The sequence below is a fragment of the Psychrobacter coccoides genome, from assembly GCF_017498085.1.
Taxonomy (GTDB): Bacteria; Pseudomonadota; Gammaproteobacteria; order Pseudomonadales; family Moraxellaceae; genus Psychrobacter; species Psychrobacter coccoides.
Map to the genome: position 1 here is coordinate 1 of NZ_JAGBKM010000011.1, position 99,530 is coordinate 99,530.

The 99,530-nt window shown below is 44.4% G+C and carries 76 protein-coding genes, 1 tRNA gene and 1 pseudogene; 35 read left to right on the plus strand and 43 right to left on the minus strand.

The window, feature by feature from the left end:
• On the minus strand, nt 1-300 hold a 300-nt coding region (locus J3492_RS07160), incomplete at its 3' end, for an IS1/IS1595 family N-terminal zinc-binding domain-containing protein (RefSeq protein ID WP_207991124.1).
• 376 nt (nt 301-676) lie between these two features.
• Here J3492_RS07160 and J3492_RS07165 point away from each other — a divergent pair.
• The 4 genes from J3492_RS07165 (at nt 677) to J3492_RS07180 (ending at nt 7,927) form a co-directional block, all read left to right on the plus strand.
• Nucleotides 677-2,554 carry a BCCT family transporter gene (locus J3492_RS07165; RefSeq protein ID WP_243453156.1) on the plus strand — a complete coding sequence of 626 codons (1,878 nt, stop codon included), beginning with the start codon at nt 677-679 and terminating at the stop codon, nt 2,552-2,554.
• 231 nt (nt 2,555-2,785) lie between these two features.
• Nucleotides 2,786-4,525: an FAD-binding oxidoreductase gene (locus tag J3492_RS07170; protein WP_207991125.1), complete on the plus strand. Its 1,740-nt coding sequence runs from the start codon at nt 2,786-2,788 to the stop codon at nt 4,523-4,525.
• A 24-nt stretch (nt 4,526-4,549) separates the two neighbouring features.
• Entirely contained in the window at nt 4,550-6,202 is a 1,653-nt protein-coding gene (locus J3492_RS07175) for a glycerol-3-phosphate dehydrogenase/oxidase (protein WP_207991126.1), read from the plus strand.
• Nucleotides 6,203-6,361: 159 nt separating this feature from the next.
• Complete coding sequence (locus tag J3492_RS07180; RefSeq protein WP_207991127.1) at nt 6,362-7,927, plus strand: FGGY-family carbohydrate kinase; 1,566 nt, start codon at nt 6,362-6,364, stop codon at nt 7,925-7,927.
• Between the two features lie 26 nt (nt 7,928-7,953).
• Here the strand turns inward: J3492_RS07180 and J3492_RS07185 are convergent, their stop codons facing one another.
• The 3 genes from J3492_RS07185 to J3492_RS07195 all read right to left on the minus strand — a co-directional run bounded on the left by J3492_RS07185 (nt 7,954) and on the right by J3492_RS07195 (nt 11,378).
• Nucleotides 7,954-9,126 carry a MalY/PatB family protein gene (locus J3492_RS07185; protein ID WP_207991128.1) on the minus strand — a complete coding sequence of 391 codons (1,173 nt, stop codon included), beginning with the start codon at nt 9,124-9,126 and terminating at the stop codon, nt 7,954-7,956.
• Between the two features lie 100 nt (nt 9,127-9,226).
• Entirely contained in the window at nt 9,227-10,174 is a 948-nt protein-coding gene (locus J3492_RS07190) for an AEC family transporter (protein ID WP_207991129.1), read from the minus strand.
• Nucleotides 10,175-10,574: 400 nt separating this feature from the next.
• On the minus strand, nt 10,575-11,378 hold the full coding sequence (locus tag J3492_RS07195; protein ID WP_207991130.1) for a crotonase/enoyl-CoA hydratase family protein: 804 nt from the start codon (nt 11,376-11,378) through the stop codon (nt 10,575-10,577).
• Between the two features lie 185 nt (nt 11,379-11,563).
• Between J3492_RS07195 and J3492_RS07200 the strand changes: the two genes are divergently transcribed.
• Together J3492_RS07200 and rlmF are read left to right on the plus strand one after the other, a co-directional pair.
• Complete coding sequence (locus J3492_RS07200; protein WP_207991131.1) at nt 11,564-12,217, plus strand: LysE family translocator; 654 nt, start codon at nt 11,564-11,566, stop codon at nt 12,215-12,217.
• A gap of 76 nt (nt 12,218-12,293) precedes the next feature.
• On the plus strand, nt 12,294-13,355 hold the full coding sequence (gene rlmF / locus J3492_RS07205; protein ID WP_207991132.1) for a 23S rRNA (adenine(1618)-N(6))-methyltransferase RlmF: 1,062 nt from the start codon (nt 12,294-12,296) through the stop codon (nt 13,353-13,355).
• Nucleotides 13,356-13,578: 223 nt separating this feature from the next.
• On the opposite strand, the gene J3492_RS07210 is transcribed toward rlmF, so the two are convergent.
• The 6 genes from J3492_RS07210 to dnaA all read right to left on the minus strand — a co-directional run bounded on the left by J3492_RS07210 (nt 13,579) and on the right by dnaA (nt 22,302).
• Nucleotides 13,579-14,217, minus strand: a complete 639-nt coding sequence (locus J3492_RS07210; protein ID WP_207991133.1) for a manganese efflux pump MntP — start codon at nt 14,215-14,217, stop codon at nt 13,579-13,581.
• Nucleotides 14,218-14,284: 67 nt separating this feature from the next.
• Nucleotides 14,285-14,893, minus strand: coding sequence for a manganese efflux pump MntP (locus J3492_RS07215; protein WP_207991134.1), 609 nt, complete (start codon nt 14,891-14,893; stop codon nt 14,285-14,287).
• 130 nt (nt 14,894-15,023) lie between these two features.
• On the minus strand, nt 15,024-17,639 hold the full coding sequence (gene gyrB / locus J3492_RS07220; RefSeq protein ID WP_207991135.1) for a DNA topoisomerase (ATP-hydrolyzing) subunit B: 2,616 nt from the start codon (nt 17,637-17,639) through the stop codon (nt 15,024-15,026).
• Between the two features lie 503 nt (nt 17,640-18,142).
• Complete coding sequence (gene recF, locus J3492_RS07225) at nt 18,143-19,342, minus strand: DNA replication/repair protein RecF (protein WP_207991136.1); 1,200 nt, start codon at nt 19,340-19,342, stop codon at nt 18,143-18,145.
• A gap of 165 nt (nt 19,343-19,507) precedes the next feature.
• Nucleotides 19,508-20,683 carry a DNA polymerase III subunit beta gene (gene dnaN, locus J3492_RS07230; protein ID WP_207991137.1) on the minus strand — a complete coding sequence of 392 codons (1,176 nt, stop codon included), beginning with the start codon at nt 20,681-20,683 and terminating at the stop codon, nt 19,508-19,510.
• Between the two features lie 173 nt (nt 20,684-20,856).
• Nucleotides 20,857-22,302, minus strand: a complete 1,446-nt coding sequence (gene dnaA / locus J3492_RS07235) for a chromosomal replication initiator protein DnaA (RefSeq protein WP_207991138.1) — start codon at nt 22,300-22,302, stop codon at nt 20,857-20,859.
• A 646-nt stretch (nt 22,303-22,948) separates the two neighbouring features.
• Here dnaA and rpmH point away from each other — a divergent pair.
• From rpmH to J3492_RS07275, 8 genes are all read left to right on the plus strand, one after another.
• Complete coding sequence (gene rpmH, locus J3492_RS07240; protein WP_007394757.1) at nt 22,949-23,083, plus strand: 50S ribosomal protein L34; 135 nt, start codon at nt 22,949-22,951, stop codon at nt 23,081-23,083.
• Between the two features lie 203 nt (nt 23,084-23,286).
• Nucleotides 23,287-23,658 (plus strand): ribonuclease P protein component, encoded by a 372-nt coding sequence (gene rnpA / locus J3492_RS07245; protein WP_207991139.1) that lies wholly within the window; start codon nt 23,287-23,289, stop codon nt 23,656-23,658.
• Between the two features lies 1 nt (nt 23,659).
• Complete coding sequence (gene yidD, locus J3492_RS07250) at nt 23,660-24,028, plus strand: membrane protein insertion efficiency factor YidD (RefSeq protein WP_207991140.1); 369 nt, start codon at nt 23,660-23,662, stop codon at nt 24,026-24,028.
• A gap of 212 nt (nt 24,029-24,240) precedes the next feature.
• Nucleotides 24,241-25,923: a membrane protein insertase YidC gene (gene yidC / locus J3492_RS07255; RefSeq protein WP_207991141.1), complete on the plus strand. Its 1,683-nt coding sequence runs from the start codon at nt 24,241-24,243 to the stop codon at nt 25,921-25,923.
• A 155-nt stretch (nt 25,924-26,078) separates the two neighbouring features.
• Nucleotides 26,079-27,536, plus strand: a complete 1,458-nt coding sequence (gene mnmE / locus J3492_RS07260; RefSeq protein WP_243453159.1) for a tRNA uridine-5-carboxymethylaminomethyl(34) synthesis GTPase MnmE — start codon at nt 26,079-26,081, stop codon at nt 27,534-27,536.
• A gap of 23 nt (nt 27,537-27,559) precedes the next feature.
• A complete protein-coding gene (nrdR, locus tag J3492_RS07265) occupies nt 27,560-28,018 on the plus strand; it encodes a transcriptional regulator NrdR (RefSeq protein WP_207991143.1) in 459 nt (152 codons plus the stop codon).
• Nucleotides 28,019-28,075: 57 nt separating this feature from the next.
• Nucleotides 28,076-29,131: a bifunctional diaminohydroxyphosphoribosylaminopyrimidine deaminase/5-amino-6-(5-phosphoribosylamino)uracil reductase RibD gene (gene ribD / locus J3492_RS07270; protein WP_207991144.1), complete on the plus strand. Its 1,056-nt coding sequence runs from the start codon at nt 28,076-28,078 to the stop codon at nt 29,129-29,131.
• Nucleotides 29,132-29,501: 370 nt separating this feature from the next.
• Nucleotides 29,502-30,176 (plus strand): riboflavin synthase, encoded by a 675-nt coding sequence (locus J3492_RS07275; RefSeq protein WP_207991145.1) that lies wholly within the window; start codon nt 29,502-29,504, stop codon nt 30,174-30,176.
• Nucleotides 30,177-30,312: 136 nt separating this feature from the next.
• Here J3492_RS07275 and J3492_RS07280 read toward each other — a convergent pair whose 3' ends face one another.
• Nucleotides 30,313-33,108 carry a response regulator gene (locus J3492_RS07280; RefSeq protein ID WP_207991146.1) on the minus strand — a complete coding sequence of 932 codons (2,796 nt, stop codon included), beginning with the start codon at nt 33,106-33,108 and terminating at the stop codon, nt 30,313-30,315.
• A 628-nt stretch (nt 33,109-33,736) separates the two neighbouring features.
• On the opposite strand from J3492_RS07280, the gene fmt reads away from it, so the two are divergent.
• The 8 genes from fmt (at nt 33,737) to J3492_RS07320 (ending at nt 43,910) form a co-directional block, all read left to right on the plus strand.
• On the plus strand, nt 33,737-34,831 hold the full coding sequence (gene fmt / locus J3492_RS07285; protein WP_207991147.1) for a methionyl-tRNA formyltransferase: 1,095 nt from the start codon (nt 33,737-33,739) through the stop codon (nt 34,829-34,831).
• A gap of 66 nt (nt 34,832-34,897) precedes the next feature.
• Nucleotides 34,898-36,439, plus strand: coding sequence for a transcription antitermination factor NusB (locus J3492_RS07290; protein ID WP_207991148.1), 1,542 nt, complete (start codon nt 34,898-34,900; stop codon nt 36,437-36,439).
• A 45-nt stretch (nt 36,440-36,484) separates the two neighbouring features.
• Entirely contained in the window at nt 36,485-37,906 is a 1,422-nt protein-coding gene (thrC, locus tag J3492_RS07295; RefSeq protein WP_207991149.1) for a threonine synthase, read from the plus strand.
• Nucleotides 37,907-38,372: 466 nt separating this feature from the next.
• Nucleotides 38,373-39,470 (plus strand): LysM peptidoglycan-binding domain-containing protein, encoded by a 1,098-nt coding sequence (locus J3492_RS07300; RefSeq protein WP_207991150.1) that lies wholly within the window; start codon nt 38,373-38,375, stop codon nt 39,468-39,470.
• A gap of 62 nt (nt 39,471-39,532) precedes the next feature.
• Nucleotides 39,533-40,753 (plus strand): DNA-processing protein DprA, encoded by a 1,221-nt coding sequence (gene dprA / locus J3492_RS07305; protein WP_207991151.1) that lies wholly within the window; start codon nt 39,533-39,535, stop codon nt 40,751-40,753.
• Nucleotides 40,754-40,882: 129 nt separating this feature from the next.
• Nucleotides 40,883-41,512 carry an L-threonylcarbamoyladenylate synthase gene (locus J3492_RS07310; protein WP_207991152.1) on the plus strand — a complete coding sequence of 210 codons (630 nt, stop codon included), beginning with the start codon at nt 40,883-40,885 and terminating at the stop codon, nt 41,510-41,512.
• Between the two features lie 157 nt (nt 41,513-41,669).
• On the plus strand, nt 41,670-42,644 hold the full coding sequence (locus J3492_RS07315; protein ID WP_207991153.1) for a TIGR01777 family oxidoreductase: 975 nt from the start codon (nt 41,670-41,672) through the stop codon (nt 42,642-42,644).
• A 192-nt stretch (nt 42,645-42,836) separates the two neighbouring features.
• Entirely contained in the window at nt 42,837-43,910 is a 1,074-nt protein-coding gene (locus J3492_RS07320) for a metallophosphoesterase (RefSeq protein WP_207991154.1), read from the plus strand.
• A 135-nt stretch (nt 43,911-44,045) separates the two neighbouring features.
• On the opposite strand, the gene J3492_RS07325 is transcribed toward J3492_RS07320, so the two are convergent.
• Together J3492_RS07325 and J3492_RS07330 are read right to left on the minus strand one after the other, a co-directional pair.
• Nucleotides 44,046-44,228: a hypothetical protein gene (locus J3492_RS07325; RefSeq protein ID WP_207991155.1), complete on the minus strand. Its 183-nt coding sequence runs from the start codon at nt 44,226-44,228 to the stop codon at nt 44,046-44,048.
• A 173-nt stretch (nt 44,229-44,401) separates the two neighbouring features.
• Complete coding sequence (locus J3492_RS07330; protein WP_207991156.1) at nt 44,402-45,844, minus strand: alpha/beta hydrolase; 1,443 nt, start codon at nt 45,842-45,844, stop codon at nt 44,402-44,404.
• A 436-nt stretch (nt 45,845-46,280) separates the two neighbouring features.
• On the opposite strand from J3492_RS07330, the gene grpE reads away from it, so the two are divergent.
• The 5 genes and pseudogenes from grpE (at nt 46,281) to J3492_RS07355 (ending at nt 52,013) form a co-directional block, all read left to right on the plus strand.
• Nucleotides 46,281-46,886 (plus strand): nucleotide exchange factor GrpE, encoded by a 606-nt coding sequence (gene grpE / locus J3492_RS07335; protein WP_207991157.1) that lies wholly within the window; start codon nt 46,281-46,283, stop codon nt 46,884-46,886.
• A 326-nt stretch (nt 46,887-47,212) separates the two neighbouring features.
• Nucleotides 47,213-49,153, plus strand: coding sequence for a molecular chaperone DnaK (gene dnaK / locus J3492_RS07340; RefSeq protein WP_207991158.1), 1,941 nt, complete (start codon nt 47,213-47,215; stop codon nt 49,151-49,153).
• A gap of 509 nt (nt 49,154-49,662) precedes the next feature.
• Nucleotides 49,663-50,199, plus strand: a complete 537-nt coding sequence (locus J3492_RS07345; RefSeq protein WP_207991159.1) for a porin family protein — start codon at nt 49,663-49,665, stop codon at nt 50,197-50,199.
• A 197-nt stretch (nt 50,200-50,396) separates the two neighbouring features.
• Nucleotides 50,397-50,849 (plus strand): annotated as a pseudogene (locus J3492_RS07350) (NfeD family protein); the annotation flags it as partial.
• 303 nt (nt 50,850-51,152) lie between these two features.
• Complete coding sequence (locus J3492_RS07355) at nt 51,153-52,013, plus strand: SPFH domain-containing protein (RefSeq protein ID WP_207991196.1); 861 nt, start codon at nt 51,153-51,155, stop codon at nt 52,011-52,013.
• Between the two features lie 216 nt (nt 52,014-52,229).
• On the opposite strand, the gene hemN is transcribed toward J3492_RS07355, so the two are convergent.
• Both hemN and J3492_RS07365 read right to left on the minus strand, forming a co-directional pair.
• On the minus strand, nt 52,230-53,753 hold the full coding sequence (gene hemN, locus J3492_RS07360) for an oxygen-independent coproporphyrinogen III oxidase (RefSeq protein WP_207991161.1): 1,524 nt from the start codon (nt 53,751-53,753) through the stop codon (nt 52,230-52,232).
• A gap of 195 nt (nt 53,754-53,948) precedes the next feature.
• A complete protein-coding gene (locus tag J3492_RS07365; RefSeq protein WP_207991162.1) occupies nt 53,949-54,899 on the minus strand; it encodes an arylamine N-acetyltransferase family protein in 951 nt (316 codons plus the stop codon).
• Between the two features lie 151 nt (nt 54,900-55,050).
• Between J3492_RS07365 and J3492_RS07370 the strand changes: the two genes are divergently transcribed.
• Entirely contained in the window at nt 55,051-56,619 is a 1,569-nt protein-coding gene (locus tag J3492_RS07370; RefSeq protein WP_207991163.1) for a YifB family Mg chelatase-like AAA ATPase, read from the plus strand.
• A 43-nt stretch (nt 56,620-56,662) separates the two neighbouring features.
• Here J3492_RS07370 and J3492_RS07375 read toward each other — a convergent pair whose 3' ends face one another.
• The 6 genes from J3492_RS07375 to J3492_RS07400 form a co-directional block, all read right to left on the minus strand.
• Nucleotides 56,663-57,307, minus strand: a complete 645-nt coding sequence (locus J3492_RS07375; protein WP_243453157.1) for a c-type cytochrome — start codon at nt 57,305-57,307, stop codon at nt 56,663-56,665.
• A gap of 70 nt (nt 57,308-57,377) precedes the next feature.
• On the minus strand, nt 57,378-58,979 hold the full coding sequence (locus J3492_RS07380) for an NAD(P)/FAD-dependent oxidoreductase (RefSeq protein WP_207991198.1): 1,602 nt from the start codon (nt 58,977-58,979) through the stop codon (nt 57,378-57,380).
• 119 nt (nt 58,980-59,098) lie between these two features.
• Nucleotides 59,099-60,538 carry a cytochrome c gene (locus J3492_RS07385; protein ID WP_207991164.1) on the minus strand — a complete coding sequence of 480 codons (1,440 nt, stop codon included), beginning with the start codon at nt 60,536-60,538 and terminating at the stop codon, nt 59,099-59,101.
• 737 nt (nt 60,539-61,275) lie between these two features.
• Nucleotides 61,276-62,985, minus strand: a complete 1,710-nt coding sequence (locus J3492_RS07390) for a formate--tetrahydrofolate ligase (protein ID WP_207991165.1) — start codon at nt 62,983-62,985, stop codon at nt 61,276-61,278.
• Between the two features lie 56 nt (nt 62,986-63,041).
• Nucleotides 63,042-63,719, minus strand: a complete 678-nt coding sequence (locus J3492_RS07395) for a phosphoglycolate phosphatase (protein ID WP_207991166.1) — start codon at nt 63,717-63,719, stop codon at nt 63,042-63,044.
• Between the two features lie 337 nt (nt 63,720-64,056).
• Nucleotides 64,057-64,557, minus strand: coding sequence for a DUF4385 domain-containing protein (locus tag J3492_RS07400; protein ID WP_207991167.1), 501 nt, complete (start codon nt 64,555-64,557; stop codon nt 64,057-64,059).
• Between the two features lie 168 nt (nt 64,558-64,725).
• Between J3492_RS07400 and J3492_RS07405 the strand changes: the two genes are divergently transcribed.
• A complete protein-coding gene (locus tag J3492_RS07405) occupies nt 64,726-65,064 on the plus strand; it encodes a hypothetical protein (RefSeq protein ID WP_207991168.1) in 339 nt (112 codons plus the stop codon).
• 113 nt (nt 65,065-65,177) lie between these two features.
• Here the strand turns inward: J3492_RS07405 and J3492_RS07410 are convergent.
• Both J3492_RS07410 and J3492_RS07415 read right to left on the minus strand, forming a co-directional pair.
• Nucleotides 65,178-65,253 (minus strand) — tRNA-Phe (locus tag J3492_RS07410).
• A gap of 122 nt (nt 65,254-65,375) precedes the next feature.
• Nucleotides 65,376-65,798 carry a hypothetical protein gene (locus tag J3492_RS07415; RefSeq protein ID WP_207991169.1) on the minus strand — a complete coding sequence of 141 codons (423 nt, stop codon included), beginning with the start codon at nt 65,796-65,798 and terminating at the stop codon, nt 65,376-65,378.
• A 362-nt stretch (nt 65,799-66,160) separates the two neighbouring features.
• On the opposite strand from J3492_RS07415, the gene hisB reads away from it, so the two are divergent.
• Genes hisB through J3492_RS07430 form a run of 3 tightly spaced genes read left to right on the plus strand, consistent with a single transcriptional unit; the run spans nt 66,161 to nt 67,893 of the window.
• Nucleotides 66,161-66,817: an imidazoleglycerol-phosphate dehydratase HisB gene (hisB, locus tag J3492_RS07420; RefSeq protein WP_207991170.1), complete on the plus strand. Its 657-nt coding sequence runs from the start codon at nt 66,161-66,163 to the stop codon at nt 66,815-66,817.
• Nucleotides 66,818-67,462 (plus strand): imidazole glycerol phosphate synthase subunit HisH, encoded by a 645-nt coding sequence (hisH, locus tag J3492_RS07425; protein ID WP_207991171.1) that lies wholly within the window; start codon nt 66,818-66,820, stop codon nt 67,460-67,462.
• A 41-nt stretch (nt 67,463-67,503) separates the two neighbouring features.
• Nucleotides 67,504-67,893: a hypothetical protein gene (locus J3492_RS07430; protein ID WP_207991172.1), complete on the plus strand. Its 390-nt coding sequence runs from the start codon at nt 67,504-67,506 to the stop codon at nt 67,891-67,893.
• Nucleotides 67,894-67,949: 56 nt separating this feature from the next.
• Here the strand turns inward: J3492_RS07430 and J3492_RS07435 are convergent, their stop codons facing one another.
• A complete protein-coding gene (locus J3492_RS07435; protein WP_207991173.1) occupies nt 67,950-69,242 on the minus strand; it encodes a valine--pyruvate transaminase in 1,293 nt (430 codons plus the stop codon).
• A 371-nt stretch (nt 69,243-69,613) separates the two neighbouring features.
• Between J3492_RS07435 and J3492_RS07440 the strand changes: the two genes are divergently transcribed.
• On the plus strand, nt 69,614-70,567 hold the full coding sequence (locus tag J3492_RS07440) for an NAD(P)-dependent oxidoreductase (RefSeq protein WP_207991174.1): 954 nt from the start codon (nt 69,614-69,616) through the stop codon (nt 70,565-70,567).
• Between the two features lie 374 nt (nt 70,568-70,941).
• On the opposite strand, the gene J3492_RS07445 is transcribed toward J3492_RS07440, so the two are convergent.
• From J3492_RS07445 to J3492_RS07515, 15 genes are all read right to left on the minus strand, one after another.
• Nucleotides 70,942-72,339: a GmrSD restriction endonuclease domain-containing protein gene (locus tag J3492_RS07445; protein ID WP_207991175.1), complete on the minus strand. Its 1,398-nt coding sequence runs from the start codon at nt 72,337-72,339 to the stop codon at nt 70,942-70,944.
• A 211-nt stretch (nt 72,340-72,550) separates the two neighbouring features.
• On the minus strand, nt 72,551-75,199 hold the full coding sequence (locus J3492_RS07450) for an ABC transporter permease (RefSeq protein WP_243453158.1): 2,649 nt from the start codon (nt 75,197-75,199) through the stop codon (nt 72,551-72,553).
• Entirely contained in the window at nt 75,196-75,882 is a 687-nt protein-coding gene (locus J3492_RS07455; protein ID WP_207991176.1) for an ABC transporter ATP-binding protein, read from the minus strand. The genes J3492_RS07450 and J3492_RS07455 overlap by 4 nt, the downstream gene beginning before the upstream one ends.
• Nucleotides 75,883-75,941: 59 nt before the next feature.
• A complete protein-coding gene (locus tag J3492_RS07460) occupies nt 75,942-76,736 on the minus strand; it encodes an arylesterase (protein ID WP_207991177.1) in 795 nt (264 codons plus the stop codon).
• Nucleotides 76,737-76,820: 84 nt separating this feature from the next.
• The gene (locus tag J3492_RS07465) at nt 76,821-77,873 is read right to left on the minus strand and encodes an alpha/beta hydrolase (protein WP_207991178.1); all 1,053 of its coding nucleotides are present in this window, start codon (nt 77,871-77,873) and stop codon (nt 76,821-76,823) included.
• Between the two features lie 29 nt (nt 77,874-77,902).
• Nucleotides 77,903-79,150, minus strand: coding sequence for an MFS transporter (locus tag J3492_RS07470; protein ID WP_207991179.1), 1,248 nt, complete (start codon nt 79,148-79,150; stop codon nt 77,903-77,905).
• 334 nt (nt 79,151-79,484) lie between these two features.
• Nucleotides 79,485-79,730 (minus strand): (Na+)-NQR maturation NqrM, encoded by a 246-nt coding sequence (nqrM, locus tag J3492_RS07475; RefSeq protein ID WP_207991180.1) that lies wholly within the window; start codon nt 79,728-79,730, stop codon nt 79,485-79,487.
• Nucleotides 79,731-79,843: 113 nt separating this feature from the next.
• Nucleotides 79,844-81,346 carry a sodium:proton antiporter NhaD gene (gene nhaD / locus J3492_RS07480; protein ID WP_207991181.1) on the minus strand — a complete coding sequence of 501 codons (1,503 nt, stop codon included), beginning with the start codon at nt 81,344-81,346 and terminating at the stop codon, nt 79,844-79,846.
• A gap of 124 nt (nt 81,347-81,470) precedes the next feature.
• Nucleotides 81,471-82,529: an FAD:protein FMN transferase gene (locus J3492_RS07485; protein WP_424108393.1), complete on the minus strand. Its 1,059-nt coding sequence runs from the start codon at nt 82,527-82,529 to the stop codon at nt 81,471-81,473.
• A gap of 210 nt (nt 82,530-82,739) precedes the next feature.
• Entirely contained in the window at nt 82,740-83,975 is a 1,236-nt protein-coding gene (gene nqrF / locus J3492_RS07490; RefSeq protein WP_207991183.1) for an NADH:ubiquinone reductase (Na(+)-transporting) subunit F, read from the minus strand.
• A 169-nt stretch (nt 83,976-84,144) separates the two neighbouring features.
• Complete coding sequence (gene nqrE, locus J3492_RS07495) at nt 84,145-84,753, minus strand: NADH:ubiquinone reductase (Na(+)-transporting) subunit E (RefSeq protein ID WP_207991184.1); 609 nt, start codon at nt 84,751-84,753, stop codon at nt 84,145-84,147.
• A complete protein-coding gene (locus J3492_RS07500) occupies nt 84,753-85,424 on the minus strand; it encodes an NADH:ubiquinone reductase (Na(+)-transporting) subunit D (RefSeq protein ID WP_207991185.1) in 672 nt (223 codons plus the stop codon). Before J3492_RS07500 ends, nqrE begins: the two co-directional genes overlap by 1 nt.
• Nucleotide 85,425: 1 nt before the next feature.
• On the minus strand, nt 85,426-86,325 hold the full coding sequence (locus J3492_RS07505; RefSeq protein WP_207991186.1) for a Na(+)-translocating NADH-quinone reductase subunit C: 900 nt from the start codon (nt 86,323-86,325) through the stop codon (nt 85,426-85,428).
• On the minus strand, nt 86,306-87,541 hold the full coding sequence (locus tag J3492_RS07510) for an NADH:ubiquinone reductase (Na(+)-transporting) subunit B (RefSeq protein WP_207991187.1): 1,236 nt from the start codon (nt 87,539-87,541) through the stop codon (nt 86,306-86,308). The genes J3492_RS07505 and J3492_RS07510 overlap by 20 nt, the downstream gene beginning before the upstream one ends.
• A gap of 5 nt (nt 87,542-87,546) precedes the next feature.
• Nucleotides 87,547-88,899 carry a Na(+)-translocating NADH-quinone reductase subunit A gene (locus J3492_RS07515; protein WP_207991188.1) on the minus strand — a complete coding sequence of 451 codons (1,353 nt, stop codon included), beginning with the start codon at nt 88,897-88,899 and terminating at the stop codon, nt 87,547-87,549.
• Between the two features lie 675 nt (nt 88,900-89,574).
• On the opposite strand from J3492_RS07515, the gene hisA reads away from it, so the two are divergent.
• Both hisA and J3492_RS07525 read left to right on the plus strand, forming a co-directional pair.
• Nucleotides 89,575-90,312: a 1-(5-phosphoribosyl)-5-[(5-phosphoribosylamino)methylideneamino]imidazole-4-carboxamide isomerase gene (gene hisA, locus J3492_RS07520; RefSeq protein WP_207991189.1), complete on the plus strand. Its 738-nt coding sequence runs from the start codon at nt 89,575-89,577 to the stop codon at nt 90,310-90,312.
• A 93-nt stretch (nt 90,313-90,405) separates the two neighbouring features.
• The gene (locus J3492_RS07525) at nt 90,406-92,106 is read left to right on the plus strand and encodes a mechanosensitive ion channel family protein (protein WP_207991190.1); all 1,701 of its coding nucleotides are present in this window, start codon (nt 90,406-90,408) and stop codon (nt 92,104-92,106) included.
• 173 nt (nt 92,107-92,279) lie between these two features.
• Here J3492_RS07525 and rnr read toward each other — a convergent pair whose 3' ends face one another.
• The 4 genes from rnr to thrS form a co-directional block, all read right to left on the minus strand.
• Nucleotides 92,280-94,541, minus strand: a complete 2,262-nt coding sequence (gene rnr / locus J3492_RS07530; protein ID WP_207991191.1) for a ribonuclease R — start codon at nt 94,539-94,541, stop codon at nt 92,280-92,282.
• A gap of 160 nt (nt 94,542-94,701) precedes the next feature.
• Nucleotides 94,702-95,946, minus strand: coding sequence for a toxic anion resistance protein (locus tag J3492_RS07535; protein WP_207991192.1), 1,245 nt, complete (start codon nt 95,944-95,946; stop codon nt 94,702-94,704).
• Between the two features lie 350 nt (nt 95,947-96,296).
• Nucleotides 96,297-96,800 (minus strand): translation initiation factor IF-3, encoded by a 504-nt coding sequence (infC, locus tag J3492_RS07540; protein WP_207991193.1) that lies wholly within the window; start codon nt 96,798-96,800, stop codon nt 96,297-96,299.
• Nucleotides 96,801-96,823: 23 nt separating this feature from the next.
• Nucleotides 96,824-98,758, minus strand: a complete 1,935-nt coding sequence (gene thrS / locus J3492_RS07545; RefSeq protein WP_207991194.1) for a threonine--tRNA ligase — start codon at nt 98,756-98,758, stop codon at nt 96,824-96,826.
• Nucleotides 98,759-99,530: the final 772 nt, after the last annotated feature.

The window sequence follows — 99,530 nt, forward strand, 5'->3', positions numbered from 1 at the left end:
ATAGTAGCGCTTCTTAGGCGCAATCTTATAAACAGATGAGCCTATGGTGCTCAATACTTTACCGATACTGACTGAGGCTATAATAGCTATGTCTCTAACGCCGCAACCTCTAACCGTCATTAGCCGTATGAGGTCTTCTATTTGAGAGTGACAGCCATTATAGGTTAAGGCATGGTCGCCAATGAACTGGCGGTTACAGTCCTTACATTGGTAGTTCTGCTTACCATAGCTTTTTATGCCGTTTTTCTTTAAACTAGAACTGTGACAGTCGGGGCAGCTGATTTCTATTTGTGTCTTCATAACCTCAAATATATCATCTTGCTTCGGCTGTCACTCTCCTTTTATTTCCTCAGCATACTTTCTGATACACCACCTAAAAAAGCTACAGCAAAACTGGGATGCTTAGTTTTTTAATGTTGGTTTTGTAGCATCGAGCGGCGTAGGCACAGCAGGCAAGAAAAGTTTATACCAGTCTGGCGTATTACTACAGTGTGTCTATTTTATTTAGTATCGACGACAATCTAGACGTGCTGCTGGTATACATTTTACTGGTGTGCGATCAAGCGGAGGCGACGCAATCTGTATTTAAAAAGCCTCTCAATGACCTTGTATCGGCTTTAAAGTCAATCAACCAGAGCTTGAGTGAATGAGTGGTAAACGCAAACAGGAGAATTAAATGAGTAATTCTGACCAGCATAAGGACAGCAAAAAACCTGACAAGTCGACGTCAGGTCTCGGGCCCTCAAAAGAGTACTTACCCGATTATGTCAAAGCCCGTTCTAAATATTATAAACCGCCGCATTTGGGTACTTTTGATGTCGGTATGTCGATTCCGCAGTGGCGACCCGACCATGTACCTGACACCCGTATTGATAAATTTACCTTTAGCATGGTGCTCGTGATACTTTTAGGTATCGCCATACCTTTGATGCTGTTCCCTGAGCAAGGAAAAACCTGGGTCGGTATAGCACGAGCGTTTGTTAGTGATAACTTTGGCTTTGCTTATCTCACCTTTGGGGTGCTGGCCATGCTGTTTGTGCTTTATATTGTCTTCTCAGATATCGGTAAAATTAAACTCGGTCGTCCTGAAGAGACTGCTGAGTTTAGCACCGGCTCTTGGGCGGCGATGCTGTTTTGTGGTGGTATTGGCGCCAGTATCTTATATTGGGGGCTGATTGAGTGGGCATACTATTATCAAAGCCCGCCTTTTGGTATCACAGGCGGCACGCCAGACGCCATACGCTGGGCGACCACTTACGGTATGTTTCACTGGGGGCCTGTGGCATGGGCGATTTACTTGGTGCCTGCCATCCCTATCGCTTACTTTTATTATGTACGCCAGACGCCGGTGCTCAAAGTGAGTCAAACCTTGATGCCATTGTTAGGTGAAAAACGAGCGAATAGCAACTGGGCCAAGATGCTCGATGTGCTGTTTGTCTTTGGTATGGTAGGTGGTGGTGCGACCACGCTAGGTCTGGCCTCCCCTCTGATTAACGAAGGCTTATACAACTTATTTGGCTTGCCACGCAACGTGACCATGCAGATTGTGGTACTGCTTATTACCACCATGATTTTTGCTTATAGTGCGTATCAAGGGCTCAAAGGCGGTATTCAAAAACTCTCGAATATTAACTTTTATTTGGCAGTGGCTTTTTTATTATTTGTACTGGTCGTCGGACCTACCGTCTTTATTCTAAACACAGGCTTGGAGGCCATCGGGCGCTCAATTACTGAGATGCCACGCATGATGACCTATGTCGAGCCCTTTAGAGACTTTGAAGCATTCGGTTTTCAAAACATCACCTTCCCGCAGGATTGGACCGTGTTTTACTGGGCATGGTGGTTGGTATTTGCGCCGACTATCGGACTGTTTATCGCTAAAATCTCTCGGGGGCGCACCATCCGTAATATGGTCGTCGGCTCGATGTTTTACGGCTCACTTGGCTGTGCCATGTTTATGATTATCCTAGGTAATTATGGCTTGTATTTGCAAATGTCAGGCGCTGTCGATGTTATCGGCATCTTAAATAATGAGTCGCCTACTGCGGCTATTTTCTCGATTCTAAACAGCTTGCCGATGTCGTATTTGGTGGTCGGCGTGTTTACCTTTTTGGCGACTATCTTTACGGCGACGACCTTTGACTCTATCTCTTATATCTTAGCCTCGGTGGTACAAAGAGAGGTGGATGATGAGCCGCACCGCTGGAACCGTCTATTTTGGGCATTTACCTTGTGTCTGCTGCCGGCTATTTTGATGTTTTTGGGGGACCTGCAGACTCTACAGACCGCCTCTATTATCGCTGGGGCACCGCTGATTATCATTTTATCTATGATGATGATATCTGTGATTAAAGCCGCTCATTATGACTTGGCATATCAGCCCGACTATAGTGTCAAAACCATTCATATTGAGGAGTTGGCAGACAATGCGCCTTGGGAGATGGGCGAAACCTCGCTGGCGCCTGAGGGCTCGGTGTTAGCACAGCAAGATGAGTGGGAGCAGGTGCGTGAAAGCACCGCTGACGATATCAATAAAGTAGATAAAGAAGAGTAGCTGATCTTTTTTGTTATCGTAAATTCAAGGGCTGTGCTGCATAAGTAGCGCAGCCTTTTTATTTTTTATGTTCTAGGGCGTGTCTTAACATTTTTACAAACAGCTATCTCATAAAAAATAGTTTCTAGTATCGCAATATTGTATGATATATATTATGGTATAGTCGATTCACTAGCCCTAGCCAAACGATCGTTCAAAATACAATTATTATAAATCGACAGGTTATGTCATATGAGCAAAACTAAATCACCTACTACTAAAGATACTTCTCCAGAATCAGAGACAATCTCCACTACGGACGATATGGATCTCATTGCCACTTCAAAAAGCCAACCACCGAGCAATACCCCTATCGAGCAAACCCGCTGGAATGGTTGGGGCAATGTCAATATCAATAAAAAAGTCTCGCCGCACGGCGCCAAGCTGATTAAGTCGCATATCGGCAAAACCAAAAAACTTAAATCTGTCAGCCTGCAGCAAGTGTTAAAAACGGTACCCAAATCACGCCTGCCTGTGGCGGTCATTGAGATGGCAATCGTATCGACTGATAGCGAGGTCAGACTCAGACATGCTCGGGGCCAGAGCTTCCCCGATTGGATCGCCATGCACAGCGGCGACTTTGAGGTGTTTCCGGATGGCGTTGCTTTTCCCGAGTCGACCAGTGATGTCGAGCAACTACTAACGCTAGCCCAAGAGCATGATTTCATCGTGATTCCTTTTGGTGGCGGTACGTCTGTAGCAGGTCACATCAACCCACAACAGGGCACACGCCCCGTATTGACTATCGCTATGAGTCAGATGGATCAGCTGCTCGACTTGGATACAGACAGCCAAATCGCCACTTTTGGTGCGGGCACGCAAGGACCAACAGTCGAGGCGCAGCTGGACGAGCACGGCTATCGCTTGGGGCATTATCCACAGTCGTGGGAGCTATCGACGCTTGGCGGCTGGATTGCGGCACGCTCCAGTGGTCAGCAGTCGCTAGGGTATGGACGTATCGAGCAGATGTTTGCAGGTGGTACTTTGGTCACGCCGCAAGGCATATTAAATATTGTTGATATTCCTGCGTCATCAGCAGGGCCTGATTTGCGAGAGATGATGATGGGCTCTGAAGGCCGTGCCGGTATCTTTACCGAAGTGAAGATGCGTGTACAGCCGCAGCCTGAGCAGGAGCTATTTAAGGTGGCATTTTTGCCCAACTGGGAAGCGGGTAAGGAAGTGCTCAGACAAGCGGTACAAAGCAATATTAAGCTCTCTATGCTGCGTCTGAGCAATGCCATCGAAACCGATGCCCACTTACATTTAGGTACTTCTCCCAGTCAGTTTTTGGCGATTAGCACCTATCTTAAAGCACGTGGTCTTGATGCAGATAAAGTCATGCTGACTTATGGCGTTTCAGGCGACAAAGCACAGAATAAACTGGCCCTGACTCAGTTTAATAAACAACTCAAACAATACGGCAGTGTCACAGGCAAAATCACCGATATCATGGGTAGTGTGTGGGCGCATGGCCGCTTTAAGTTCCCGTATCTGCGTGGCACACTTTGGGAGCGTGGCATCATGGTTGACACCTTTGAGACGGCGACCAACTGGCGTAATATCGACGAGCAGATGCAGCAGATGCAGACAGCTGTGCAAAACGCTTTAGCTGATGAAGGCGAAGCCGTCATGGCATTCACTCATATCTCCCACGTCTATAAGCAAGGGGCCAGCCTTTATACCACTTACTTCTTCAGAGCTGCTAAAGATCACGCTGCTACCTTACGGCGCTGGCAAAAAATCAAACGTGCTGCCTGCTTAAGCGTCGCTAATGGCAAAGCCACTATCTCGCATCAGCATGGCGTTGGCCATGATCACGCGCCTTACTTAGCGGCCGAAAAAGGCCAGCTGGGTATTCAAGTGACCCGTGATATGCTAAAGAGCTTAGACCCTGAGCAGCGGATGAATCCGGGTGTATTGCTTGAAGAGTAGAATACAAATTAAGAAGAGTAATTTATGACTCAGCGTCAACAACGCCAGCAAGCATTAGCCCCTTTATCTCAAGCACAGCCTTGGGATATGCTCATCATCGGTGGCGGTATCACAGGCGCAGGCATTGCGCGTGAAGCGGCACGGCGTGGTCTGACAGTGTTACTCATTGAGCAAAAAGACTTTGCTTGGGGCACCTCCAGTCGCTCGAGTAAGATGGTACATGGTGGGCTGCGCTACATTGCTTCGGGGGATTACAAGACCACGCTCCTTAGCGTGCGTGAACGTGAGCGCATGCTCAATGAGGCCAGTGGTTTGGTCAATGAGATGCACTACGTTATGCCGCATTATAAAGGCAAGTTTCCACCGCCATGGATTTTTAATACTTTGCTGCGCGTCTACGATAAGCTGGCAGGTAAGCACTACCTTAAAACCTTTAAAAAAGATGAGTTTTTACGTCTTAATCCCAACATCAAAAGCGACAAGTTTATCGGTGCCAGTCAATTCAGTGATGCGGTGACCGATGACTCCCGTCTCGTCATGCGCGTGCTCGATGAAGCCATACAGGATGGTGCGCATGCCATCAACTATCTAAAAGCTGAGTCTTTAATCACTGATGAGCAAGGTCTGGTTATTGGTGCGACGCTCACAGACAACGTCGACCATCACTCAAGCAGCAGCGACCATACTTTTGAGGTGTACGCCAAAGTGGTGGTCAACGCTACCGGCGCTTGGGCCGATACCCTGCGTATGCAAGCAAACGCCCAGACAGAGCATCATAGTGACAAACAAATCCGTCCGTCTCGTGGCAGCCATTTGGTGGTCAGTCAAGAGCGCTTACCCATCAATCAAGCTTACACCCTACTGCACCCTGTCGATAAACGGGCTTTGTTTGTCTTTCCATGGGAGAATCGATCAGTCATTGGCACCACAGATTTAGACCATCCGCCTTTGAACGATGAAGAGGTCGGTATCACCAGTGCAGAAGTCGATTATCTATTGGAGGCGGCAAACGATCTTTTTGATCGGGCCAACCTTAAGCGAGAGGATGTCATCAGCACATGGGCAGGGGTGCGACCACTGATATCAGAAGGTGGGGACGGCAAACGAGTCAGTCCCAGTAAAGAAAAGAGAGACCATAGCGTCTGGCTTGATAACAACCTTGTGAGCGTTAGTGGCGGCAAACTCACTACCTTTCGCTTAATTGCGCTTGATGTACTTGCGAAGTGCCAAGAGGTGCTTACGTTTGATGAGTCAGCTTTTTTAGATAAGATATCTGACGATCACGTCTTTAGCAGCCCAACCCCTACCCATCCCAAATTCGCTAAGCTTTCCTCATCGTTACAGCAGCGCTTACAAGGGTTTTATGGCAGACAGCTTGACACCTTGCTGGCCCTTGCTCACGACAATGATTTGGCTTATGTCACTGATAATTATACCATTTGGGCAGAGGTTCGTTTTGCTGCCCGCTGTGAGCAGGTCATGCACTTGGACGACCTGCTATTGCGGCGGACACGTTTGGGCTTGATATTACCAAATGGGGCGATGACCCCACTTATCAGCGCCAGACTGCAGCAAATTTGTCAACAGGAGCTGGGCTGGGATGAGCCAAAGTGGCAAGAGGAAGTCGCTCGCTATACCGAGTTGTGGCAACGCTACTATCACCTGCCTGCGGCTTAGCTTCTTATCGAGTTATTATAAGGATTAGAGCTGCTAGGACGCTTCTTTTAAAACAAAAGCTGCGTAGCCTCGAGAATTCTTACGGTCGCAAGCATGGGAAAGTTTGCACCAATAGCACGTTCTGATTTTGATAAATATCCCCCATAGTTAAGGACGACTATGACCACCTCTATCGACCCGATTTATCTCTTAGCCATCGACAACGGCACCCAAAGCGTCCGAGCACTTATCTTTGACCAATTTGGTACCGAGATCGCCAAAGCCCGTGTCCCTATCGAGCCGTATTTCTCCGAGCAGCCCAGTTTCGCTGAGCAACATGCCGACTACTATTGGCAAAAGTTAAGTGAAGCCTGCCAGCAGCTTTGGCAAAGCTGTGACATCACCTCTGAGCAAATCGCAGGCGTCAGCCTTGCTACCCAGCGCTATACCATGATCTGTCTGGATAAAGACAAGCAGCCACTACGAGCAGCCATCGTCTGGATGGATCTGCGTCGTGCTGAGACTCACGATATCGGTTTTTTAAACCCGCTTACCAAAATCATCGGCATGGGCGAATTAGTAAAAGACGCCCAGCAAAAAGCCCGCTGTAATTGGCTGGCGCAAAATGAGCCTGAGATATGGAGCCAAACTGCTCATTACGTCAACCTCTCTGCCTACCTCACCTATCAGCTGACAGGTAGGCTTGCTGACTCCACTGGTCATGCCTTGGGCTATCTGCCGTATGACTACAAAGCACAAAAGTGGTTACAGCCCAAAGATTTTAAATGGCGACTGTTTAGCTGTCGCCTACAGCAAATGCCTACCCTCGTAACACCTGGGCAAACACTTGGTCATATCAGTGCAAAAGCCGCTGCTGCAACTGGTATTATCGAGGGCACGCCGATGATTGCTGCTGCCAGCGACAAGGCTTGTGAGGCATTGGGCGCCGCGGGTCTGACAGCGGATACCGCCTGCTTAAGCTTTGGCACGACAGCGACGATTAACACTACCTCAAGCAACTATATCGAAATCCTCAAACACATGCCTGCCTACACCGCCGCTGCGCCACACTACTACAATCACGAGTATATGATCTATCGCGGCTTTTGGATGGTCAGTTGGTTCAAAGAACAGTTCGCACAATATGAAGCGCAGCTAGCAAAAACGCAGGGTATCGACACTGAAAAGCTGCTTGATAAGGCGGTGCAAGACATACCCGCAGGCTGTATGGGGCTGATGATGCAGCCGTATTGGTCGCCAGGCGTGCGTCATCCGGGGCTAGAGGGTAAAGGCGCATTGATTGGTTTTGGTGATGTGCATACCAGAGCACACGTCTACCGTGCCATATTGGAGGGCCTTGCTTATGAGCTCAAGCTTGGCTTTGATACCATCGAAAAGCGCACTGGCAAACCTATCAAACACCTACGTATCTCTGGTGGTGGCTCCCAAAGCGATGCCGCCATGCAGCTCACCGCCGACATCTTTGGTATGCCCGCCTATCGTCCGCATACTTATGAAGCCTCAGGCCTTGGCGCTGCTATTAACTGTGCAGTGGGCCTCGGTATCTATCCCGACCACGCTGCCGCCAGCGAGGCGATGACTCATTTGGGCGATGAGTTCGTGCCTATCACAGCCAATGTGCAACTTTACAAGCGCCTGTATAACGAGGTCTATCTCAAGATGTACGAGCGCCTAAAACCTTTGTATCAAAGCATTCAAGACATCACGGGGTATCCTGCTAAGTGAAAAAAATATAATAATATTAAGCTTTGTTAGCCTGTTTTTTGATTATCACTAAACGCCGCATAAACCCGATTTAACCCCTCACGCAGCAGCGCTTCAGGACACGCTACGTTAAGACGCATTTTTAGATGCCCCTCGCTACCGTATTTAATCCCCGAGTTTAGCTCAACTTTCGCCGCACGCAGCTTATCATACAGCGCCTGATCGTCCTCACCGTACGCCGAGCAATCGAGCCAAATTAAATACGATGCTTCTGGACGCATCACCTTAATATCAGGCAAATGCCATGCTAAAAAGTCTAGCGTGATGTCGATATTTTTTTCAATATAAGCCAGTACCTGTTCAAGCCACTCGCCGCCCTCCTCATAAGCGCTTTGCATCACTGTATAAGCAAATAAATTCAGCTCATACTCGTCATTCAAATGTTGCTGCTGACTGATTTTTTTGATTAAAGCATCGTCTTTAGCAAAGATCATAGAGCCTTTGATGCCCGCTACATTAAAGGTTTTGGTCATCGAAGTCAGGCTGACGACACGATGTGCGTACCCTGCTGCGTCTGCTAGCTTTAAAAAGGGCACAAACTTATGACCGCTTAAAGTCAGATCTTGATGAATCTCATCGCTGACAATCGCTACATTATGCTTTTTACATAGCGTAAGTAGCCCTTTAAGTTCATCTTTTGTCCACACGCGCCCGCCCGGATTATGCGGATTACAGAGCAGATATAGCTTTACCTTATGCTCGACTATTTTTGCCTCGATGTCTTCCATATCCAGATGCAATTTACTATCGACTTCTTTTAACGCTGAGGTAATCAGTGTGCGGCCATTTTGCTGAGTTTTGGTCATAAACGGCGTATAGATAGGGTCATTGACCAGTACCGCATCACCAATTTCGGTAAAGACATGCATCATCAACGCCAAACTTGGCACCACCCCTGGCGAGAACAAGATGTTTTGTTTCTCCAGCGCTAAATCATAACGACTGCCGTGCCAATTAATAATCGATTCATACAACCCCTCAGTCGGCTTGGTATAGCCTAGTATGCCATGCTCCACCACACGCTGCACACTATCCAAGATAGGCTGAGCGGCCTTAAAATCCATATCTGCAACCCAGAGCGGGATAGTGTCATCGTCGTAGTGCCATTTGATTGACCCTGTATTGCTTCTATCGATGATCTCATCAAAGTTATATGCCATGGAAGATCTCCTTTAAAAATGACTTTGGTTTCTTGTGTTGTAGGTAGTAAGCTGTCTGGTCTCTTATCAATCCGTTAAAAACAATGATAATGAATCCGCTTTAAAACCCAATCGTCATCTGCCAATAAATCAGCACCGCACTCATACTAAAAAATGAACCTATGGTAGAGATAATGACAATAGCGGACATACGGCTCACCAGTCCATAGTGCTGACCAATAATAGCGATGGTAGAGAATGTCGGTGCTGAAGCAAACAGCAGAGCGACATAATTGTCTTGCTGTGTGCCGCCCGAAATCAGCATAATCGCCAATAGTATCAAGAGTGGATGCAGCATCAGCTTACCCAAGCCGATAGTGGTGATTTTTGGCAAATCGCCCTTTAACTCTAGACCATACAGACTCATACCTATGACAAACAGGGCAACAGGGGCCGCTGCGCCAGTAAGCATCTGTGTGGTCTGCTCGACCATTTGCGGTATCGGTAGACTAAATATAGAAAAAATCAGACTGATCACGATAGTAATAATCAGCGGGTTACGAGTAAAGTTTTTACCGATACCTAATAGGACGCTGGCTAGAGACTTACCTGAGTTGGGATTCATCTCCGCCATGACAAACAACATCGGTAGGATCAACAGGTTTTCGATAAGAACGCCCATCGACAAGTAGGCAGCCGCCCTATCAGACCCAATCACCATAGAGGCGACAGCATAACCGATAAAAGCACTGTTAGAGAAAGACAGAGCTGTAGAGTTGAGCGCAGCAGAGACATTATCTTGTTGCCAAACCATCTTGGTCAGCACAACACCTACCATAAACGCCATCACTGAGCCCAAAGCGTAGATAGACAAATAATACGGCAGTATAACGTCTTGAAAAGGCATGTCAGCAATGGCGTTGAACATCAAAGCTGGCAGGGCAATATTTAAGACCAGACTCCCCATACCTTTAGCATGCTGAGGATTAATAACCTTGAGGCGTACACTTAAATAACCCAGTGCGATAAGGATAAAAATAGGGGCAGTGATGTTAATAATGTCGAGCATAATCGTGATTGCCCCTTTATGGCATGGGTATGATCAAGCATTTATATCGTTAATCCTAAATAAAGAAAATGCAGCTATGCCAGCGTGCTACTGGTACAAACTTTCCTTGCCTGCTACTTCCCTTCGCACCTGCGCAACGTTGTTTTAAGAGAAAGCATCCCAGTAGCACTGGGTTTCTTTTATCGTGGATCGACTATAGTTAGGGCGGGTTTACATTTTGAAAATGATAATAAAAATGAGATAAACCGATGTCAAACAAGGAAGATAATGCCGATAATATCAAGATATTAGCCAGCTATTTGACGACGTTTGGCAAGATTTAGCCATTTTTAGCCCATTTAGATGTTTTCGTTCGAATTAAAGACACGCCCTAGCCTTTGGATAACTATAGCGGCAAACCCTAACGCCCTGTAAAATGAGCCTCACGGCGCTCGACCATGGCCATTGCCCCTTCTTTTGCATCGTCTGAATGAAACAAGTCTGGCAGATAGCTATGAATGTTCGCCAGTGCGCTAGCGGCGCCATGGCGACTGGCATCCTGTGCTGAGGACAGCAGCCCTTGTACGCCAAGCGGGGCAGCCGTCGAGATTTGTTGCGCAAGCGTCAGTGCTCGATCGTACTCTGTACCGCTAGGCACCACCTCGCTAACCAAGTTTAACTTATCAGCAGTTTGTGCATCAAACGGCTTACCTGTCAATAAATATGGCATGGCTTTTTGCCAACCCGCTGCTGCGACAAATCTGACCGTCGCCCCACCAAACGGCATGATACCCCGTTGCACTTCCATTTGCGCAAAGTTGCACGTACTACTGGCGATGACCACATCACTATTGAGCATCAGCTCAATACCAGCGGTAAAGCATGTGCCTTGTACTGCGACCACGACAGGCTTAGTACGCCGTTTACCACTGATGCCCCACGGATCAATTTCGTCATCGCTAAACTCAAACGCGCCTTTGTCCCATTTATCTTGTAGCTCCATCAAATCAAGACCGGCGGTAAAGTGTTCACCATGGGCAAATATCAAGGCACAACGCAGACTATCGTCATTTTCGTAGCGAGTAAGTGCTGCAGACAGCTGGCCGATCATATGACTGTCAAAGGCATTGCGCTTATCCACACGATTTAATCCAATCAGGCAGAGATAGCCCTCGCTCTCAAAAGTGATGCGATTGTCTGTGCTGTTATTGCCGTCCGTAGTCATGATTTTATCCTTTTTATGTTTGTAGCTGTGTAAGGTGCAGTTAATTTAACTTTCTTTCAATATAGACATACGCCCCTTGCAACGCAAGCACCGTTTTAGCCTTGCCATTGATAGCTAATATCAGTTGACCTGATTTGCGATAAGTGTAACCATGATCCAAACTAGGATATGACTCAGAGCATTTTATGGAATTTTGGCATGGTTTTTTACTGATCACCAGCGTACATCTGTTAGCAGCCATGTCCCCTGGTCCCGACTTTGTCTTAGTTTCACGTGAAACCCTAACCAAGGGCCGACGTACTGGCCTTATTTGTAGCTTGGGCATTACTTTAGGATTGGCTATCCACATTATTTATTCGGTATTAGGTCTGGCAGCCATCATTGCGCACTCGCAGCCTTTACTCACTGCAATTAAATGGCTTGGCGGTGCTTATTTGATTTATCTGGGTTGGCAAGGTATTGGTGCTAAACCCAAAAAACCAGTCAACTTACCTCACTCTACGGCTGCCAACTGTTCAAAACCATCCTCAAGTGACATCGAATCCACGTTTGCTACCCTGCGTCGTGGCTTTTTTTGCAACGTCTTTAATCCCAAAGCGCCCGTATACTTTGTGGCGATTTTTACGCTCGTACTGTCGCCTGATATTCCGCTTTGGCAGCTGTCGATTTATGGTGTATGGATGATGGTGCTACAGATGGCATGGTTTAGCACCGTAGTGATGCTACTCTCTATTCCTGCGATTTTGAGACGCTTTCAGCGCTTTGAGCATTGGATAGACCGCATATTAGGGTCAGCGATGATCGTCTTGGGATTGAACCTCATTTTTCGTAGTCGTTAAGACACTGATAACACATCAGTTGTCTCAAAAATCTGCTACACTGTTCGGCTATATCTAAACATTAAAGCCCCATACTATGACCAGTAAGCCGATTCAGCGTACCACCCCACCTACCAAGTCCAGCAACAGCCCCAATAGCAAACATAGAAACCGGGCACCTAGTAGAGCCAAAAACCTGGGTAAGTTACATCCACGTAATCCGCATCAAGGTCGCTACGACTTTGCTGTCTTGACCCGAGCCCTGCCTGAGCTTGCCAAGCACACCATCACCAACCCTAAGGGCGAGCCGACGATTAACTTTTCCGATCATCAGGCCGTACGTGTCCTCAACCAAGCGCTGCTGGCTCATTTTTATGGTGTCAAGTTTTGGGACATTCCAGAAGGCTACTTGTGCCCACCGATTCCTGGACGAGCCGACTACATTCATTACATCGCTGATTTATTGGCTCAAACCACGCATATTCATGACGACAATACACCGCCAACGGGTAAGCATATTCACGCCTTAGATATTGGTACGGGTGCCAGCGCTATCTATCCCATTATTGGCAGTCAAAGCTATGGCTGGCGCTTCACAGCCAGCGATATCGACCCTATTTCGGTCAATACCGCAGCGCTGATTGGTGAGGCCAACCCCAAGCTCAAAGGCACAATTAAGGTCAAATTACAGCCAGAACCCAAGTATATATTCAAAAATATAATCGGCCGTCAGGATTATTTCGATGTGGTGGTTTGTAACCCGCCATTCCATGCTTCATTAGAAGAAGCGATGCAAGCCAACAGTCGTAAACAGCATAACTTACAACGGCATCGTGGCAAAAACCAAAATGAGAAAATAAGTCGCCATTCGACCAAATCAGGCAATGCAGCGCAAAACCTAAACTTTGGTGGTCAGCACAGGGAGCTATGGAGTGAGGGCGGTGAGATTACTTTTTTGACCAACATGATAAAAGAGAGTCAAAGCTACGCTGAGCATGTGGGCTGGTTTACTTCTTTAGTGTCAAAGTCTGAAAACGTAAAGCCATTACAGCAATTATTAAAGCAGCTAGATGCTACGCAGATGCGCATTATTGAAATGAGTCAAGGTCAAAAAAGCACTCGGGTCTTGGCATGGCGCTTCAACACTGACGAAGAGTAATTGATAAAAATAGGACTTATTAAAGTTTCACGTGAAACAAAAAAAACACCGCTCTGGCATCCAAAGCGGTGTTTTTATGCTATATGGTTTTTGATATTCATGGCGCATAGTCCAGTATAGTCGAGGAGTTTTAAAATCGCTACAAGGCGACCGACCGCAGATAGTACACTAAGTACATCTAGGGCGGGTAACCCCATAGCGGTTTAAAAGTGCTCCGACTATATCAAAAAATCATGACCTTTATACCCATAGCAATCAATACCAGTCCGCCCAGTATCTCAGCTTTACTCTCAAGCCACGTGCCTGAGCGCCAGCCTAAATAAACACCGACCAGCCCAAACATAGCCGTTACAATCGCAATAGTTAAGCATACCAACCATGCATCGAGCGCCATCAAATTCAAAGTAAACCCTGCTGCCATCGCATCGATACTGGTGCCAATGGCTAAAGTCAACATGGTGTGATGACGGATAATTTTAGGAGCCTTTTTATCCTCAAACGCCTTAGTGTGAACTTCGATATCTTTATGAGTATCAGTAGTGTTCTTACCTTGCTTGCTATCGCTTGGAGCCTCTCGAGCCATGACAATAAACGACTCATAGAGCATGACAGCACCCAGTGACATAAGAATAACCCCACCAATCAAGGGGGCCGCAGCAGCCAACCAACCTAACAAGACAGCATCTAATATATGACCGATGAGCGGCATAACGCCCTGAGCCGTACCAAAATATAATGCTGTATAAATAGCCAAACGTAGGATATAAGTGCGACTCTGCTTCTGAGCTTTTGCGCCCAAACTGATTGATACTGCAAATGCATCCATTGTTAGAGCAATGGCGAGTAAAAAAGCTTCAAACATGTTTTACTCCTGTCCTAATAGCCTGCTTGTTTTTGAATGGCTATCGTCATTACTGATCTGAAGCTATTTAGCTAAAAAACATAACTTTCAAACCAATAATAATTAACACGAGTCCACCCAATGCTTCTGCTTTATCCTCTAGATAAGTGCCAGATTTTTTACCCAAATAAACACCGAAAAAGCTAAAACCAGCTGTTATAATAGCGATAATTAAACAGGCCAACCATGCATTAAGCGCTAGTAAATTAAGTGTAAAGCCTGCTGCCATGGCATCGATACTGGTCGCAATCGCAAGCGTAAACATAGTGCGGTGATTGATGCTATTGTTTATGACGGCAACAGCATCATCAGTGTCAGATTTTAGGTGAAGCGTGCTGTCTACCGCATCCTCCCAATCAACATCAAACACTTCATAAAGCATCTTTCCACCGAGACCGACAAGAATAATACCGCCAATCCAAGGCGCAGCAGCAGCAAGCCAACTTAGGAGCGCCGCGCCTAATAAGTAACCTATCAATGGCATCACACCCTGTGCAATACCAAAATATAACGCCGCATAAATAGCCAGTCGTAGCAAATACTGCTTACCCTGTTTTTGCGACTTGGCACCCAGTCCGATGGCTACTGCAAACGCATCCATCGCAAGGGCGATAGCGAGTAGTCCTACTTCTATCATTTTACCTTCTCATTCTTATTGCAATGCACTAGGTTTCACATGAAACAACCTTGATATTAAAAAACCACCGCCTTGATAGCCAAAGCGGTGGTTTTCATGAATTAACAGCGACTTATCCGTTTTTAGAGCATTAGATATCTAAATTAGAAACTGTCAACGCGTTTTCTTCAATAAAGATACGGCGCGGCTCGACGTGATCACCCATTAGACAGGTAAACATGTGATCGGCGGCGATGGCATCTTCGATAGTCACACGCAGCATTCGGCGGTTTTCAGGATCCATGGTCGTATCCCAAAGTTGATCAGCATTCATCTCCCCTAGCCCTTTATAGCGCTGAATAGACAAGCCTCGACGTGCATCAAGCATCATTTGCTGCCAGAGGTAATCAAAGTCACGTACCGGAATGTCTCTGGTGGTGCCACTACCTGCTTCACGACGAATAAACGCATCCTCTTCAAGTAGCGTATTCCACTCGCTTGATAGACGCAGCAGCTTACTGTATTCACCCGAATTGATAAAACTGGCATCTAGTAAATAGTGATGTGCAAGCTGATGCACATAAACAGTCACACGGGGTAGCCACTGATCTTTAGTAGATAAAGCCTGAGTGTGAGACGCTTCATTACCATTAGCTTCTATAGCTGGGCTCATGCCTAACAGATCAATTGCAGCAGCATCCATGTTTTCTGGTTGCGGTGCATGAATATTAACCAACTCAATCTCAGGGCTCAAGTCACTGCCAAAGTGCTCAAGCTGAGCCTGCATGGTTTGTTTCCACGCTTCCATAACAGACTTATCATAGGTCATATCCATGCTAAGCTTTGGGGTATGTGTCAGAGCATCTAGGATTACCGCTGGGAAACGAATCTGCAAACGTGCCTTAATCAGCTGTGTTTGGTTATAGTCATTCAGTAGGGTCTCGAGCGCCTGACCGGTGATAGCTGGCGCATCGCTACTGATATGCAGCTTGGTATTGTCAATCGTTGACGACAACAAATAAGCTTTGAGCGCTTCGTCGTCTTTTAGATACAGCTCTTGGCGACCTTTTTTCACTTTATAGAGCGGCGGCTGAGCGATATAAATATAGCCACGCTCAATCAGCTCTGGTGTTTGACGGAAGAAGAAGGTCAACAGCAAGGTACGAATGTGCGAACCATCAACGTCCGCATCAGTCATAATGATGATTTTGTGATAACGTACTTTATCAGGATTATACTCATCAGGGCCAATACCGCAGCCAAGCGCAGTGATTAGGTTACCGACCTCTGCTGAGGACAGCATCTTATCAAAACGTGCCCGTTCGACGTTTAGAATCTTACCTTTTAGTGGCAAAATCGCTTGGGTCTTACGACTACGACCTTGCTTTGCTGAGCCTCCTGCAGAGTCACCCTCCACGATATACAGCTCTGATAAGGCTGGGTCTTTTTCTTGGCAATCAGCAAGCTTACCTGGTAGACCGGCGATATCTAAAGTGGTCTTACGGCGTGTCATCTCTCGAGCTTTACGGGCCGCATCACGAGCACGGGCGGCATCAATAATCTTACCTGCAACGGCTTTACCTGCACTTGGGTTTTCAAGCAAATAGTCATTGAACCTATCATGCATAGCCGACTCAACCGCTGATCTCACCTCACTAGACACCAGTTTATCTTTTGTTTGGCTAGAGAACTTAGGATCAGGCACTTTTACCGAAACTATCGCTGTCAGTCCTTCACGGGCATCATCGCCACTAACGGCAACCTTTTCTTTTTTGAATAGGTTTTCGCTGTCCATATAGCTATTTAGGACACGAGTGAGCGCTGAGCGAAATCCTGACAAATGCGTTCCACCATCACGTTGTGGAATATTGTTGGTAAAACAGAGCACTTTTTCGTTATAAGTGTCTGTCCATTGCAGCGCCACTTCGACACCGATACCATCGTCCTGCTCACTGATAAAGTGAAAGACATCATTAATACTGTCTTTACCAGCGTTGATATAACTGACAAACTCCGACAGACCACCTTTATGCTCAAACTCATGACGCTTATTCACCCGTTCATCAGTCAATACGATACGCACGCCTGAGTTTAAAAACGACAACTCACGCAGACGCTTAGCTAAGATGTCATACTCAAATGTAGTGTCACTAAAGACTTCACCACTAGGATAAAAGCGAATTTGTGTCCCTGTTTTTTCTGTGGCTTCTAACTGCTGAATTTCACTATCAGGCACACCATCGGTATAGGTCTGATGATAATGATAGCCTTCACGCCAGATATTCATTTCAAGCTTTTCAGATAGCGCATTGACCACTGAGACACCGACTCCATGCAGACCACCTGAGACTTTATAGCTGTTGTCATCAAACTTGCCGCCAGCATGCAGTACAGTCATGATCACTTGTGCAGCCGATACCCCTTCTTCTGGATGAATATCGACAGGCACCCCGCGGCCATTGTCCATAATACTGACTGACTCGTCTTCATGAATAATGATATCAATCTGATCACAGTGACCTGCCAGAGCCTCATCGATAGAGTTGTCCACTACCTCAAAGACCATGTGATGCAGACCTGTACCATCATCAGTATCCCCGATATACATACCAGGGCGCACCCGCACGGCTTCAAGCCCACGCAGTACACGAATATCTTTGGAGCTATAGTCAGACGGCAATCCTTCTACCGTTTCAACTGGCGCAGCTGTTTGGGCAACGCTGCCTACTGTCGGTTGCTCGTGGTCGTTAGGTAATGAATCACTCATGTGCATTCCTTAATCTAGCCATAATCGGCCGTCGCCATGGCTTCATCACGACGATGAAACCTTATGACGTTATATAAAATCTGACAATTAGTGTCAAAGCTCGTAATGCATTTTGCTCGGGTCTGCGACTTCATAATAGTGAGAGACTGTACAGGACAAATAAAACAGCATTGAATAGCGGCGTAGCCACTTATCACCTGCCGTTTTGCTCTTTAAATATTACTTAGAATGAGCGTATAAGTAATATTTATATATATCAACCACTTATACTCTTAAAACAGACGTGTTTTTTTATAGAGCATTACAAAACAATTGGCCGAAAACAGGACAAAAATAAAGCTCTATTTTAGCATTTTTTTGCCTCTAAGTCACTGTTTACTGGCACTTTTGTTATAGTTGCTGGCGTTCATATAAAGCTAACTTTGATAAAGAAATGGGCGATACCCATAAGCACATAACGCATCTTAGTTTAGTTTAGGATATTATATCTAATAAAAAAGGAGTCATAAAAAAGAGGAAATCTGACCTTGTTTCATGTGAAACACTATCGGATGCGGCCATAAATCTTTGATCAAAGGCACGATATCATCCGTTAAGCTACTCATAAACACTTGGCAAGGCAGCTGGGCTAAGGTAGACAACAAAATCTGTATCGCTCTATTGTCGAGTTCGGCAGTGACATCATCTAGCAAGACGACTGGCGTAGCCTTGGGCGACAAACCATTATGAGTTGACATCGCCTCTGCTTTACTTTCAAGTAACAACGGTAATTGAGACAAGCGCAAAGCCGTAATTAAAAGCTTTTTTTCACCTCTCGATAAAACATTGGCCGCCTGCTCTTTTAGAGCTTTAGGTTTTATCATGTCACTACTGTCTGCATACTCAGATGATGGCGTAGATTTGTCGTCATCTGAGCGCCAATACACATGGATATCAGCGCGATGATTACCGATACGGGTATACCCTAGCTGTAAGTCCTGCTCTAAGCGCTCGTTAAGCTGTATATCAAGTGCGACACTGGTATCGTAGCCGGCACTATAACTTAGGCTTAGTTGTTCGGCATATTCAGGTAACAACTGGACGATACTTTTTGCAAAATAAGGCTGCCATTCAGTAAATACTTGTTCGCGATAATGATGAATGAGAGCTGCATGATTACTCAACCCCTTATCCCAAGACCTAAGCTCAGCGAGCTGAACTTGAGTGAGGTGCTGTGTCTTTTTTAACAAACTATTGCGCTGTTTTAGCAAACGTTGATACGCCACCCACTGCGGATGAAACCCCTGTTTCATGTGAAACACAAGCCAATCTAATAGCTGCCGACGACTGGCACTGCCCTGCTCTAGCATATCCATAGTAGAAGGATCGATAAGCAGGGTCGGTAGCTGTTCAGTAAGGATGCTTTGGTTATAAACTGTGGTTTGATTGAGGCGCAGTAATGTTGTCGCATCAGCTTGCTTTTGAATGGCTAATGTACTGGCATCATTGAGTCTAGCGTGGACAGTAGTCGCATTTTTATGGTGCTGAATATAGCGTTTGGGTTGATGATGACGGAAGCTTTTACCTCTAGATAATAAAAATATCGCTTCAAGTAGCGACGTTTTGCCGCTACCATTTGCGCCTATTATTAGATTACAGACAGTAGATTGGAGATCCACTTGGGTCAGATTTCGTAGGTTGGATATTTGTAGACGTTCAATCATAATATCGACAGCCGCCTATTAATTTCAATATAAGGACAGATTAAAGTTTACTAATTAAGCAATACAGGTAGAGCTACAGCAAGTATCATTTTGGCAATACTGACCCAGCAGCTTTGCCAACAACACTTTCAACACGACCTTTAGGCAGCATATTGAAACCTTAAATTATATACGCATCGGCATGATCACATATTGATGGAACTCATCACCCAACTGATTGACCAGTACCGAAGCATTCGACTGACTCATATGCATTTGTACATCGCCTTGAACAACACTGAGCACATCTTGTAGATACGCTGCGTTAAATGACAGCTCCATCGGCTCACCTTGATATTTAGCCTGTATCATCTCTACCGCTTCGTCTTGCTCCGCATTATTAGCACGTACCTCAACCATACCGTCACTGGCAAAGCTAAAAACCACGCCCCGTGATTTTTCATTACTCAAAATCGCAACACGGCGTAGTACATCAGTCATCTTCTCTTGATTAAATAAGACAAGCTTATCAGTATTGCTGGGCATGACACGGCGATAATCAGGAAACTTACCATCAATTAGACGCGCGGTAAACGTCACCATTAAATCATCACTCACTTGCCCTGCACTATCGACCTCACCAAATGGTAAGCTGACTTGTAAAAACTCACGGCCAAAGCTTAAAGTGACAGGGTTGTCTTTGTCGCCCAGCATCTTGCCAAGCTCAGAAGCCAATCGCTCAAGCTCAATGACAGCCTTGCGTGGCAAGATCGCCTGCATATTTAGGTCGCTGCTTACATCAATAACACTGCGAGCTAGAGCCAGTCTGTGTCCATCAGTAGCCACCGTCGTCAGCTGCTGCTGTGAAACATCGAACAGCATACCAGTGAGGTAATAGCGCACGTCTTGAATGGCCATCGCAAACTGAGTTTTGTGAATCAAATCGGTAAGATGGCTACGGCTGATCACTAAGGGGGTGATATTCTCAGGATTACCCAAGCTTGGATAGTCTTCACTCGGTAGCGTACCTAAAGTAAAGCGGCTTTTGCCACTGGTCAGTAAGCAACGCTCGTTACTTTGAGTGGCCAAATTGATTTGTGCTTGTGCGGGTAAGGACTTGCAGATATCTTTTAATTTGGTCGCTGGCAAAGTAGTCTCACCCGCCTCAACACAAGCGCCTGCAGGCAATCTCAATGTCGATGTCAGCTCAACCTCAAGATCAGAAGCCGTCAACACAAGCTCAGACTCAGACAGCTTTAACTTGATATTACCTAGAATAACCATATTATGACGCTTGTCAGCTGCCTTTGCGATCAGATTAATGGCTTTTAGTAACGACTCTCGATTAATCGATAATTGCATGCTTAGTTGCTCTTATTTAAATGTTTTTTGGATGAATGGATAACCGTAGCTTAATAATACCCTGCCTAACTACTATAATCTATAATCACTATAACCTATAAGGTTTCTGCCAGCGTATAGTGCCAACATTATAAACCATATCAACTGACTAAAACATAGTGCGACATTGCGCTCTAACCAGACTGTAACATCAGCGATAGCGTCTTATAATCCTTGTCAAATGCGGGATCAGTTGCCCGTAACTCATTAACTTTATCACAAGCGTGCATCACCGTTGTATGATCACGCCCCCCAAACGACTGACCAATCTCAGGAAAGCTATCACCAGTCAGCTCACGTGACAGTGCCATTGCGATTTGTCGTGGCCTAGCAATACTACGTGTACGCTTGCGTCCCATAATATCCTTTACAGTGACGTCATAATACTCGGCAACAATTTTACGGATGTTATCCATATTGACCGCTTGTACACGCATCGCAACGATATCCTTTAGTGCATACTGTACCATCTCAAGCGTGATTTCAGCTCCTGTTAAGTTGGCATTGGCAAACACCTGATTGAGTGCGCCTTCTAATCGTCTGACATTAGAAACTACGTTTTGAGCGATAAACAAAGCACACTCTTTTGGCAGTGTCATGCCATAAGAAGCTGCCTTTTTTTGTAGGATTTGTACACGAGTATCGATTTCAGGCGGATCGACAGCGACTGTCAACCCCCAAGAAAAGCGTGATCTGAAACGTTCATCAAACTCAGTCATTTGGGATGGATGACGATCTGAAGCTAAAATTAGCTGCTTGTCACCACTGGTAAAATCAGCAAACAATGTCAAAAACTCATTACTACTTTTAGTCTTTCCTGCCAGTACATGAATATCATCAACAATTAATAAATCCACCTTTTTAATTTTCTTTTTAAAATCTTCTATTTTATTGTTTCTTAATGAATAAACTAATTGATTAATAAATTTTTCAGAAGTGAAATAATAAAAACTTTGATTATTCTTTAAATATCGATGTGCTACAGAATGCATTAAATGCGTTTTCCCCAAACCAGAAGGCCCATATATAAACAATGGATTATGGCGATTTTTTGATTGACGCTTTCCAAGCTCATAACAAGCCTTGTAGGCCAAGCTATTAGACTTGCCCGTGACGAAAGTCTCAAATGTAAATTCAGGATTTAAATAGCTTAATGACTTAACATCAGCAGAAACGTCTAAGGTGGCTTGACGCATATTGGCATCAATATCTGCCTTAGCCATACGCTGATGATTACTTTCAAAATTATGCTCTGTAGGAGTAGGGGAGGGCTTACTCTCATCAAATAGTGAGCCTGATTGGGGCTGAGGATCGTCGCTTGTCTCACGACCTGCATTATCGACACGTACTACAACGTCCTCGATACTGCCCTGACTGTGTTTAGTTACCAGTTGCTGGATATCTTGTAAGTGATTTTTTTTGATATAAGTGACGAAGTAATCATTAGGAGCAAGAATGACGAGAGTCTGAGCCTCTTGATATACCGATAACGGTCTTAACCACATCGTAAACACATTATCTTTAACGTTATATCGTAAATCGTTTAGGCATTTATCCCAAATCATCGTTGTATCTATCATGAAAAGTACTAACCCTTTTATCTAAAAAACATCCCAACGCCTTACTGTACATGCCTAGCAGTATAGTTAACACACTTTAGAATAGGTACAACGCTACTGATATTCATATCCTTTGCTGCTGTGCCTACGCCACATGCTACTGCTTGTAATGAATACCAGTAGCATGTGGCATTGAGGCAAATTGAGACCACATACTCAGCAGGGTAATCTACCACAAATGGCCTGTGGATAACATCATATTTTTTGTGGATAAGGCTGTGGATATTTTTGTGGATAACTTATACACCCAAGTTATCCATATTTCATCCACAAGTTACCCACAGGCTTACCCATAGCCTAGTTATTTGATATTTAAGGCATTAACAGACTTAACCACAGATATTCAACCTCCCAATAACAACAATACTTATATATATTAATAGTTTATTATTATAGAGTTCGATAAAAACTGTGGATAACTTAGAGACTGGAAGTTAACTAGGTGAGTATATTTAATCTAAATTACTGTTTTATTTTCAGTCAGCTCAGTGGCATAGCAGGTACTTTAAGATAAAATTTTATGATTTAGTTTATTGACCATAATGTTTGGCAATGGTATAATCCTGCGCTATTGCGAATTTAGTCCCATTATTTTGATAGGTGAGTTATGAAACGTACATTCCAACCAAGCGTGATTAAGCGTAAACGTACTCACGGTTTCCGTGCTCGTATGGCTACTAAAAAAGGCCGTCAGGTTTTAGCACGTCGTCGCGCTAAAGGCCGTCATCGTCTTACAGTCTAATTGGTTTATGACGATGATTATGGTTCATACTGCTTGTTGAATATCTATTTTATCAATGAACATAGTAGCTATTGAACAATAACAACTTAGAACCATATATCAAAAGCGCCTATTTCGGCGCTTTTTTTGTCTCTATGACTTCTATTTTATGCACTAAGTCTTGTATTTGTTAAGGCTGTTTTTGGGTTTTTCTAGGTTGTACTATGTCTGATACTCTCGCAACAATATCTACCTTCCGTTATACTAAAAATCAGCGTCTACTGACGCCTGACGCTTTTCGTGAGGTGTTTGATGCACCTGAACGTAAACTACACCAAAGTCATTTGATGGCGTTTGTACGTCCTAATACGCATGGTCATCCACGCTTAGGTATGGCTATTACCAAACGTAAAGTACCTACGGCAGTCATGAGAAATTTAATCAAGCGTCAAATACGTGAGCAGTTTCGCACAAAAAGTTATCTTTTGGAAAATAAGGATATTGTATTTATAATTAAAAAATCTTTAAAAGATTTTGATGATAAAGAATTAAAAATACAAATTAACAATATTTTTAAAAAAATAGAAAAAAAGTGAAATGAGTTTTTTATTAAAAAAGATAGAATTGTTTTTTTATAAATTAATATATTTCTTTATTGTTTTTTATCAAAGAATCATAAGTCCAGTAATGCCTGCTCGATGTCGATATTATCCAACATGCTCTAATTATGGCAAACAAGCGTTAGCATGGCATGGGGTTCGAGCTGGTGGGTGGTTATTGATTAAGCGAATTAGTAGCTGTCATCCGCTAGGTGGGCATGGGATCGATTTTGTACCACTGCCTTTGGCGTCTTATCAGTATCAATATCTACCTGCTGAGTTTTATATGATTGCCTCTAATCTTTATGTTTATAGAGATCATAATAGCTACGTTTCACGCTTAAATCATATGATGAGTCTGCCGTAAGTCTCTTAGGTGCTAAACCGTTGTCATATTATATAGTTACCTATAAGTCAGTTACCCACAAGTTATCCACACTCTTAGTATCATTTAAGGCAGATTTTTAGTAAAATAATGCACATTTTATGTAAATGACTCACGATAGTCTTGGCAGTGCATGCGTTGCTGCCATGTTAGGTCATGACACATGCCTCAAATTCTCACTCTAGGAAAGGTTTATGCAAAAGATATTTCGGGTGATGATCATCATTGCGATGTTAATCACCGCTTATCTGCTGATTTTGGCATGGCGAGATGATTACGCTGATGCACCAGCTGTAGACACAACGCCTGAGGTTTCAACATCAGTAGGTGCGGATATTCCATCTACAACAGGCTCAGCAGGTGATATTCCAGTACAGTCATTACCTGTCGATGCGGGCGGCGTTGCGCCTACTGCCCCATCTAAAGATACAGGGCTCATTACGGTGACGACTGATCGCTATGATATAAAGATTAATCCTGAAGGCGGCGATATCGTTTATGCAGCATTGAAGCAATACGACGCAACATTAGATAGCGATGAGCCGTTTGTACTGTTAGAGAATAATAGTAATCGTGTTTATGTGGCTCAATCTGGTTTGATTGGTAAAGATGGCATTGATACCGCAGAAGGCCGTGCTACCTATAGTCATACAGCCAGCAGTTACACCATGCAAGAAGGTCAACAAACGCTATCAGTACCGCTCACCTACAAAAAAGACGGCGTGACCATCACCAAAACCTTTACCTTTACTCAAGATAAGTATCCTATCGATATCAGTTATCTTATTCAAAACGCATCTGAGCAGCCATGGCAAGGACAGATGTTTGCACAATTAAAGCGTGATGATAGTAAAGACCCAGGTATGTCTGACAAAGGCGCTTTAAGTATGGCGACCTACTTAGGCGGTGCTTGGGGTACGCCTGACGATCCTTACAACAAGTTAAAGTTTAAAAACTTCACTGATAAATTGAGTGTCAGCAGTGATGAAGGTTGGGTGGGTATTGTGCAGCATTACTTTGTTTCTGCATGGACCCCGGATAATTTTACGGGCAGTTTCTTTACTCGTGAAAGTGCGAATGACTATTTTATTGGTTTTAACAGTCAGCCTGTAAATGTAGGGGCAAACAAGCAAGCGACATTGCAAGCAACATTGTATGCAGGCCCGAAAGTGCAGTCTGAATTAAAAGAAGTCGCAGTAGGGCTGAACCAGACTGTTGATTATGGCTTATTGTGGCCGATATCAAAAATCTTGTTTGCCATACTTGATGGCATCCACAACCTTATTGGTAACTGGGGTTGGTCTATTATCGTTTTGACGATCTTGGTTAAGATAGCTTTAATGTGGTTTTCTAATAAAAGCTACTACTCAATGGCGAAGATGCGTGCCATTGCGCCAAGATTAGCGGCGCTAAAAGAAGAGCATGGCGATGATCGCATGAAAATGTCGCAAGAAATGATGGCCATCTATAAAGAAGAAAAAGTCAATCCGATGGCAGGTTGTCTGCCTATTTTGATGCAGATGCCAATCTTCTTAGCTTTGTACTGGGTATTGGTTGAGAGTGTTGAGTTACGTCATGCTCCATGGATCTTGTGGATCGAAGACTTATCAGCGATGGACCCGTGGTTCATTTTACCACTGCTGATGGGTGCCTCCATGTTTATACAGCAGCAGCTTAACCCGCAGCCTACCGATCCAATGCAAGCAAAAGTGATGAAGTTTTTGCCCATCATCTTTACCGCCTTTATGTTGTTCTTCCCAGCAGGTTTGGTGCTTTATTGGACCGTAAACAACTTGTTTAGTATGACACAGCAGTACTTAATCAATAAAAAGGTAGAAGAAGAACAAAAACGTCGTACGGTTAAAGTGCTCGACTGATAGCCGTAGTCGTTTTTGAACGATAGAGCCATCGCATAAGCGGTGGCTTTTTGTATTTGTAAACTGCTTAAGTCTTTACATAGGTAGCAGCGGCTTAAAGTTTACTTTGTCAGCCTATCCTCAGACGTCTATAATGGGGCTTTTAATTAATGAGTATGATTGTGAATTCTTTTGAGCAGGCGCAGGCCATACCTGATACTTCAAAAAGTCTTAGCTCCTCTGGACTGGCTACGATAGCAGCTATCGCTACTCCGGTTGGTCGCGGCGGTGTCGGTGTGATACGGCTATCGGGTGCTCGTGCCTATGAGATTGCCTGTCAGCTCACAGGTAAAAGTGAGTTTGTCCCACGTATGGCCAGTTTTTGCCGTTTTTATCAAGCTGATGGTACGGTTATTGATGAAGGGTTGGTACTTTATTTCAAAGGCCCACACTCATTTACAGGAGAAGATGTAATTGAGCTGCAAGGGCACGGTGGCATGATACTACAAAATCAGCTGCTTACTCGTGTGTTTGAGCTAGGTGCTAAACAGGCAGAAGCAGGGGAATTCTCATACCGTGCCTTTGATAATGATAAACTGGATCTTGTACAGGCAGAAGCTATCGCTGATGCTATTGATGCCACCAGTGACGCTGCGGCTAGTAGCGCTATTCGTTCGCTAAGTGGTGAGTTTTCTCAAAAGATTAATCAGCTCTTAGAGCAGTTGATTCACTTGCGGCTGCATGTAGAGGCAGCCATCGACTTCCCTGATGAAGAAGATGTTGACTTCTTATCTGACGGTGTTATACAAGACAAGCTTGAACAGACTCAAAACAAAATACAGCAAGTCTTAGCAACAGCAAAGCAAGGCCAGCTACTACGTGATGGTATTCATGTGGTGTTGGCAGGCAGACCCAATGCAGGTAAATCAAGTTTACTGAACCGACTGGCAGGGCAAGAACGCGCGATCGTGACAAATGTAGCGGGCACCACTCGTGATACGCTGCAAGAGACGGTTGTCCTTAATGGTCTAACCTTGCACCTCACTGACACTGCAGGATTGCGTGATACCGATGATACTGTAGAACGTATCGGGATTGAGCGTGCACGCAGTGCTATTACGCAAGCTGATATACTGTTAATGGTCTATGATGTAACTCGTGATCTGGCAGAGGATATAACCCCGTTACAGCTTGCTGAGCAGCTATTTGGTGAGCTGCCAGCAGCCAAGCGTTTGTTAATTATCGCAAATAAAAGTGATCTATTAAATGATAAGGCCAGTAAGACTATAAGCTCGATGTCACAAGAAAACCTCACCGACCAAGGCTATGAGCAGGTCAATGTTTCATGTGAAACAGGGACTGGTATCGAGGCATTGATCGAAACATTATGTGCTAAGGTGGGCTTTCATCCACCAGAAAACAGCCTTATCGCTCGTACCCGCCATTTAGATGCGCTTAGACGAACCGCTGAGTATCTGACCGAGGCGCATGAGCAGTTGACTGTATTTCAAGCTGGTGAGCTGGTCGCTGAAAGTCTCCGTCAAGCGCAACAAAGTCTAGGCGAGATAACGGGTGAGTTTAGCGCTGATGATTTATTAGGTAAAATATTCGGTAGTTTTTGTATTGGAAAATAGCTTGTTTGAACAAGGAAAATGCTATGCACTGCCCGTATTGTAATGCGTCAGATACAAAGGTAATAGACTCACGTCTAGCGGCAGAAGGTGCGCAAGTCCGTCGCCGCCGCTCCTGTAACAGCTGCCAAGAACGCTTTACGACCTTTGAGATGGTAGAGGTAGTGATGCCACGTATTATCAAATCCAGTAGCAAAATTGAGCCTTACGATAATGAAAAGCTACGCCGCTCTATATTATTGCCGCTGCAAAAACGTCCCATTACCACCGATGAGCAAGAGGCAATGATCAGTCGTATCGAGAAGCGTGTACGGCAAATGGGCGAGCGAGAGATTAGCAGCAAAGTCTTAGGCGAGATTATCATGAGCGAGTTAAAAGCTTTAGACGATGTGGCTTATGTGCGCTTCGCTAGCGTATATCGTGATTTTCAAGATATTGATGCTTTTCAGCAAGAGTTGGCCAATATTCGCCCTACTGAAAAATAAGCCGATCTTCCTTATCTCTTTTTATGCTCATATTTTGTATAGGTTAAGCTTATTTCTATGTCTATTCCAAACCACGCACAAGAAGCGCAAGATCGCTATTTTATGATGCTTGCCATCCAACAAGCCAAGCAAGGGTTATATACCACTAGGCCCAATCCTGCCGTAGGTTGTGTGATTGTGCGAGCAGAGTCAGTAGTTGGACAAGGCTTTCATCCGAAAGCAGGTCAGCCTCATGCAGAAGTGTTTGCGCTGCAAGATGCAGGAGCAAGCGCAGTCGGTGGCACCGCATATGTGACATTAGAGCCTTGTAGTCATACGGGGCGTACGCCGCCTTGTGCGCTAGGATTGATAGACGCAGGTATCAAACGGGTGGTGATTGCAGGCTTGGACCCCAATCCACAAGTTGCTGGACGTGGGGTGAAGCTACTTGAGGATGCTGGTATTGAGGTCACTGTGGGCATACTCACAGATCAAGCAGAGGCATTGAACCGTGGATTTTTAAAGGCAATGCGCACTCAAATGCCTTATGTACGGCTGAAAATCGCAACGAGTCTTGACGGCCGTACAGCCATGGCATCTGGAGAGTCCAAATGGATTACTTCAGCGCAGGCTCGTGAGGATGTACAAAAGCTGCGAGCTTTAAGTGGTGCCATCATAACAGGTAGCGAAACCATCATCGCTGACGACCCCCAGCTGAACGTACGCTCTACGCAACTCTGTGTGTCAGCTGATCAAGTACCAACCCCTAAGGTTGTGGTGCTCGATAGACGTCAGCGTTTGCAGTATGACCCAAAGTCTAACTATCAGCTGTGTCGTCAATCAGAGGTGCTTTATTGGCGAGAAGATGATTTAGTTAAGTTGTTAAAGCGTTTGGTCAGTGACCATCAATGCTATGATGTGTTGGTAGAAGCAGGTGCTGGCGTCGCTGGCAGCTTTTTAAAGCAGCAGCTAGTAGATGAGCTGATTGTATATCAAGCACCATGCTTACTGGGGATAAAAGCACGACCAATGGTCGAATTCAGTCCTTTGTCATTAGCTCAGCAGTTGCGCCTCGATATTTGTGCTCATGAAAAGATAGGACCAGATCTAAAACTGACTTTGCAGCCCTTATAATCTTATTTTATAAACAGCTTATCCACAGGATTTAAAATATAAGTACTTAAGATAGGGAGACTGAGGGTAATAAACAACGTTCCACATGAAACTGTGCATAACTTTGTTTCACATGGAACTTATAAAATATCCACTGTACCATGATATCTGCCCAATCCTTATAGATTAAGGGGTGTAGAGAGTCTTTGTTCATAAAGTCTTAAAAACAATATTAGGCATAAACTGTGGATAACTTGGTATCGCTAAGGGTGGTTTTGTGAAAAAATCATAATAAACCTTTACTTATCCACAGTTTATCCGCAAATAGCTCATACAGTATAGACAGTTTGGTACGGATTAAAATAAACCTGAATATTAAAAAGAGGGTCATATGTTTACTGGGATTATAGAAAGTGTGGGATATGTTAAGGCCATGCAGCCTGTTTGTGGTGATATTCGTTTGATTATTGAGTCTAACGATTTGGGCTTTAGCGATGTGAAACTGGGGGACTCCATTGCCTCTAACGGGGTATGCTTGACGGTAGTAGAGTTTGGATCTAATTACTATGCTGTCGATGTTTCACGTGAAACTATCGCTCGCACTGCACTTAATGAGCTAAAAACAGGACATGTCGTTAATTTAGAAAAGGCCATGTTGCCGACCACACGTTTTGGCGGGCACATCGTTGCAGGTCATGTGGATGGAGTGGGCGTGGTCAGCAAGCTGCAACAAGATGCACGGTCTATTTATATCGAAATTGAGATACCGCAGGAGCTTGCACACTATACAGCGACCAAAGGGTCTATCACGGTCGATGGCATCAGCCTGACTACCAATCTGGTACGAGATAATATTGTTTGTCTAAATATCATACCGCACACAGCAAAAGTGACTAATATTGGTAAACATTGGCTAGTCGGCAGTAAGGTCAATATTGAGGTTGATATTGTCGCACGCTACTTAGAGCGATTGCTAAACAAAGCGCCAGTAGAGAGTATGAATGCGCCAAGTCCGAACAGCCAAATCACAGAAGCTTTTTTGGCAGAAAATGGCTTTATGAAATAATCTTATATAAATAGTCTTATATAGGTTATGCAGCATAGAGAGCCGTAAGCAAAAGAGATTTATATCAGTAGCGCTGTTGGGCTTGTGACAGTTTTTTTTAAATGATTGTCACAGGAAGCTGTTTACAGGGCGTTTTTTATACAAGTTTTAGTATTGTTTGTAGTACTTCTTGCAGTTTGCTTTGGTCGATGGGTTTGGTCAGAAACGCATTCATCCCTACTTGAAGACAAGCGTTGATATCCTCTTCGGTGTTATTAGCTGTTAAAGCTACGATAGGGATGTCGTCTTGTTGTGTGCGTATCGCCTGAGTCGCTTGTAGTCCATTCATCACTGGCATGCGACAATCCATCAGTACTAAGGCGATGTCTTGTCGCCGTAAATCTAGTATTTCAAGTGCTTGTTGGCCGTTACTCGCCACCATACTGTCGTAGCCTAAATTACTTAACAACTTACAGGTAATTTTTTGGTTGGTTAAATTATCATCGACTACCAACACTAGCTTAGCAGCCACTGCCTGTTTAGTGTTTGTTTTTGTCGTTGGTATTTTTTTATCCTCATCATCATTGACGGTGAGTATTGACGTGCCATTATTCGGTGTGGTCTGCGTCAAGCGTATGAGCTCTGATAAAAGCAGCCCGATGTCTAATGGTTTACTCAAAAAGCCATCAAACTGACTGGAGAGGTTGAGCGGAATATGGCGCTCAGGTTTGATGCTCATTAGAATCTTTGCCAGAGAGCTGGTGCTGAGTAAGTCGTTTATGAAACTAGAGTCACACATATCCTCAGCTTTGGCGTCATAGCATTCATAGTCCAATAAAACGACGGGTTTTAGGTTTTGGTTGTTGGGCTTTAATAGCTCTACTAATGGTTGGTTTTCACTGTCTGAGCAACTGTAGGTACTGACAGACAAAGACAGATGCGCTCCTATGCGCTTGATATAAGTGGCGCAGATGTCTTCTTTGACGATAGCAAGCAGATGAATGTCTCGAAGACTACTGTGATAGTGATATACAGGCTGGTAGTTTGGAGAAAGACAAGGCAGATATAGGCTAAACGTACTGCCTTTATTAGGGACGCTTTCAAGATGAATAAAGCCTCCTAGTAGCTGCGCGAAGCTATTGGATATCGCAAGCCCGAGACCTGTACCACCATATTCTTGGCTTATCTGTAGATTGGCTTGATTAAAATAAGAAAACAGCTTCTGCTGGTCAGCTGGTGCAATGCCAATCCCAGTATCCTTGATACTAAACCGAACCCACTGATGCTGTGCATTTATCTTGGATACATTGTTTGAAATACGAATGTCAGAGATGAGCTTTTGCGCATGGGCTTCATTGGTTAAGGCCCGCTCTTGATTGCATTTATTGATGCGTTGCATTTGCTCATGAGTGATAGGCTCAATGACTAATGCGGCATAGCCTGAAGCAGTAAACTTGATGGCGTTGTCTAACAGGTTGAGTAGGATCTGTCGTAAGCGATTCCCGTCGGTGGTGATATAACGTGGGCAGTCAGGCGCAAAAAAATACATAAGACTGATTTCTCGTCGCTGCGCACTACCGACCATTAAATCACTAATTTGTTGACCAGTTTTAAAGATATCAGTAGAAGCCATGACAACATCTGCTTTGTTGGCTTTTATTTTTGCCATCTCCAACATGTCATTGAGCATGGCTAACATAGAATAACTGGATTGAGTCAGCGTGTTTAATATCTCTTTTTGTTTTGGGGATAATTGACGAGTGTCTAATAAGTTTAATGTCCCAATAATGGCGTTGAGCGGTGTCCGAAGCTCGTGACCAATGATAGATCTGATTTTGCTGAATTCTTTGATCTGTCTTTCCAGCTGTTTGTTTTGCATCTCCAGCTTGTTTTTATGGCCAATCAGTTGATCAACATTGCTAAGTAAGGCGGTAAATCCATGTATTTGTCCATGCTCTCCAAACCATGGCGTAATATGCAAGTGATAGGCTTGCTTGTCCTCTAGGCCGTATACCAACAAGGTACGATTGACTCGCTGCGTTGAGAGCTTATGTAATAGTTGCTGGGTGGCTTTGTCACTGCCAGTGATAAAGTCCGTTAAGTTATAGGTAACACCGCGCTGAAATGAAGTGGTAAAAATCTGCTCAAAACGTCGATTAAAAAAGCTTACTTGGCCATGACGCATGATCATTAACATCGGTAGCGGTGCCTGATCAACCAATCGCTCTAGACGATGGGTCAGGGTATTTATACGTCGATGGTGATTGTGCAGCTGATAATGAACTCGGTTAAGTGCATGGCCTAAGCGTAGAAACTCATGAGTACTTTCGGACTTTAGGAGCTTGGGTGCCGTGTAAGACTCTTTGGCAGTATCTGTGAGGGTCTCTGTATATTTTATTAATGCCAACCAACTGCTATTGCGTTTGAACATATAGAGTAGGGCAAAAATAAACAGAGTGAGAGCTATCATTATAGGCAACCAGTATTGATAGGAGACCCAGAGGATATCAATAGGCTGATGGCGGAGTATGACATAAAGCTGATGACCGGTATCAAGCGTAATCTTCCCAGTCAAAGTACTGTTATTTATCTCGTATGAGCTATTGTTACTCGTTGATAATGCCCTAATAGCTGGGAAAGTAACACTAGTAAACTTACTTTCATTAGGCTTGGTTTTACGATGGACATATGTCTGACCGGAAGGCATCATAAAAATCAGCTGATAGCTAAGATCTTGAAATAAAGGTCCAGATAAAATGTCTTCGATATCTGGGTTTGAGGGAACGACCAGCTTATTTAATTCATACTCTAGCGTGCTAAACGCAACCTTGCTGTATCTTTGACTGTCGTTTTTGAGGGTAAAATATAGCATGGCATAATATAGAGCCACCATGACCAGTAGTGTTAAGCTATAAAAAAACAGTAAGCGGCGTAACGACTGAAACTGTTGCATGTGGATATGAGCCTATGCGTGCACGTCGATGGAGTGCGGTACTATCATAAATAAGATTGATAGTCTCAGAGTAGTAAAAACACTTTAAGATATAGAGTGTTGAGAAAAGAAGTCATTGATCGTATTGAAACAAATCTTAATAAATTGATCCTTATTATAATAGCAAACTTCAAACGCCCCCGTCGCCGCTGAGCGCTAAACTCTATATCTCGATATAGAATAACCTGCAATTATCATGCCTATACTTGGTCGTGTTTCAGGGATGAGCGCTTGGTAAGCGGGTGTCAAACCAGCTTTTTTGATAGTTGTTCATCTAATACAGTCAGGTCACTATAAAAAAATATAGCAAGACTGGGGTAAGTATGCTGTAGCATCGAGTGGCATAGGAACAGGCACAGGCATATCAAAAGGCTTGTACCAACTTAGCGCATAGATGCAGCGTATCCATTTTATTTAGCCATTTTAAGACCGTCAAATACCTATATGTGCTCATTGGTGACACGCCCTAGATCGCCTTAATGTACTTTACTTGCAGCTCAGCGTCCGAGTTTGTAGCACAATCATAGCGCAATGCGTCAAACTCACCTATAATACGATAGTTAATAAACTAAGAATGTCGTTTACTGTTATGAACACAACTGCCTCTGTCCCTCCTACTAACAATATCACTGCCAACCAAGCCGCAGAAAGTGCTGATCCTATCCGCTCAGCTGCTAACCGGTTGCGTGTGGTGTTTGCAGGAACCCCCGAATTTGCTGCCATCAGTCTTGAGGCACTTATCAAGCAACAAGAGGCGCTAAACATAGATATCGTCGCTGTATACACACAGCCTGACCGCAAAGCAGGGCGCGGTCAAAAGCTGGCAGCCTCTGCAGTAAAACAAGTCGCTTTGGCGCATGGTATCGTGGTAGAGCAGCCGGCCACCTTTAAAAAAACTAATACCGAAGGGCTGGCAGCGAGGCAGACACTACGTAGCTATCAACCTGATGTGATGATCGTAGCCGCTTATGGACTTATCCTACCTATCGGCGTATTGACGATACCGACCTACGGCTGCCTAAATATCCATGCTTCCTTATTGCCACGCTGGCGTGGTGCCGCACCGATTCATCGCGCACTGCTAGCAGGAGATAGCGAGACTGGCATTACCATTATGCAGATGGATAAAGGGCTGGATACTGGTGACATGCTCTATAAAGTCAGCTGTACCATCGATAACGACGATACTGCTGCCAGCTTGCATGATAAGCTCTCAGAGCTTGGCGCAAATGCGATTGTAAAGGTATTGCAGGACTTGTCTGGCTATCAAGCCCAAGCGGTTGCACAAAATCATCATGAAGCCAACTATGCCGAAAAATTAGTAAAAACCGAAGGCGAAATTGACTGGTCGCAACCTGCTACAGTTATAGAGCGCCAAATTCGCGGGCTGACGCCATGGCCAGGTGCTTATACTTTTTTGCATGGTACACGGGTCAAGGTTTTAGCAAGCTTGCCTAGCAATCCGTCGCAGACGACTCATGAGCCAGCCGGCACAGTGATAAGCGTTGGACGCAAGGCTATTTTGATCGCCTGTGGTCATGATGCGCAAATGCGTGAAGATAAAGAGCAGCCAGCCACCACCTTACCCATTACCCAGTTACAGTTTGCCGGTAGCAAGCCTGTGACTGCTGAGCAGGTCTGCCATGGCAATCAGCTTGATGATGGTGATAAGTTTGGTGGATAGACCAACGATTTGTTAGAGCACACTCCTATAAACTGGCGCTCATATGCGTAACGGGAACCAATCAGTATGAAACATCACGCCACAGCGTCTAATACTAAACTCTCTAGCAATCTTAAAATGAACGGTAGTGTACGTGTGCGAGTGATTCGTACCTTACTTGCCATTCAGCAAGGTAAGTCCCTAGCAACGGTATTAGATCCGCTACTCAATAGTTTGCATGAGGGCGACAAAGGCTTTGCCCATGCGCTATTATTAACAACCTTGCGTCACTGGCATGCGCTGGCTCGCTTACTCGATAGTTTGGCGGATAAGCCCATCGATGAGCTGGAAGTGCGTACCACTCTCCAAGTGGGGTTGGCTCAGCTGTTGTATTTGGAGGTGGCAGATCATGCGGCGATCCATGAAACGGTTGAGGCGGCAAAAGAGATTGAGTTTGCCAGAGCAGCAGGTCTTATCAACGCCATCCTGCGTAAAGTTGCCAAAAACCCCAATAAATTCCGCAAAAAATGCGACAAAAACCATAGCTTGCCCAACTGGCTTGCCTATCAGCTCAAGCAAGACTGGAGTGAGCAGTATACGGCTTTAACGCAAGGTTTACGCCAGCCAGCACCGATGTTTTTACGGGTGAATACGGCTGTCAGCTCTGTCAGTGCTTATCATCAGCTACTGACAGAGGCTGATATTAGCTCTGAGAAGATAGCGTTATCTAGCGAAATACAGTTATCTAAACAGCATAATGCGACAACCACAACCCAAGCGTTAAGACTTGAGCAAAGTACTTCAGTGAGCTTCTTACCTGAGTTTTCGTCTGGCGTGGTGAGCGTACAAGATCTGCATGCTCAACTGGCTGCCCCATTGATACAATTGGCGTTAAATCATAAGCTCAAAATTGATAATGGTGTGGATAATCAGCTGCATCTACTAGATGCTTGTGCTGCACCAGGGGGCAAACTGGCACATTGGTTAGAGCTGTTAACGACAGATAAATCGTCATTGTTTCATGTGAAACAATCAGCAGCTGACCAACAAGCGAAAGCAGAAGTTTCTACTATTAAGCTAACAGCCATTGATAATGAAGCGCAGCGTATCACACGTATTCATGAAAACTTACAGCGCCTAGACTTACCGCTAGCAGATGACCAAGCTGATAATAAAGGTATAGCGCTAAACATCGTGTGCGATGACGCAACGACTTGGCAGCGCTCACAATCAAAAACAGACTCAGCGCAGAACGGTTTTGACGTTATTTTGCTCGACTCGCCTTGTACTGCCACAGGTGTGATTCGTCGTCACCCTGATATCGGTATTTTGCGCACCGAAGCAGATGTTGAGCAAACCGTACAACTGCAGGCGCAAATCTTAGATAATTTATGGCCACAATTAAAAGCTGGCGGCTATCTACTGTATGTCACTTGCTCTATTTTAAAGCAAGAAAACAGCTTACAAATGCAAGATTTTATCACGCGTCATAACGACGCAACTGCCATCGAGCTTACCGAAGCGTGCAACTGGGGTATCGCCCAACAAATAGGCCGCCAATGCTTGCCGATTGATAGCGAGAGTGGGGATGGCTTTTATTATGCGCTATTGCAAAAAACGGTTGAATAAGTCGCTTTAACTATTGAATAAACTCATTGTAGACAGGACAATCTCATGAAATATATCAGTACCCGTGGTCAAACAGCACCGATGGATTTTAGTGATGTGCTATTGATGGGTCTTGCACCAGACGGTGGTTTGATGCTGCCTGAGCACTATCCAACCATCGATAGCGCAACGCTGGATAAATGGCGTACGCTCAGCTACCCCCAACTTGCTATGGCGATCATGCAGCGCTTTGCCACTGATATCCCTGCCGCTGATCTGCAAGACATCATTGAGCGCACTTATACCGCTGAAGTATTTGGCTCTGATGACATTGTCCCTGTCCGCAAGCTTGAAGATGATCTCTACATTTTAGGGCTGTCCAATGGTCCGACACTTGCCTTTAAAGATGTGGCGATGCAGTTTTTGGGTAACGCCTTTGAGTATGTACTAAAGAAAAAAGACGCTCGGATTACCATTATCGGTGCAACCAGCGGCGACACAGGGAGCGCCGCTGAATATGCGCTGCGTGGTAAAGAAAATATCGAAGTCTTTATGCTATCACCGCATGAAAAAATGAGCGAGTTTCAGCGGGCGCAGATGTACAGCTTGACCGATGACAATATCCATAATATCGCTATTAAAGGCATGTTTGACGACTGCCAAGATATCGTCAAGGCGCTGCAACAAGATGCGACATTTAAGGCCGCTTATAACCTAGGTACAGTCAACTCCATCAACTGGGGTCGAATACTGGCGCAAATTGTGTATTACTTCAAAGCCTATTTTGCAGTCACCTCAACCAACGACGAGCAGGTGAGCTTCTGCGTACCCTCAGGCAACTTTGGTAACATTTGCGCCGGCCATATCGCTCGTGAGATGGGCTTGCCAATCCAGCGCTTGATTGTCGCAACCAACGAAAACGATGTGCTAAATGACTTTTTTAACGAAGGTACTTATCAGCCAAGACCCACTGAACAAACGTATGTGACGTCGAGCCCTTCAATGGACATCTCAAAAGCCTCTAACTTTGAGCGCTTTGTCTATCTATTGCTAGATAAAGACAGCAAACGTGTTCATGAGTTGTTTGAAGGGGTAAAATCAGGTCAGGGCTTTGATTTGTCTGACTCGATGGAGTCGGTCAATTCACGCTATGGTTTTGCGGCAGGTAAGTCAACACATGCCGATCGCTTGCAGACCATCAAAGCACTCTATGAGCAACATGGTGAGCTGGTCGATCCCCATACCGCTGATGGAATAAAAGTCGCTAAAGAACTACAGCAGGATGGTGAAGTTATTGTTTGTGCAGAGACGGCGTTGCCCGTTAAGTTTGCCGATACGATCGTAGAAGCAGTCGGTCAGATAGATATTGATCGCCCTGCTCACACTGAAGGACTAGAGGGTTTAGAGCAGCAAGTGGTGGTGTTAGATAACGATGCTGAGTTGGTGGCTGAGCAAATTCGTCAGTATGTGACACCAAACTCAAAGTAGCTAGGGCGTGTCTTCAATTCAAATGATGATATCTAAATGGGCTAAAAATGGCTAAATTTTGTCATACTGCGTCAAATAACTGGTTAATATCCCGATATTATCTGTGTTATTTTCCTTGTCTGACAGCAATTTATCTCATTTTTATGACCGTTTTCAAAATGAAGACACGCCCTAAGTCAGTTAACCTCTTTTTTTAGCAATATAGATGCGCTTTAGCTTTATATAAAGTTACGCTATTGTAATAAAGTGTTTATGATTGTGTTATGGTAGATATAATTGTAATATTAGAAACAGCGTCAGCGAGTCATTATGATGTCAGACGCTGTTGTAATATCAACCCCAGCCAATGACACTGATCAATCGCCAATGAACGTCATAATAATGGCATTGCTATATCTACAGCATGCCACAAAAGTAACCATGATGCGTTAAGGCGACAATAGCGGCATATATTGTGGATAGAATAATGAAGATGAGCTTAAAAAAGATAGCAAAAGCACTGTTGATCACGACATTTAGTAGTGCAGTGCTGATGAGTGCTGCCCACGCCAATAATCCACTGCCTACCATAAAAGCCGATGCGCCCAATCGCTATGTCGTCAAAAAGGGGGATACGCTATGGGATATATCTGGGCGTTATTTAGACCACCCATGGCGCTGGAAAGAAATCTGGGCCACCAATAAACAGATAAAAAACCCGCATCTTATCTATCCAGACGATATTCTTATTTTGTGTGTGATTCGAGGTAAGACTCTAGTCGGTGTCGATACAGGAGAAGGCTGCGCAGGTGTGGAAAAGCAGCTGACTGGTGACGTGGTTGCAAGCACAGTAACCATTACCTCTACAGCCAATAGTATATCTGCCATTCCGCGTTCAGCGATTCAGCACTGGTTGGATAAAAGCGTCATCGTTAATCCAGAAGACTTTAACACCACCCCTTATGTCTTGGCGTCTAAAAAACGCAATCTAATCACAGCCAGTGGGGATAAGATTTATACCAAAGGGGTGCCATTGATCGTTGGTCAGCGTTATGGTGTATATCGTGAAGGCGAAAGGTACGTCGATCCTAAGACTAAAGAGGTCATTGGTCTAGAAGTCACGCAAGTCGCCACAGGGGTGGTCACGAACGTGGCCGAGAATGGTGTGAGCAGTGTGCAACTCACTGACTCTTATGGTAAAGAGGTACGTGAGGGGGATCGCGTCTTTGTTGAGTTAGAAAACTCGATTCCGCCGATATTTTATCCAGAACCTGCATCTGTCAGTCGTGGCGGCCTGATCGTTCGTGTCATGGATTCCATCAGCTCAGCGGCAAAAGGCAGTGTGGTAGCTATCAATTTAGGGAGCGCTCAAGGTGCTAAACCTGGTGATGTGCTAACGGTCTATCAAAGAGGCCCTTTAGTCCGTGACACTAAAGACAATGACACGCCAGTACGTCTGCCAAGTGAAGAGTCTGGCATGCTGATGGTGTTCAATACTTTTGATAATATCAGTTATGCCTATGTCTTAAGCTCAGAGCTACCGTTAAATGTTGGCGATAAGCTGTTGCCACCGCCATATCTATAAGCAACCATGATGTTCATTTACTGCTCAAACCAAAGTAAATGAGCCACTATAAGCGATAAAATATGATATCAGACTCACCTCAGCTATCCATTGAGCAACGTGCAGTATTGGCGCTTTGGTATGAGGTGAATGCATCATTATTTGCTTATTATAAGCTTATCAGCAGTTTTGGTAGTGCCCAGCTTGCTTGGCAAGCGACTGTAGAGGCTTGGCGGCAGTTGGGTATTCACCATACCCACCTCAAGCGCCATGAACAGCCAGCCCAAACACAAGCCAGTATTGACAATATTGAGCAATCATTAGCCAAAAAGCGCTATGGGCTACTGTTTGCCAATCAGTCTGATTATCCTGCCCAACTGCTGCAGATCTATGACCCACCCCCAGTATTGTTTTATCGAGGCAATCGCGCTCGCCTGCAGCAAGCACAAATCGCTATCGTCGGCAGCCGCAGGCCGACCACTCATGCCCAAAAAATTACTTTTGATATGGCGCAGTATTTGGCACAAGCAGGCTATATCGTTACCAGTGGTCTGGCGATGGGTGTCGATAAGCGTGCACATTTAGGGGCATTGACTCAAGCCAATCTGGAGTATCAAGGTCGTACCATTGGGGTAATGGGTACAGGAATCGATGTCAACTATCCCAATCATCATGACCAACTGTTTGCACGGATTATCGATCAGGGCGGCTGTATCATTAGTGAGCTACTGCCGCATACGCCCCCACATAAACACACCTTTCCACGGCGTAATCGATTGGTGGCAGGTCTTAGTTTAGCCACCATCGTGACCGAAGCTACCATTCATAGTGGCTCATTAATCACCGCAAGGTTGACCTCCGAACAAGGAAAGCAGGTCTTTGCTATTCCCAGTCATATCGATAACAGTAACGCTGAAGGTTGCCATCATTTGATACGTGAAGGCGCAACGTTGATTTATCATCCTCAGCAAGTCCTTGAGGATGTAAACAATCAATTGAGCTATGACAGCTCTACATACCAAAAAACCAACATGAGCCAAGCCTCCAACACTGTAGAGACAGCCCGTCACTTTGCTGCAGCGACTGATCAGCCTTCAGTCTCTGATATTAAGCCTTCCGTGAGCGCTGTGGATGTGCCTGAGCATTTACAAACTATTTACCAGCAGCTTGACTGGCATGGACAGGATTTAGATGCGCTACTACTAACCACCAAACTTGAGGCGCCGCAGTTGATTGGACAGTTGATGGAGCTTGAGTTATTGGGCATGATTAGTGTCCAAGGTGGACGCTATTTACGTCTCTAAAACGGTGTTTTGCACCTCTAAAGCATGAGAGATACTGCACTTAGTGCTTTTAAATTTTACCATCCTAGTCTTGCCTTGCTCTGTGCTATTATGAGTGCCTAAAACTCATCCTTTCTAAAGCATCACGTCATGAACCAACCTACACCACTCACTACTGACTCAGTCGTTCAAGCTGCTACATGGCTTAGAGAAGGGCAGCTGCTCGCTTATCCAACCGAAAGCGTCTGGGGGATTGGCTGTGATCCTTATAATCAAGCTGCCGTACAGCGTATTTTAGATATCAAGCAGCGGCCTATCGCCAAAGGCATGATTGTCATTACCGACAGTGCCGAGCGTTTGGCACCTTTATTAGACGTTTTAGATGATGCTCAGCGTCAGCGTGTCACTGACAGCTGGCTGACAGACAGCCCTACTGAAGATTTACAATATCGGCAAGCGCATACTTGGCTACTGCCGATTCCTGAAGCGTATGCTAAGGTTATACCGGACTGGATAACTGGCCAGCACCCAACGGTAGCGGTAAGAGTGATTGCCCATCCACTGATACGCCAGCTGTGTCAACAGATGGTCAGTAGCTACAATCCATTTGGGCTATTAGTTTCGACCAGTTGTAATCCATCAAGCCATCCACCTGCTAAGACGTTTAATGATGCCTATGCTTATTTTGGTGAGCAAATTCGCTATTTACAAGCAGAGACCTTGGGCTATATCTTACCCAGCCAAATCAGTGATGCCATAACAGGAAAAGTCATTCGCTAATGAGAATAGATAAGTTCTAAAAGTTTATCTAATGTAATGATATGGCTTTACCAAAAGTATGTAAAAGTCGTTTTGCTATCACTGCCAAAAAATAAGACGATAGTGATAAAGGGTAGAATTGAAATAAACGATAAGTCACAAGTGCAGGGAGCAAGGTATGAATATTCTCATTAGCGGTGGTTCAGGTTTTTTAGGCAGCGCCTTTAGTCGTGAGTTAATGACACGTTATCGTGCGCAAAATAAAGAGCTACATATTACTTGGTTGACCCGTGACAGTAGTCAAGCGCATCCCGACGGTGTCAACATGATGACATATAATGAGCTTGCGAAGACCGATAAAGGGTTTGATGTTATTTTAAATCTAGCAGGCGCTGGTATTGCTGATAAGCGCTGGAGCGACGAGCGCAAAGAAACGTTACTTGCCAGCCGTGTCAAACCCACCGAGTCGCTACTTGAGTTCATCGCACGCAGTAGCAGCAAACCTAAACTGCTGGTCAGTGGCTCAGCAGTTGGTTGGTATGGTACCCAAGGTAATAAACCCTTGACCGAAAGCAGTGGTTATGAGACTGACTTTTCGCATAGATTATGTGACGAGTGGGAGCAATTGGCGCTACAAGCGACAGAGTATGACGTACCAGTAGTGATCGTACGCACAGGCATTGTCATTCATCCTGATGGTGGCATGATTGGTAAGTTGCTACTACCATTTAAAATGGGCGTTGGCGGACAATTGGGTGATGGCAAACAAGTCATGAGCTGGATCAGTCGTGAGGACTGGGTCGGGGCGGCTATCTTTGTCATTGAAAAGCATCTTGCTCATAGCAATAGCCAGACGATACAGGATGCTTCGCTAAATAATGTATTAACAACGTCAAGTAATACGCCGGCAGTGGTTTATAACCTAACGGCGCCTAACCCTGTGACCAACTATACATTTACTAAGGCGCTCGGATCGTGGCTCAATCGTCCAACGATATTCACGTTACCAGAGTTTTTACTCAAGCTACTGTTCGGTGAGATGTCGACTTTATTGATTGATGGGCAAAAAGTACTGCCACAAGCTTTACTTGATGCGGGCTACGAGTTTAAGCAGCCAACTCTTAAGCAGGCGCTAGAAGAGCAAGCTTCCTAAGATATAGCATGGTTTCATGTGAAACAATGACAGCACACAAGTAAAATTTCTATCAGTAGCACACTCAATAGCGTCATCACCGTTTTATTTTTAACTGACTGTATGAAGTTTTTATGGAATCAATCCGTATGTATTTAGCGTATAAGGGTTTTGGCGTAAGATAGCGACACCTTTATTTGATTAGATCTTATTATGTGGTTATTTATCCTCTTTACCCAAGCACTGATCATCATGACCAGTGTTATTCTTTGGTGGTTTTTTCAGCCACGTCGAACTTTTAGTAGAGTTGGTCTTATCTCTGCTGTCTTTTTGGTCAATAATGTCGCCTTGGTTTATGGGCTGACTGAGTTTTGGTATGAGCGCTTTCATGTCTATTTGGTGATCAGTATCCTGCAAGGGTTTATGCTATATGCGGTGGTGATAGCCGCTATTGGTTGGCTGGTTTTTTATCTGTTATTTCGGCAGTTTTTATCTCCCAAACGGGTACGCTCGTTTGCTGTCGTTGTGTATATAGGGATTACTGGCTTAGCCGTATTTAATGCTTATTCGCCAGTGGTACATCATTTGACGGTGACGACAGACAAGCCACTTGAGAAGCCAATGGATATTGCGCTTGTTTCTGATACACATTTAGGTAGATGGTTTGGTAATCGTCAAATAGATAAGCTGGTTCGTATCATCGATGATCAAAGTCCGGATGTGGTGGTTATCGCTGGCGATATTATGAATGACACCACCATCGCCTATGACAATACCAATATGCATGAGCGTTTGTCGAAGCTAAAGGCACCGCTTGGCGTTTATGCTACCTTGGGCAATCATGACTATCGTGGTTATAATGAGCAAATAACCCAAGCGGTCGAGGCGGCAGGTATCAAAGCGCTCGATAATGAAAGTGTCTTACTCAATGACTCAGTATGGTTGATTGGGCGTTCAGATGATGTCGATCAAACTCGATTGTCAGCAACGGAGCTACTCACGCAGGTCGACGCTGCTAAACCAGTGGTGTTTTTAGAGCATCGTCCTGACGGCATCAAAGAGATAAGCCCATTGCCTGTCGATTTACACCTATCTGGGCATACGCATGGTGGACAGATATTTCCACTGACGACGCTGATGAGGTGGTTTAAGCCGTTGGCTCATGGCAACAAGACTATAGAAGACACGCAGTTTTTGGTGACCTCAGGCTATGGGTTTGGCCCTGTACCTTTTCGCCTAGGGACACGCTCTGAGATATGGATAGTGACCTTGCAGCAAGCTGTCTAATCAGACAGCCTGTACAGTTACAAATAAGAGAGATAGATAATAGATGTGCTTATTTAAAAATCACCGAGCGGTCAAAAAAGACCTGCAGTGTCAGTGATATTTGCAGAAAGAGGAATAATCTTTAATAAGTAAGGATTAAATGCCAGCGGCTGATTTAAAGGCTGCTTCGTCATAGTCTTCGCTATGCGTGACGACAATAGTACCTTGATCTATATTAACGTTGACCCATTTTACACCTTGTACACTTTCAGTATCAGCAACTAATTGATCAGCAGCATCCTTGCTAGTGACTTGAGCTTGGTAAGATGTTTGCGGCATTGGTCTCTCCAGTAGGTTTTTTGGTAAGTAGTACCTTAATAGCTGATTGGTCAGTATTAATATGTACGTCGAGGAAGTTATAAAAGTAGCAAAAGACGGCGGTTCTGTAAATAAGCCATTTTGCCTCCCCAGTGTCCTTCTATAGGCTTAGCAATTTTTTATGATAACTTTGTTTAGAGGGAGTTTGCTGATGATGATAAGCCGCTTTTCTCTTTTTTGATTAACCGTCTAGCGAAGTTACTAAAGCCTTCAATGATATGTTTGGTTTCATCACCCAGTTTTTTATGCACGCTCATCAAGTTGATAAAGCCGTGCGGCGCACCAAGCACGATGTGCGTCTTAACCTTAACCCCATGACTGTGCAACTGTTTGGCGTAAGCGAAGGCTTCGTCACGTAACACATCTAGCTCTGCTGTCACCACATAAGTGGGACATACATGGTCGTTATTGCCAAACATTGGCGAGTTAAGAACATGCTGGCGGGGTAGAGGGCTATGGTCCAAACAAGCCGCATCAAATATCGCAACATCCTCATGCTCTAATAATAAACCTTCGCCATATAGCTCCCAACTCGGATAGTCATTCTCAACATCAGTGACTGGATACAACAGCAGTTGTGCCAGCGGGGAAGGCAGCGCTTTTAATAGGTCAAAGGTTGTTTGACCATCAGCGCCCAAGTCAGCCCAAGCTTCTTCTGTTGGTGTACTCACCTGCTGCGCAATCAAAGTCGACAACCCACCTCCCGCACTATCGCCAGCTATGACAATACGATCGGGTGAGGCCCCAAGACTATGACAGTTTTTAACAACCCAACTATAAGCGTGGATACAGTCTCTTAATGCTGCTGGAGAGGGGTGCTCTGGTGCCAAGCGATAATCAACACTAACGATCGGCCAGCCTGTTTGGGCACAGACGCTGTGACAAAACTCATGATGCGTATCGACATCACCAATACAAAAACCGCCACCGTGAAAAAATAACATCACTATCTCATCAGGATTGTAGAGGCTGTCTGTAGTAGTACGCACGGTCTGATTGCGAAAGTCTACCTGCTCAGCACCTGCGTGATAACAACGCACTCTCATACTGCCGTTGTCAGCATTGACAATGGTTTCATCTTGCCAGTTCACCTGCGATGGCTTTTTTTTGGACGCGCACTTTAGCGGGCTCAGATTATGTTTGATCGGAGAGGTCGCTTTTCGCCAAACTTGTGGCGACTGCATGGCCACGGCGTCAACAGCAAACTTTTTGCGCAGCTCGGCCATCTGTGATATTTGCAACGGTTTTTTTAGCTTACTATTGACAGCGAGTATTAAGCGCAAATGGGCGTCAACGTGTAAGTACTGTTTGGAGGTTGGGCCATCTAAATATTCAATCAAGCTATTGAGTAATGGCGTAGGCAAGTGGCCTAAACTTTTCATCACATAATGCAAAGTGTGCTTCCGATAATCAGCGATAGGGCCGTAGTTATAGATCTTGTCTTTAATAGATTTCGCCTCATCGAGGTGACTTATCTCATCTGTATCATTTCTAAGGCGACCTAAAGCGGTCAGATCAAAAGCTTCCATTATTTTATTTAGCAGGGTGTTCAACGGTATTGCTGGTAAGTTAGACATAACACCTCTCATAAATTTTCATTGATAGCAGCCGTTATTTTCATTGTCAGCTATATTATTAGAAATGATAGTAAGACAATAAGTCATAAGTTTGCGTATTATTTAGTAATCATTTAGATAGCGAAGGTAAAAAATCTGGAATAGGTAAGGTGTTCTTGTGTTTTTTGTTGTTGTATGTACACGTTGACTGGTCTGAAACTTAGTATTGGTTAAAAATCGTACAGTATAATCATGCAACAAGAAAAATACCTGTGGTTTAGGCTTGAAATTCAGGCGCACTACCTTTATCAATCAGCTATTAGCCAATGTAGTACTAAACCTCTGTCCTATTCAATCACTGTACTACATACATTGGCATCCAAAACAACTAAGTATCGATGAGATTGTTCAACAGATCCGAGATTCATAAGCGATTAAAATCAAAAAAGGAGTGACCATGAGCGAGCAAAATCCTAATCATGAGTATGACACAAAAAACCCAAAAGCAGCACAAAGCAACATTGAGAGTGAAGACAGTGTGTTAGCAGAAACGCTGGATGAGTTTGATCCACAAAATAACTCAGGCGAAGACGCAACGATCAAAAATGAGATAGACATTGATGTTTTTGAGGCTCGTATTGCTGAGCTAGAAGGTGAGGTCAAACAAGCCCGTGAGACCACTGCTAGAGCGAATGCAGAAGCCTATAATGCACAAAAACGCATGGAACAAGAGGCTGATAAGAGCAAAAAATTTGCGCTGCAAAAATTTGCCAAAGAATTGCTAGAAGTCGTCGATAACCTTGAGCGTGCCATTGAAAACGCTGACGAAAAAGACCCTGTTGCCGAAGGCGTCAAGCTAACACACAAAGCGCTATTAGATGTTTTAAATAAAAACGGTGTTGAGGTTATCGATCCTCAAGATGAGAAATTTAACGCTGACTTTCATGAAGCGGTTGGAATCGATCCCGATGCGGAAGCAGACACGGTCGGTACAGTCTTGCAAAAAGGCTATAGCTTAAACGGTCGCTTACTGCGTCCCGCTATGGTTCGCGTCGGCCAATAAGGCAAGCTCATAAGCTTGGCTAACAAGTGAGATTAGCAAAGAAAATAAGCGAATAAACCTTATTAAAAGTGAGGGTATTCACAAAAGTTCACACAAAAGCAGATTTTTGCGTTGATCTTGACTTGAAAAACCATAGGCTTAAACCGATATAAAGCAACAAGTAACTGCTTGTAAACTGGTTAGATGAATCTATTGATATGAGTTTAAGAACATTGATATGAATTTTGAAAGCTCAGTTTTAAGGCGGATAGACAGTTTAGCCAGTGTGGCTGGCTAGTAAATAATACAAACATGAACCTATCAAAATAAATCTGGAGTAATGAATTATGGGTAAAGTTATTGGTATTGATTTGGGTACAACCAACTCATGTGTTGCAGTAATGGAAGGCGATAGCGTTAAAATCATCGAAAACGCTGAAGGTACGCGTACCACACCTTCTATCGTCGCTTATAAAGATGGCGAGACACTGGTTGGCCAATCAGCCAAACGTCAAGCGGTCACCAACCCAAAAAATACACTTTTTGCAATTAAGCGTCTGATTGGTCGTCGTTTCGATGATAAAGTAGTACAAAAAGACATCGGCATGGTGCCATACAAAATTGCCAAAGCAGACAATGGTGATGCTTGGGTAGAAGTTAATGGCAAAAAGCTAGCGCCACCACAAGTTTCTGCTGAAATTCTAACAAAAATGAAAAAAACAGCAGAAGACTACCTAGGTGAAAGCGTCTCTGAAGCGGTAATCACTGTACCCGCTTATTTTAATGACTCACAACGTCAAGCAACTAAAGATGCGGGTAAAATTGCCGGTCTTGATGTCAAACGTATTATTAACGAACCAACAGCCGCAGCGCTTGCTTATGGTATGGACAAAAAGCAAGGCGATAGCACAGTTGCTGTTTATGACTTAGGTGGTGGTACGTTTGATATCTCGATTATTGAAATCGCTGACGTTGATGGCGAGCAGCAGTTCGAAGTACTATCAACCAACGGTGATACTTTCCTAGGTGGTGAAGACTTTGACTCAGCGTTGATTGACTATCTGGTCGATGAATTCAAAAAAGAGCAAGACGTCAACCTAAAAGGCGACTCGCTTGCGATGCAGCGTCTAAAAGAAGCGGCCGAAAAAGCCAAGATAGAACTATCAAGTGCCCAAAGTACTGAAGTGAATTTGCCATACATCACTGCTGATAGCAGTGGTCCTAAGCATTTGGTGATTACCCTCAGTCGCTCTAAGCTTGAGAGCCTAACTGAAGATCTAGTACAACGTACTCTAGGCCCATGTAAGATCGCTCTAGAAGATGCTGGCCTTAAAAACGGCGATATCGATGACGTGATCTTAGTCGGTGGTCAGACGCGTATGCCACTGGTACAGAAAAAAGTACAAGAGTTCTTCGGTCAAGAGCCACGTAAAGACGTGAACCCTGATGAAGCTGTAGCAGCCGGTGCAGCCATTCAAGGTGCAGTACTGTCTGGCGACAAAACGGACGTACTACTACTTGACGTAACGCCATTGACACTAGGTATTGAGACAATGGGTGGGGTGATGACGCCAATCATTGAGAAAAACACCATGATTCCAACCAAGAAATCACAGGTATTCTCAACGGCAGAAGACAACCAGCCGGCAGTAACGATTCAGGTTTATCAAGGTGAGCGTAAAATCGCCAACCAAAACAAACAGCTTGGCCGCTTTGACTTAACGGATATTCCACCAGCACCACGTGGTATGCCACAAATCGAAGTCACCTTTGACATCAACGCTGACGGTATCATGAACATCTCAGCGACGGACAAAGGTACTGGTAAAGCACAGAGCATCCAGATCAAAGCAGACTCTGGTCTATCGGATGAAGAAGTCGAGCAAATGGTACAAGACGCAGAAGCGAATGCCGCTGAAGACGAGAAATTCGCTAATCTAGCGCAAGTACGTAACGAAGCAGACGGCCGTATCCATGCGGTGCAAAAAGCACTAAAAGAAGCAGAAGATAAAGTCACTGAAGATGAAAAATCAACAGTAGAGACTGCCATCTCTGAGCTTGAAGCAGCGACTAAAGAAGATGATCACGATGACATCAAAGCTAAGCTTGAAGCGCTAGACAATGCTTTCTTACCAATCAGCCAGAAGATCTACGGTGAAGCTGGTGCAGGCGCTGAAGGTATGGATCCAAACCAGTTCCAACAAGGTGCGGATGCAGCCGATAATAGCCAAGCCGACGATGATGTGGTTGATGCTGAGTTTACTGAAGTTGATGAAGACAAAAAATAAGCACTAACTGCTGATTGTTGAACATCGTTAAGAAAAAGCGCACTCTACGGAGTGCGTTTTTTATTGTGGTATCAAGACGTATATATAATCGATCTACTATAAAATAGATACCAGTAGCGCATTTAAATCCATAACAGTTTTACATTCAGCTGACTATATTATAGCTGTACTCTTTTTATTTAGGATTCACTATAGCTATATCTAGATATACAAGCATATTAACGCTGTCTTATCGTCTATTAAATATGTTTATTAAATGATAAAAGTGGACATAAAATTAAAAACAAAGCCAGCAATGTAACAAGACATTTCATATCTCGACCTTTGTAACCCAGCAGCTGACATATGATTGCAAAACTTAACTGTCATGCTATTAAACACTGACACAGTGATCGAAATACTTTGTTACTATATATGCATCGTTAGCAAACAAGGCGATGGGGCTACTTTTTATCAGTAGCAATAAATAAATAACTTGTTTGTCAAAAGTCTTTTTTAAGGAGATAATAATGAAAACTTTACAAAAAACTCTATTAGCACTTGCTGTTGGTTCTTTAGTTAGCGTAGGCGCACAAGCAGCTGTCTCTTATGGTAGCGGTTATGTTGGTCAGCCTTATGTCGGTATCAAAGCGGGTCAGTTCGACTTAGATTATAGTGGTGCAGACAAGCCAACCGCTTATGGTGTCTATGCTGGTTACAACTTCGATCCTAACTTTGGTATGGAAGTCGAGTACTTAGGTTCAGATGACGCTGACTATAGAGGCGGCGATATTGACGCCAAGACTTATGGTGCATACGGTACTTACCGCTATATGTTCCCAAACACTGCACTATATGCCAAAGGTAAATTAGGTGTTGCCAGAACTGAAGTAAAAGCAACAGGTGCTGTTCCAGTCTCTTACAATGGCAAAGACAAAGATACTAGTTTAGCTGGTGGTGTTGGTCTAGGTTATGCAGTGAACTCAGATTTCAGTGTAGAAGCTGAATATGACAAGTTGGGTAGCGATGCAGATCTATGGACTGTTGGTGCACACTTAAAGTTCTAAATATCTAGTCAGTAACTTATTACCTATAAAAAACGATCGCTTAGGCGGTCGTTTTTTTTTGCTTATTATTCTATATAACTATTTGTTTTTCTATATATTGAGAACCATAACTTATAGTATATTATTGATTTTTAAGATAATATTAATAAAAAAATTATGCTACATTGGTAAGTAAGAATAAAAGAGAGGATGTAACCATGATTGAGACTATCTATATGATCGAGCCGTGGCACTGGCTGGTGTTAGGTCTGCTGCTCATGATTGCTGAGATGTTCATTCCAACCTTTGCTAGCCTATGGTTTGGTACTGCGGCGGTTATCGTTGCGGCTTTATCTTGGCTGTTACCCGTACCTCTATTTATTCAAGTTATTATTTGGTTGGTCTTATCTGTGATATTTATGTTTGCTTGGGTCAAATATATCAAACCACTATCGGTAGATCGTACCAAAGCTGGGTTAGGGGGGACAGTCATTATCGGTGAAACAGGTATGATCGTTGTCAAGCCGCAAGACGGTGTCTCTGGGCGTGTACGCTTCAATGTGCCTATCGTGGGCGCTGATGAGTGGGATTGTCGTACCATCGACGATACTGTCGAGGTAGGTGATCGAGTGGTCGTGACTGACATTACCGGGAATGAGTTGGTCGTTGCGCCTACCAAACGTATTTCAGCACCTGTCGTTACTAATCGGCCCAATATCAATGATTTGAGATCCAGTGAAATCAATCGCCGTAAAGTTGAGCAAAGCAAGCTGAGCTTGAGTAAAGAAAACTTGGATAGAGCTCGCCTGAATAAGAAGTTTAATGATCGCTGATGGATTAAAGCTGTGACCTGACATAACTTAATGCTGATATAGCATCATAAAGGCAGCTGACTGTACAACCAGACATACGATAGAATAATTAGGAAAAATAAATGGCTCAAGGAGAGCTTTATGAATAGTGTGATAAATAGCATGAATGGCGTTAGTATCGTGATGTTGGTATTAGCAGCTCTAGTCGTCTTTACGGTGTATAAAGGGGTGTGTATCGTACCACAAGGCTATAAATGGGTGGTTCAGCGACTGGGTAAGTATCAACAAACCCTAGAGCCTGGGTTTAGTATTATTATTCCTTTTATAGATAGAATCGCCTATAAGGTCACGACTAAAGATATCGTCCTCGACATTCCCTCGCAAGAGGTGATTACTCGTGACAACGTGGTGATTATCGCCAACGCTGTTGCTTATATCAATATTGTACGCCCTGATAAAGCGGTATATGGTATCGAGGATTATGAGTATGGTATTCGTAATTTGGTACAGACATCGTTACGTTCAATCATCGGTGAGATGGATTTAGATAATGCCTTATCTAGCCGTGATGAGATCAAAGCGCTACTCAAACAGGCCATCTCGGAGGATATCTCTGATTGGGGTATCACCCTAAAGACGGTAGAGATTCAAGACATCAATCCTTCTAATACCATGCAAGCATCGATGGAAGAGCAGGCAGCGGCAGAGCGTTTGCGTCGTGCTACCGTGACCCGTGCCGATGGTCAAAAACAAGCCGCTATCTTAGAGGCAGATGGTCGACTAGAAGCCTCACGCCGAGATGCTGAAGCGCAAGTCGTACTGGCCAAGGGCTCAGAGGAATCTATTCGCTTGATCACAGCGGCAATGGGCGATGAAGAGATGCCGATTGTCTATCTACTGGGTGAACAGTATATTAAGTCAATCCAGCATCTGTCTGAATCTGATAATGCTAAGATGGTAGTATTGCCTGCGGACATCTTAAGTACGGTCAAAGGAATGGTAGGCGACAAGCTAAAAGTATAAAAGATAAATAGAGTCAATTCGAAATAAAATCAATACGTTTTTATTGTCATGCTACTGGTACAAATTTTCCTTGCTTGCTGTGCGCTTCGCACTCCAAAGGCGGCACAAAACTTATCCCAGTAGCACGGTATCAGTTTTAAAATGTATCAACTATACATGTGTATCAAACATAAAAGACCTCACTTGAGGTCTTTTTGTCTTTAGAGATTATGTGACCTAAATCACTTTAGAAAAGCGGTTTTTGTGCTTTTTATCGAGGTATTCATCAAACACCATGGCCACGTTACGACCCAGCAGGCGACCTTTTGGCAACACACGAATACCCGCTGCGTCCATATCGATGAGCTTATCTTTCTGCATGTCACCCAACTGCTCTATTTCTTCAATAAAGTAAGTAATGGCATCGATACCGAATTTTTGATTGACGTCTTTAAAGTCGATATAGTCGTGACAGAGCAGATTCATAATCACGTATTCACGCAAGCGATCTTTGATAGAGGTTTTGATCACTTTGACTGCAGGCATGACAGTAGGGTTACTTTGTGCCGCTTCTATATTGGCTTGATAAGCTTGTAAATCAGTATTGTTTTGTAGGATATAGCGGGTATTGGCATTGGCGATTTGACTAATAGAGGACACGCCAAAGCCTAACAGGTCACAATCGCCCATGATGGTATAGCCTTGAAAGTTACGATGCAACTTGCCTTCACGCTGTGCGACAGCCAGCTCATCATCAGGCTTGGCAAAGTGATCGATACCGATATACTGATAGCCCGCTTCGGTCAGTGTGTTGATGGTATTACCAAGCATTTTTAGTTTGTCTGCTGGACTTGGCAAGTCCTCGTCTTTGATTTGGCGTTGGGCTTTAAAGCGCTCTGGCAGGTGTGCATAGTTGAACACGGACAAGCGATCTGGTGACATCTCAATAATGCGACGTACCGTTTTATCTAAAGTCACAGGCGTCTGATGCGGCAAACCATAAATCAGATCAAGATTGATAGAGTGAAAGCCCAAATCACGTGCTTCATTGAGTACGTTTTCAATAAGCTCCGCTGAATGCACACGATTGACTGCGATTTGTACGGTCTCGTCTAAATCTTGTACCCCTAAGCTGACTCGGTTAAAACCAAGATTGCGTAGAGTCTTTAGGGTATTGTCACCCAGCTCACGTGGGTCGATTTCGATTGAGTAGTCGCCTTGGTCTTCAAGTAAAAACTCAAATTGAGTCTGCAAAAACCCCCACAGTTGTACCATCTCTTCATCACTTAAGAAGGTTGGCGTCCCGCCGCCTAAATGTAGCTGTTTAACCAGTGGTTTGCTGCTGCCTTCTGGTACAGCCAATAAGCGACGCTTATGCTGAACTTCTTTGATGAGGTATTGTAGATAGTCCCCTGAGTCGCTGTTCTTTTTGGTGATGATTTTATTACAAGCGCAGTAGTAGCAGAGATGACGACAGAATGGAATGTGAAAATACAAGGATAGCGGTGCACGGGCTTCACGGTTTTGAAGGATGTCTGTTTCAAGCCCCTCTGGCATCGGTGAAAACTCTAAAGCGGTCGGATAGGAAGTGTAGCGTGGTCCTGAGCGGTTGTATTTATTGATAATCGCTTCATCAAAGCTCGGTAGCTGTTTGCTGGCTAGACTACCGCGAGTACTCGCATAAGGGTTGTTTGGCTCGACAACAGGACGGACAGTGGTGGGTTGCTGATCGTTGATCAGACTCTCTGAGTATTCAGTCATACGGTACTCCTTATTTTACCCGCTTACTATTTCAAACGCCCATGAGATAAATAATACTAAGTACTTGTTATTGTTGGTATTAATATCTAAATATCGATCGTCTACTTGGTAGTAAGTCATGGTTGAATAGATAGTGTTTAGTATAGCAAATCCTTGTTGATATTGTGGTGGCTGGTGGGTTCTATAGAGTATTATTTATGGATGATTCTCTAAAAAACGCTGCAGTTTTAGTTGCTCATCTGAAGTGAGGGTACTGGTAATATCTATCAAAAACACCTCCTTTAGCTGGGTCAATAGGGTATCCAAGTCTTCTAGAATAGTACTTTTACTGGCTTCTCCCAACTGATGACGCTGATATTTATTATTTAACAGCGTATGCCTGATACCATGTTTATCAAGCCTTGAAGCCATAAGCCTACTTTTAAAAGGCGATTTAGGATAAGTGGAGATGTACCAACTACCGACAACCATATCTATTTGAGTTTGCGGTAATAGATCAAAAACATAGAGCATCTGCCACTCTGCTTTGACTTCGCAGCATAAGATATAGCGCTCATAATTTACTCGAGTATGGGGGAGTATCGGATTCTCAGTTTGATTATCAAAGCTGTCATCCTTAATGATTTTATAGCGTCCATGCGGCGTGGTTTGTATCTGTGGCTCGGGCTGAGCGTTGTTCTTTTGCTCGCCAGATTGTTGATTTTCTTGATGATAGGAAAACAATAGAGGTGCACTGGGCACTAGACCACCGAAACCTACATCGACCAAATAATTTTGTTTATCAATAGTCACCACCAATGCCATATGAGTGCGAGCATTACGGGGCTCGAGTTGGTTGTTTATAATCACGATGCCCGTGATAATACGTGCCTCATAATCCAAATGGCGCAGCAAAGATAAAAATAGACCATTGAGCTCATAACAGTAGCCGCCTAAACCTCGCACCACTAACTTGTCATAGATTGTCTCTTCTTTTAGGTCAACGGGTCTGTCCAAAATGGTGGTGACGCTTTGAAAGGCATATTGTGTTAAATGTGCTAACTGTAACCGTTTTAGAGTGTCCAAGTCAGGAGTAAGCGACTGATTAATCTCTGACTCTGTAAATCCCAACTGCTCAAGATAATGTTTATAGTTAATGTCACTCATAGAAATTCTCAGAATCTTATATTTGAATCGACTGTCTTATGTTTTAATTTTACCACTCAAAATCTATTATTATTCTAAATAATAAAGCACACTATTTGCGCACAGTTAATGAATACTCTATTATCAAGATTCTTACTATCAGGACACGCTCATGTCGTTTGCTCAAGTCTATACTCGCTCCGTCGTTGGCCTGCATGCGCCAAAAGTCATCATTGAGGTGCATTTATCACAAGGCTTGCCAGCGCTTACTATCGTAGGTCTGCCAGAAGCGGCCGTACGTGAAAGCAAAGATAGAGTGCGCTCGGCGATTTTAAATTCAGGATTTCAATTTCCCAATCGCCGCTTGACGATTAACTTAGCACCAGCAGACCTGCCAAAAGATGGCGCAAGGCTAGACTTGCCGATAGCCATTGGTATCTTGGCCGCCAGTGGGCAGTTAGAGCCAGAAGTGTTGTCAGGGTTTGAGTTTATCGGTGAGCTGGCGCTAAATGGCAATCTGCGGCAAGTGACAGGCAGCTTGGCTGTCGCTCGAGCGATAAAAGCAGAGGCGTTGGCGGCACAGGCAGTGCAAGCATCAAAAATCAATGACCCACAACTGAGTGAGCCAAGACAAACAGTGCAGTTAATCGTACCGATAGATAATGGTGCAGAAGCCAGCCGGGTCGAGGGAGTAGGGATATTAGGCGCTCAGAGTCTCAAAGCAGTTTGTGACCATCTACAGGCGTTGACTGATCCAAGCGGCGCTTATGAGAGTTTGGAGGCAGTCCTACCCAGTGCAACTCCACAGCACGTAGGCTATAAAGTAGACTTGGCCGATGTCAAAGGTCAGCACCATGCTAGACGAGCCTTGGAGATCGCCGCTGCAGGTGGTCATTCGCTATTATTCACAGGGCCGCCAGGTTCGGGCAAGACCTTGATGGCATCGCGGCTACCGACTATCCTACCTGATTTAAGTGACGAAGATGCATTAGAGGTTGCCAGTACCTACTCAGTGGCAGACAGCGACTATGATTATGGCACTCGACCCTTTCGCCAAGTCCATCACACTATATCAGCCGTGGCTTTGGTCGGAGGGGGTTCACGCCCCAAACCTGGCGAGATTACCCTTGCGAACAAGGGCGTTTTGTTTCTCGATGAATTACCAGAGTTTGATCGTACGGTATTAGAAGTATTGCGTCAGCCGCTTGAGGCCAAGCAAATCACCATCAGTCGTGCCAACTCACAGATGACCTTTCCAGCCAACTTTCAACTGGTGGCGGCGATGAACCCTTGTCCGTGTGGCTATGATGGGGATGGCTCAGGGCGCTGTCGCTGTCGTCCTGAGCAAATCAAGCGTTATCAAGATAAGCTCTCAGGACCGCTATTAGATAGGATTGACCTACACATTACCGTTCCTGCACTACCTATTGCTGATTTACAAAACAGTCAAGCTGGTGAAGCTTCCGAACAAGTACGTACTCGGGTGGCAGAGGCACATGAGCGACAACTGTCACGACAAAAAAAGGTCAATAATGAGCTCAGTCCGAGCGAGCTTGATCAGTTTATAAAGCTAGGAGAGGCAGAGCAGCAGTTGTTACAGATGGCTCAGCAACGCCTTAACTTGTCTGCTCGTGGTTATCATCGTGTACTACGTGTGGCACGGACGATTGCCGATCTTGCTGCTAGCAATGACATTACTAGCGCTCATGTATCCGAGGCATTGAGCTATCGTAGTAAGTGAATATCTACTAAGCGTCATGCCGAGGATCAATATACCAAACGGGTTAGACACTGGGGTCTGCATTTGGCGGCTTAGCATGTCTTAATTTTTCTACATCTTCAGCAGTTACGGTTTCATCAAAATCATTAAGCTCATTCATCACATACTGAGTGACTGCTGCCATCTGCTCATCATTCATCATCGTATGGAACGAGGGCATACCACGGAAGCCATTGATTAAGATGTTGATGGTATAATATTTGGACTCCATCTTGCTGTTATTGGCCAGTGGTGGATAGTAGCCTGCACCAAATGCCCCTTCACCCTCATGCATATGACAGCCAGCACAGGAGTCATGATAGAGCTTTTTGCCGTCGGTCGTCACAAAAGCATTGGTGCCTTCGAACTTAGCTTCCCATTCAGTAAGGTCGGGGTCGTTTGCCATACTTGGTAGTGAGCTCGCATCAACGATATTGACTTTAGGCGCTCGCAGCTCTTCACGGGTCATATAGACACCGCCCCAAGCGCCAGTATTACGGCTCTCTTGATAGTCTAGCGCTTGCGCTGCCTCTTGTTCTTGTTTGCTTGCCACTGTCTCAGCATCATCTGCTCGCTGACTACAACCTGATAATGCAGTGATGCTGCCTAAACTTAGCAACAGGAGCGCAACTGCTTTGGATTTCATGCTTTCCATGATTGTATTGTCCATGATTGCCTCTGAATTTTTATCGTTATAAGTTGAACCACATCGTTATAATGGCTTGGTTGTGCTAAATAAACTAACCAAGCATTTTGGCTTTTTTGTGTAGGCGATTGGCAGTATCTAAACCAGACAAAATAGCGCCTTCTAACCAAGCAGGAATGTGTGAGCAATGTTCGCCCGTCAGCACGATACGGTTGTCGATACTACAAAGCGTATCGTAATGTTGATCACGACTAGAGTCACTCCAAATACCATAACATCCTAAAGTCCAAGGAATGCGGTGCCATACTACCGAAGTGCCCGAGCGGAACTCTTTTGGATACTGTGGATGAATATACTTACCGTAGGCAAGCGCTACATTGATACGCTCTTGCGGCGTCAAGGTATTAAACTTATAAGAAGTAGCGCCGAAGCCATACGCCCCTAGCAGTACGCCCGTGCCATCTTTAAACATATTGCCGGATGGATAGGAAATTTGTCTGATCGGCATGTCAGTATAGGTGACACCGCCATAGATCCATTCGTCCTCTTCCCAAAAGCGGCGCTTAAACTCTAACCCTACTTTATAGGAGGTGTCGTAAGGCACTGCTGCCATCGCTTGTTTCATGGGTTTTGAGACATTGATATCAATCTGGGTCAATACCGTTAGGGGAATATTACAGATACACCAGTCGGCACGTACGGTTTTCATTGGGCCTTCTGGATTATTGCTATCGACATAATTGACCGTTACGCCACTGTCATCTTGATGAATCTTAGTGACTTTGGCATTGAACTCAATCATATCAGCACATTCACGGGTGAATGCTTCACCGATTTTTTCCATCCCGCCAACGGGCTGAAACATGGTAGGCTGGTGACCGTAGGTGGTATGCTCACCGTAAATATCCGCCCACATGCCTGAACTTAATATCTCGCTAATGGGTAGCGGTTTTGAGGGCTGTGCATTTGGCATTAAGCCGCCACCTGGAAAAACACTAAAGCCACGATGCTTGGTCGTTGCATTACTAGCACGGTAGCGAAAGTCCTTATCAAGGACACCCCAGCCTCGCAAACCTTCTAGCAGTTTTTCTTTATCTTCACTATTGACTGAGCGATCGAGCCCGCCGACATTTACAGATTTTGATAGCAGCTCAGAGACATGACCTCTGATGTCATTTTTGACATCGCCCAGACGCTGCGGCACCCCATTAAAGTGGTCAGTACGATGCAAGTAAGCACGGTCGTTGGTCTGAATAAAGGGTTGCAGCTCTACGCCAAACTTTTTGCAGTAGTGAAACACAGCATAATGATGGCTTGGCAAGCGCCATGGACCACCATTCAAATAGTTACCCTCTTCAAAGTCACAAGTGACCTCTTCGCCGCCAAGCTCAGTATATTTTTCCCCACCGTTTAGCGACCAGCAGCGACCACCGCCACGGTTTTGATACTCAAGTACTTTGACATCGTAGCCTGCTTTACGCAGCTCATAGGCGGCAGTTAGGCCGCCAAGACCTGCACCAAGGATGACAATACTGGCACCAGGAGGCGCACCTTCTAAGTCCATAGATTCTTTGAAGGTAGATTCTGAGGCAAACCCTAAAGTGGTCATTGCCTGATACATGGCGGTTGCTCCGGCTGTTTTACCGATCATCGAGAGCAGTTGACGCCGTGTGGGTGATTGAAGCATATCTTTCATGTCTTTCATTTCCATGTCCTTTTGGTATGACGTTCAGTTATTATGGTTTGTCTTTTTATTTACCGTTATGTCAGTGACCCTAAATTTTATTATCAAATCATTTTTAGCAAAAACTTGTCTTATTGATGACGTCTACTGCGTACAATAGCCCGAATAATAAAGAAGACGATGACAAGGGCGACAATAATACCGATAACTGCCAGTAGGCCTGCGTATTTGATCAAAAACGGTCTTTGGTCTACGCCCACTGCGATACGATTGACATCAGCTGCATCCACATCACTACTGGTCAAACCACCGAAGTTGATGCGGACATAGTTGGCGATACTGGCCACTTGCTCGTCATTTAGCTCATCAGCAAACCCTGGCATGATGGGCGAGGTATTGGTACTGCCTTCTATCCCGTGCAAAATCATATTGACTAACGCATCAGGTTTTTCACGGCGAATACTACTTAAACCGACGATAGGCGAGTACTGAGCATCAGGCTGACCATAACCATCAACGCCATGACAGCTGGCACAGGTGGCCAAATATAAAGCTTCAGGTGAGTGACTACCATTCGCTACCTCTGCTTTAGCCTCAGCCAAATATCTCTTTTGGGCGACCAAATCATGAGTGATTGACTCATTTATTGGACTGGGTAAGCGTGAGGCATCGACTGCAGTGACCTTATCATCCGTCTGAATGGCAGGCACTGCTTTTAGGTAAGAAGCAATGGCTCCTAAGTCCTCATTCTTTAGGTAGCGAGTACTGTGAGCGACGGCCTCTCCCATAGGACCACCAGCAAAGGCGCGTTGATCAAGCTCACCGGTACGTAAATAAGTGACAATATCTTGCTCGCTCCAACTGCCGATACCGCTAGATTTATCAGGGGTAATATTTGGTGCATACCATGACCCAAGTGGTGCTCCTGATAAATACTTACTGGTATCAAAGCCCATCGTACTATTACGTGGTGTATGACAAGTACCACAATGCCCCAAAGTATCCACTAAATACTCACCACGTTGCTGGGTTTCAGTTAGACCCTCACGTGGGGTGGTAGCAGGTATATTAAGCACATTCCAGCCCAGCATGAGCGTGCGAATATTAAAGGGAAAGGGTAGATCCGTTTTATAATCGGGTGCCTGATCATAGACGGGTACTGTCTGCAGATAAGCAAATAGCGCACTAATGTCTTCATCAGTCATACTATTGTAAGAAGGGTAAGGCATGGCTGGATATAGCATGTGATCAGGCGCACGTCCTTTTTGCAGCGCCTTTTTTAGATCTGCTTCAGTATAGTTGCCAATACCATAACGTTTAGAGGGGGTAATATTGGTGGCATAGATACTGCCCATAGGGGTTTCGATGGCTACACCGCCGGTATAGTCTTCACGGTGGCATGCCATACAGTCGGCGGCACGTGCAATATATGCCCCCTTATTGACCAAATCACTATTGGCTGGGCTGACATTGGGTAAGTTCGCACTAGGAACACTTGCACCTTGAGCCATTGCGGCGCTAGAGGTGATACCGATGGCAAGCATCGACAACATCACAGAGAGTGGCTTCATAATATCCTCATATAGCTGGCATATAGTGGCTATCAAAATTAAAAAAAGTAATATAAAACAATCATAAAAGCTTAAATATCACTCAATATAAAATTCGCTTTTATGGCGCCGTGGTATAAGTTGATAATAGGAAGGATGGTAGAGAAGCGATTCTCCCATGTACACCATCCTTGGTATACAAAGTATGGTTATGACTGTTTTATGGTCATGACCTATATTGGTTTATTTTATGCTTTGTAAGTTATCAATATATGCTGGGCTTTATGGTACTTACTGTTTTTTTAACTTATGTTTACTATTTCTAAGATAAGACTATTTCGCTACTCTTGCTTGATTATTAACTTATTAGCTGTATATATTTACAAAAGTTTAAATAACCTACAGAGATGTTGTACAGGTGTCCATTGTTAATATTTTTAAATATATAATAATAAAAAATATTTTTATAAAACAATGTAAAACAATGACTTATAGGGTAATAACTAAGATTCACCTTAATTGTGAATAAATATACTCACAATTAAGGTAGAGATGGATCATGAATTACTGAGTTTGCTGGTTTTTTTGTATGTACATAAAATATACAAAGATAGAGGCTGTTTTTGGAGATAAAAAGGTTGAATCATAAAATTTAATAGGTAGCAACAGTGAAATGAGAATAATTAAAGATAGGGTTGAATATAAGTATTAAATATCGAGAGGGGTAGGCAGCGGAGTACACATGCAAGTAGGCTTATTCAAAATAAACCAATGATATTCCCCTTGTCATCTAAATCAATATGCTCAGCAGAAGGACGGTTGGGCAGACCGGGCATTTTCATAATAGGACCACAGATCACCACGATAAATCCAGCACCAGATGAAATACTGATATCACGTACATGAATATCAAAGCCAGTTGGTCGTCCAAGGCGTCTGGTATCATCACTCAAAGAGTACTGAGTCTTGGCGATACATACTGGCATCTTATCAAGGTTTAGAGCCTCTAAGCGACGTATTTTGGCCATGGCTGAGCGACTGATATCGATGTCATCGGCACCATAGACCTTTTGAGCAATCGTGCGAATTTTATCAGCAATGCTGTTGTCACTGTCGTAAGCCAAGCGAAATTGGCTAGGTTTATGACTATTATCATTGAGCAGTTTAAGTAAAGTGTTGGCTAACTCTTCACCGCCAGCACCGCCTTTTTCCCACACTTGCGTCAGCGCGACTTCTACGCCTCTGGATAGGCAGGCTTGTCGTACCAGATCAATCTCAGCGTCGGTATCACTGGCGAACTGATTGATGGCAACGACTACGGGCAGTCCATAGACATCTTGCATGTTTTCGATATGCTTCATCAGATTTGGCAGACCTTGCTCAAGTGCTGGCAAGTCTTCAGTCGTTAGCTCGTCTTTAGCGACCCCACCATTGTATTTCAACGCTCTGATGGTGGCGACGATAACGGCCGCATCTGGCGTCAGTCCTGACAAGCGACACTTAATGTCACAGAATTTTTGCGCACCAAGATCAGCGCCAAAACCTGCCTCAGTAAGGGTATAGTCGGCCAGATGCATGGCAACGCGGGTAGCAATGACAGAGTTACAGCCGTGGGCAATATTGGCAAATGGTCCGCCATGGACGATGGCCGGTGTACCCTCAATGGTTTGTACTAGGTTGGGCTTGATAGCTTCTTTTAGAAGCACTGCCATAGCGCCATGAGCATTGAGATCTTTGGCATAAATGGGCTGTTTGCGGTGGTTAAAAGCAACTAAAATATTACCTAAACGCTGTTTTAAGTCGCTCAAGTCTGTCGCTAAGCAAAAGATAGCCATTACTTCAGAGGCGACAGTGATATCGAAGCCATCTTCACGCATCACACCGTCTGTGGTTTTGCCAATGCCGCTGATAATATTACGCAGCTGGCGATCATTCATATCCACTGCTCGTCGCCAAAACACTTGTTTTGGGTCGATGTTGAGCGTATTACCTTGGTAGATATGGTTGTCAATCAGCGCTGCCAATAGGTTATTTGCTGCTCCAATGGCGTGAAAGTCTCCAGTAAAGTGCAGATTGATGTCTTCCATAGGTAGGACTTGCGCATAACCGCCGCCAGCTGCGCCACCTTTAATCCCAAACACTGGGCCGATGGATGGCTCACGTATGGCAACTGTTGTTCTCTCACCGCTTTTTTCTTGCTGATGAATGCGATTTAATGCATCAGCCAGGCCAATCGTAACCGTGGTCTTACCTTCACCAGCGGGTGTTGGGTTGATAGCAGTGACCAATATTAATTTGCTTTGCTTGCTTTTAGCCGGCATGGCAAACACATCAGTGGGGTTTATTTTTGCTTTATAATGCCCATAAGGCTCTATATTGACAGTTGATAAACCAAGCTTTTCAGCAATGAGGGTGATTGATTGTAAGGTGGTATTTTGGGCGATGGTGATGTCGCTAGGTACAGTCATACTCAAGGTCTCGTGACAGTCTTAAAGAATTGTAGATAGCATAGCGGCTGATTTACTTATGTGTGTAGTAGGAAAGAAACCAAAGTCACAAAGTCATCAAACGCTTCGGTGGGATTGAGTTCACGAATGTCTTGCCCGTAGTTATAGCCATAAGACAGTCCGATAGTATCTATACCAGCCCGCTGTCCTGCCAAAATATCGTTTCTTGAATCGCCGATCATCACCGCCTTGTCTTGCATGACACCAAGTTTGTCACAGACATATAAAAGCGGTGTCGGATCGGGCTTTTTGGTGGATAGGCTGTCACCGCCCAAGACCTCGCTAAACAAGCCCTGCCAACCAAAAGACTGCAAGATTTTGGGGACGAATCGGATTGGTTTGTTGGTCACTAATGCTAGTGTAAAGCCAGCACCATGCAGCTTTTGCAGGCCCGTATCGACATCAGGATAGGCGACAGTTTTACTGGTTTCAATATTACTATAGGCCTCTAGAAACAGCTGCTCAGCATGATCCGCTTCTGCTTGAGTCACCTCACCTGCTAACACTTCTATTTTGCCTACTAAGGCCCGCTCGACCAACATCCTTGAGCCATTACCGACCCAATTGCGTATGGTAGCGAGAGGGTAGATGTCTTTACCGAGCTGAGCGAGCATGATGTTGGTTGCATCAGCCAAGTCTGGCACGCTATCGATTAGCGTACCATCGAAGTCAAAAATCAAAAGCTGCTTATTCATTTTTCCTCGCACCAGGTTAGTCATTTGTTTTTTTGGTATACATTTGCAGTGTTAAGTGGTTAACCACTATTACCATAGCACAGCAAGCCATTAAAACTAACGGTTACTACAGCTGTTTGGCATTATTAGATAACGTATCCATTTTATTTAGTATCGACTATATAGTCAGTTGAAAATAAAACTGTTACATAAGTTTAAGCGCTCTACTGGTATAAATTTTACTTGCGTGCTGTATACACAGAGGCTGCGCAAAATTCACCCCAGTAGCGCTATGTTCTTTTTAAAGTGCATCGACTATAAAAGCTCGCTACTGCTCTCAAGGTGAATAGACGGTATGCTATTCAACCTCTTTATAGCGCTCTCGATGTTCTTTTTTCATTTTTAAATAGGTGTCATTTTTGCGGCACAGATCCCATTTTTGTTTAAATATTCGGGCAGACTCCGCTTTGATGGGATCTTCTTGTTGTCGTGGCAGCTCTTCACGCCCATGGGCGCCGCTTTGGCCTTTTTTATCCTCAGGCACAGGTCCTTTATATTTTTTGCCGCCTTTATGATTGGCATAACGGCGAGCACGAGTATAGCCCATCTGAATAAATTTGCGTGCCATATCGGCACCGACGAAATCATCATCGGCTAAATAATCCAAAAACATCTGATAAATCGTCTCGCTACTTTTGGCGGCAATATCAGGTGTCGCAAAGCGCCAGTGTGGTAAAATCTCAGATTTATACGGCTCTACCAACAATACCCCTTGCTCACCACGACCGACACGATAGAGCTCAGGTTGGGCTCGCAGGTCTAGGTTTTTATAATCCAAATCATAATCAAATTCTCGCATATTACTTTTCCATTATCTGTATTATTACTGAGTATACTGAGCGTTAGCGTCTAAAAAACAGCGCAAAAATGTTATACAAGCGTGACATCTGGCCTGTAATATGTGAGCTGAACAGTAAATACTATTAATATGAAGTAGGTAAAAATCGTGATAACTGAGCCTAAAGGCATGTCTGCTACAAATCACTCTATGATGTCATTTAATCCTATGATACTCATAACAGTGCTGCTCACGCTGAGTGTACTGAGCCCCTCTGCTGCCCATAGCGCTTGGTTTGAGCGTTTGATACCGCAAGGCGAGATCTATACGGTAAGCGAGACAGATCGTGATTTGGCATTTGTGATTGATGGCTTTATTTATGATGCCCGTACCTCTTGTTTCTTGGCTGTAGGCGATCGAGTGGTGTTTTTTGAAGGACGTCACGGTATCGACTACCGAGCGACGATTTATGCGCTGGACTCACGTGAGCGCTGTCAGTTGTTGTTACGTGGACGACTGTACCAATAGCAGCAAGTATCTGCAGTAAGCTTACTTTAGGATAGAACAGCTATAAAAAAACACATAAAAAAAGCCCCAAACATCTCTTAATGTTTGGGGCTTTTTAGAATAAGGTAAACGAATGGTGGCTCGAGGCAGGATCGAACTGCCGACACACGGATTTTCAATCCGTTGCTCTACCTACTGAGCTATCGAGCCGTCTTCGTTGAGGCGCTATTAAACTAAATATACGCCCCGCTGTCAAGCAGTTTTTGCATTATATGTGATAAAAGTGCATAAATGCTTAAATATAAGCCAAGTTAAAGCAGTTTAGCGGCTATTTAGTCCTTTACTCTGAGCAGCTCATACTCGCTCATGATACGGTGAATGTCGGTATCGACAGGCACAAACTCACGCACGCCTTTTTTGATTTCGGCATCGTAGACGAGCTTGATAAACTTAGCATCAATGGCGCGGCCTTTATTTTGCGGATGTACAGTCAAATACTGCAGACGTTTGGCATTGGTCTGTCCGTCATCGAAACAAGCGACTGCAGCGATGGGCTTGTCATTAAACATCCCGACGTAGAGTGTCTGACCACGCCCAAACCCTTGCTTAATGATGCTTAGCACTTCGCTGCCACTAGGATGGGCATCATCAGCGTCATACATGGCTTGTAAGCGCTCAGACAGCTCATGTTCCCGTGTTGGCTTTTTGATCAGTGGAGCGTCCAAGCGGTTGATGGCTATTGCTTCTAAAGGCATAGTCGGTTCCTATAATATGATATAGCGCAGGATGATTAGGGCAGGCGCGGCCATGATTGATAATACTGAACATACTATTTTAGCAGAATAAAGCAATTTTGTGCTTGGTTTGCGCCTTGACCGTGGCAGGAGTGGTTCGGGTTTGCTATGATGAGGGTAGTAGCCTATATATTTATATTATCTCAGCTTTTATTGAAGATAATGAAGAGGTTACCAGTTTTTTATTTGATAGCGACTGATGATGGTTCTTGTTTAATCATCAGTTGGTAATATTTATCTCTTATTGTTGTTATGTTTAGAATCCACTGGGCTTATTATTAGGCCTATTTTTATTGTTTGCTTTTAATTGATAGAGAGTAGCCATGACCGCCAATTCAACAACGACATCTGACCAAAACCAACCACAGAACTTAAACTTACATGGCCGCCCAGTACGTACTGCTACCGTTGAGCGTAACACGGCCGAGACACAAGTTAAATGTACCGTTAATCTTGATGGGACAGGTCAAGGCGTGGTCGATACAGGTGTACCGTTTTTGGATCATATGATCGATCAAATCAAGCGTCACGGCCTGTTTGACTTAGATATTAAATGTACCGGCGACACGTATATCGATGATCACCATAGTGTTGAGGATACGGGAATCACTTTGGGTCAAGCCTTTGCTAAAGCGTTAGGCGACAAAAAAGGCATCCGTCGTTATGGGCACTTTTATGCCCCGCTTGATGAGTCATTGACTCGTGCCGTGGTAGATCTATCAGGGCGTCCGGGTTTGCATATGGACATTCCATTTACCCGCTCACATGTAGGCAGCTTTGATGTTGATTTGTTTAGCGAGTTTTTCTTTGGCTTCGTCAATCACTCATGGATGACGATCCACTTGGACAATCTCAAAGGCAAAAACAGCCATCACCAAATTGAGTCAACCTTTAAGGCATTTGCTCGTGCGCTACGTATGGCGTGTGAGTACGATGAGCGGGCGTTGAACACCCTACCCTCTACTAAAGAGGCGTTTTAGATGAGCCGAGCCACAAAAGTTGCACTATTAGATTATGGTATGGGTAACTTGCACTCCGCTGGTAAGGCGCTATCAGCGGTAGGCGCAGAAGTCTCTATCACCAATGACCCAAAAGTCGTCACAGCGGCTGATAAGATTGTTTTTCCGGGTGTCGGTGCGATGCGTGATTGCATGATAGGTATGAGGGAGGCTGGTATCGATGAGGTCGTACGTGACGCTGTTTTTAATAAGCCTGTCATGGCGATATGCGTCGGTATGCAGGCGCTGTTTGAGCGCTCAGCTGAAAACGGTGGCACTGACTGTCTGGGGGTTTTAAACGGTACGGTAGAAGCGTTTGATCCAACATGGCAAGACAAGCAAGGGGCCACGATTAAAGTGCCACATATGGGCTGGAATACCATCACGGAGATGGATACCAGTCATCCGTTGTGGCAGGGTATTGAAGACAATACGCACTTTTATTTCGTGCACAGCTATTACTGCGCCCCTAGTGATGACTCCCAAGTCGCTGCTATTTGTGATTATGGTCAGCCGTTTTGTGCCAGTATCATCAAAGACAATCTGTTTGCCACTCAGTTTCACCCCGAAAAAAGCCACACCGCAGGGTTGCAACTGTTAAAGAACTTTGTCGAGTGGGATGTGTAGCCACGATGTTTTTTCTTAGCACTGATAGCGTAGAGCAATAAGTGGATTTTCATACCTTTAAAGTGGGCGTTATATCCGTTACCGGTCTAGACAAAGATGCTTTGCATATCTATGTGGGTGTCGGTATTTATCTGCTGTGTTTATTGATATTGCGCCCAGTGATCAAAAACCAAAACCTCAGAGCACTGCTGGCTTTGTTTGTCGTCATTGTTGTGGCTCTAGCAGGCGAGTATTTGGACAATCACCATATCATTAGAACCAGAGGGTTTTTGGCTCTACGACTGGTCGATATAAAAGCGAGCTTACATGACTTGATCAATACCAGCCTGCTGCCTTTTTTGCTCTTTGCTTTACATAAATGGACGCGTATCTTTCAAGCTGCCGCTCCTTCTAAAGCTTTAATCAAACGCCACAAAAAAACGGACTATTAGCCAGTCCGTTTTTATTTTGATATAAAACTGTTTATGATGGCAGCATCTCAAGGCAGTTATTTAGCCTTATCATAAAGCTCTCTTACCACTTCACCGATCACTGCGATTCCTTTCTTCAAAGTGTCTTCATCGGCAGCGATACTCATGCGAATACACTCATGCGCATGCTTATAATTATCCACATCGACACCAGGGAAGAAGAACTGACTTGGTACAATGAGCGTGCCTTTTTCTTTGAGAATATCGTAAAGCTCAAGTGTGGTAATCGGTAAATCCTTAAACCACAACCAAAAGAATATTGCCCCCTCAGGCTTATGAATCATCAATGGATAATCACCCAGCTCTTGTTTGAGCAGCGCAATGGCTTTTTTTGCTTGTTGCTGATAAAACGGCTTAACCTCTGTATCCGACAGTGTTTTGATACTATCGTTTTTTACCAATGGCGTGGTAATCGCTGCACCAAAGCGAGTAGGTGATAGATTCACTACTGCACTCATGGCACTGACCGCCTCAATGACTTCAGGCGCAGCAACGATGATACCCGTGCGTACTCCAGGCAAGCCGATCTTCGACAAGCTAAAGCATAAAATAGTATTGTCATCCCAATCGAGTGTCACGTCTGGATAAATGATATTAGGGAAGGGCATACCATACGCATTATCAATAATCAGTGGCACGTCGTATTTTTTTGCAATCTCGCTCAGCCGCAGCATCTCTTCATCGGTCAACACATTACCCGTCGGATTGGTCGGACGTGAGCAGCAAATCGCCCCGATACGCCCCTCAACCAGTGCAGGTAGGCTCTCTAAGGCTTCAAAATCCACACGATATTTAAAGAAACCGTCTTCGCCCTCATGCGTCACTTCTTCAATATGCGGCAGTACGGCGGTAAAGTGTTGACCCTCTATGTGCACGTCACTATAGCCAATGTACTCAGGCGCAAGCGGTAGCAAAATCGACTTATCGCCATCGGTAAATTCGCCGCCAAACAGGTTAAACAAAAAGAAAAATGCGTTTTGTGAGCCATTGGTTAGAGCGATATTCTCCGCACTCAGATTCCAATCATAATGACGATTAAAAAACGCCACCAGCGCTGTAATAAACGCCGCATCACCTTGTGGGTTGGAGTAGTTGCCCATACTGTCGATCGCTGCGCTGTTTAGCATCTCTTTACCGATGTCATGATAGGTTTGCAAAAACAGCTCATCTACCGCCGCAATCTTGGCAGGATTGCCGCCGCCAAGCATATTGACTGGCTGATCGCTTTTGAGCGCATCGCCCAAATCATCCATCAGTTGCGAGATGCCCGTGGGCTGAATAAACTTTTGACCAAATTTGGAGAATTTCATAAGGGTACCGTGCTGTTTTGGAAGGGGTTATCAGGTTATTTCATAGATAAAGTGGCGCTAGTATAACAAATGCCGACGATAAGGTGAGTAAACAACCTGGCTTGATACAGCGCTTACTATATAGTCGATACTAAATAAAATAGATACACTGCATTAACACGCTAGACTGGGATAAATTTTTCTTGCGTGCTGAACCTGCGCAGACAGAGGCTGCAAAAAATTTATCCCAGTCTAACTGTATTCTTTTTATACTGACCTGACTATACAAGAGCTTGTCCGATACCCAACAAACGCTAACACATCCTCAGCTATAACCCTTATATAGTAAGTGCTAAATACCAGACCCACTACGATTAAAAAAGGAGTCCCTCATGAAAGCCGTATTACTCGATGAAAAAAGATTTGTCGCCGACCTTGCGCGACCTACCCCTGAAAAAATAACGGACTACGTCACCTTTGAAGAAACCCCACAGGACAACCAAACCATCATTGAGCGCTGTCAAGATGCCGACATTATGATCAATGGCTCCCTACGTATCGAGCGTGAAGTGATTGAGGCGCTACCCAATCTCAAACTCATCCAGCTCCTCTCTGTCGGCTCCAACCACATTGACAAACAAGCCTGCGCAGACAATGGCGTCACGCTCCTCAACGCACCAGGTTTTGCCAGCGCCACCGTCGCTGAGCACACCATGATGCTACTACTCAGCGCCATGCGTGCCAGTATCAATTACCACAACAAAGTGAAAAGTGGCGAATGGGAGCAGAAGGGGCGAGCCGACATCATCGATGCTGAGGCCATTGACCTTGAGGGTTTAACCATCGGTATGATTGGTATCGGTGACATTGGCAAGCGCATCACCAAGCTTGCCAAAGCCTATGACATGAATGTCCTATGGGCAGAGCGCCAAGGTCGCAAGCCTCGTAATGATGACTACACCGACTTTGAAACCGTCCTCAGTAAGTCCGATGTCATCACCATACATTGTCCGCTTACCGAGGAAACCAAGCATCTCATTAACCAAGATACCCTCAGCAAAATGAGCAAAAAACCGCTACTGGTCAACGTCGCCCGTGGCAAGATTGTCGATAGCCAGGCCTTAGCGGAAGCGGTCAAACAGGAGCAAATACTCGGCTATGCTACCGACGTATTTGAACAAGAACCTGCTGGCGAAAATGAACCGATTGTCCAGCTTGCTAACGAAGGTCATCCTCGCATCATTCTCACCCCGCATATGGGTGCAGGTAGCCGAGCCTCGCAAGTCAAACTATGGAAGATAATCACTCGCCAAATTAATGACTTTATTGAAAATAATCAGAGTTAAAGTGGTTGAGATGTGAATTGAGAGGGTTTTGGAACTGATGCAGCAGAAACCTGCTTTGCGCTTATAGTTGGCAGTCTGCGACGCACAGCACCTAGGCACAGTAGCGTTTCAACGTCCGAGCGACTACTCCTGTGCAAGGTGCTGTAAGCGCTACAGCCCACCAAGCTACCGCTGCAATCAGGGCTAAAAAGCCTTGCTAGGGCAGGGTTCATTATAGTGGTTGAAATATAAGTTTTGAGTGTGGGCGGTAGGGTGCGTTAAGCTTGTCAAACTCTCGTAGAAGATGTAGATAAGGTGTAATCCACCGAATAAGCTTCACTATTATATTCAGTAATTTTTCATACAAGGGTAAGTTGCGCTATCGCTAATCCATTTTACACCTGCTTATCACTCTTACGTAAATTATGAAAGCTACATAATAATTGAGCATTATTTAGAATAGTTTCGCCACCCTTCGAGTGAGGTACTACATGGTCAGCTTGATAGTCAGACCATGGAACTTCCGCTTCTCGTCTAGACTTACCTTCATCAAGGCAAAGCTGGCAAACTCCATGAGCTTCTCTATATATCTTAATTCGCTCTAACTCTGAAAAACTTCTTTTCAAGTCTTTATCAATAAACTTAAAGTTATTTTTATCTATATATTCAAAAAATACTTGACGCATAACACGATCGCGAGTTGCTAAATCATTTTCTCCTTGTTGACGATTATTACTAAAAGTTAGCATGTCAAAATCTGTAGATTCATCGTAGTTACGCCATCTATCGTGGAAATACAATACAAAATCTCTTATAACTTTACGCTCTTTATCTTCGATTACATAATGCTTTTTAAGGTGTCTTATTAATAAATATAAGGAAATAATAAAGTATTCTACTGATAGCTCTTTAATTGGAGAGCCATCTTTTATCATTGGGTCATTTTGGAATATTTTATAGAATTCATCTAGATTACGAATGACTGACTTGCTTTCAGCTCTATTCTCGTAGTCATAATTGCCTATACCCGCATCTTTTTTTTCATCATTAATAAACTGTTCTATCTTTTTGTCACTTAAATCTGCATAGCCTGTGACAGAATTTTCGATCATGGTGAAACGAGCCATGAATTGAAGGTGTTTCATTCTTTCATTACTAACATTTAGCAGTTGGAAGAACTTTAGTTTGTTCGGGTTAGAGTCAACAGGATGGTATTGTTCGAAATCAAATGTTTGGTCGTCTGAGTATTTGACAATAAAGTTTCTAGAGAGGCTTGAGAGTTGGGCATGAGCTATCTCCATATAATTCAGGTTTTCACCTTCTTGTAGTCTTCTGAAAATTTCGGTAGCAATAATCTGATGATCAACATTTTCTTTTTGTTCAATATTTTTAATTACGTCTGTTTTGAAGGATAGTCTATCAATAAATCTTTTATGATCATCACTAATCTCGCTGTACCTTTTTCCTACTAATTTAGAATCAATATCTTCTAAACTTTTCGGCAAAGTGTATTTATCTTTGAAGAAGTCTACAACGGTGGTAATGCGTTGCTGTCCGTCTATAACTTCAGATACTGAACTACTATCCGATACTCTAACTTCTCTCAATACTAATTGTGGAACATAGTATTTTCTTATCAAGCTATCCATAAGTGCTTGCTTTTTTTTAGTAGACCAAACAGCTTTTCTTTGATAAGGAGGTCTGGTAACGAATTCAGAAGGATAGTCATGGAACTCTTTAATGATATAGATTTTTTGTTCTATGGTATATTCTGTCTTAGGATTAAAAGCCATTTTAACTCCATGAATTAAGTATTTTTTTATCGAAGTTTTTTCAAGTGGTCGTCAATACCACTTTTATATACTGTCTATTTTAATTGACTATCTAATTTAATAAGAATATGTATTATCACACACGTTACTGATTTTGCTAAGCCTAACAACTCATAGAATATAAAATAAGGTTTTGATTGATGGTGTGAAAGTCGATTCAATGCTTTTCACCCTAAACCATAGCCCTTACCCTCGCCATAATCCCGCGTCCAATCACCAATCTTACATAAATAATAGCAATGCCAAATAGCAAGGCGACTAATGCCACACCACCAATGGCTAAGCTCATCCACGGCACACTATAGCGTAAGTTAAACCACTGAGTAATCACAAACCACGAGCCCGCACTGGCGATAACGGCCGCAAACAGCGCAGCGCTAATACCCAGCACGCCAAGCTCCATGATATTGAGCACATACAAGTCCCGTCTTTGCATCCCCAGCAGGCGAAACGACGCACTGTCCGCCATACGATCTTGCGAAGTAGAGAGCAGCGAGCTGATCAGCACCATGATGCCCGTCAGCAATGCCAGTAGGGTAAAGACATAGACCAAGCGGCTCATTTGCGACACCAAGTCTTGGACTTGCTCAGCGATTGCTGTACCGTCAATCGTAGTCACCGCAGGGAACTGGCGTACCAGTGTCGCTTGCAAATCTGGAATCTCATCGGCTGGCACATGCGCAGTGGCAAACTGGATTTGTGGCGCGCTGGACAGCACAGATGGCTCAAATAAAAAATAGAAAAACGGACTGGGCCCACGCTCAAAGCGAGAGCGAATACTGGTGATCTCACCGGTCAGCTCGATACCCTGAATATTAAAGACGATCTCATCGCCCATACCGACGTTTAGCAGATCGGCAGCCGTATCCAAGATAGAGAGCGGCTTTGTTTGCTGTAATGGCGATACCCCCTTATCTTGGTCCGCATCTTGAGGGGTGTTTTGATCAGCGATCGGTGTGTAGAGCGTGTCTTCGGTTACCGCATCGACGATATACTCCGTATCCATGACACTATCGGTATAGCTTAAATTAAAGACCCGTGTGGGATCATCGCCACCACCACTCGTGTCAATATCTTGTGCAGCCACGCCATCAGCGCTGACCACTCTTGCCCGCACTACAGGATAATAACTGACAGGCACTTTAAGAATGTCATTAATACTGTCGTGCTGATCACTTTGTACATCGAGCAAAAAGATATTGGGCGCATCTTCAGGATAAGCATTGATAAACTGAGCATTAATACTGTGATTTAAAGTGGTAATCATCGTCAGTACCGCCACCGACAGCGACAAAGTCACAAAAAACAGCGTCGATTGATTGCCTTTACGGGCCAAGTTATGAATAGCAGTACGCTGCATCCAGCCGACCTTACCCGTCTTTGATAAACGTGATAACAACCACAGCCAACCCCGTGCCAGCGCCCAAAAGATAGCGACAAAGCCGATAAGGCCGGCGAGCAGTTGGGCGGAGAGCACCCACGAGCCAACCTCAAAGGTAAAGAATAAGTACAGTCCAATCAACATCAGTCCATACCAAAGAACAGGCATACGCTGATACCAAGACTGAGTGCGTGACGACTGACCAGCGCCTTGATTGAGCAGGGTGGCAGGCTTGGTGGTCTTTAGCGAACTGAGACCACGCTGGGTAATGACCAAGGTAAGTATGATGGCGATAACTAGGGTTTTAATCACACTAATAGCACGGATACTCAAACCAATATCAGCAGGCAAAATAGCCGATAAGTAAGGTTGCCCGACTTGCAGCAGTCCAAAGCTGAGCACCACAGCGACGACACTGGCGATAATGGCAGTTGTGAGTAACAGCCGATAATAGCTGATTTTAACCGCATCAAGGGGCTCGCCCAATGCCAGTCGTATGGCGTTATTGGCTTGCTGTCTGGCGACAAAGGCACTAATCACCCCATACATAGCGACAGCAGAGAGCAGCAACACCGCAATGACCAGCAGCTTTAAAAACATCAACACATTATCAGAGATGTTGGAGACTGCCGTATCAGCTGACTGGGCATCGGACAGCTCGATATCAGGGTGGCTGTCGAGTAGCTGTTCAAGCTTTGCTTGCTGCGCCGCTATCGTCTCGGCATCTCCCGCCATCTCGATACGATAATTAATGCGACTACGCTGACCGAGCAGCTCGGTTGCTACAAGGGCATCGGCCGCCATGAGAACACGACCACCAAAACCAAAGGCGGTCAAGGGGCGATCCGGCTCTTTAATGAGCACGTCGCTGATGGTGAATTGCGCCTCACCGAGGGTGATCACATCACCGATCTCTGCTTCGAGACTTGTGAGTACTTCAGGAGCGACCACCACGCTGTCAGTCGTCAGTTGCTGCCATAGTGATTGCCCTGATGCCAGCTCAACTTCGCCATATAAAGGATAGCTTGGCGTTACCGCTTTGACCCGTGATAATAAAGTTTGCTCATCAGTAACCACCATAGCGCTAAACTGATAATCATAGACAACCTGAGTGTCCGCTAATGTCTCTACTTGAGCGGTGATATCGCTTGACCAGTCTTGCTTGCTGTTTAGGATTAGGTCGCCACCGACCAGTGCCCGTTGATTGTCATTGATATAGGTATTGACCGATTGCTGAATCGAGTCAAGACTTAAGTAAGTGGCCAGCGACAAGCTTAAGGTAATTAAAAACAATACTGGGTATATCCAGCGTCGCCACCAGCTGCGTGTCAGAGCTTGCGTACCTAAATTGCGAGTAAACCATTGACCAATAAGATCAGCCGAAGGTGTTGATGGATTATGAGCAGAGGCGGTAGGCTTGGTAGAGAGGCGATGAGTCATGATGATAAAACCCTGCCATCTTGCATGGTGATGACACGGTCAGCCATTTGGGCAAGCGCTGGGTCATGAGTGACCACCACGAGCGCTGAGCCCGTTTGTTGCCGTAAGTCGAGTAGCAGCTGCATGACTTGTTCGGCATTTTGTTCGTCCAGATTTCCTGTGGGCTCATCAGCGAAGACGATTTTGGGGCGTGAAACTAGTGCGCGAGCGACAGCGGTACGTTGCTGTTCACCGCCTGATAGCTGATTGGGCAGGCTATGACGTCGATGACCAAGTCCCACTGCCTCAATTAAGGTGTCGACCCGGGTCTTATCAGGTCGTCTGGCGATATCCAGTGGAAAGGCGATATTTTCTGCGACCGTCAGTGTCGGGAGCAGATGAAATGACTGAAAGACAAAGCCCATATCTTGCTGACGAATCACCGCCAGCGCCTCTTCATCAAGATTGCTTAAGGTTTGCCCAGCCAGTGTCACCGAGCCGCTATCAGGATAGTCTAGCGCTGCTAGCAAACCAAGCAAAGTTGATTTACCCGAGCCTGACTTACCCATAATCACCACAAACTCGCCAGCATCGACATGAATACTAACGTCTTTGATAATAGACAGCGACTGCTCACCGACTTGCACGGTTTTAGTGAGGTTTTCGGCGGTAAGTAGAGCGTTACTGGTAGGTATGGCGGTCATTGAATAGTCTCGATTAATATATGTATCGCTATAAGTGTTTGGCAAGAAAATAATTATAACTAATTACCCTCACTTGCTACCATGCTCTCAAGCTCAGGCGTGAGCACAGGTAAAATATTTTCATTGACGATAATTTTATAGCCTTCCTTGGTTGGATGGATGGCATCTGCTTGGTTGAGAGCGGCATCACCGCCCACACCTTCTAAAAAGAATGGAATCAGCGTAACCCCCGTGTCTTCGGCGATGCGCGGATAAATCGCGGCAAACGACTCTACGTAGTCTGAGCCAAGATTGTCATAAATCTGCATACCGCCCAAGATGACTTCGCTGCCATCTGCTTGCAAGCGTTTGATGGCGGTACGGATGTTATTTTCGATAGTGGCGACTTCTATACCACGCATGGCATCGTTAGCACCGATAGTCAGTATGGTGATATCAGGTTTGGTCTGTAGCACCCAATCCAAGCGATTGACCAGCCCTGTGCTGGTCTCGCCGCTCAAGCCGGAATTGACGACAGTGATATTGGGATAGCCCATTTTCTTTAACTGAGATTCTAGTTGGGCAGGGTAGTTGTCATCGGGGTCTACACCTAGACCTTCAGTCAATGAGTCACCTAAGGCTAAGATGGTAATGGGCTGCTCGCTCACCTCTACTGACTCAGCAGCTGTTTCACGTGAAACTTCGTCAGTCGTTGGTATCGAAGCGGGGTCTGATACAGGCTCATTAGCCTCTGTATTGTTATCAGGCGCAGGGCTACAAGCCCCTAAGGCCACGCCAGCTAGCAGGGCTAGGCTAAGCTGCCTTGCTCGTTTTATCAAAGGTGTCGATAAGCTAAATCTTAGAGATAATGACATATTGGTTCCGCTGTTTGGTGATCGCTGATATGCCCATTATAGCAACAAGTTTACTGGCGATCGGTTGTCAAAGATTGGTTGATTTTATTCAGCATCGTTGCTACTCAAAAACTCATCAATCTCTTTATAAGTATGCATACAGATATCGGGGTTGAGGTTTTCCATATTTAGATAAGCATGAATCACTTTATCAAAAGTGATGTGCTGGGTCTTAACACCAGCCTTGTTAAGCTTAGCGGCATAAGCGACGCCTTCATCATATAAAGGGTCAATCGCTGCATTAATAATAAGCGCAGGTGGCTGATATGTCAGCTCATCTTGACTGGCAAATAAAGCCGACTTTGACTGCCTGTCTTCACCCTGTTGAAAGTACTGATCAAAATACCACTGAATACGTGCTTGGCTGAGCAGATAGCCATTGGCGTATGTCTCAATAGAAGGGCAGCTCATGGTAAAGTCAACGCTAGGATAGATAAGCACTTGCGCACTGATGTCATAGCGCACCTCAGATTGTCTTATCCTAGGGTCACGCAGTAGATTGGTGACCAATGCACCACCATGACTGTCACCTGCCACCACGATACTGTCAGCATGGACTTGCTGGCGGGCAAGCAGTTTGGGTAAGCCAAGCAAGGCAGTACACGCATCGTTTTGAGCGCAAGGATAAGGGTTTTCTGGCGCTAGGCGATACTCTGGCGCAATAACGATATGACCTGTATGTTTTGCCAGGCGGCATAAGATTTGATGATAAACAGAGACGCTACCCGCTGTGCCACCGCCACCATGAAAGTAGAGCATAACAGGTAGTGTGGTCGGCTCAGTGTGGTTTTTGCCTGCGGGCAGGCTAGGATAAAAAAGGCGTACAGGCACATCATAAGGGTGGTCAGTAATCGACTTATCACATTCAATGATGTCATCAACGATACATGCAATATCTACAGTTTCGGTGACAAAGCTACGGGTCAGATTTGCCAAACCGTCCCGAGCATTAATGGCATTTGGCACACTGCCTGTTTGTATAAAAGCAGGCAATACTTGCTCATTTAATACCTTCAGATAGTTCGCTACTGTGGGTAGTAGCTCAACTTGGCTTTGACTTTCAGTGTCAGTTGTATGCTGTTTAATAGCGTGACTCATATTCATTCCTTTGAATTGATCGGTTTAAACTAAGCAGGGCGACCATCGACCATTACGGGGCGGCTGACCATCCAAGCAAAGATAACGTTAGCAATCATTAATACCAGCATGATTAGTAGTGGCAAATCCCAACTGTCTGTCGCTTCATGGAGCCACCCTGTACCTAGAGGACCAAAAAATGCAATTAAATAACCCACCGCTTGCGCCATGCCAGATATCTCACTTGATTGATTGGGGGTATAAGTGCGCATAGAAAAAAGCATCATACTTAAGGTAAATATCGCTGAGCAACCCATGCCCATAAATGCTGACCACAACCAAGCCAAATCAGCTGACAGATAACTGACGCCAAATATCCCTATCACGTTTAAAACAGCTGCTGACACTGCCAACGCTTGGATAGGGCGGCCACGGTTCACAAGCCAAGTTAAACTCAAAATAGCGACTGGGGCCATAAATTGAAATACGGCGTTCATTTGTCCTGCTTTTACTGCTGAGAGGCCGTTACTGACCCAAATAGAGGGTAAAAAGCTGGCAACGGTATAAAACAACAAAGACTGTAGACCCATGAAAATAGCAATTTGCCAAGCAAAGGCATTGCGCCACATAGATATCTCAGAAGAGCCTGAGGCCATAGGTACCACAGGCTGATGATTTGATGATCCGAGGCGTAGACGCAACACTATCCAAATAATTAAGGTAAAGAGCCCTAAGATTGACCAGCCACCTAGCGCCCATTGCCAGCCGACATACTCAGATAGGGGCAGTACGACTCCGGCTACCACCCCAGCTGTCACGGTCATTGTGAGGCTGAATAGTCCAGTGATCAGTGGAATATGATTGGGCGTACGCTGTTTAATAACCGGTGCCGCTAAGGTATTGGCAAAACCTATGGCTAAGGTCAATAATAATGTGCCACTCAAAAACCCAATCCAAGTCGGCACAACGCTACGAATGATCATACCTATCGTCAAAAGCGCAATCATCGCAATCAAGGTATTCTCAAGACCGAAACGCTTGCCAATAGCTGGTGAGATCAGTGCACCGAGAGCAAAACCTAACATCGGTACTGCACCTAGCCAACCAACTTGTGTCTCAGAGATATTAAGCGCCTCTTGTACCACTGGGGCAATAGAGCCAAGGGCAACGATGGGCGAGCGCATATTGGTGGCGAGCAAAACCATCGCACATAGCACCACCCAAAACGTAAATTTCGATGAAGGGGCGTTCATGAAGCGTGGTTGGGCTGAAGACGGCAAATCGGCAGGGTTAGACATAGCAGCACTATCAAGTAAGAAAAAAACACATCATGATATAAGTGCTTATAGATAAGCACTTATATCATGACCCCAAAAAACGCCACCAAAGCGGTGGCTGGCATAGATAATAAAAATTAGGAAACACATCGCACCACATGACTTATTCATAATAGCTCATTAAGCCATTAGGCACTCTAACTTATCTAAGGTATAAGTAATACGCGTGTAAAGCCAGATGAAATTATAAAAAAAGCGTTAAGCATATGAAATGATGCTTAACGCCATTATAAGAAAAGAGCAGCAGGAGTACTATCAGCATATAGTAACTGATAGAGAGGTACAAAAAACCCTCCTAGACAGATTTGCCCAGTTCAGCCGCTTTTAGTGCATTCTTTTGCTGTTCAGCGACGAGGGTGTCGCATTTATTGGGATCATCACCACAAAAAGAGCATCTCTCATCACCCATCAGTTTGGCGACACCGCCACACGAGCCTTTTAGCGGTTGTTTTTTAAGCATATAGCCGATACCCATAAAGACAAAGAATAATACAAATACAGTAAAGGTAATGGCTAGCATGGGAAGTAATTGGCTAAGCATAGAGGGAACCTCGGCACATTCAGCCTGCGTTGCAGACTATTATCGGATGTATCCCTCTATTCTATCATATTTGTAGGGTCTGATTCATACCTTGCTACAAGTCAGTTACACGCCTACATAACGTGGATAGCGATGTAGGCTGCAGCGCCTGCCAAGTAACCAACAAGGGCTAATGCACTGATATGCTTGAGATACCACATAAATGATATTTTTTCCATACCCATAGCGGCGACCCCTGCTGCTGAGCCGATGATTAAGCAGCTACCACCGACACCAGCACAATAAGCCAAGAAGTGCCAAAACGCACCATCTTGTAAAAACATACTTTGACGAGCCAGCTCATCACCAGTCAGTCCAGCCAAAGCCGAATCAGTCAGCAAGGGATACATTTTCATCGCCCCTGCTACCAGTGGCACGTTATCAACCAATGATGACAAAAGACCGATAAACACGTTGATGACATATAAGTTACCAAAAGTATTATCAAGCCACGTCGCCATGTCGATTAAATGCCCTGCCGTCGCCAGAGCCGAAACCGCTAAAAGAATACCTAAGAAAAACAAAATACTAGACATATCGACGCGGGTAAGTACCCCAACGACCGTCATTTGCTGTTTGACATGCCATGGGTCATGGCGATGAACCAGCTCAGTATATACCCAAAGCACACCCACGCCGAACAAGATACCCATATACGGCGGAAGGTTGGTCAGGGTTTTAAATACAGGTACAAATGCCAGTGCGCCAAGACCCAAAGCCAAGATACTGATACGCATCTTTGGCGTCACCGCATCGAGCGGATTGGGTGCAGCTGCACTACTTTCGCCATTTGAGTAGGCCTCAAGGAGCTTTACTTGCTTCTCCTCTATGCCGTTGATTGCCATGGCCGAGGCGACTGTGTACTCACCAAGATAGTTGACGTTAGAAGACTCAATAGGGGCTTTCGCAGGTTTTGGTCTGCGTATCTCTTTACCTCGGAATATAAACGTCAATATCAAGAGCGGTACAATAGCAGCGATTAAGCTTGGAACGATCAGATCGACGATAATATTACTGGCTGTGATTTGGTTACCAATCCACAGCATGGTGGTGGTGACATCCCCAATCGGTGACCAAGCACCACCAGCGTTAGCACAGACGACGACTGTACCGACAAACCATAAGCGCATCTGTTTGCTGGCGACCAGCTTGCGTAGCAGTGAGACCATGACAATAGTGGTGGTCAGGTTGTCTAATAAGGCGGAGAAGAAAAAAGTCAGCGTACCAATGGTCCATAACAAAACCACGGCGTTGGTGGTGTGAATGCGGTTGGTGATGGCGGCAAACCCATCATGGGCGTCAACCAACTCAACGATAACCATAGCCCCCATCAAGAAAAACAGAATCTCTGCAATCTCTGATAAGTGATGACGTAGCTCAGTATTTAACAGAGCCGAGGCGCTAAAACTATCGGTGAGTTGACTGGCGAGCAATGTATCAGCACCAATCACCAGTAGTGTCCAGACGATAACTGCCGTTAAGAGGGCAGAGGCGGCTTTATCGACATGGAGATTGTGTTCTAGAGCAATCGCAATATAGCCTAAAACGAAAACTACCGCCATCAATGAATAAATCATTGGATATCCTTAGTGTAAGAACACAGTGACAACAGTTATTTAAATGCCTACATTGTACGCCAGTTACAAAAATTAAGACACCCAGTAGGATGACTGTAGGAACTATAAAGGCAGCGCTTCACAGCTACTCGATTTTATCGTTACGCAAGGCATCCATCGCAGAAGTTTGCACGACTTGCCAGTCCTCTACATGGTCGGCAGGTGCATCTGGCGTGACCCCATCAGCTAATATGACAAACAAAGCCGCTAGGTTTTGTTCTTCAGCGACTTTCAGTGCCTTAGAGTAGGGCATAGCAGTCAGGGCCGTTGCCCAAGCATCGGCAAGTGCTACTGAGTCAGCAGCCACAGTAATAGAAGGGGCGCCGCCAGCGATAGGCTCTCCAGTAGTAGGATCAATCGTATGGCTGTAACGTTTGCCTTCTAATAGCACTGAATTGCGATAATTACCCGATGTTGCCAAATACATTTGATTGTCGCTTTTAAGTGGCTGGCGAATGGCAGAGATGGTTTGACGCTCGCTGACCGTACTGCCTTCAATAGGGGCATCAATGGCAATTTGCCAAGGCTGTTGTTGGCCATTAACACCAGAAGAGGCAATTTCACCACCAATCTCAACCATATAATTGCGAATTTGATAGTCCTCTCTCAATACCTCAGCGATGACATCGACCCCGTAGCCTTTAGCGACTGCTGAAAAGTCTAGCGCTACCCCATCTTTGGTTTTATATAGAGTGTCGCCTTCTTGTACCACACTTGCAAAATCAACCAAAGCTTTTGCTTGTGCAATCTCCAGCGCAGTTGGTGGGCTTTGCAGACGATCTACGGTCATAGTGCTGCCAAAGCCCCAAACATCAATGAGTGGCATGACTGTTGGATCAAACGCACCACCAGATTGTTGATAGACAGTTTTAGAAATGTCGAGGACGTGACTAAAGTCAGCATCAATAACGATAGGGGTGTTTTTTGCCAAGCGATTAAACTTAGAAATGGTTGAATCTTCTTGGTAGGTCGACATGCTGTCATTGATTTGTTGTAGCCGTTCATCAATCGCTGCTTGGATTTCTGTTTCATCAGCATCCTTTGGCAGTTGGTAGCTAATGTGATAGCTGGTACCCATGGTCTCGCCGCTTAGATAATTATAGTCAGGCAGTTGCTGGCAAGCTGATAGCGTGATACCAGTCATCACCACGCCTGTCAGTGTAGCGGCTTGATAAGTGTAAGCGGTAAGGTTATTTATAATAGTACTCATAAAGAAGTCCATCAGTAAAAGAGAATAAAAAAAGAGCGTCTGTCTCGACGCTCTTTTATATATTTATGACTTTATGAAAAAACCTCGTTAAACGATTGCTGGTTTTATTCTTACGGTTATTGAGCCACCAAACTCAGTCACTACTTAACCACCGAAGTCATCAAGCATGATGTTTTCGTCTTCGACACCCAAGCTATGTAGCATGTCGATAACAGCTGCGTTCATCATCGGTGGCCCGCACATGTAGTACTCGCAGTCTTCTGGGTTTGGATGATCTTTTAGATAGTTTTCTAACAGCACGTTATGGATAAAGCCGGTCGGACCATCCCAGTTATCTTCTGGTAATGGGTCAGACAAGGCCACATGCCATTCAAAGTTATCAAACTCTTCTTCGAGCTGGTCATAGTCCTCAACGTAGAACATCTCACGAATAGAACGTGCACCGTACCAGAAGCTAATCTTACGATCTGAATTTAGGCGTTTTAGCTGATCAAAGATATGTGAGCGCATCGGTGCCATACCGGCACCACCCCCAACAAAGATCATCTCAGCATCCGTGTCCTTGGCAAAGAACTCACCATAAGGACCTGATACCGTTACTTTATCGCCAGGCTTCAAGCTAAATACCCAAGACGACATCTTACCTGGTGGAATCCCTTCAGGACCACGTGGTGGCGGGGTGGCGATACGAATATTAAACTTAATAATACCTTTTTCGTCTGGGTAGTTGGCCATCGAGTAAGCACGAATCACTTCTTCATCGACTTTTGACACGTACTTAAAGATGTCAAACTTTTCCCAGTCTTCACGGTATTCTTCATCGATATCGAAGTCTTTGTAATGCACTTCATGTGGTGGCGCTTCTAGCTGTACGTAACCACCAGCACGGAAGTTAACTTCTTCACCCTCTGGAATCTTAAGTACCAACTCTTTAATAAAGGTGGCGACGTTATCGTTAGAGATAACTTCACATTCCCACTTTTGAACATCAAAGAACTCAGGATCAATCTCAATTTTCATATCCTGTTTAACAGCGACCTGACAAGCCAGACGCATATTGTCGCGAATCTCACCTTGAGTAAAATGTCCTTCTTCAGTAGGTAGAATAGAACCGCCACCTTCAATCACTTTACAAGTACACTGGGCACAGGTACCACCGCCACCACAGGCAGAAGATAAGAATATACCTTCACTGGCGAGTGTTTGTAGCAGCTTACCACCTGCTGGTGTCACTACATCATTTTCGGGATCATCATTGATACGTATCGTAACGTCGCCTGAACTGACCAGTCTTGAGCGTGCTGCCAAAATAATGGCAACCAGGCTCATGATGATCAAGGTAAACATAGCAACGCCACCAATCGCCGTAGCATAATCCATGATATGTATCCTTAATCTATGGGGTAGGGGTGTAGGTATCAGTGAATGAATTTATTACTGTTCCCAAACACCTACCGAATAAATGAATTAAATAGGTCAAATAGCTAAATAAGGTTTTGAGCCTGACTCGATAACCATACTATGGGCCATCGACTTCAAGCTCAGCAGTTTAGATGGACATACCACCGAACGACATAAAGCCGAGGGACATAAGACCAACTGTGATAAAGGTAATACCAAGACCACGCAGCGGTGCTGGAATGTCTGAGTATTTCAACTTTTCACGAATACCAGCCAAGGCAGTAATAGCAATAGCCCAACCAAAACCTGCACCTACGCCGTATACCACAGACTCACTAAAGTTATAATCACGCTCAACCATAAACAGAACACCACCTAAAATGGCACAGTTTACAGTGATTAGCGGCAAAAACACGCCAAGTGCGTTATATAAAGCTGGAACAAACTTGTCCAAAAACATCTCTAGGATCTGTACAGTCGCAGCAATCAAACCAATATAACTTAGCAGACCTAAGAAGCTAAGATCGATATCAGGAAATCCTGCCCATGCTAGGGCGCCGTCTTTTAGAATAAACTGAAACAACAGGTTGTTTAATGGCACAGTAATGGCCATAACGACGATTACAGCCACCCCAAGACCAATAGCGGTTGAGACCTTTTTTGATACTGCCAAAAAGGTACACATGCCTAAGAAATAGGCGAGGGCCATATTCTCAATAAAAACTGAGGTTATAAATAAACTAATATAGTGTCCCATTAGTGACCGCCTCCATGTGCCATACCTTTAGACTGTGGTTTCATCACAAAATCAGCTTCTTCCACCTGTTCTGGCTTCCAGATACGAATGATGGCAATGAACAGACCGATAATAAAGAACGCCGACGGTGGCAATAATAATAGACCGTTTGGCAAGTACCAACCGCCATCAGTAACTGGCTGCAAAATAGTAACGCCAAGCCAAGTACCAGCACCTAGGAGCTCACGGATAGTAGCCACGAACAACAGCACTGCTGAGTAACCAAGACCATTACCGATACCATCTAAAAAGCTTGGTATAGGCGGGTTACTCATAGCAAAGGCTTCGGCACGGCCCATAACGATACAGTTGGTAATAATCAAACCTACGAATACGGATAGACCTTTACTCACATCATAAGCGACCGCTTTTAGCACCTGATCGACCAAAATTACCAACGAAGCAATAATGGTCATTTGAACGATGATACGGATGCTTGATGGGATTTGCTTACGGATGATAGAAATAAAGAAGCTAGAAAACGCCGTCACCAAGGTCAATGCCACACACATGACCAAAGCATTGGAAACACTGGTGGTTACCGCCAAGGCTGAACAGATACCTAAGATCTGTAAAGCAATGGGGTTATTATCAAAGATCGGCGTGGTTAAGATACTTTTAGTGTCAGCCATGTTATGCCTCCTTACCATTTGCTACAGGTGCTGCCAGTTCGGTGGCTGGTTGAGCAGTCTGACTGTCTGATTGAGCAGCTTGTACATCAGCATTATCAATCGTTTGACCACTCTCTTCACGTAGAGTGTCTAGATAAGGCTTATAGCCTTGCTCACCTAACCAAAATTGAATCATATTGCTAACACCGCGACCGGTTAGTGTCGCACCGCTAATACCATCGACCCAATTCTCTCTTGGTGTACCTGCTTTAGTGACACCAGTAGCAACGTTGCCATTTTCATCGTAGGAATGAATGCCACTCCATTTTGCACGCCACTCTGGCTCCTCGATACGAGCACCTAGACCTGGAGTTTCTTTATGCTCATAAAAGCTAATACCTTTTATGGTATTCAAATCACTCTCAAGCGTTAAGAAACCATAGATAGTCCCCCACAAGCCATAGCCTTGAATGGGTAATACGACCATCTCAGGTTGACCGTCGTCATCGCTTTTGACATAGACTTTAGCGTATTTAGGGACACGACCAATACCCGCAGGATCATTGGCGCCTAAATCATCACTAAGAGCTTGGTTTTTAGTTGCTTGACTGGCGTCATAAGCATTGCGGTCTGGAATACCAACCGTATTTAGCGCTTCATCATCAAGATAGTTGCCTGCTTTTAGATCAACAATCTCGACATCAAAATCCTTAAAGCGTTCAGCGACATCAGCAGCAGTATCCGATTCAGGATTAAACATACCAGCAGCGACTAGGATGTTTTTATTACGGTCCAAGCGCGCGTTTTCAACTTGTGCCGGCTTTAGACCGACAGCGACAGCTGAGACCAATACGGAACACACCAGACAGAGCGTCAATGCGACACTGATGGTTTTTGCATTATTACTTTTGGGCTTGGACATAGCGAACCCTCCGTGCTGTTTGGCGCTTAATATTTGCTTGAGTCACAAAATAGTCAAACAAAGGCGCAAATAAGTTAGCAAATAAAATGGCGAGCATAATACCTTCTGGGAAGGCTGGGTTGACGACGCGAATCAAAACCGTCATAAAACCAATCAAGATACCATAAGCCCAGCGACCGTTATTGGTGTGCGCCGCTGAGACCGGATCTGTCGCCATAAAGACGGCACCGAAAGCAAAGCCACCGATGACCAAGTGCCAATAAAACGGCAAGCTCATCATTAAGTTGTCTTCAGAGCCGATCAGGTTAAATATTAATGAAGTGGCAACCAACCCCACCACACAACCTGCCATAATCCGCCATGAGGCGATACGTGTCCATAGTAAGAACACTGCACCGATTAAGATAGCAAGTGTAGAAACCTCACCAATACTACCTTGGATATTACCTAAGAAAGCATCGCTCCAAGTAATTGCTTGCCCATAGACATTGGTAAAGTCATCTGGAGTCACACCAAGCGCAGCTAAGCCAAGAGGGGTTGCCCCTGAGAAGCCGTCGACGGCTGTCCATACTGAATCACCAGACATATAGGCGGGATAAGCAAAGTAGAGAAACGCACGACCTGATAGGGCAGGGTTAAGGAAGTTTTTACCTGTACCACCAAATACCTCTTTGGCAACCACAACGCCAAATATAATACCTAGCGCCACCTGCCATAATGGAATATCGGGCGGCAAAATGAGTGCATACAGTACCGAGGTAACAAAGAAGCCTTCGTTGACTTCATGCCCACGCACCACCGCAAATATAATCTCACAGAGAATACCTACGGCAAAAGTGACGATATAAATGGGTAAGAACTGCATGGCACCATATACCAAGCTTGCCCAAACACTATCTGGGTTATAGCCTGCCATACTGGTAATAATGGTACGCCAGCCTTCAGGTTGTAGGCCCAGCTGAGCGATAGCGGTTAATGCTTGATGACCGACGTTATACATGCCCCAAAACATGGCTGGGAAAGTACATAACCAGACGGTAATCATAATGCGTTTTAGATCAATACCATCACGTACGTGTGACGAAGCATAGGTCGTAGAGCCTGGTTGACGCAGAAACGTATCAAACATCTCAAAGATAGCGTAGTACTTTTCGTGTTTGCCACCTTTGGTGAAAGACGGCTCCATACGATCGAACATATTGTGTAAAAATTTCATCGTGGTTAGCCCTCCAGCTCTATACGCGTTAAGTTATCGCGCAAAATATCACCGAATTCATATTTGCCAGGAGAAACGAAGGTGCACAGTGCGACATCTTCTTCATCCAATTCTAGTGCACCCAGTTCTACTGCAGAGACAATGTCTTCTACAATGAGTGCACGCAGTAGCTGTGTCGGCAGATAGTCTTGCGGCATGACCTCTTCATATATACCAATAGGCACCATCGCTCGTGGTGAGCCATTGCTCGAAGTAGTAAAGTTATATTTTTTACCACTGAAAAACTGCGAAATATAAATAGGCAGTTTAGAGAAGCGGTTTGCACCAGGGGTAAAGAAGTGAAACGCTGGACGCTCACGACCTTCTGTTAGGGCACTAATTTGATTATGAAAGCGACCGAGATAGGCGACATTGTCATATAGTCTGCGACCAGACAGTACAGAGCCTGAGATAACACGGTTTTCACCAGCCACCAATTGACCTTTGGTCAATGCAGTGACATCTGCACCACGTTCAGTCGTAACCAAATGTGGATTGCTCACCCCAGGGCCAGCTAGGCTAACCATACGCTTAGTATATAAGCGACCCGTAGTAAACAGTTTGCCGATTGCGATCACATCTTGATAGCCAATCGTCCAGACGCTGACGCCGCGCATGACAGGATGCAAAAAGTGAATGTGCGTTCCAGCCAGACCAGCAGGATGCTTACCAGCAAAGCCATGATACTCAGTCACATTATTAGCAGCTGTACGCTCGACTGGCGTAGGTTTGGCATCGCCATAATGACAAACAAAGGTTTTAGGGCTTAGCGTGGATAAAACAGCCAAACCATCATTGAACGCTTGTATTTGCTCGTTGATTAGCAGCATAGGATCAAACGCTAATGGGTTGGTATCCATAGCAGTCACAAAGATAGCATGTGGACGAGCGCCGATTTCGGGAGAGCGGCTGTAAGGACGAGTACGAAAAGCTGTCCATTCACCGGAGGCGATCAGTTGGGTTTCAACAGCTTCAGCGTCTAAGTCAGCAAGTTGCTGGGAGTCATAGCGCTGAAACTCAATTTCTTCACCGTTTGGGTCAACCGCAATCACAAGACTCTCAAACACACGACGTTCACCACGATTAACGGCGATGACTTTACCCGCAGCAGGCGCAGTATAAATAACGCCAACGCGTTTTTTGTCTTCAAAAACGGGCTGACCTTTTGCTACGATGTCACCTTCTTTGACATTCATCGTGGGTTTCATACCCACATAATCGTAGCCAACAACTGCCACATGTGTGGGTTTGTGCTCTGATATCTCGCGGGAGGGTTCACCTGCGATGGGCAAATCCAAACCTTTTTTGATGGTAATCATAAGCGAAAACTTAGTCCATAGTCTAAAACGATACCAGACGTCCTGTTTGGCACAACGGCAGTATCAGCAAAAGCAGGACTTAAGGCTTTGTCTCATCAGTCATTTATGGTTAAACTGATGTTGAGCCTTAACAATACTGCGTTTAAGATTGACTGCTACTAAGAGTATTAACGCTGACCTTAGACTCCTTAACAACACGTTAATGCCTTATTCGAATGACCAAAGTGGCGACTGGCTACCAAGATGTATCATCAAGCTACCAAATCGAAGTGACAACTAAAAGCTTAGCCCCTCAATTATGATTACCTGATTATACCTTTATATAGAAAACCTGAAACTCGTCATATCTTAATTTACTAACATCGTGGATATAACTGTACAAACCAGATGTATGATGATTAAGATACGGAAACAAATACAAATTTACCTAGGATTATACGCTAAATTAACCTAAAATTGCCAGTTAGTAATTGAATTTATCCAACGGTTGCCATTATTTGAAGCGCCAAAGCAACTATTAATCACTGCATAGTTGCTTGTGAGTTGATATCATGCCTAGCTTTGAAGGCAAACTTAAGTTGTTCAATGATGACTTAGGATGAATTGAATTTATTTTTAACAATTGCTGTTTCTGTTTTATTTCTACTATTAAAAGTACTTTATAAGGACTGCTGTATGTGTGCTGCACCTCTAATTATTCCGGCTATAGATCTTAAAGATGGTAAATGTGTGCGTTTAAAACAAGGCCGTATGGAAGATGATACGGTATTTTCCGACGATCCTGTCGCCATGGCGGCACGTTGGGTAAAAGAGGGAGCACGTAGATTGCATCTGGTCGATCTCAATGGTGCGTTCGATGGAGTGCCTGTACATAAAAAAGTGGTACATGATATTGCCAAAGCCTATCCAAAGTTGCCCATCCAGCTGGGTGGCGGTGTGCGTAATATGCAAACCATTGAACAATACATCACCGCAGGCTTAACTTATATTATTATTGGTACCAAAGCGGTTGAAGAGCCAGAGTTTGTTGCCGAGGCTTGTCGTGAGTTTGCTGGCCATATCATTGTTGGTATTGATGCCAGAGACGGCTTGGTTGCTACCCATGGCTGGGCAAATGTCACCGATACTCGTGCCACAGAGTTGGCCAAGCGCTTTGCTGATGTCGGTGTTTCATCTATCGTCTATACCGATATCGCTCGTGATGGCATGATGCAAGGCGTCAATGTCGAACAAACAGTCAATCTGGCACGTGAAGGTGGTTTGCCTGTTATCGCTTCAGGTGGTGTGACAGACATGAAAGATATCGAGCTGCTAAAGCCTTATGGTGACTGTCTTGAGGGGATTATCACCGGACGTGCTATTTATGAGGGCACACTGGATCTTGGCGAAGCACAAAGCTATTTAGACAGCTAGAGTCTGGCTGGAATTGATAGTTCACTATTTGTAGTTTGGTCGTTTATTGTAGGTTATAGGCGACCGTCTACAAATATAGTATTAAGGGTACTCATGCTGGATTTTTTTGACCAACTGTCTTTACGTAGTCGTATTATGGCTTTGAGTCAGTCGTTGCTTGTGGTATTGAGCGTCTTTTATACCGTGCCGATACACGCTGCAACAGTAGGTGAGAACGATAGCACCTCAACACGTGCGATAGCAACGGGCACAGAGGCCCAAGAGGCAATCACAGACTCTAAAGCCGACAGCAGCACGCCTACAAGCGCAGCAACTAGAGAAGATGTCACAGCTGGTGACACCCTGTCTGTAGAGCCTCCACCAATAGCGCCTGAACCTGTGGAGCCACCACCAGTAATCAGTGGTGAAAGTACCAACAACGCTCAAATCGAAACCAAGCCCACCCTGCAAAAAGACACAGACATTCGCCAGCGTATCAGTGGTATTTTTTCTGAAATTGACGGATTACAAGATATAAAGGTAAGTGTGACTCAAGGTGTAGTGACCCTAACAGGCGAGACACCAAATGAAAAGAAAGCCTTACAAGCGATCAATCTTACCAATCGATTGACAGATGTGGTAACGGTTGAAGACAATATTGTTCGTACGCTTGATGTGCAAGACAATGTATCAACTGTTTATCAAGGACTAAAAAACCAACTGACAAATCTAATAAAAGCCTTACCTTTATTATTGGTCGGTATTGTGTTGTTTGCTATCGTGAGTTGGTTTGGCAGTTGGTTGTCTAACCGTCAACGAATATGGCAACGTTTGACGCCCAATCCTTTTGTTGCTGAGCTATTGTCACAGACCGTAAAAATTGTTTTTATCGTCTTTGGCCTTATCTTGGCGCTGAGCTTAATCGGTGCTGAGACGATATTGGGCACGCTACTTGGCGGTGCAGGGGTCATCGGTATCGCTGTTGGTTTTGCAGTAAAAGATTCTATCGAAAACTATATTGCTTCTTTAATGCTGAGTATTCGCCAGCCTTTTCGTGCTCGTGATCATGTAAAAATCAATGAGTACCAAGGCATAGTGGTGCGTTTGACGTCTCGAGCGACGATTTTGATGACACTAGATGGCAATCAGTTACGTATTCCCAATGCTGAGGTCTTTAAAGGGGTTATTTTAAACTATACCAAAAACCCTGAACGCCGCTTTACCTTTGAATTGGGGGTCGATGCTAATGACGATCCACTGGCCGCTATCAAGGTTGGGCTTGATGCGATTTGTACGTTAGAGTTTGTGTTAGATAAGCCTAAAGCCAATGCAGTTATCACTAATGTTGGTGACTCTAACATTGTACTTGAGTTTCAAGTTTGGGTTGATCAATCTGAAGCGGACTTTTCTAAAGCTCGTAGTATTGCCATCCGCGAAACCAAGCATGCACTAGAAAATGAAGGGTTTAGCTTGCCTGAGCCTATTTATCGACTGCGTTTCAATGAAAAAGTCGAAAAAGCTTTAGAGGGTAAAGAAGGCAGCCGAGATGATAATGATGTGGTGCAAAGTACTGATATGAGCATCACGCCGATCACACCAGAACCGAGTAAGAGTATTGATGCAGATGAAGTTAGTAGCGATGATGAAGAAAAAAGACGTGCCAAAGCTCGTGCTAAATTAATCTTGCAAAGTCCTGATGCTGATGACGTGTTTGATGCTAGACCTGATGCCAAGCTGATGGAAAAGGTCGAACAAGAGATTGCAGAAAGCTCTGATGAAACTGATTTGTTGAGTAGCAGCAGCCCGCAAGAGTAGTTTATCCCAGCTAATAATACTGCTGTTATGTTGGTTTAAAAGTACGCTAATATAGGCGTAGCGATTCTATAGTCATTATCATAGTGAGCCACTCATAGAGTGAACCAGTAAATCTTAGACACAAAAAAAGGGGCTAAAGTAAATTTAGCCCCTTTTTATTTTTTGCGAGTCTATTAGCCTTTCTTATTGTCTTTCTTATTATTACTTCGGCGGCGCTTTTTCTTTGGTGCGCTCGACTCAGGCTCAGTTTGGTTCATTTCACTGGACTTTAGCTTAGCGGTTAGGTCAAAGTCGATTTGTAATAAATCCATATTGACGCCAGCGACTTTAACTTTTACCAAGTCACCCAGTCCAAATACCGAGTTTTTGTCTTTGCCGATCAGCTGTTGCTGTCTTTCGTCATAAACAAAGAAGTCATCGCCAACATTTGAAATATGTACCAGACCATCGATATAGAGCTCGGTCAAGGTCACGAATAATCCAAAGCTAGTAACAGTGGTGACGACGCCATTGAAATCTTCGCCCACGTGATCTTTCATGTAGTGACATTTGAGCCAAGACTCTACATAGCGTGAGGCTTTTTCGGCACGGCGCTCTGTGTCAGAGGTTTGCGTGCCTGCCTCATCCAAAGAAAAGTCCATAACAGGCTGTTTGCTATTTGTGACCTTGGCCTTGATAGCACGATGCAGCATCAGATCAGGATAGCGACGAATGGGCGAGGTAAAATGGCTATACTCATCATATGCCAAACCAAAGTGACCGATATTATCAGGTGAGTAGTTCGCTTGCATCATCGAACGTAGCAGCATGCTATGAATACTGATGGCATCGGGTCTGTCTTTAGTAGACTCGATAATACGCTGATAATCTGCTTGAGTGGGACTCTCTTCTGGGAAGGGTAAGCCAAAGTTCTTGGCGTATTCGTGGATACGCATCGACTTCTCATTATCAGGCTTGTCATGGTTACGATACAGCACCGGCAGCTCATTTTTTAGACTGAAGTTGGCGGCACAAGTATTTGCAAGCAACATACACTCTTCGATAAGTTTCTGTGCATCCCCGCGAGTACGAGGTAAGATAGCAGCGATGCCACCTTTTTCATTGAACTTAATATACGTCTCTACTGTCTCAAACTCCATAGCATTACGCTGTTCACGCTTTTTGAGCAGCAATTCATACAGTTGGTTTAACGTATCAATAGACTTTTTGACATCTTTATTGCCTGTCAATGACGTTGGTACACTATCGTCTTTTGGATTTTCAAGATAGGTATTGACTTGATTGTAGGTCAAACGTGCCTGCGAGTGTATGACAGCTGGATAAAACTCATAGCCTGTGACATTGCCGGCACGAGATACTTTAATATCTGCCACCATACATAGGCGATCAACGTCAGGGTTTAATGAGCACAAACCATTAGACAGGACTTCAGGCAGCATCGGAATGACACGATGCGGGAAGTACACTGAGGTTCCACGCTCATAGGCGTCTTTGTCTAATGGCGAGTTTGGCGTGACATAGTGGCTGACATCAGCGATAGCCACAAGGACACGATAGTTGCCTCCAGCACGCTTTTCGGCAAATACAGCATCATCAAAATCACGGGCATCTTCGCCGTCTATCGTCACCAATGCCACATCACGTAAGTCAGTACGCCCTTTAATTTCTTTCTCGCTAGGCTCTTTATAAGCGTTCGCTTGCTTCAGTGCTGCTGGGCTAAACTCAGACGGAATATCGTAGTTGAGTAGCGTGGTTTCAATAATCAGCTCACGGTCGTTTTCATCGCTGAGCACTTCAGTGATTTTACCAGTCGCAAACTCGTGCTGATTAGGCCAGTCAATCACATCGACTTTTACAGGCGCCCCTTGTTTGGCATCCAGTGCTTGCACGTTTTCATCAGTGACAGTGATGGGTTGATGATTGTTTGGACTGCCAAGCTCTACGCAATATCCTTCATCGTCACGAGTTAGGGTGCCAATGAACTGGTCTTGATGACGCTCAGCAATCTCGACAATACGACCTTCAGTACGACCACGGCTGTCGATTGAAGTACCGACCGCATTAACTTTGTCACCATTAAATACCCAGCGCATTTGTTTTTCATGCAAAAACAAATCTGGCATATCATCTAAAACCACAAAGCCAAAGCCTTTTGCATGTGCCGCAACGACACCGCTGACCACGTCTTGTTGGGTCACAGCACGAAACCGTGAAGGACGACCTTCACGGTTGATTTGTCCATCGCGTACCATGGCTTTTAGGCGATTGGCCAAGGCCTCTAGCTGATCTGCATCATCAATACTAAAGGCATTTGCCAAATGTTGATGTGTCGCTTCACCAAACTCCATAATCGTGCGCAATATAAGCTCACGACTGGGGATAGGATTGACATATCGTTGTGCCTCAGCAGAGGCGTTTGGATCATTCCAAGTCATAAAATACCGTATCTGTTTTTAAAATTATTAATAATGGACATCTTAACACGAACCACATGGGTTAACACGAGCGACGCTGCAATAACTTGTGTCACTCGTATGATTAATCGACGTTTACCGTTGTATTTGTGAAAAGCATCATGCTATAAACAGTCGTTTATTAGATATCAATATCCGTTGTCCCCGATTTATCTGTAATTTTTTTACTATCTAACTCTTTGGATACTTCTAGCACGGTGGTTTGATTCGATTTATCTAAATACTTTTGTGCCTTATCGACCTCAGTGGTTAATGTATTCACCGTCTGTTTCATGTTTTCTAGAGCTTCAATCTTATAATTACTAATCATATCCATCGTATCATAGACATTATTGAAGGCGTTTTGTAATTTATCAAGTTCAATAGTGCTGCTGGTCGCTTGCTCATGAATTTCACCGGATTGGCGTTTTAGCATAGCCGAGGTCGACTCAATCAGACTGCTGGTGGTTTTGTTCAAGGCTGTGATTTGATCAAGTACCAGCTTTTGATTGGTCATCGCTTGTGCTACGACGACTGCAGTACGTAAGGCTGACACCGTCGTAGTGGTCGCCCGATCGACACCTTTGATAAGCTCTAGGTTGTTTTTACGAATGGTATCAAGCGCCAGATAACCTTGCACATTCACAGCCAATTGGGTTAAGAAGTCAGTGTTTTTTTGCCGTACATAAAACAACATCTCTTCTTTAATAATACGTGCTTTTTCAGGATCAGTTGCTTCTATGGCGTGCACTTTTCGTTCTAGCTCTTCATCTATCTTTTTACCGACATAGATGTACTGACGGATCGACTGCATCAGCTCCCACATATTGACTTTTTCTTGTTCAATCATGGCGTTGTCTTTAAGCAATTCGTCTTTACCATTATAAAGGCTAGTGACAACGGCATTGATATGCGACTGTGCTGATTCGTATTGACGAAAGTAATCTTGTACTTTATTACCAAAAGGAATGAGACCAAACAGCTTGCGTGAGCTGGTCAGCTCCTTTTTGCTTGGATCCAAATCCTCTACGATTCCACGCAGCTCTGTGAGTGATTTTGCGATAGGGGAGTTGTCAAACAGACTGTCATTCAAGCTTTTTGCGGGCAGCTCCAACATACGGTTGGATACTTGCGCCGATTCACGGATCTCTTTACTGCCCAAATTATGAATGGACTGCACATTTTGTTGAAATTCAGGGCTGTGCACAGAGTTGGTGATGACGTGGTCTACAAAAGCATCTACTTTAGCGTCAAGCTCTGGAATCTGGCTTTTGTCCAAGGTTACCATTTGATCCGCTTCACTTTTTTGTATTTCTTTTACAGGCTCAGGCGGCGTTAAGGAGATACTAGGGGTGGTGGCATTTTCTGGTGGTGTCAGTTCTTGCATAAAAATTTCCTATAATAATAAAAATGATAGCGTAGATTTAATACTAAATTGTGATTTGTTTAATATCTTATTTATTGAGTGGTTTTCGTTGTTGTTATGCCAGCTTGTTTATGTCAGTTCGTTCGCTGCCTTTTAGATTACCGTGTAATGATTAGATGGTGAAGGTGGGTTTTGTAAAATAAGTAAGTGCCTTGAGGCAGTTTATTGGAGTTCATAGGTAGCATTATGAGTACCCGAGAAACCGACAGCCAAAAAACAAAAAGCCATCAATATTCCGGAGCATATTGATGGCCTAAAATTTAGATATTCATGCAGGTATTAAAGCAGGCAGCTAACAGTACGCTATCCAATTATTTTTTCTTAGTAGGTCCTAAGAGCATACCCATTTGTCGACCTTCCATCTTTGGTGGTTGTTCGACATTCGAGATATCAGCAGTATCTTCAATGATGCGCTCAAGCTGCTTACGACCCAGATCTTGGTGTGCCATCTCGCGACCACGGAAACGAATACTGATTTTCACTTTGTCCTGATCTTCTAAGAAACTGACTATCTTGCGTAGTTTAACCTGATAGTCTGCCTCGTCAGTGTTAGGACGCAGCTTCATCTCTTTAAGCTGGGTTTGCTTTTGGTTCTTTTTGGCTTCTTTTGCTTTTTGTTTTTGATCATAGAGGTAACGTTTGTAGTCCATGATCTTACATACTGGTGGTTTAGCATCAGGAACCAGTTCAACCAAATCTAAATTTTCATCACGTGCCGCTTTCATCGCGGTATCAATATCAACTACGCCCATCTGTTCGCCGTCCTCTTTTACCAGACGGACTTGTTTGACGCGGATATCTTCGTTGATGTTCAAACGGTTTGACTGTTTAATAGGTATTACTCCTCATCTGTATTTTGATTCTGTCGGCCTTTATTACCGACGGCTTTCTGTACTAATGTAATAAATTCAGAGACACTCATAACGCCTAGATTCTCACCTTCACGAGTTCGGACGTTAACACTGCCTGATTCAACTTCTTTATCCCCTAATACTAGCATATAGGGAATACGTTCTAATGTTTTCTCTCGTATCTTAAATCCAATCTTTTCGTTACGCAAGTCACTAATAGCACGTATACCTGCATTTTTTAGCTCATTAACGACGTTTTTACAGGCTTCACTTTGTTTGTCCGTGATATTCATCACTGCTACTTGTTTTGGGGCAAGCCATACTGGCATCCAACCTGCATAATGCTCGATCAAGATACCAATAAAGCGTTCAAATGAACCTAATATCGCACGGTGCAACATAATAGGAGTCTCGCGGGCACCGTCTTCATTGACAAACTCAGCATCCAAGCGTTCAGGCATATTAGGATCTACTTGAATGGTACCGCACTGCCAGACACGACCTAAAGAGTCTTTAAGGCTAAACTCAATCTTTGGCCCATAAAATGCGCCTTCACCAGGCAGATATTCCCAATCCAGACCTGAGCTGTCTAGAGCATCAGCAAGGGCTTTTTCGGCAAAATCCCAAGACTCATCACTACCGACACGAGTCTCAGGACGAGTGGATAGCTTCATCTCAATGTTTTCAAACCCGAAGTCTTCATAGACCGCAAGTGTCAACTTAATAAAGTCCGCTACCTCTTGTTGAATCTGAGATTGGGTACAAAAAATATGCGCATCGTCTTGCGTAAAGCCACGTACACGCATCAGGCCATGCAATGATCCTGAGGGTTCATTACGATGACAAGAACCAAACTCTGCCATACGCAGTGGTAACTCACGATACGACTTCAACCCTTGATTAAAGACTTGCACATGGCAAGGACAGTTCATCGGTTTTACCGCATAGTCACGGTTTTCACTAGAGGTGGTGAACATATTAGCGGCATAGTTGCCCCAGTGTCCTGAGCGCTCCCACAAGCTACGGTCAACGATTTGTGGCGTTCTAATTTCTTCATAACCATTATCATATTGCACTTTACGCATGTATTGCTCAAGCACTTGATAAATCGTCCAACCATTGGCATGCCAAAACACCATACCTGGCGCTTGCTCTTGCATATGAAAGAGATCGAGCGCTTTACCAATCTTACGGTGGTCACGCTTTTCAGCTTCTTCGATACGTTTGATATAGGCTTTTAGGTCTTTTTTATCTGCCCATGCGGTCCCATAAATACGTTGTAGCTGCTCATTTTTAGCATCGCCACGCCAATATGCGCCCGACATTTTTGTCAGTTTAAACACCTTCAAAAACCGTGTGTTCGGTACATGAGGACCACGACACATATCGACGTATTCTTGGTGATAGTAGAGCCCAAACTGTTTTTCCTCAGGCATGTCATTGATCAGCTTGAGCTTATAGTCTTCACCACGAGCTTTAAACACCTCTATCACTTCATCACGTGGTGTCATTTTTTTGATAACGTCATAATCCTGTTTGATCAACGTCATCATGCGTTTTTCTATCGCTTCCATATGCTCAGGCGTAAATGGGGTCTCACTATAGATGTCATAATAGAACCCTTCATCAATGACAGGCCCAATGACCATTTTGACATCAGGATAAAGCTGCTTGACCGCATGCCCTAACAGGTGAGCACATGAATGACGGATAATATCGACACCGTCTGCATCTCTTGGAGTAACGATCTCAACATGAGCGTCAGTAGTAATAGGATCAGAAGCATCTACCAAACGCCCATCTACGCGACCTGCGACAGTGGCTTTAGCCAGACCAGCCCCGATACTTTGGGCCACTTCCATGACTGTAGTACTGCCTTCAAAGTTTTTTACACTACCATCAGGTAAGGTAATCGCTACCATAATTTATTCACCTTTTTGAGTCCGTTGGCAGTGATGATTGCAACCATCAATCATATAACCGCAAGACCACATCAATTATATCCAAGTACTGTGATATGTGTTAAGAGATCGGCACTACCTAAAATCACACTTATACATAGCATCATAGCTATAAGTTAACCAAAACATGAGTCATGTGATAACTGTATAGTCGAATTGCCGTGACGATAAACAGGCTGCATGTTAATAAAGCCAGACGAAAGTGTGATTAAGTAATGTCATAAAAGGAGTTATTATAGCAAAAACTGTTTATCAACACTAGACAGCAGAAGGGAGGCAAGGTTATTTATAAATGGGTGTGGTATATAGGTTGGGCTTCTATATTTATATTGTATAGGTACGCTGTATATAAATATCAACAATGGTAATATGATTACAATCAAAAAGGTGCCAATAGGTATTACACAGGTATAAGTAAAGGATAGCTATTTGTATCATTAGCCTAAAACAGTCAATAATTGAAAGAGGTATTGAACCAATCAAGGGCAATGACTATTTGCGACCAGACCCCTAATGATATGACTTTAAAATTATAAAAACACAATTCAGCTAAGTCTTTGAAAAGTAACATTTATTATTTAAACTTTAAGTTTAATTCAAAAATACTGCTAAAAGTAGTTGACACCCCATATAAACTCTCTATAATACGCACCTCATCAGGACGAGCTACCAGCAGCAAATATGTATTAACATATTAAGCAGCTAGCAACATCCTGAAGATTGAATGAAATAA

Coding starts and splice junctions, on each gene's coding strand:
- nrdR (WP_207991143.1), top strand. CDS start 27,560: ATGCACTGCCCGTATTGTAATGCGTCAGATACAAAGGTAATAGACTCA.
- J3492_RS07375 (WP_243453157.1), bottom strand. CDS start 57,307: ATGGACAATACAATCATGGAAAGCATGAAATCCAAAGCAGTTGCGCTC.
- thrS (WP_207991194.1), bottom strand. CDS start 98,758: ATGGTAGCGATTACCTTACCTGATGGTAGTGTAAAAAACTTTGAAGGC.
- J3492_RS07515 (WP_207991188.1), bottom strand. CDS start 88,899: ATGATTACCATCAAAAAAGGTTTGGATTTGCCCATCGCAGGTGAACCC.
- rnr (WP_207991191.1), bottom strand. CDS start 94,541: ATGACTTGGAATGATCCAAACGCCTCTGCTGAGGCACAACGATATGTC.
- rpmH (WP_007394757.1), top strand. CDS start 22,949: ATGAAACGTACATTCCAACCAAGCGTGATTAAGCGTAAACGTACTCAC.
- hisB (WP_207991170.1), top strand. CDS start 66,161: ATGACCGCCAATTCAACAACGACATCTGACCAAAACCAACCACAGAAC.
- ribD (WP_207991144.1), top strand. CDS start 28,076: ATGTCTATTCCAAACCACGCACAAGAAGCGCAAGATCGCTATTTTATG.
- J3492_RS07450 (WP_243453158.1), bottom strand. CDS start 75,199: ATGACTCATCGCCTCTCTACCAAGCCTACCGCCTCTGCTCATAATCCA.
- hisA (WP_207991189.1), top strand. CDS start 89,575: ATGTGTGCTGCACCTCTAATTATTCCGGCTATAGATCTTAAAGATGGT.
- J3492_RS07535 (WP_207991192.1), bottom strand. CDS start 95,946: ATGCAAGAACTGACACCACCAGAAAATGCCACCACCCCTAGTATCTCC.
- J3492_RS07300 (WP_207991150.1), top strand. CDS start 38,373: ATGAAGATGAGCTTAAAAAAGATAGCAAAAGCACTGTTGATCACGACA.
- gyrB (WP_207991135.1), bottom strand. CDS start 17,639: ATGAGTGATTCATTACCTAACGACCACGAGCAACCGACAGTAGGCAGC.
- J3492_RS07435 (WP_207991173.1), bottom strand. CDS start 69,242: ATGAAATTCTCCAAATTTGGTCAAAAGTTTATTCAGCCCACGGGCATC.
- J3492_RS07390 (WP_207991165.1), bottom strand. CDS start 62,985: ATGACTGTACCTAGCGACATCACCATCGCCCAAAATACCACCTTACAA.
- J3492_RS07455 (WP_207991176.1), bottom strand. CDS start 75,882: ATGACCGCCATACCTACCAGTAACGCTCTACTTACCGCCGAAAACCTC.
- J3492_RS07310 (WP_207991152.1), top strand. CDS start 40,883: ATGAACCAACCTACACCACTCACTACTGACTCAGTCGTTCAAGCTGCT.
- J3492_RS07325 (WP_207991155.1), bottom strand. CDS start 44,228: ATGCCGCAAACATCTTACCAAGCTCAAGTCACTAGCAAGGATGCTGCT.
- dnaN (WP_207991137.1), bottom strand. CDS start 20,683: ATGCAATTATCGATTAATCGAGAGTCGTTACTAAAAGCCATTAATCTG.
- J3492_RS07185 (WP_207991128.1), bottom strand. CDS start 9,126: ATGGCATATAACTTTGATGAGATCATCGATAGAAGCAATACAGGGTCA.
- J3492_RS07320 (WP_207991154.1), top strand. CDS start 42,837: ATGTGGTTATTTATCCTCTTTACCCAAGCACTGATCATCATGACCAGT.
- J3492_RS07180 (WP_207991127.1), top strand. CDS start 6,362: ATGACCACCTCTATCGACCCGATTTATCTCTTAGCCATCGACAACGGC.
- J3492_RS07510 (WP_207991187.1), bottom strand. CDS start 87,541: ATGAAATTTTTACACAATATGTTCGATCGTATGGAGCCGTCTTTCACC.
- J3492_RS07290 (WP_207991148.1), top strand. CDS start 34,898: ATGAAACATCACGCCACAGCGTCTAATACTAAACTCTCTAGCAATCTT.
- rlmF (WP_207991132.1), top strand. CDS start 12,294: ATGACCAGTAAGCCGATTCAGCGTACCACCCCACCTACCAAGTCCAGC.
- thrC (WP_207991149.1), top strand. CDS start 36,485: ATGAAATATATCAGTACCCGTGGTCAAACAGCACCGATGGATTTTAGT.
- dnaA (WP_207991138.1), bottom strand. CDS start 22,302: ATGATAGATACAACGATGATTTGGGATAAATGCCTAAACGATTTACGA.
- J3492_RS07405 (WP_207991168.1), top strand. CDS start 64,726: ATGTCTGCTACAAATCACTCTATGATGTCATTTAATCCTATGATACTC.
- J3492_RS07470 (WP_207991179.1), bottom strand. CDS start 79,150: ATGTCTAACCCTGCCGATTTGCCGTCTTCAGCCCAACCACGCTTCATG.
- grpE (WP_207991157.1), top strand. CDS start 46,281: ATGAGCGAGCAAAATCCTAATCATGAGTATGACACAAAAAACCCAAAA.
- J3492_RS07400 (WP_207991167.1), bottom strand. CDS start 64,557: ATGCGAGAATTTGATTATGATTTGGATTATAAAAACCTAGACCTGCGA.
- yidD (WP_207991140.1), top strand. CDS start 23,660: ATGAGTTTTTTATTAAAAAAGATAGAATTGTTTTTTTATAAATTAATA.
- J3492_RS07280 (WP_207991146.1), bottom strand. CDS start 33,108: ATGCAACAGTTTCAGTCGTTACGCCGCTTACTGTTTTTTTATAGCTTA.
- J3492_RS07330 (WP_207991156.1), bottom strand. CDS start 45,844: ATGTCTAACTTACCAGCAATACCGTTGAACACCCTGCTAAATAAAATA.
- J3492_RS07195 (WP_207991130.1), bottom strand. CDS start 11,378: ATGACTACGGACGGCAATAACAGCACAGACAATCGCATCACTTTTGAG.
- J3492_RS07465 (WP_207991178.1), bottom strand. CDS start 77,873: ATGAGTCACGCTATTAAACAGCATACAACTGACACTGAAAGTCAAAGC.
- J3492_RS07380 (WP_207991198.1), bottom strand. CDS start 58,979: ATGAAAGATATGCTTCAATCACCCACACGGCGTCAACTGCTCTCGATG.
- J3492_RS07345 (WP_207991159.1), top strand. CDS start 49,663: ATGAAAACTTTACAAAAAACTCTATTAGCACTTGCTGTTGGTTCTTTA.
- J3492_RS07525 (WP_207991190.1), top strand. CDS start 90,406: ATGCTGGATTTTTTTGACCAACTGTCTTTACGTAGTCGTATTATGGCT.
- dnaK (WP_207991158.1), top strand. CDS start 47,213: ATGGGTAAAGTTATTGGTATTGATTTGGGTACAACCAACTCATGTGTT.
- J3492_RS07505 (WP_207991186.1), bottom strand. CDS start 86,325: ATGTCCAAGCCCAAAAGTAATAATGCAAAAACCATCAGTGTCGCATTG.
- J3492_RS07275 (WP_207991145.1), top strand. CDS start 29,502: ATGTTTACTGGGATTATAGAAAGTGTGGGATATGTTAAGGCCATGCAG.
- recF (WP_207991136.1), bottom strand. CDS start 19,342: ATGATTGAACGTCTACAAATATCCAACCTACGAAATCTGACCCAAGTG.
- hisH (WP_207991171.1), top strand. CDS start 66,818: ATGAGCCGAGCCACAAAAGTTGCACTATTAGATTATGGTATGGGTAAC.
- J3492_RS07385 (WP_207991164.1), bottom strand. CDS start 60,538: ATGAAGCCACTCTCTGTGATGTTGTCGATGCTTGCCATCGGTATCACC.
- hemN (WP_207991161.1), bottom strand. CDS start 53,753: ATGACTGAATACTCAGAGAGTCTGATCAACGATCAGCAACCCACCACT.
- nqrE (WP_207991184.1), bottom strand. CDS start 84,753: ATGGGACACTATATTAGTTTATTTATAACCTCAGTTTTTATTGAGAAT.
- yidC (WP_207991141.1), top strand. CDS start 24,241: ATGCAAAAGATATTTCGGGTGATGATCATCATTGCGATGTTAATCACC.
- dprA (WP_207991151.1), top strand. CDS start 39,533: ATGATATCAGACTCACCTCAGCTATCCATTGAGCAACGTGCAGTATTG.
- nqrF (WP_207991183.1), bottom strand. CDS start 83,975: ATGGATTATGCTACGGCGATTGGTGGCGTTGCTATGTTTACCTTGATC.
- rnpA (WP_207991139.1), top strand. CDS start 23,287: ATGTCTGATACTCTCGCAACAATATCTACCTTCCGTTATACTAAAAAT.
- J3492_RS07210 (WP_207991133.1), bottom strand. CDS start 14,217: ATGTTTGAAGCTTTTTTACTCGCCATTGCTCTAACAATGGATGCATTT.
- J3492_RS07485 (WP_424108393.1), bottom strand. CDS start 82,529: ATGACTGGTATCACGCTATCAGCTTGCCAGCAACTGCCTGACTATAAT.
- nqrM (WP_207991180.1), bottom strand. CDS start 79,730: ATGCTTAGCCAATTACTTCCCATGCTAGCCATTACCTTTACTGTATTT.
- J3492_RS07415 (WP_207991169.1), bottom strand. CDS start 65,798: ATGCCTTTAGAAGCAATAGCCATCAACCGCTTGGACGCTCCACTGATC.
- J3492_RS07165 (WP_243453156.1), top strand. CDS start 677: ATGAGTAATTCTGACCAGCATAAGGACAGCAAAAAACCTGACAAGTCG.
- J3492_RS07170 (WP_207991125.1), top strand. CDS start 2,786: ATGAGCAAAACTAAATCACCTACTACTAAAGATACTTCTCCAGAATCA.
- J3492_RS07355 (WP_207991196.1), top strand. CDS start 51,153: ATGAATGGCGTTAGTATCGTGATGTTGGTATTAGCAGCTCTAGTCGTC.
- J3492_RS07395 (WP_207991166.1), bottom strand. CDS start 63,719: ATGAATAAGCAGCTTTTGATTTTTGACTTCGATGGTACGCTAATCGAT.
- fmt (WP_207991147.1), top strand. CDS start 33,737: ATGAACACAACTGCCTCTGTCCCTCCTACTAACAATATCACTGCCAAC.
- J3492_RS07500 (WP_207991185.1), bottom strand. CDS start 85,424: ATGGCTGACACTAAAAGTATCTTAACCACGCCGATCTTTGATAATAAC.
- nhaD (WP_207991181.1), bottom strand. CDS start 81,346: ATGATTTATTCATTGATGGCGGTAGTTTTCGTTTTAGGCTATATTGCG.
- J3492_RS07175 (WP_207991126.1), top strand. CDS start 4,550: ATGACTCAGCGTCAACAACGCCAGCAAGCATTAGCCCCTTTATCTCAA.
- J3492_RS07215 (WP_207991134.1), bottom strand. CDS start 14,893: ATGATAGAAGTAGGACTACTCGCTATCGCCCTTGCGATGGATGCGTTT.
- mnmE (WP_243453159.1), top strand. CDS start 26,079: ATGATTGTGAATTCTTTTGAGCAGGCGCAGGCCATACCTGATACTTCA.
- J3492_RS07440 (WP_207991174.1), top strand. CDS start 69,614: ATGAAAGCCGTATTACTCGATGAAAAAAGATTTGTCGCCGACCTTGCG.
- J3492_RS07190 (WP_207991129.1), bottom strand. CDS start 10,174: ATGCTCGACATTATTAACATCACTGCCCCTATTTTTATCCTTATCGCA.
- J3492_RS07315 (WP_207991153.1), top strand. CDS start 41,670: ATGAATATTCTCATTAGCGGTGGTTCAGGTTTTTTAGGCAGCGCCTTT.
- J3492_RS07200 (WP_207991131.1), top strand. CDS start 11,564: ATGGAATTTTGGCATGGTTTTTTACTGATCACCAGCGTACATCTGTTA.
- J3492_RS07370 (WP_207991163.1), top strand. CDS start 55,051: ATGTCGTTTGCTCAAGTCTATACTCGCTCCGTCGTTGGCCTGCATGCG.
- J3492_RS07445 (WP_207991175.1), bottom strand. CDS start 72,339: ATGGCTTTTAATCCTAAGACAGAATATACCATAGAACAAAAAATCTAT.
- J3492_RS07460 (WP_207991177.1), bottom strand. CDS start 76,736: ATGTCATTATCTCTAAGATTTAGCTTATCGACACCTTTGATAAAACGA.
- J3492_RS07365 (WP_207991162.1), bottom strand. CDS start 54,899: ATGAGTGACATTAACTATAAACATTATCTTGAGCAGTTGGGATTTACA.